This window comes from Campylobacter sp. 7477a, assembly GCF_014892335.1.
In the GTDB taxonomy this organism is placed as follows: Bacteria; Campylobacterota; Campylobacteria; order Campylobacterales; family Campylobacteraceae; genus Campylobacter_A; species Campylobacter_A californiensis.
On record NZ_JADBJH010000005.1, the window covers coordinates 1 to 115,343 of the forward strand.

Genomic DNA, 115,343 nt, shown 5'->3' on the forward strand with positions numbered 1-115,343 from the left:
TAGTTTTACCATCTGCTTTATGGCTCTTTTTGCTTTAAATATAAGCGGCAAAACCTCCACAAAACCCATCGCAGAAAATTCGGAACTTTTCATAAAAGGAGTACCGAATTTCTCATCAAATATGCCTAAAATTTCAGAGCCTAATGTGTGTTTAAGCACCTCGCCTAAATGCAAATTCGCAGACGGCTCAAGCGCTGAAACTAAAATTTTTCTACTCATTTTTATCCATAGCTTTTTTAGTGGATTATAGCTTGTTTAACTTAAAAAATTTAACAAGCTCTCGCATTTGTCCTATCCATGGCCCGACAAATCGCAAAAAGCAACACTCCTGCACCAAAACAAAGTATAAAAAATAATATAAAAAAATGAAAAAGTGTTGAAATTTCATAACCAAAAATTTGAGGATACGAGCTTGGCAAGTTATTTGCCTTTAAAATTTCAAGTGTCACCTCTGAAATTTCAGCCCTTTGGTTTAAAATTTCTTTTAAATTTATACCAAGTTCGCTTGCTTTTATGAATTTGTCGGCTGTTGGAGGAAGAAGTGAGGCTAAAGTGCCAGATAGTGCGTAACCTGCGGCATTTGCAAGGTAAAATATACCAAAAATAAGTCCCAAAAGTCTCTTTGGGGAAAGCTTTGCTACAAGAGCAAAACCGATAGGTGAAACCAAAAGTTCGGCACAAGTATGCATAAAATAAAGCAAAATAAACCATCTTATATGAAGCAGCTCATCACCCAAATCACGAACATTTAAAGCTATGATAAGATAGCTAGTACCCATCAAACAAAGCCCCAAAGCTTGCTTATAAAGTCCGTTTGGCTCCAAATTTTTACGTCCCAGCTTTATGTAAAATGCCGAGAAAACAAAACTGAGCACAAGCACAAAAAGCGGGTTAAACATACTTATCATAGAAGGAGGGATGTCAAAACCAAGCAAATTTCTATCCATTTGGTTGTTTGCTATAAATGTTAGCGACGAGCCTATTTGCTCAAAACTCGCCCAAAAAAAGACGATAAACACAGCACTTATAAAGATAGTGATGATATTTTTTCTCTCATCCTCACTGATGCTTTCATCAAGCAAAACATAAAAACCAAGTGAGATACCAAAGGCATAAATAGTCGGATAAAGGTAGCTTTTAACAATATTTGCACCGCTTGAAAAATAGCTAATAACCGCAAAAATAAGCACAAAGACAAATAACGAAACAAGTGCGTTTTTAAGATCAAATCTTATACCATCACTAACCTTTGGCGTGAAATTTTCATCATTTTTACTAAATACGACAAAGACCAAAAGTCCGATACTCATAGCAATAAAAGCCGACAAAAAGCCAAATTTAAATGCAGATACATCACGAACTCCGTTAACAACGACATCTCCAAAGTAAGGCACGATAAACGATCCAAGAAGTACGCCCAAATTTAAAAAGAAGTAGTATGAACTAAAAACAGCGTCCATACTTACGTTCCTAGGTGCTTTTATGCTTAAAAGTGCCGTTATACTAGGCTTAAAAAAGCCGTTGCCACACATAACCAAAACAGCACCACAAAGCGTAAGCCAAGCACCGCCAAAACTACTGGCATTTGCATAAAAAAACAGCTGCGCTACCGTAAGTAAAGCACACCCGATAATCACGCTTTTATGATATCCTAAAAATTTATCCGCCAAAAAACCGCCAATGATAGGAGTAAGGTAACTAAGAGCCAAAAAGGCACCATAGTATATGGCTGCATCTGTTTCGCTAATGGCTAAAAAGTGCACCAAGAAAAGTGCAAATATCGCGCGCATACCGTAAAAGTTAAATTTCTCCCACATCTCCGTGGAAAACAAAACCCAAATTTTTTTCAAACCTATCCCCTTAAAAAACAATACTCGTTTTTGCGTGTTATCCTAAAATTTCTCTTATGCTTTTTTCACACAAAGCCATTGCTTTTTCGCACTCTTCTTGTGTGATATTTAGTGGAGGGTTAAAATATATAACATCTCCCAATGGACGTAATAATAGTCCGTTTTTAAGAGCTTTTTTATAAATTTCATATCCAACTCGCCTGCTTGCCTTAAATGCTTGCTTCAGGCTTTTGTCCTCTACAAGCTCGATAGCATTTATAAGACCTATTTGCCTTATCTCGCCGACATTTTTATGTCCTAGTAACACTTTGCTTAGTGTTTCGTTTAAAAATTTAGCCGTTTTATTTGCTCGTGTTAAAACATCATCGTTTTCAATAATATCTAGAACCGCTAAAGCCGCCGCACAACCAAGTGGGTTACCACTATAAGTATGCGAGTGCATGAAAGCCTTGCCTTCACTATAAGGAGCATAGAATGCATCATAAATTTTTTGCGTAGTCGCAGTGATAGACATAGGCATATAGCCCCCCGTTAGACCCTTACTAAGTGTCATGATGTCAGGACTTACCCCGGCATGATCAAATGCAAACATCTTGCCCGTCCTACCAAAACCAGTAGCGATCTCATCGGCGATAAGAAGCACGTCGTAAGCGTCGCAAATTTCACGAAGCTTTTTAAGATAAAGCGCAGGGTAAATTCTCATACCAGCAGCACCTTGCACTAGCGGCTCGATAATGATGGCGGCCGTTTCATGCCCGTGTTTTTCAAACTCCTCTTTTGCGTGACAAAAGCACTCGCAAGAGCAGCTTTGACGAGTTAGACCAAATTCGCAACGATAACAATCAGGCGACTTTATACGTATCACATCCATTAACATAGGTTTATAAATTTTTGCATACAAGTCCATAGTTCCCACGCTTAATGCACCTATAGTTTCTCCGTGATATCCCTCCTCAAGGCACATAAAACGGGTTTTGTTTGGTTTACCCGTTTGGTAATGATACTGAAAGGCCATCTTAAGTGCGCTCTCGACAGCCGAGCTCCCGTTATCGCTGAAATTTAACTTCACAAGCCCTTTTGGCAAAATTTCAACAAGTCGTGATGATAAATTTATCGCGCCTTCGTGAGTAAAATTTGCAAATATCACGTGCTCAAGCCTATCAAGTTGCACTTTAATTGCTTCATTTATGCGCTCGTTTGAGTGTCCTAAAAGGTTGCACCACCAAGAACTTATGATGTCAATATACCTCTTATCGTCTTCGTCGTATAAAAATACACCCTTTGCTCTTTTTATAACTATGGGAGGCAAGCTTTCGTAGTCATGCATTTGCGAGCAAGGATGCCAGATGTATTTTAGGTCAAGTTTAGCTAGTTCACTCATATATCGCCGCCAATTTTTTAGAATTTATACAGTTTTCTTGCCCTTGCTTTGTGATAGTAAAGAGCACCGAAAGAGCACAAAGCTCTTGTATCATAAATTTATTATCGATATGGATTTGGTTGCTTTCGTCAAATTTATTTAGCACAAAGCCCTTTTGCTCTATGCCCTCTTCACGCAGGTATTTACTTGTTAGCACCGCCGCATTAATACCGCCAAGTCCTGCATCAGCAACGATTAACACGGGGCATTTTAAAGCTTTTATGAGATCTACTTGCATGATCTTAACCTCGTCGTATCTAAGCGGACAGATAGCACCGCCGCAACCCTCAATGCTTAGATACTCATACTCGTTTTTTAGTTCATCAAATTTAGCTAAAATTTTATTTAACTCAGGCGGATTACCCTCAAATTTGGCAGCTAAGTGCGGAGAAAAAGCTCTTTCATATGCGTAAACATTCATGCTTGTTACATCTTGCTTAGTGCCTGAGATCTCTTTTACAAATTTAACATCACCTACTTCAAGCTCACCGCTAGGTGTGCGTAAATTTCCGCTTGCAAGAGGTTTAAAATACCCCGCCTTATAATCCTCTTTAAGCAAAGCCTTTGTTATAAGTCCGCTCACGTAGGTCTTACCTACATCCGTTGCCGTGCCTGTTATAAATAAATTTTTACTCATTTTTAGCCTCTTTAGACTTTAAAAACCAAAATTCTATCAAAAACGTCTTAAAATTTTAAATTTAACCCGTGCTAAATAAAGATGTGATAAAATCGGCAAAATTTAAAAGGACGATATTGAAAGAAATTCTCATAACAAACGATGATGGATTTGAAGCAAGAGGGCTTCATGAGCTTGCTCTTGAGCTTAAAAAACTTCCTGACGTAAATGTAACCATAGTAGCGCCAAGTGCCGAAAAATCAGCCTGCGCACACTCTCTAACCCTCACAAAACCACTTAGATTTATAAAACTTGATGATGGATTTTTCAAGCTTGACGACGCAACGCCTAGCGACTGCGTATATCTTGCACTTCATGCACTTTATGCCAAAAAACCAGACCTCATAATCTCAGGCATAAACCACGGAGCAAATTTAGGAGAGGACATAACATACTCTGGAACGTGCGGTGCAGCCATGGAAGGGGTTTTGCAAGGTGTTAAAAGTATCGCATTTTCACAGTTTTATCAAAACGATAGCATAGATGTTTTAGGCTTTGACCTTGCAAGAGAAGTGGTAAAATTTATCGTTTCAAAGGTATTAAATGATGAAATTTCGCTTCCTCCAAGACAGTTTTTAAATGTAAATATCCCTGCCGTAAGCTCTAAGAATTTCAAAGGTTACGCTGTCGTTCCGGTTGGAAACCGCACCTATGCAACAAGTGCCAGTCTAAATCGCAACCCACGAGGAGTGGAGTATTACTGGCTTGGAAACGCCGCGCTTGATTATATAGACAGCACTCAAAAAACCGACCTAAGCGAGATAAATGCAGGTTTTGCAACCATAACTCCAATCATGCTTGATATGACGGCACACGATAGCCTAGAACACTTAAGAGCAAATTTAAATGTTTAAGCAAGGACAAAAATGGATAAGGTAGATAGATTTACTCGCTCAAGATGGCTCTTTGGTGATGACTTTGAGAAGTTAAAAAATGCTAAAATTTTAATTTGTGGGGTTGGCGGAGTTGGCGGCATATGCGTTGACGCGCTATCTCGTGCCGGAGTTGGTAAGATAGTTATCATCGATAAAGATACCTTTGATATAACAAATCAAAACAGACAAATTTACAGCGAGGCTACAGGCGCTATAAAAGTAGATGAATTTAAAAAACGCTACGAATGCATAGAGGCGATAAATGAGCTTATCACGCCTGAATTTATACAAAATTTTGACTTTAGCGAATTTGACCTTGTTATAGACGCTATTGATGATATGAGCGCAAAAGTCGCCCTAGCGCTAAAGGTTGGCGATAAACTGATCGCTTCGATGGGAGGGGGCAAACGGATAGACGCCACAAAAGTCAAAGTAGCTTCAGTTTGGAAAACAAGCGTTGATGCTTTGGCTAGAAAATACCGCTACGAGCTTAGGAAAGCCGGGTTTGACGGGGATTTTGAAGTGGTCTTTTCAACCGAAGAGCCGCGTTGTAAACCACTTGGAAGTTTTATGGGTGTTACGGCGGTTTTTGGACTAAATTTAGCCTCTCTCGCCGTTAGAAAAATTTTATCAAAAGCCTAATTACTCGAGTAAATTTCCAGCCGGTGCATCAAATTTAACATCCTTTGGCTCATCGACAAAGGGTGGTCCTTTTGTTAAAAGGATGGTGATCTCAGACGCAACTTTTGGCTCCATTTTAGCCATAACGGTTGAAATCTTTTTAGGCTCTAAAGCATACATTATCGTTGCAGCCTGAGCCCTACTCATCTGCGATAAAACATCGGCTGCAGACTGATCTTTCATCTTTGCATAAGACTCGCTTACTTTATCCGTAGTCATCGTGCGAAGCTCTTTTAAAATTTCCTCGTTTTGTGCAACTCTTTCATCGATCTCTCTACGTTTTTGATCAACTACTCTCATGGTGGCATTTATGTCCGCTTCTTTTTTGCTAAGTTTTGCCATGGAGCTTTCATAAGCAGCTTGCGTGCTAGCGCGAAACGCCTCAAGAGCCTGGCGCTCCTCATCTATACGCTCAACCTCTTTTAAAATTTCAGCCTTTCTAGCTTCAAAAATTTGTGTGCAATCAACAGGAATATCATAAGCAAAAGTAAAATTCAGACTAACAAAAACTACAAATAAAATCCTAAGCATCAACAACCTCTTTAATAGCCTCGTTTGACCTAGATGCAAATTTCATCACGGCAAACTCATCAAGAGCCGCGCTTTGCTCTCTTTGAACTCTTTTTATCTCGGTCTTAAAGTCTTCTTGCTCAAGGTATTTCATTTTTTCATAGTCCAAACTCGCGTTTTTATGCTGGTGGTTTAGGTGGATGAGCTCTTTTTTGGCTAGTTCCAAGCGCTCTTTTAGCCCCTTAAGCTCATCTCGCATTATCTTTAAAAGCTCTAAATTTTGTCTCAAGTCGCTTGCGTTACCACTTCTTGGCATATCAAATTTACTTAATGTTTGAGTAGCAAGCAATACGTTGTTCTCACATGTAACGATATTTGACCTAGCCAGGACAAGCTTGACTTCGATCTTGTCTAAAACCTGTTTTTTAACGCGAACGACTTGAGTAAATTTGCTTTTCATCTGATGATAGTGTCGCTTCTTTCAGGGCTTGTAGAGATAAGTCCTACTTTAACACCCGTTAATGCCTCTATACGCTCGATATAAGCTATCGCATTTTTTGGAAGGTCTTCATATCTTGATATACCCTTAACACTATCCCAGCCCTCAAGCTCTTCATATATCGGAGTTGCGTTTTCAAGATCTGTAGGAACATAGTCGATAGTTTCGCCGTTATATTGATATGCTTTGCAAATTTTAACAGTTTCAAATCCATCAAGCACGTCAAGTTTCATAAGTGCAAATTTATCTACGGCGTTTAGTCTTGCAGAGTATTTTACACTAACGGCGTCAAACCAACCGCAGCGCCTTCTACGACCGGTTGTAGTGCCAAACTCCTTGCCGATATCACACATATCATCTCCGGCTTTTGTCTTATCCTCGGTAGGAAACGGTCCAAAGCCAACTCTTGTTGTATAAGCCTTTATAACTCCTACAACATCGCCTATCTCTTTTGGGTTTAGTCCAAGTCCCGTGCAAGCGCCGGCACTTATAGTGTTTGAGCTAGTTACGTAAGGATATGTTCCGTGATCGATATCAAGAAGAGTTCCTTGAGCGCCCTCTAATAAAATTTTCTTACCTTCATCGATCGCTTGCCATATAATGCGGGTTGTGTTTGCGATATACGGCTCAAGCACCTCTTTGTATCTTTTTAACTCTTCCAAAAGCTCTTGTCTATCAGGAGTTTTGATACCAAGTGCGTCAAACACGTCTTTGTTTGCCTTAAAATCACGCATAAGCGCATCACAAAGAGCATCCGGATCTCTTAGCTCACCAACCCTATGTCCCGTGCGGCTTATCTTATCGGCATAAGTAGGTCCGATGCCTTTACCTGTAGTTCCGATAGCCTTATCGCCTTTTAGACGCTCTTTTGCTTGATCGATTAGTCCGTGATGAGCTAAATTTAAATGTGCCTTATCACTTATGTAAAGTCTTCCTTCAAGTTCGTCAAATTGCGCCATTTCGCTTATCAAAACTTCAGGGCTTACAACAACGCCGTTGCCTATTATGTTTATGATATTTTTATGCAAAATTCCGCTTGGCATAAGGTGAAGAGCGTATCTTACGCCATCTACCCAGATCGTATGACCGGCGTTGTGACCGCCTTGAGAGCGACAAACCATATCGTAAGTTTGTGATAGCATATCAACTATCTTACCCTTACCTTCATCTCCCCATTGGATACCGACAACCAAATCAGCTTTTCTCATTTTCCGTCCTTTTTAATCAATTAATTGTTCTATCAACGCATCAGTATAAACAGCAAAGCCACTACTTTGAGCGCCGTCTATTTCGTAGTTTCCACCGCCGGCAAGTATCGAATTTTGGCTTAAAAACCTAAAGAATAACTTATCATAATATCTCATTTTTGAATAATATAGCGGAACTATTCTTAAATTTTCATATTCCGAAGCCTTTGCAAGTTCTTTTAAATTTGTAAGCGGCTTTACAAGCTCTTTTGGCACAATTTTACTTACCTCGTCGATCTCTTCGGGTGATTTTAAAAGAGCTAGGCGATTTAACCAATCAACATCTTGAGCCAAAATTTGCTCTATCTGCCCGCGCTCAAAAACATCTATGGATAAATTTAAAATTTCACATATCGTATGAGGAATTTCTATGTTGCTTACTTGTAATACCGGCTTTAGCCCAAGCTCGCCTAAAAGTTTTGCAACGATCTTTAAGCTGATAGAAAGGTCACTTTCTCCGATAAGTTCAGCACCTATTTGATAAATTTCAGAGCTTGGATAGCGAAAAACAGGCTGTATATAAAACCATTTCTTGCCTTTATCGCTTTTTAGCCTTCGAAGCGCTATGCGCACTACGTCTACGGTGCTATCTGCACGCAGACTTATTTGGTGGTTGGCATGATCGCTAAATCTTAAAAGCTGTGTTGCATTTACGCTTAAGTGCTGGTGATAAGAGAAAAAGGGCGTTACCATCTCGCTAAAGCCCTCATCGGTCAAAATTTCACTTGCCTTTTGCTCTATCTCTCTCTTTACTTTTGCGCTTTTACCAAAATAAAGTCTACTTCCGATAGGAATTTCATGTTCATAGACATTTAAATTTTGTGTGTTTTCTCTCATTGCTTCCTCGTTTATAAATTTAAGTTCTCATCACATATTAAGCTTACTTCTTGAGCCAGTTGTATGGCGCTGGCTTCGTCGTTTGCTTCAAGCGCCGATATGAGTTTTTCTCTAATATCCATATAAATTTCATTTGTAGCTTTTAGTTTTTTGCTTATATCATCTTTTAAGATATCAAACTCAAAGTCACCCCTTATCGTCTCATCGCCAGTTAAATATAAGATGATATCGTTTGCATAACTTTTTAACTCAATATAATCCCTTAATCTTTCAAACTCACTATCGCTTATATACTCTTGTTTAACGTCATCGTCAAGTCCCTTAAATTCAAACCTCAACACCTCATCAAGTCTTAACGGTTTTGTAAAGTAATTACCCTGGAAACACTCGTAGCCAAATCCTATAAGCGTTTCTAACATGCGTTTGTTTTCGATATTTTTTATAGTTACTTCGCGATGAAGCATATTTGAAATTTGTCTTACCATTCTTAAAATAACGATCGCACCTTTTGAGGCAAACATGCGAACAGTAAGTCTTTTGTCGGTTTTAAATCTCTCTATAGGCAATACACTCAAAGCTTCAAGCGAACTAGCATGAGAAGCAAAATCATCAAGCGAGAAATTTATCCCGTAACGCTTATATCTCTTTAAAATTTTAGAAGCTATCGGCAAATTCTCAACCGTGTTTGAGTCAACGATCTCGACTATAAGCATGCTAGTATCAAGCTTGTTGTCGCTTTCAACCAAGGCTTCAAATTTATTAAAAAACTCATCACTGCAAAGCTGCTCTATGCACAAATTTACACATACTTTTATGTTTTTGCCGTTTTTATTCCACAGTGCGCAAGCATCTAGGGCTTTTCTAATGGCAAACAGCGCGATATCATCAAGGATGTATTGCTTTTTTATAAGAGGTAAGAAGCTATCAGGATAGCATATCTCGCCGCCGTTGTTCCAACGTATAAGCGCCTCATATCTTACAACTTGTTTTGTTTTGATATTAACTTCAGGTTGATACTCGATAAAGAATTCGTTGTTTGCAAGGGCTTTTGAAATTTTAAGTCCATCTTCGTATTGGTTTTTGAAATTTCTATCTTTTTTAACATCAAAGATATAATACCCGCCTTTTCCGGCAAGTTTTGCCTGATACATCGCCCAGTCAGCTTGCTCTAGCAAGTCATCTCCGCTTACGTTGTTCTCTTCGCTTCGCATGCTAACACCGATACTTGCGCTTACTTTTATATGACCGCCGTTATGTTCTATGTTTTCAGACGCGATACGAAGCATGTTTTGCACCATCTCGTAGACTTCGCCCTTTTTCTCATAAGGGATAAGTGCAACAAATTCATCTCCGCCTATCCTTGAGAGCATATCTTGATCGTCAAAAAGCTTGTTTATCTCGTTAGAAATTTCAAGCAGTAGCTTATCTCCTGTGTGATGACCGTAAGTTTCGTTTATCTCTCTAAAGCCGTCCATATCGATGTAGGCTACGGCTATATTTTTATGTTTTACATTCATCATCTCATCAAGTTTACGAGTGAGCAAAAATCTATTTGAAAGTTTTGTTAAAGGATCGTGATAAGCGATGTATTCAAGATAGTCTTTGTTTGCGGCAAAGTCATTTATAGAAGAGACGATCACAACATAACAAAATACATTTGCGTCATTATCCCTTAGTTCTGAAACATTGACGGTTTCAAGTCTATTTTCGCCGTTTTTATGTCTGCTCCAAATTTTACTCTGTATAGTTCCTTGAGCTTTTACAGCAGGTAAAATTCTATCCTTAAACTCAACCCCTTTTATCTCAGAGATATTTTTGCTCAGAACCTCTTCTTGCTCGTGTCCGGACATATTTAAAAACGCTTCATTGGCGTCTATGATGTTAAAATTTAGATCAATTATAGCTATGCCATCTTTTGCGTATGAAAAAACAGAAGACAACATCTGCTGATATATCAAGAACTGCTGGTCTTTCATGATATTTCTAAAGACGCCGTTTATGATAAGAGGCTTGCCGTCATCGCTAAATTCTAAATTTTTGCCTCGCATATTTATCCAAACTACGCTTCTATCTCTGGCATAAAATTTAATATCGCTCATATATGAGCCGTCTTCAAGCTTCATCTCGTCAAAAAAGCTTTCAAAATCATTAACGTAATCAACCGCAAGCTCTCTTATGCGCTTAATGTCGATTATCCCCAGGTCGCTTTTAGAGTTATATCCTAACATCTTGGCGAATTCGTCGCTAGTTTGTATCTCCTTGCTTTGTGCATCATAAGTCCATGCCACCGACGATGAAGCCCAAAGAACATTTTTATATTTTTTTATCTCAAGCTCGTATCTATCTTGAAGTTGCTGTTCGTCCGTTAAGTCGCTAAAAGAGTAGACGATCTTACTAATGTCATTGTCGTCATCGAGTATAAATTTAGTATATACTTTAAAAAACAACTTTTTACCATCAGCTGTTATCACACCCGTGTTTAGCCTTACGCTATCAGAAACATTTTTGTTTAATGTAAATAACCTAATACCTACCTCGATAGCGCTAACAAAATTCATCAAACTCTCTTGAGTGATAAAATTTCTAACATCAAACGAAAAGCTAAATTCCTTATCTTCTGCTATACCTAAAATTTTATTAGTATTATTTGTAAATTGTTTTATCACAAACGGCTCGCTTGCATCAGCGATCATCATCATATTTGGCGAGACAAATATATACTTTTGCAAAATTTCATTTATCTTGCTTTCGTTTTCTACACCGGTAATGTCTCTCATAACAGAAAATGCAAGGCGTTGGTTGTCTATCTCTATATTTGAAACAACCACGCTCATATCGCGTAATTCGCCGTTTTTAAGAATGTGTTTTGTTTTAAATGGCTTTGAATTTTCTATACTGCTTCTTCTGTCATAAAGCATATCAGCAAATGTCGAGTATACAATGTCCCTGATATTTAAGCTAAGCATCTCCTCCATGCTATATCCGTAAACATCTAACGCCTTGTTGCTTACATTTACGATATCTCCCGTATATGCGTCATATACTATGATATTTAAAAAACTCTGTTCAAACACATATCCAAAGCGTTTTTTATACGCCTCAAGAGCCATCTTAGCTTCATCGAGCTCTTTGTAAAGATCCGTTATGCCGTCGTTTATGGTTAGGATATCACCTGTGATATTTTGCGTATCTAGCTTATTTTTTTTATTTGATAAAAACCTAACAAGTTCGCCCAGCGGGGCTAGAAAGTCATTTCTAATATACTTTATATCTTTTATCCACAAAAAGATAAAAGCAATAAAGCTTATAAAACTTATAGATAAAAGTATCGCTTGATAAAGTATCTCACCGTGTTTTGTAGATCTTGATATAACAAAAATTTTATACGCCTCGATATAGCTTATCGTTTCGTATCTCATCTGTGTTAGTGAAAATATACCTCTTGTGTTGCCAAATTCCTCGCCAAATTTTATATAAGCATCATATCTGTCTTTATCGTATGTTTGGGCAAAATTGCTTGTTAGTAAATTTCCGTTTCTATCAACAACATATGCTATATCGTTGCTTTGACTTAAAGCGTTATTTAGGCTTAAATTTAAAAGCTTTAGATCTATCTGAACGATAATCTTCTTGCCGTTATTTAGCTCGTATGAGGCATATACGGCCTCTAGCGCACCATCTTTATAAAATCTTCTTGAGAGAGAAAAGTATTGAAAATGCGGAAGCTGTATCCAAGGTATATTAAAGCTTTTTAAAGGGGTTGCATCTTCAAATTCACGCTTATACAGCAAATTTGCGTCTTCATCTATAATATAAAACGCGTTATAAAATTCTCGTAGAGTTTTATCGGTTATAAGACTATACTCTTTTTGAAGATCGGAATTTAGAATTTTAGCCTTCATAGCAAGGTCGTCTTCTATGACCCTAAAGTTTCTATTTATGGCGAAATTTATATCGGTGTTTAGCTTTTCAAGATCACGCGCGATATTGCTGTCTTTAAAGCTGATTAAGAAAAAGCAAAGAGCGACAAACGCAACCAATGCGAGTAAATTTTCGATATAAAGTTTTTTTATTACCTGCCAACTTGTTTTGCCGACTATACTTTTTTGCATAAACTTTAAAACCCTTCAGTATTTTAAGTTTGTAAGGATTGATTCTATCAAAACTTTACTTGTTTTAGCATAAGTTGCGCGCTTTTAGTGTCTTTTTAAACCAAATTTATCAGACTTTTCCCACTTTGTCTTGTTTTAACCTCACCAACCACGCTTGTGTAGTCATACCCTACATCCTTTAGTCTATCAAAGGCTTTATTTGCGTCTTTTTCATCCACTGCCAAAAGTAGTCCGCCCGAAGTTTGTGCATCATAAAGCAAAATATCCGCATCGCCGTTTACAAATTTACTTGCAAATTCACGGTTTTTATAGCTGCCTTCAGGCAAAAGTCCGATGTTTGCCATCTCGTAAGCACTCTTTAAGATCGGTATATTTTTAGTATAAATTTCAAACGATATATCATCTCTTCCCATTTCGCTCAAATGCCCCAAAAAGCCAAATCCTGTTACATCCGTAGCTGCATTTACACGAACTTCACTCATCGCACCAACTGCATAGAAATTTAAGTGAGCCATATGAAAAGCAGCCTCTTTTATCTGCTCTAAACCTAAAAATCCACCCTTTATCGCTGTGCTTAAAACACCCATACCAAGCGGTTTTGTTAGGATTAATGCATCTCCGACTTTTGCGGTGTTGTTTGCCCAAAATTTCTTTGGATGAACCCTACCGGTAACGCTAAGACCATAATACATCTCAGGAGTTGCTATGCTATGTCCGCCGACTATCACGCCACCACACTCTCTCACCTTATCGGCACCGCCGGCCATTATCTCGGTTAAAATTTCCTCGCTTAAGTTGCAACTATCAAAACCAACAATGTTTAAAGCATTGATCACCTGTGCGCCCATGGCAAAAACATCGCTTAACGAATTTGCCGCGGCTATCTGCCCGTAAATAAACGGATCGTTTACCACAGGCGTTATAAAGTCAAGCGTCTGAACAAGCGCCAGGTCTTCGCTTAACTTAAAAACACTAGCATCTTCATTGCTATTTGTTGATGAGATTAAATTTTCGTGAGCTAAATTTAGTGTGCCTATACTTTTGTTTAGACCCGCCGGGTCAAGTTTGGCAGCTCAACCCGCAGCACGAACAAATTTGGTCAGTTGTTTATCGTTATAAATCATAATTTTATCGTATCAAACCTACTTAGTAAATCAGCAACTTCAAAAGCATTTGTTATCTCACCTATGGCTAATTTATCAACTAATCTATAAGCTTCAAGGCAGCTTCCGCAACTAAGAATTTTAACCCCTGCGTTTTCTAGGTCTTTTAATACTTTAAAGCTAACATGTCCGCGATCAGTCGTCATTTTAACGGCGTTATTTACAAGTAAAACCGCATAAGGCTTAGTCTCAACCTGCATAAATGCACCTAAAAATTTTGACAATAAAGTTTCACCAACCGGTCCGCTACCTGTTCTATCTTCGTTAAGATAGATGACTTTTCCTGGTTTTTTACTTACGATCTCACAGCTGTATTCATCTAAATTTACGTCAGAAATTTCGCCGTTTTTTACGGTTTTTATAAGAGTTTCGCCGTTTGCAAGGTCGCTTAGGCTAAATTTTTGATTTTGGTTTTTTAAAAATCTCGATATATTTTCGCGTGGGGCAAGCGAATTTACCAAGATTTCAAGCTCTTCGCCGTCTTTTAAGCCTTCAATGGCATTTTTAGTTCTAATAACCGGCTCAGGGCACTCTAAATTTCTACAGTCTAATTGCATGTTTTTCCTTTAAAATTTGATTTATTCAAGACTTGAATCTTATTTGTATTTTTAAATTTATCTTCTAGTTTTTCTAACCGCTTCTAGTAAAATTTCAAACCCGTGCTTACTTGAATTTTCAACATCGGCAAGCACGCTAACACCATCTTTTTTGCTACTTTTGTCGCCAAAAAGCGTAACTGCTTTTTGCAACCCTTTATGCACGTTGTCATGATGTTTTGCCACTTCATCTATCACACGAGAGTTGTTTGATAAAATTTGCTTGATATGTTCGCTAAACCACCTGCCAAAACGGCAATTAACATGATCTGACATATCTACTTTTTCGCCGTAAAGAAAGTTCTTATATGCCGATAGTTTTAAATTTATATGATCTATCTTTCCGTTGCTGATATTTATCTCGTTTGTTACGTTCATGGTTTGATTTAGGATATCATCCGTGTTTGTTTTTACATCTTCGATATTGCTTTGAAATTCACCCAAAGTCGTTGAGACCTCTTGCGAAAGACTGATAAATTTCTCCGCTATCTCAGTCATGGAGTTAGCATTTTGTTTAAGTCCGTTTATGTTTACTTCAACCTCTTGAGTCGCCTTTTGCGTTCTTTCGGCAAGCTTTCTAACTTCATCGGCAACCACGGCAAAACCTCGTCCGTGTTCGCCGGCACGAGCAGCCTCGATAGCAGCGTTTAAAGCAAGTAAATTTGTCTGATCGGATATGTCTTTGATTAAATTTATTATCTCAACGATAGAGTCCACACTTGAGTTTAGACTAGAAACATTAGTGTGCAAAACATCGCTTGAGCCTTGCACATCTTGCATTGAATTTACAACCGTTACAACTCTCTCTTGAAGCCCCTTGGTCTTGCCGAAGGTTTCGTTATTTAGGCTATTTACACTACCTAGCATCAAGAGATTTTCCTCCATAGTGCCTTGCAGGAAATTTATACCGTCCGCATAGCTATTTATTAAAAGATCGATAATGTTTTGCTTTAACTTCTCTTTATCGCTTTGTTTATTATCTGCGCTTTTAAGGCTTGAAATTTGGGACTTTAGGGCATCTATTTCATGCTTTAAAACACTGTTTTCTTCGTTTAAAAGACGCAATTTTTCATTTGTTTCATCCAGTCTTTTGCCACTGCCAAACATGCAAACCTCCTAGAGATTGATATATTTTTATGTATTTTACAATATTTTGTATAAAAGGTAGTATACGGGAGTAAATTTATAAGGATTAATCGGGTCTTTTGCGACCCGACGGGTTTATTTTACGAAATTAGCCTCAAGCCACTTTTGAGCAGCTTCATAGCTTTCAAATTTACCGCTTTTAGCAACTTGTGCAGCGCCTTCATAAAAGCGGATGCGGATGCCGTCTTGGACATTATCTATCTTTACTCTTGTTATGCGATCGGTGTTTAGATACACACGGTCATTTAGCTTAATAAACATACTTTCTCCTTTATATAAATTTCAAACTTATATTACATGATTTTATATATTTAAATGCTTATAAAGCTTGATTTTACGGTATTTGGCTTAAATTTGTTACGAATGTAAATTCTGCATTTTAGGCATATAAATCCTGCCGTTTTAGCATAATTTTTAAAGAGTAAATTTAACCAAAATACAAATCATGACGCTACAATAAGCACGCTGTTTGAAAGTTTACTTTACCCCAAAGCCAAAAACGTAAAATTTAACAGTAAAAAGCGTTAAGAACTGATGAGATGAACGTATTTCAAAAGCCAGTGGCTTAAATTTTTAACAGTAAGAAAAATACGAATGTGACGGTAGCGGCTGGGTTTCAAAAGCCAACGGCTTAAATTTTAACGTTTTTCAAATTATAGTTTTGCCGCTGAAAATGAGTTTCAAAAGCCAACGGCTTAAATTTGGTATCACTCTACCGAAGAATTGGTATTAAAAAAGCATTTTACAAACATCAAGATAAATTTAACTTTTGCGCAAAACTTAAAAATTTTGCCACAAGAAGTCACATTTAGAGCCTAAAAATTTTGAGTTTTCAAACCAGATTTATTGGCTTGGCTTAAAAATTTTAATTATTTTTTGCTAACTCTATCTTTTTGATCATTTAAAAACAGCTCTTTAAAGCGGTTATTTGCATAGTCTTCTATGTCTCTTTGAAGCTGCTTGTATGCATTTATAAGCTCATAAGCACGTGGATTTAACGTAGTTCCGGCACTTCCGCCGCCGCCTTGTTTTGTGTTTACAAGATCTTCGTCTAAATTTTTAGCCAAAATTTGCAAGTGAGTCCAGCATTTTTTATAGTTCATGCCTAAAATTTCAGCCGCTTTTACTATGCTGCCCGATTCCGCTATAACTTCAAGAACTTCAGTTTTTCCCTTGCCAAAGAGCAACTCGCCTTCGCTGTTTTCTATCCAAGTCTTTGTTTTTACGATCATCTTCTTTCCTTTTTTTTCTTTAAAGCAGCCAAGCTGACAGTATTTTACATCGATATTGTAATCACGCAAAGTTGAACGGATCTTTTTCATGCCAACGCCCTTTGCCGCGTCTCTAGCATCTTTGCAAGTTATACGACACTTCTCGTCAAGCATGGGCTGAAGGTTTTTGTATGCCATTACACTACCAAATTCCAAAGGCAACTTGCCAAACTGACCAAGCTCACAAGCGTCTATTTTTACACCCATTTGCGTTGCCGTATCTCCAACAAGAGCAACGTCTACTTGGAGCTTATCGGCTATTTTAAATGCAACTCCGCAGTCAAGCCTACCGTTTTTATTTTTAAATTTTTCTATATATTCTTGCACTTTATCAAGCATAGACACGCTCCGCTCCGCTATAAACGTTTAAATTTTCTCCTCTTACAAAACCGCAAAGAGTTAAGTTAAATCTTCTTGCGATAAGCACACCTAGACTGGTTGGAGCCGTTCTTGAAACAAGCACCGCGATAGAATTTGTAACAGCCTTTACTACCATTTCAGAGCTTAACCTTCCGCTTACCATCAAAATTCCATATCTTAAATTTGCACCATCCATCACGGCCTTACCTATGGCTTTGTCTATAGTATTATGCTGGGCTATATCTTCGCCTATATAAAATTTATCCCCTATCATGAGTTTTGCGGTATGAACGCAACCTGTCTTTTCATAAAGGTCACACTGGGTGTAAAATTCACCCATTTGCTTTGAAATTTCAGAGCGTTTAAATTTTATATCATTTTGTATAACTTTGGCTTTCATGTTTGCAGGATTTACACTAGCAGTTACACTTCTACCACAACCGCTTATGATCACATTTTCCGTAGTTAAAATGTTTAAACTTCCCTCATCTATACGCGCGGTTATGTTTAATGCTAACTCAGCTTCGTTAAAATCTATATGTTCTATATCAGAGTAAGATTTAATTATATTTTCACTTAAAAGATAACCTATCCCAAGAGCTTCTACGTCTGTAGGTGTTGCCATCATAGAGCCTGCTTTGGCACCGTTAACATTTATATCAAGTTTGATCTCTCTTACAAGTATGTCATCGCATTCGAAACTATCGTTTGACTTAAATTTTGTTATCTTTGTAGTAAAAATAGGTTGCATATTTACCTTTTGAAGAAAAAAGGGCTTTAGAGTAAAGCCCTTTTAAGTGTTTTATTTTAGTTTATCGTAAACTTTCTCGTAGTCAGATACGGGAATTTTATTTTTAGAGACAAGCTCTTGATACCAGTAATGGTGAAGTACATATACCTCTTCTTCCTCTTTGTATCCATTTACCATAGACCAAATAGCTCCATGGATAGCAATAGCTGCCATATAGATGTGAACTAGGAAGAATACCGCACAAACGATACCCAAGATATTATGTATGATTACACTCCAGCGAAGAACTTCGATCTGTGAAATTCCAAGCCAGCCAGCTACCGGAACCGCTTTAAAGTCAAGAAAATACATCGCAGCACCTGTTGCTATCATAACTAAACCGCCAGGTATAGCAACCCAGTACCATGCCTTTTGACCGGCATTAAATTTACCTGCCGGAACAGGACGTTTTTTCTTAGACAAATATCCGCCTACTATGAACATCCAGCGGATATCATAAACCGCAGGAAGCATTCTAATAGTCCAGTAAAATATCATAGGAAATACTGAGATCGTAAAGAAAACAGTAGCGATAACGTGTAAATCTTGCATGAAATTTACAAATGCACCGCCGCCAAATGAGCTACCCCACATCATAATTATACCGGTAGGAACCAATATAACCCATGAAAGAGCAGCAATACCGTGAGAAATTCTCTCAACTATGTCAAACGCATAAACTTTTTTACCGTCGTGGCTAAAGTGTTTTGGACCAATGATTAAAAAGTGCAGGATAAATGCACCAATAACCGCCAAAATAATCGCTACAACGCCGTAAGCAAAGTAGTTATTTCCTTGGATGAATGTAAAAATTTCACCCATTCCGCCTTCGTAACCTTTTATGTTTTCAACTCTACCCGCAGCCCAAACATTACTGTCATACTGATTTGTTCCATCAGGTAAATGCAAAGCAAAAGCACTCATTACACAGGCAATAAAAGCTAATATTACTCTCATACTCTGTCCTTTGTATAATACGCGATTTTCCATGTCGGAGATTCTTTGATGTTTTTAACACCATATCCTCTTGCGCTGACCCGATCAAGATAAATCTGCTCTATTATATCAGATTCTCCCACAAGTAAAGCTTTTGTCGAACACATAGCCGCGCAAACAGGCACTTTTCCTTCTGCTATACGATTTTGACCATACTCTTCAAATTCATGCTCTGAATTTGTTTGGATATTAACACCGCCGGCACACATAGTACATTTATCCATGCTACCTTTTGCACCAAAAACACCCTCTCTAGGGAATTGTGGAGCACCGAAAGGACAAGCATATAAGCAGTAACCGCAACCTATACAAACCTCTTTATCGTGAAGAACGATACCATCAGGACGTATAACAAAGCAGTCAACCGGACAAACAAGCGAACAAGGCGCATCTTCGCAGTGCATACAAGCTATAGACGTAGATACCTCTTTGCCTATAACTCCTTCGTTTAGCGTAATAACACGGCGTCTTCTAACGCCGATAGGAAGCTCGTGAGCCTCATCACATGCGACCGCACAACCGTTGCAGTCAATACAACGGTCGTTGTCACAGTAAAATTTTAGTCTATTATTTTGATTAAATTCGCTCATCATAGTCTCCTTACGCCTTCTCTATCCTACACAAACCACCTTTTGTTTCAGGGATTTGAGTAACAATATCATATCCGTAATTCGCAACAGTGTTTGCACTCTCGCCTACGGCAAAAGGTTTAGTTCCATCAGGGAAATTTCCCGTCATATCAACGCCCTGCATAACACCCGTAAAGTGAAATGGCAAGAACACCATACCAGGAAGAACAGACGGAACAACACGTGCCTTGACTTTTATCTTCGTGCCTTCAGGTGAATGTATCCATATCATATCGCCGTCTTTAAGATTATAATCTTTAGCCATATCAGGATGGATGTCGGCAAACATTTCAGGTGTTAGTCTTGCTAGGTATTTACTAGCTCTAGTTTCCATACCTGCACCACTCATATTTACTAAGCGAGCAGTTATTAAGTTTACAGGAAATTCTTTTGAGAAATCCTTGCTTAGCTGCAAGCTCTTGTATTGAGTATGAACACGATAGTGGTTTGGCTTATCTTCAAAGCTTGGATACTTTTGCGCTAGGTCATGACGTGGTGAGTGCAATGGCTCTCTGTGTTTTGGAATTTGATCGACAAATGTCCAAACAATAGTTCTAGCTCTTGCATTTCCATATGGAGCAATGCCCTTTTCCATACATTTTTTAGCGATTATACCACTTCCGTCAGTCGCCCATGTAGCGCCCATTGCTTCACGCTCTTCATCGGTTAGAATTATGCCAAGCACTGCTTCGATATTTGCTTTTGTTATTTGAGGATAACCGCCGTTTACAACACCCCCAACAGGAGCAGAGCCCTCAGCTGCCAACTGGCTAACACCGTTGTGCTCTAGTCCAAAGCGATTTCTAAAGCCCATACCGCCTTTCATAACATGAACATCTACGTTATATAGTATCGGGCTGCCTGGGTGATCTTCTGTCCAGCAAGGCCATGGAAGTCCGTAGTACTCTCCCTCAACAGGAGTTCCTGGTTTACCAAGAAGTGTTTTCTCGTCAAATTTATCCCAGTTTTCTTGGTGATTTTTTAGTCTTTCAGGCGTCCAACCGGTAAGGCCGATAGATTTTACTATTTTTGCTATTTCGCGAGTTGCTGCTTCAGGCCATTCAATGTTACCGTTTGCATCACGGATAGTGCGAGTTAGTTCATCATAGAATCCCAAACGCTTAGATAGCTCAAATAAAATTTCATGATCCGGTTTGCTTTCATACATTGCGTTAGAAATTTTGCTTCTCCATTGACCGCTTCTGTTTGTAGCTACAACTGTTCCGCTGTTTTCAAACTGTGATGTAGCAGGAAGTAAAAATACATTATCTTTTTTGTTTGTTATAATTCCCGCTTCATTTACAAATGGATCGGCTAAAACCAAAAGCTCCAACGCGTCAAGACCCTCTTGAACCTTAACTTGTTGAGCAGTTGAAGTTATACCGTTGCCTATAACAACAAGAGCCTTTAGTGCATCTCCCGCATTTTCTATCGCATCATTTCCATCTTTGCCGTTTAATGCACCTGCCCACCATCTAGCTAGTGTAAAGCCGGGTTTAAACATCCATTCAGGTTTGATGTAATTTTTTTGTAACCATTCGTATTCTACGCCCCACATTTTGGCAAAATACTTCCAAGTTTCTTCATTTTTAGCATAATAACCAGGTAAGCTATCAGGAGCATTTGCCATATCGCTAGCACCTTGAACGTTATCGTGACCGCGAAGGATGTTACAGCCGCCGCCCTCTTTACCCATGTTGCCTATAACTAATTGCAAAATAGAAGCTATACGAGTATTTGAACTACCGATAGTGTGTTGTGTTAGACCCATTGCCCATACTACACATCCGGGTTTGTTTTTAGCAAAAACTTCTGTTACTTCAAGTAGTTTTTCAGGCTTGCAGCCGGTTACATCCTCAACTACTTCAGGTGTCCAGTGCTCAGCCTCTTTACGAATTTCATCCATTCCATAAACACGATCTTCGATAAATTTCTTATCTTCCCAGCCGTTTTTAAAGATCAAATGCATCATACCATACATAAACGGTATGTCTGTTCCAGGACGAATTTGAGCAAAAATATCAGCTTTTGCCGCAGTTCTTGTGTATCTTGGTTCAACTACGATTAGTTTCGCACCGTTGTTTTCTTTAGCCTTTAAAAAGTGTCTAAAACCAACAGGGTGATTTACCGCTGGGTTTGCACCTATTATAAATATAGATTTTGAGTTTTGGATATCTCCAAGGTGGTTTGTCATCGCGCCATAACCCCACGTATTCGCCACACCGGCGACTGTTGCGCTATGTCAAATTCTTGCTTGGTGATCTAGATTATTTGTCCCAAACATCGCAGCAAATTTACTGATGTAGTAACTCTGCTCGTTGCTATCTTTAGCTGAACCCAAAAACATTACTTGCTCAGGGTTTTTCTCGCGATATTTTTTTAGTTGTTCACCTATTCTATCAAGTGCTTCTGTGTAGCTTATACGCTTCCATTTGCCATTTTCTTTTACCATTGGGTATTTTACACGGCAGTGTGAGCGAACCATATCTATAACGTCGCTACCTTTACAGCAGTGTCCACCTGCACTAATTGGGTGATCTTGTGCTACCTCTTGGCGTACCCAAACTCCGTCTACGACTTCGCCCATTACACCACAGCCTACAGAGCAAATACTGCAAATCGATTTAACCATTTTTGAACCCGGATATGGGTTGCCTATCTCATGAGCCGTAGCTTTTCTAACGGCATCACTAGCAAATGCGCTACCTGCACCGGCAATAGCACCCAAGGATGCCATTTTAAGAAAAGAGCGTCTGCCCACTAAAGGCGATGCATTTTCTCTCATTTCCTCTTCCTTTCCTTATTATTGTTTTTATCTATTTTGCTTGTTTATAGTAAAATTCCCAAGTTTTATTTCTTTTATATAAAACTTGCTTTGTTTGCTCGTCCTCTTTGACTTCGAGCGCCTTAGATCCAACAGCTACGGCACCCACCGCAGTTGTTCCTAACATAAGTTTTTTTATAAACTCACGTCTACTCTTTTTTTCCATAAAGTTTCCTTTCCGTGTTATAGCCACTCTTTTTTATTATCGTTCTTATTTCGTTTATACATCACTACTAAGCTCTCGCTCAAGGCGTTTAGCTCGTCTGTTTTGTTCTCTTCTTAAAACCTCTGAGCGTGATACTCCGTCTTGAACCTTTATCTTTCTATCTACGATAGGTTTTGGTGTTTCGTAAAAAATTCTTTCAAATTCTATAAAATTTTGTAGAATGATACAGGCTAGCGCATAAGCGTCTGAATTTTCATGCTCATAAACAGCATCTATGAAGTCATCTATGTTTGGATTTATAATAGTTTTAAAAAGCTGTGAGGCAAATTCTCCACTCTCTTCGTCATCTGAAATTTGAGAATTTAAAAACTCTTGCATAAGCGCAAAACAAAATCCAACATTGTCTTCATTCTCTTTAAAATCTACTTCATTTCTTCTGATCTTGGTTTTAGCAAGTATTTTTCTAACTCTAGCACACGCACTTCCGGTCTCATAACCCTCTTCATAAAAAGAAAAACTGTTGTGTATAGCATGTGGTGGAGCATGAAATATATCGTCGTATTCTTGCACGATATTTTCAAGGTTTTGTGTATTAAATTTTAATAAAAGGTTGTCTATTGCTTTGGCGCATTCATCATTAAGAGGGGACTGTTTTATGATATTTAAAAGGTCTAAAACCTTATCATAGCGATTTTGTTTATCTGTAAAAACAAAAAGTTGCGAAAATAGCAGATAATAAATTCGCCTAGCGTTTAAGACACTTTTTGTATCGCTCATTTTATTTCCTTATTTTAAGCTCCCTAAAGAAGCCATTTTGATAACTCAATATTATCCATTTTTGAAAATTTATCACAACTTTGCTTAGTAGCTAGTCTTAAAAAAATATAAGTTTTTAAAATTAAACGTTACTTAAATATGCCTTAATTGCATATTATAATTTTGATGTTTTTGTGCGATTTTCGTGTTAAAACTACATCGAAATCTTTTACAAAACTCACAGAAGATATAACAAAGTTGCCTTTTAAAAGCTATTTGCCCAATCCAAAAAAGTAAAAATTCTAAAAAGCAACTCGTTTTTCATATAAGCATATCCGACTTTTTGGTCAAATTTATAATTTTAGTTTCTATCTCGGTAGCTCTCAAAGCCAAACTTCCTAAGCGTCTTTATCTCGCCGTTTTGTTTAAGCAGGAGCAAATCGGGCAGCATAATACCGTTAAAAGTCGTGTTTTTTACGATTGTGTAGTGAATTTGATCCTCAAATATTACCTTGTCGCCGATCTTTAATTCGTTCTCGAATTTATAGTCTGCATTTCCTGCATCTTGCCCTACGATATCTCCTGCTAAACAAGTGTTGCCTCCAAAACGATAACTAAATTTGCCGTTTTTACTCTCGCCTCTTACGGCAGGGCGATAAGGCATGAGGATGGTATCTGGCATGTGCGCCTCGGCAGAAGTATCTAAAATGGCGATATTTTTCTCATTTTCTACTATATCAAGCACACTTGAGATCAAAAATCCAGTCTGCCAGCCAACTGCCTCTCCAGGCTCAAGATAAACCTCGACGCCGTATTTCTCATGGAAATTTTTAATAAGCGAGATGAGCAGATCTACATCATAATCATCTCTTGTGATATGGTGTCCGCCACCAAAATTTATCCATTTCATCTTTGGTATAAACTCTCCAAATTTCTCCTCAAACGCCATTAGCACGGTCTCTAAGCTTTGCGCACTCTCCTCACAAAGTGCATGAAAATGCAGCCCCGTGATACCTTCCAGCATTTCAGGCTTGAAATTTGCCCTTGTGATACCAAGACGGCTAAATTTAGCACATGGATTATACATATCAGTTGGCGACGCAGAGCTCTCTGGGTTGAGGCGAAGCCCACAAACTACGCCGTTTGCTAGCGCTTTATCTTTAAATTTCGCCCATTGATTAAAGCTATTAAAAACCACGTGTTTTGAGATGGCCATTATCTCCTCAAAGTCCTCATCTTTAAAGGCTGGAGAGTAGGTGTGGATCTCGCCTTTTACGAACTCATGAGCGAATTTTGCCTCCCAAAGTCCGCTACAAGTCGCTCCGTCAAGATACTCGCTAACAATATCCATAACTCCGCTTAGAGCAAAGCCTTTAAGCGCGACTAAAATTTTAGCCCCACTCTCATCTTTAACACGCTTTAAAAGCTCTAAATTTTTACGCAAAAGCGCCTCTTCGCAGACGTATGCCGGGGTTTTTATCGAATTTATTACATCATTTATCATTTTATTCCTTTATATTGCAAAAGTCGTTTTTGCGCTCTAGCGCTACTTAAATTTCTTTTTTAACGACTTTAATACAAATTTAATAAGCAAAAGCCCTTTTGAGCGATGTGAAATTTCAAGCTTCACATCATCTTTGAGCTCTCCGAGTGTATGATTAAAACCGTTTGGGATAAAAAGCGCGTCATATCCAAAACCGTTTTCACCTCTTTCTTCATCAATCGCCATTCCGTTCATAAAACCATGTGCGCTAAATTCACCGTATTTTGAAGCCACTGCGATACAGGCCGTATAATGCGCCTTTGAGCTTTTAACGTTTTTATTTTTTAGTCCTTCGATCAGCTTTGCACGGTTGCTAGCATCAGTGGCTCTCTCACCACTATATCTAGCCGAGTAAATTCCGGGCGCGCCACCTAAAACATCGACACTTATGCCACTGTCATCGCTTAATGCGATAAATTCATCTTGCAAATTTAACTCGCAAAGCTTCTTAAAAACCGCGCGAGCTTTGATGAGTGCATTTTGCTTAAAGTCCTCTCCGTTTTCAACTATCTCAAACGGCGACATGATCTCGCTTAATGCGTAAATTTCATACTCTTTTAGAAATTCTCTTATCTCTTTTACCTTACCTTTGTTTGATGTTGCAAGTACTATTTTCATTTGTTTTGCTCACAAAATTCTTTATCGATCATACATGCTTTTTTATGATACTCGCTTGCTATACTTTCATCTTTTTTTATAACTTCACCCATACCAACCGTATGCAATCTAGCAAGATAAGCGCAAGATAGAGCATCTTGTAGTTCACACGCCTTTTTCAAAGCCTCAAAACCACCTTTAATATCTGAACTTCCCATTAAAAGTCGCCCTAGTTTTGCGCAAGCTAACGCATGATCAAACTCGCAAGCTTTGGTAAATCTCTTAATTGCCGATGGTTTATTTTGCGCATGCAAATAAAGCTGACCATCCGCATAACACGCCTGCGCATGGTTCATAGCGCACGCACTATCTACGTTTTTCTTAGCCTTATCATAGTCCTTAACTTTCATTGCCGCTTCAAAATTTTCAAAATGCTTTTGTGCGGTATCCGGCTTAGCGCAACCCACCAGCAAAATCATCACAAACAAAATCCCCGCAAAGAATTTATACATCCTCGCTCCTTAAAAAATAATACGGATTTTATCAAAAAACGCTTTAAATTTTAAGTCTTTTTAGTGTAAAATCTATATTTTTCAAAGGAAATTTTTAATGTTTAAAAGCGTTTTGCCTATATCTTTTATCATTGGTAGTAGATTTTTTGGTATTTTTATCATTCTTCCGGTTATCAGCCTTTATGCGCTTGAGCTTGATGGTTCAAACGAATTTCTAATCGGCGTTCTAATCGGTGTTTACGCGCTCATGCAGGTGATCTTCCAGATACCTTTTGGCTATCTTTCGGATCGTTTCGGACGCAAGGTTACACTACTTTTTGGACTTTTAGTCTTTATCGTCGGTGGATTTATCTGTGCGTGGGCGCAAGATATTTATACCATGATTCTTGGTCGTTTAGTCCAAGGCGTAGGCGCGATAGGTGGCGTGGCGACGGCACTTATAAGCGACAACACAAAAGAAGAGATGCGCGGTAAGGCTATGGCGATAATGGGTGGCTTTATCGGAGTTTCATTTGCGCTTTCAATGCTTATAGCTCCAGCAATGAGCGCTAAATTTGGACTTTCAAGCCTCTTTTATCTTAGTATCATGCTTACTTTTTTAAGCATTATCTTACTCTACACTCTAGTGCCAAAAGAGCAAAAGATAGAGTCTTTTCGTTCAAAAACTCCATTTTTCAAACTAATCTCAAATAAAAATTTATTTCTCATGAACACTACAAATTTTATGCAAAAGATGCTGATGTCTGTCGCATTTTTGATAATTCCTATCGTCTTAGTGCATGATTTTGGCTGGGATAAACAAGAGCTTTGGAAAATCTACTCCATTTCCACGATATTTGGTTTTATGGCCATGGGCTTGGGCGGAGCGATGGGAGAAAAAAGAGGGCTTGGAAAGCAACTTTTGCTCATAGGAATTTTACTATTTATTGCGGCTTATCTACTTTTTGGCTTTAGCGCAAACGAGATCATGTTTTGTGCAGGGATCGTGATGTTTTTCATCGGCTTTAATCTCCACGAACCAATAATGCAATCAATCGCCTCAAAATTTGCAAAAGCAGGAGAAAAAGGTGCCGCACTTGGAGTGTTTAACTCCTCTGGCTTTATGGGGACATTTATCGGCGGAGTTGGCGCGGGTGCTTTACTCAAATTTTTCGATCTTGACGCTCTTTGCGGAGTCTTTATTCTGCTTTGCATAGTTTGGCTTATACTTTTAACAAGACTTGATAATCCCGCTTTATTTAAAAATTTATACCTAGAGCTTTCTAAGAGTCTAAATTTAAATGAAATTTCACAACTAAAAGGCATAGTTGAGTGCTATAAAACACAAACAAACTATGTGATAAAATACAACTCGCAAATCATAACCCAAGATCAGCTCAAAGAAGCACTAGGAATTTAAGGCATTAGCGATAAAGTGGATAAAATTTATGACGTTTTAATCATCGGTGCAGGCGCTTCAGGGCTCTTTCTAGCAGCAAATTTAAAAGCAAAAAACGTAGCTATCCTTGAGAAAAATCCATCCGCCGGAAATAAAATTTTAATCAGTGGCGGAGGTCGTTGTAATATCACAAATAGGCACATCAGCGAGCAAAACTACCTTACAGATGGTAAATTTATAAAAAAAGCCTTGAATGCGTTTAAGTTTAATGATGTTTTAGACTTTTTTAAAAATATCGAATTTAAAGAGCAAAAAGAGTCGCAGTTTTTTACAAAAAGCTCTTCCAAAAGTGTTTTAAACACGCTTTTACAAAAGATAAATGCTAAAATTTTTTACAACACCGAGGTTATAAACGCTAGTAAAAACGGTGAAATTTTTGAAATTTTATCAACAAAGGGCGAGAAATTTTATGCCGTAAATTTAGTCGTAGCAACCGGGGGTATAAGCTATAAAAGGCTTGGAGTAAGCGATATAGGGCTTAAAATCGCACAAAATTTCGGGCTCAAAACGATAAATTTCTCCCCTGCCCTAGTTGGCTTTAGCGTTCAAAAAAGCGAATTTTGGTTTAAAGAACTAAGCGGAATTAGCCTAAATGCTAAAATGTCTGTAGGTGATAAAATTTTACAAGGCGACATACTTTTTACACACAAAGGCATTAGCGGTCCTTGCGTGCTTAACGCCTCACTTTTTTGGCAAAAGGGGACAATTAGTATAAATTTCTTACCAAATTTCGAGCCTAAGAATTTAACCCAAGGCAAAAAACAACTAACAAGCGTCCTGCCTTTGCCAAAGAGATTTGTGCTTGAATTTCTACGTCAAAACAACCTACAAGACGCTGCTTTTAGCGAATATAGCAATGATGAAAAGGCTAAAATTTTAGAGCTTTTTAACTATCGTTTCGCACCTGCCGGGACATTTGGATTTAACAAAGCAGAAGTGTCTAAAGGTGGGGTTACTACTGCACAAATTGATGAAAATTTCCAGAGCAAGGATATTAAAAATTTATACTTTATCGGCGAAGTTTTAGACGTTACCGGCATGCTTGGCGGTTATAATCTCCACTTTGCTTTCACAAGTGCCAAAATCGTCTCAAACGCGCTTAATAAGGTATATTAACGGAATTCAAATGAACAAAAAAACGATTTTATCTCTTGTATTTTTACTTGCGGTATCTATAAATTTCTTTATAAATCAACCAAGCAACACGCCAAACCAAATCCAACAAACACAGACAAATATCGATAAAAACGGTGTTTATACAAGCAAAAAAGAAGTTGCTAGCTATGTCTTTTACTACAAACATCTTCCAAATAACTACATAACTAAAAAAGAAGCTTTAAAGCTTGGTTGGCAGGCAAACAAAGGCAACCTATGGGAAGTGGCCAAAGGTAAAAGTATCGGTGGAGATGTTTTTAGAAATTTTGAAAGAAAACTTCCCGAGGCAAAAGGTCGTATATGGCGCGAGGCGGATATCGACTACAAAGGCGGCAAGCGTAGCGCAAAACGCATAGTATTTTCAAACGACGGGCTGATATTTTATACTGCCGATCATTATGAGAGCTTTGAACAAGTAAAAAATGAAAAGTAAAGCTTCAAAACACACAAGATACGTCATCGACGCTAGTAAGATAACAGACAAACAAAGCTTACTATCTTGTATTCAAGTCGCTTTCTTTCCACATCTTAATGAATGCGCTAAAAATTTAGACGCGTTTTGGGATGAGTTAAACTCTTTGCGAAGCGGTAAAATTTTAATAAAAAACGCACAAATTTTACTCAACACCAAAGATGACTTTGCACAAAATATGCTTACCTTTTTAAATGCCTTAAAAGATGAGGGCTGGAAGATAAAATTTAAAGAGGCAAAAGACGCTTGATGTTTGCATTTACCTCTCAATGCTAGTTTAAAACCCAAAGCCGATCTAAACCATCCTTAAAATTTCAACAACCTCGCCTTTAGCGATAAATTCCGTCTCTTTTGGCACTATCAAAAGTGCGGCTTCGTTGGTTAGGTTATTTACTATCGCGGAGCTTCCTAGCTTTTTACCGTCTAAATTCGCATAAATTTTACCATCTCTCACACTTAAATTTACAGCCGTAAATTCTAAAAATGGCGAACGTTTCGTGTAGTCTTCATCAAGTATCGCCGTTAGTTTTGGCTCGCTTACACCAAACCAAGCATTAAGCAAGACGCGCACGTAAAGCACGCACATAACCATCGCCGAGTAAGGAAAACCAGGAAGTGCAAATATGTATTTATCGCCTGAAGTAGCGACTTTTATATGACGTCCCGGTTTTATGCCCGCCCCATCTATAATGATATTAAAATTATCTTTTAGTGCCGCCTTTACAAAGTCATAGTCCCCCATACTAACGCCACCTGTAGTAATTAACACGTCAGCACTCTTAAGAGCGTTTACTATGGCTTCTTGCACGAGTTCTTTTTTATCGCGAACTATCTCGCAAACTATCGGCTCAGCTCCCATTTTTTGCATCATCATGGCCAAGGCGATATGGTTTGAACTTCTAATTTGTGCCGGATTTTCAAGTGCTTCACCAAGGTCTTTTATCTCGCTTCCGGTTGCAAGTATCGCGACTCTAGGACGGATAAAAACGCTTACATGAAATTCTCCAAGCTCGGCAAGAAGAGCGATCTCGGCATAACCTAGCTTAGCGCCTTTTTTGATTAAAATTTCTCCTTTTTTATAGCTTTCGCCTATTTCACGTACGGCAAAACCCTTTGGCACTTGTTTTTTGATTAAAATTTTATTGCCGTTTATTTCGACGTTTTCAACCGGTATAAGCGTGTCTGTCCCTTCGCTCACAAGCGAACCAGTAAAAGTTTTTATGCATTCATTTTCATTTATAACTAGCCCTTTATCGGTACCTGCGGGCAAATCAGTCGTTAAATTTAGTTCACTTAAATTTTGACTCCATTTAAAGGCGTAGCCGTCCATTGCCGAAAGCTCTCTTGAGGGATAGTTGTCTTTTGCGACTATATCGACGGCTATATAGCGGTCAAGCGCTTGCGTAATGGCTACTTTTTGCACATTACTCCAAGGCTTTACCGTTGATCTTAAAATTTCTAGCGTATCTTCATATTTTGCCCATTGTTTCACACTATTCTCCTATTTTAAAACTTTTAAATATGCATCATTGTAACATTTTTGCATTAAATAATCAGTATTATTTTATTTGTTTTTTATTTTATTGAGTGTAGAATTCGACCTTAGAAATCAGGTTGGTTTTATCTTAATTCAGGAAATTTCATGAATAATTTCAAATGGTATATAGTCGCTGGTGCGGCTTTGGGTGCTTTGGGTGCGCTTTTAGTCTATCTTGGCAATCCAGGAAACATGGGTGTTTGCGCTGCATGCTTCTTAAGAGATACGACAGGAGCTCTTGGTTTTCACAATGTAGCCACATTGCAATATCTAAGACCGGAGATCATTGGTCTAGTTTTTGGCGGATTTTTAGCCAGTGTGTTTTGGACTAAAGAATTTACACCGACAACCGGTTCATCGCCTTTTACGAGATTTTTCTTAGGCGTTTTTGCAATGATAGGTTGCCTTGTATTTTTAGGTTGTCCATGGAGAGCATTTTTACGACTTGGTGGCGGAGATATGAGTGCGATAGCCGGATTTTTAGGTATCGCAGTCGGAGTTAGTGCCGGTATCTTCTTTAAAAAACGTGGATATGCTTTAAACGAGGGCGTAAAAATACAAGCCGCGATAGGAATTTTACCTGTTATCATGGCGGTTATTCTTCTTTTAGCTTTGATTTTTGGACTTAAAGTAGGCAACGGTGCGATATTTGCTTCCGAAAAAGGTCCTGGTGCTATGCATGCAAGCATACTTGTTTCGCTTGCTGCAAGCGTAATTATCGGTATATTTATGCAAAAAAGTAAATTTTGTAGCGTAGGCGCTTTTAGTAAAGCGTTTAGAGGTGACTTTTCGATGTTTTCCGGCATTATTAGCATTATCGTTTTTGCCACAATAGTAAACATTATCTTTGGTCAATACAAATTCGGTTTTGAAGGACAGCCTATCGCGCACAACCAATACATCTGGAACTTTTTGGGCATGATGTTGGCAGGTCTTTGCTTTAGCCTAAGCGAGGGTTGCCCTGGTAAACATTTAGTGCAGATGGGAACTGGAAATTTAAGCTCAGTGATCTTTGTTATCGGCATGATGGCAGGAGCAGCATTTGCTCACAACTTCATACTTGCAAGTTCACCAAAAGGTATAACGGACGCTGCGCCTTATGCGCTTTTGATCGGTTTTGCTTTTGCTGTTTATGTTGGAGTATTTAATAAAAAAGTAACAGCCTAATGGTTAAAGACGGGGTGAAATTTATCACTCCGTTTATCTTATCACGCCAAAAGTCCAGCACCGTTTATCGCCTGAGAGCGATCTTTGGCATAAATTCTCTCGCCATCTATCACATCGTATTTCCAAATCGGTGCATTTGCCTTAAAATCCTCGACAAATTCATTTATAAGTCTTAATGCAACCTTCCTTTGTGGGCTTACGACACCTGCTATATACGAGCTAGTATGCACTGCCACATCACCTTTTGAGTGAGCAAAAAGCACAAACGCTCCCTGTTCTGCCGCCCTTTGCTCCCAAGCGTTAAACCATTTTTTCAGTATAGGCTCATACACATCAAAGCTTAGCGCGCTTATGCCACCCTCTTCACGCACGATACCAGTAAAGGTAATGAGCGCTCCGCAGTTTTTATCTTTAACATCGTTATACCAACGATTTGTTATCTTGCAAACATCAAGACTTCCGTCGTAAAGTTCCATCTCAACCTCCGCAAATCGGTGGCAATATAGAAATTTTATCGCCATCTTTTAGAGGTGTATCAAGACTTGTTACAACATCGTCATTAACCGCTACCGCACAAATTTTAAGCCACTCATTTAGCTCAAGCTCGTTGCATTCGCCAAGTTTTTCTTTTACTTCACCCAAATTTGACGCTTGCATTTTGATATTTTGAAATTTAATAGGTCCTAAAAATTCGATCTCTACCATACAAATCCTTAACAATTTTATCTTCGTTCGTATGATAAAATAAAGGCGATTAAGCAAAGCTTAACAGCACTTGAACAAGAGAGAAATTACAAATTCATATCGTTAAAAACTCCGACATGACGCCTGATAAATATGTAAAGCCATAAATTTATATTAACTTTGATAAAATTAAGCTTTGAAAATTTAAGGAGCCAAAATGAAACATATTTTAATCATCGGGGCTGGCGGAGTAAGCCAAGTAGCGACCGTAAAATGCGCTATGAATAAAGACGTTTTTAGCAAGATAACCCTTGCAAGCCGCACAAAAAGCAAGTGCGATAACATAGCTAAATTTATAAAAGAGCGTTTGGGTGTCACTATAGATACAGCAAGCATAGACGCTGACGACACAGACGCGGTAGTAGAGCTTATCAAAAAAACGGGCGCGGACTTGCTACTAAACGTCGCACTTCCATATCAAGACCTAACGCTTATGGATGCGTGCGTGAAAGCCGGTATCCCATACATTGACACTGCAAACTACGAACATCCTGACACTGCGAAATTTGAGTATAAACTGCAATGGGCAAAGGATGAAAATTTCAAAAGCGCAAATACAATGGCGCTTCTAGGCTCAGGATTTGACCCAGGCGTGACAAACGTATTTTGCGCCTACGCACAGCAAAATTTATTTGACGAGATTCACGAGATAGATATCCTAGACTGCAACGCAGGCGATCACGGATATGCATTCGCAACAAACTTCAACCCTGAAATCAACCTACGCGAAGTAAGCTCAAAGGGCAGATACTGGGAAAACGGCAAGTGGATAGAAACTGAGCCTATGGAGATAGGATTTAAGTGGGACTACCCAAAAGTAGGCGTAAAAGATAGCTACCTGCTATATCACGAGGAGCTTGAGAGCCTAGTGCAAAATATCAAAGGACTAAAGCGCATCCGCTTCTTTATGACATTTGGACAAAGCTACTTAACACATATGAAGTGCCTAGAAAATGTGGGTATGCTCAGAATAGACGAAGTAGAACACAACGGCGTTAAAATCGTGCCTATACAGTTTCTAAAGACCCTACTTCCTGACCCTGCAAGCCTAGGTCCACGCACAAAGGGTAAAACAAATATCGGCTGCGTGATACGCGGACTAAAAGATGGCAAGGAAAGACAAGTTTACATATATAATGTATGCGACCACGAGGCTTGCTACGCCGAAACGGGAGCTCAGGCTGTTAGCTACACTACTGGCGTGCCTGCGATGATAGGCTCACTGATGGTAGCTAAAGGAATTTGGAGTGGCAAAGGTGTCTTTAACATGGAGCAGTTTGACGCGAAACCATTTATGGATGAGCTAAACAAACAAGGTCTTCCTTGGGAAATCATCGAGATGAACCCAGGCGAGAGATACGAGGTAAAGTAAATTTAAGGCGGATTTCCGCCTTTTTTGTTTTAAATTTTTTGCATTAAATACTCAAGTAAACCTTCGCACGAACGACTTATATCTTCATAGCATTTTTTAAAATCACGCGTATAATACGGATCGTCGATGATAAAATTCTTATGATCGGAAGCGTTTCTGCTTAAATTTTCTGGTGCAAATTCAAGCAGAAATTTTACCTTTTGACCAATATCTTCATGAGTGCCAAAAACTCTTTTTAAAGAGTGCATGTTTTCATCATCCATACAAAGGATCAGATCATGGTTTGCAAGATCGCAATGCGTTATCTGTGTTGCCTTGTGGTCTATAAGGGGGATAGAGTTTTCACGTAAAATTCTAACAGTTTCATAGTATGGAGGCGAGCCGATCTCATCGGTATGCGTAGCTTTTGAGTCCACATAGATTTTATCATCAAGCCCATTTTGGCTGATTAAATTTTGCATAAATATCTGCGCCATTGGCGAACGGCAAATATTTCCATGGCAAACAAATAAAATTTTTATCATTTTTACTTCTTACTCGGTTTAAATTTAGTCCGTTTTAGGCTTGTTTTGAGTTGAAATTTTCAAGCTTCTCTTTGATAATACTTCTTATCTCATAGATTGATTTTTCATATATATTTGGCAAACTCGCATCACTCTCACCCGCATGATACATAAGTCCACGGATAAGTTCAAGGTCAAATTTGGCTCGACCAAAACTTACGACTAAAATTTCAACCCCACTCTTCTTTTCTACGATCTTCGTATAAACACCTTTTATATCGGCAAAGTAAAATTTAGCCTGCCTGCCTGCCTTTTTTATAACAAACCCGTCATTTTCTATCAAGATAAAACTCTCTTGAAATATCTTTTTCAAGCAAAACACAACGCAAATCGCACTCACAACCATAGTAAATATCGCTGAAGCCCTGTAGTCGTAGTAATAATAAAGCACTCCGCCGATACAAAAAAGTATAAGAGAAGATAAAAGGTTGAGCTTAGCACCCCTTTTGTTTTCTAAAATTTTCATAAATGTTCCTTTTAGTGATTTAAAGGGGTGATTATATCAAAAAATATATGACGTTTAAATTTGATGTTTTATAAGCTAGGAGAAATTTGATCCCAAGGGTGGACCACTCCACTCTTGGGGCTACATTTTAGGCTTTGTTGCGTGGGATTTTAAGAAATGCTACCAAACAAGCAAACGAAACAACCACACCAATAGCGGTTGATACATTTAGCTCAAGCCCAAAACCTATCTTTGCATTTGCAAGATAAGTGGCAACTACAGCAGTCATAAACACAGCAGGTATCGTAGTGATCCAGTGAAATTTATTGGTTTTATAAAGATAAGCCGAAGCTGCCCATAGCATTATGGCAGCGGTTGTTTGATTTGCCCAACCAAAATATCTCCAAATGATATTAAAATCCTGAGTAGATACAAAGATACCAATGGCAAATAACGGCACAGCTATCATAAGCCTTTTAATTATCTCTTTTTGAGATAGCTTAAAAAAGTCTGCGATGATAAGACGAGCCGAGCGAAATGCCGTATCTCCAGAAGTTATAGGAAGTATAACGACACCCAAAACAGCTATGATACCGCCTACGCTACCAAGAAGTGCGATAGATATCTCATGAACAACACCGGACGGAGATCCTGCTGCAATAGCAGCACCTAAAAGCTCAGGACTTTCATAAAAGCTAAGTCCTAATGTGCACCAGATAAGACCGATAATACCTTCAAGTATCATCGCCCCATAAAATATCATGCGACCTGACTTCTCGTCTTGTATACATCTTGCCATAAGAGGTGATTGAGTCGCGTGAAAGCCAGAGATCGCGCCACAAGAGATAGTAACAAACAGTAAAGGCCAGATAGGCAGCCCTTTTGGATCGTAGTTAGTAAAAAAGTCAAGACCGACTGAGTAAAATTCCTTACCGCTAACTATAAGACCTATCGTAAGTCCAGCCGACATAAACAGTAGCAATGCCCCAAAAAATGGGTAAAATCTACCTATGATCTTATCAATAGAAACAAGCGTAGCAAGGATGTAGTAAGTAAATATGATAAATACCCACAAACTAACATCAAGTGAAGTAAGACCGGATAAAAGCTTAGCCGGACCAAGAACAAAAACCACTCCGACAAGAAGCAAAAGCACAAGCGCAAAGATATTCATAAAGTGTTTAGCCCATGTGCCAAGCCACTCGCCAACTACCGTAGGCACAGACGCGCCGTTGGCTCTAACGCTTAACATACCGGAAAAATAATCATGCACCGCACCAGCAAATATACAACCAAAAACTATCCAAAGCATAGCAACCGGTCCATAAAGCGCGCCCATGATCGGACCAAATATCGGACCAAGTCCTGCGATATTTAAAAGCTGTATCAAAAACACTTTTGGATTTGACATCTTGACATAATCCACACCGTCAGCCATCTGCATGGCGGGTGTTTTACGATCAGGGTTTATGACAAAGATCTTCTCAACTATCTTACCGTAAGTAAAATAGGCTAGTATAAGTAGTCCAACGCAAAAGAAAAACCAAATCATCGCTCATCCTTTGTTTTTAATTTTTATTAATTCTACTAAAATTTTATTTGGTTTTGGTAACAAAAACACTATTTTGTAAAATTTTCATACTCTTATCGGAAAAATTTGCACATTTCCATCTTGATCACACCTATAAATTTAAAAATACGCTCTTGTAAAATTTTGCAGATATGCTAAAATAGCATAATCTTAAAAATAAGGAGTTAAGATGAAAAAACTGTTATTGTTAAGTCTGCTTTTGGTTTCAAATTTCTACGCCGCAGAGTGTAGTAAAATTTACGGCAACGGCGCTACCGAGCTTAAACTAGCCACAGGAAGCCCTGGCGAACTTGGACTTTTAGAAGCTCTTGCAAACAGCTTTAACGCCAAAAATGATACAAAAATTTGCTGGATAAAAGCTGGTAGCGGTAAAGGGCTAAAGCTACTTGAAGACGGGAAAGTCGATATATCCATGACGCACTCTCCAAAAGAAGAAAAGGAGCTTGTTGCAAAAGGTGCGGCTAAAAATCGAACGTTAATTGGGTCTAATGAATTTTACATCATAGGTCCAAAAGATGATCCCGCACAGATAAAAACCGCCAAAACCGCAGCCCAAGCATATACTAATATCGCAAACAAAAAGGCGCTATTTTATACAAGAGATGACAAAAGTGGCACTCACGTAAAAGAACTTAGCATATGGAAGCTTGCAAATATCACTCCTAGCGGCAAATGGTATAAGCCAAATCGTGATTTCATGCTAGCTACCTTACGCAAAGCCGATGAAACAAAAGGCTATTTTATGAGTGACTCAAGCACATATAAAAGTATCCAAAACGAGCTAAAAAACAGCGAAGTGCTATTTGCAGGAGATAAGGTGCTTGCAAATGTTTATGTCGCCATGAGTGCGAAAAATGCACCGAAAGAGGCTGATAAATTTATAGAATTTCTAAAAAGTGATGAAGCGCAAGAAATTTTTCAAAACTACGGCAAAAAAGAATTTGGTGTGGCGCTTTACGAAGATGCCTCTTACGCACAAAAATACTTCATTCCTTAAAACTAAACAGGGGCAAACTAGCCCCTTTTCATCTTAAAATTTATAAAAAAACGCAACGATCTGCTCTGCTAGACGCTGTTTAAAAAACGGCCAAATATAACTTGGCGAGTAAGTCGAACCGCCATGCGATAGCGTTATCATCGTGCTTTTATCACCATCCTTACTCTTAATCAGCACACTTGCATTTAAAACATATATATAGCTATTTGTGTAGAAGTCATCATCATAATATCCAAGCGGAAAGCCTAAACCAAATGCACCAAAAGGCCTTCGTCCAAAGCCATATCCCATGTAAAATCTAGCCCTATTTTCATCTCTTTTTGTAAATCTATCAAAGCTTTGAACATCGCCGATCACAACATAATCAGCCGTTTTTGTCTCACTACTTACTCTAAAACCGCGCTTTATAAACTCCGTAGCGATATCTGAGTTTACGCTCATATCGCCGCTTGCGCTATTTTTAAAATTTATAAACACACTTTGGTTGTTATCGCTTGTTTGGATAAATAACGCTTCGCTCGTTTTAGAAGAAATTTTAGGAGTGCCACTTGAGGCGCATCCAAAAAACATAAATGCCACAAATAAAACGGATAAAATTTTAAATTTCATTTTCTTCTCCTTGAAATTTGCCTATTTTAGCACAAAAAATCAAACCGTAAAGCAAAGGATTTGTTTTTATAAAACCGTTTTATATTATATTAAAGAGCAAGGTTATATAATTACTTCTATAATAATTATCACTTTTATAGTGTGCAGGGGTATTTTTATGAATTTAGACGAAGTAGCGACAGGGCAAACATATAAAATAGTATCCATAAATGCCAACGGAAAGTTGATGCAAAAACTTCTTGACATGGGATTTGTTATAGGAGCGCAGATAGAAGTTATAAGAGAAGCTCCACTATCAGACCCGATGGAGATAAAAATACACAGCTATCTTATCTCGCTTAGAAAGAGTGAAGCAATGCTTATCAAGGTTGAACAATGTCTATAAAAGTAGCTCTTGCAGGTCAACCAAACTGTGGCAAATCAACGATATTTAACATGGTAAGCGGCATACGCCAGCATATCGCAAACTATCCAGGTGTTACGGTAGATAAAAAGTCGGGGTATTTTAGCGTAGGTGATATCGACATCGAGATGGTTGATCTTCCAGGCACTTACTCTTTTAGTTCATACTCTCTTGAAGAAAAAGTTGCAAAAGAATTTATCATAAACGAAAGTCCCGACATCATCCTAAACATAGTCGATGCGTCAAATTTAAAGAGAAATTTATATCTTACCTTTCAACTTCTTGAGGTTGGGGTGCCGGTTGTAATAGTCTTAAACATGAGCGATGTGGCAAATCGTCGCGGCATAATCATCGATGCTAAAAAAATGAGTGAATTTTTAGGTTGTCCAGTGATAGAGGCAAGCGCCGCAAAGGGGCAAGGTAAAGATGAGATACTAGAAATTTTAAGAAAGACAAGTGAATTAAAAGAAAATTATCAAGAATTTCGCGCCAACTACGACGAGCTTGAAGAGTATATCTTAGAGCTTGAAAATGAAGTAAATTTAGAAGATAAAACAGCCATTAGCAAAAGATGGCTTTGCATAAAGGCACTTGAAAAAGACCAAACCATACTTGAAATACTAAAATCCACACACAAAGATATAAATTCAAAAATAACCGCCTTAAGAGAGAAATTTAACTCCAAACTTGGTAAGAATATCGAGACTTTTTTGGCATCATTTAGATATGAAAACGCTGATATTATATTTAACGAATGCGTGAGTGAAACCAAAAAAGGCGAACTAACTACGACAGATAAAGCCGACAAGATCATCTTAAACAAATGGCTAAGTTTTCCTATCTTATTTTTGATAATCTTCATCACATACGAGCTAAGCATCGTCTTTGGCTATCATCTTACAAACTATACCTGGCCTGTGCTTGCAGCTATTAAAAATTTCATAATAGATATATCTCCATCGGCTGATATCGCACGTATCCCTTTAATAACCGATATGGCAGTTTGGCTTGCAAATTCTACAATAGCGCTCTTAAACTATCTGCCGATATTTTTTATACTTTTTGCATTAATCGCCATAATGGAAGACGTCGGTTACATGCCTAGAATGGCGTTTATCTTAGATAAGTTGTTTAGAAAATTCGGTCTTCACGGGCAAAGCACGCTACCATTGGTGCTTGGTGGAGCATTTGTAGGAGGTTGTGCGGTACCTGGAGTAATGAGCACAAAAGGTATATCAGACGATAGAGCCAGGATGGCAACCATCCTTACTGTTCCTTTAATGAACTGTCTTGCTAAAGTGCCGTTTTACACCTTGCTTCTTGGAGCGTTTTTCCCGACACAAATGAGCATAATGCTCTTTTATATATCTACAGTTACCGTTCTAGCAGCACTTTTGATAGCTAAGCTCTTAACCTCAACCGTTTTAAGAACAAGAGAGACAGCGCCATTTGTTATGGAGCTGCCGCCATATCATATGCCGACCTTTAAAGGTGTGATACTAAGATCTTGTGAGCGTGTTTGGATATATATAAAAAAGGTCTGTACTATCGTTGTTGCCGTAGCCGTGATACTTTTTGTCCTTTTACAATTTCCTGGACTTTCTAAAGAAAAGCAAGAACACTACACAAACGAAGAGCAAGTGCTACTTGCAAGCTTTGATAAAGTCGTTAAAAAATCAAGCTACTACTCGTTGGTTGATAGCAGAGAAGAGGTGGCTTCGCTTTTAAATTTCTATGACGGATACCGAGCCAAAAAGATGAGCGGTAGTAAAGGCGTAGACGAGAAATACCAAGAGGATAATCCGGAATTCTATAAATTTCTAGTTCCTAAAAACGATAAAGACGCAAAGCTTATAAACGGAGCTCTTAGAAAGCTATCAACCGGAAGAAATAAAATTTTAAGAGAGCAAAAAAACGACAAGATAGAAAGCTCGTTACTTGGCATGGCTGGTCGTGCACTTGAGCCTATATCACAGTTTGCGGGATTCGACTGGAAGATAAACGTAGCCTTTTTAAGCTCATTTGCAGCACGCGAATCAGCAGTCGCAACGCTTGGAAGTATATATGAGTCAAACAAAGACTCAAGCTCGATAGCAACCGTAAGTGACGATAGCAATACAACCAGCTCAACGATAGCCGATGAAAGCAGCTTAAGACCTGAAGAAATGATGGCTAAAAATAGCGGTTACACACCGCTTCATGCGGCTTCTATCATTATCTTTATGCTTTTAACGCCTCCTTGTATCGCAACCATGATTGTGGTTAAAATGCAAACAAACAGCTGGGCATGGATGTGTTTTGGGATATTCTTCCCGTTTGGCCTAGCTCTAGCCGTAGCCTCGCTCTTTTTTACCGTTTCAAGCATATTTGGCATTAGTGGTTTAGAGGCGATTAGCTGGTATTATTTCACGCTTTTATTTGCAGTTTTAGTGCTTTGGTTTTTACCTGAAAAGAGGAAAAACTGGAGTGGCGGCATAGTAAAAAATAGATAATAAATTTTAAAAAGGAGAGAGAATGAAAAAACTTTTATTTTCATCATTTTTAGTTGCTCTTATGAGCCAAGCAGCCCTTGCACATACGGCTCTTATGAGTTGTTTTGACAACGGAGACGGCACTATCACTTGCGAGGGTGGTTTTAGCGACGGCTCAAGCGCGGCTGGAGTTGAATTTAAAGCTATTCAAGGCGATAAAGTAGTTGCAGAGGGCAAATTTGATAAAGATAGTGCTTTTACTTTTAAAAAACCAGAGGGCGAGTATAAGGCTAGAATGTTTGCCGGCGAGGGTCACGAGGTTGTTATAAATTCAAAAGACATAGCAGAGTAAATTTCAAATCAATTCATCAAAAGGATAAAAATGAAAAAAATTCTTACTTCTTCGGTAGTTGCGGGGTTATTGGCTAGTTCGGCATTTGCGCACTTTCAAATGCTTTACACTCCAGAGTCGGCTCTTGAAAAAGGTACAAATTTAAATTTGAAATTAGTTTTCACTCATCCATTTGCAGATGAACACACCATGGATATGGGTCTTCAAGAAGATAAAAGCAGAGCTAATGTAGTTGACTTTTATGTAGTCCATAAAGAGAAAAAAACCGACCTAAAAGACAAATTAAAAGAGATAAAATTTAAAGGTAGCCACAACGAAGGTATAGGTTATGAGGCGGCTTACCAGGCAAGAGGCATGGGAGACCATGTGTTTGCGCTAACTCCTGCACCGTATTTTGAAGCCAACGAGGGCTCTTACATACAACAAATTACAAAAGCGGTAGTAAACGTTGCAGGACTTCCTACCAACTGGGATGCAGAACTAGGTCTAAAAGCCGAGATCGTGCCTTTAACAAAACCTTACTCTATCTGGGCTGGAAGCACTTTTACAGGTATCGTTAAGTCAGAGGGTAAGCCTGTTCCTTTTGCAGAAATAGAAGTTGAATACCTAAACCACGATATAGACGTTAAGAAAAACATGACAAACAAGACTGCAAACGTAGAAGCTCCTCAAGATAGCTTTGTAACACTTGGTATCAAAGCCGACGCTAACGGAGTGTTTACATTTGGTATCCCAAAAGCCGGTTGGTGGGGATTTGCAGCGCTTGGAGTAGGTCCTGATAACGAGTATAAAGGCAAAGAATTAAGCCAAGATGCTGTTATTTGGGTTCAAGCCAAGGATATGAAGTAAAATTTATCGGGCGAGCTTTCTCGTCCGAATTTAACCAAAAGGACAAAAGATGGCATGGTATGAATCAGTTATCTTAATAGCAATCGCCGTAGCCGCAGGGTATTATCTTTACATAAAAGAATTTAAAAAAAGAGACTGTGGATGCGGAAATGGTAAAAACTGCCAAACTAAAACTAAAAAATACGACTAAATTTCACACTTATTTCATTCAAATTTAGGAGCGTTTAGCTTCTAAATTTATATTTATTTGTCTATAAATTTTATAAATAAAAACAAATTCACATTACAAAACGGTTCTTATCAAAAAGAAATAAAAATGATAAATATTATCTTTAAAATCTATGAAATTTACTATAAATTTTATAGTTAGTAGGTTAAATTTACCGCTGGATGGTTAAAGAAATTTTGACAAGGTTAAACGACTTTTATCGCCTAACCCGTCAAATTTATATATTACAGACCAAGACCTGTGTTTCTTGTTAGAACACGTTTACGATAAACGTTTGAAACTTCGGTTGCGTCACCTACCAAAAGTGCATTTGTCGCACATATGGCAGCGCACATAGGCACTTTACCCTCTGCTATGCGGTTTTGTCCGTATAGTTCAAGCTCTTCATGAGAGAAAGTCTCCTCAGGACCACCAGCACACATTGTGCATTTATCCATCTCGCCCTTGATGCCAAAAGCGCCGTCTCTTGGAAACTGTGGCGCTCCAAAAGGACAAGCATAAAGACAGTAACCACAACCTATACACTTGTTTTTATCATGAAGCACGATACCGTCTTCGCGGATATAAAAGCAGTCCACTGGACAAACTTGCTCACAAGGTGCGTCCGTGCAGTGCTGACAGGCTATGGAAGTAGAGATCTCTTTGCCATGCACTCCGTCAAAGAGTGTAATAACCTTACGGCGGAAAATCCCTACCGGAACTTCGTGAGCCGAAGAACAAGCGACTTGACAACCAAAACAGCTTATACATCTGTTATTATCTACGTAAAATTTCATTCTTGCCATTGCTTGCTCCTTACTTTGCTATCTCATCTAAGAAATTTGTCTTAAAGCCCATTGCATCGGCTTTTTCTATACGACAAAGTCCCGCGTTAAACTCTGAAATTTGAGTAACAGGGTCAAAACCGTAGTTTACGATCGTATTTGAAGATTCGCCTATGACATACGGCTTAGTGCCTTCAGGATAGCGGTCGCTTATATCCACACCTTGCATGATACCGGCAAAGTTATACGGAAGACAAATTCTATCCGGTGTAACAGTCTCGTTGTGGTAGCATTTTACTTTTATCTTAGTGCCTTGCGGGCTGTGTATCCACATCATATCGCCGTCATTTATGCCTTTATCCATCGCAAGCTCAGGATGAACATACGCAAACATTTCAGGCGTTATCGCAGAAAGATATTTGCTCGTTCTTTCTATCATACCTGCGCCGCTTAAATTTACTAAGCGCATAGAGCTGATGATAGTAGGGAAATTTTTACTCCAGTCTTCTTTTTGCTGTTCACCTTTAAATTTAACCTCGACACGGAAATTTCTCTCCTGATCATCGATAGCAGGGTATTTTTGAACTAGATCCCAGCGCGGTGAGTGGATAGGCTCGCGGTGTTTTGGAATTTGATCTATAAATTCCCAAACGATCGCTCTTGCTCTTGCATTTCCGTAAGGTGCAACTCCTGCTTCACGACATTTTGCAAGGATTATACCGCTGTAGTCTGTCGTCCAGTCATCACCCATTTTAGCCTTTTCCTCTTCGCTTAGAGTTATGCCAAGAACAGCCTCAATGTTTGCTTTAGTAATCTGCGGATATCCGCCCTCTACCTTAGCTCCTTTTATGGTTACGGTTTCATCAGCAAGCTGACTTACGCCGTTATGCTCAAGCCCAAAGCGATTTCTAAATCCGCTTCCGCCCTCCGTATACGGCACATCAGGACGATAAAGGATAGGAGTTCCAGGGTGTTTTTCATCCCAGCATGGCCATGGAAGTGAGTAATACTCGCCTTTGACATCCCCGCCTATACCCTTAAGCGTATCTGGATCGAAATTCTCCCAGTTAGCTTGGTGACGTTTTAAGCGCTCAGGCTGCCAGCCTGTAAGTCCGATAGAGCGACCCATCCTAGCCATTTCACGAGTTGCGTCCTCAGGCCATTCAAATTTATCTTTTACTACTTTTAGTTCCCCGTCAACAACATCCATCATTAGTGACTTCGTATACTCTTCGTAAAAGCCCCATTTTTTAGCAAAAGCGAACATAACTTCATGGTCGGGCTTACTTTCAAATAACGGATCAACCACCTTGCTTCTCCATTGACCGCTTCTGTTTGTTGCTACGACCGTTCCGCTATTTTCAAACTGCGTTGCAACAGGCAGGATATAAACACCGTCTTTTCTATCGCTTAGTATCGCGACTTCGTTTACAAACGGCTCTGCAACAACTAGCAGATCAAGCTTATCAACGGCTTCTTGAATTTTTGTTAGGTGGGCCATCGATGTTATACCTGTTCCTTGCACCCAAAGAACTTTAAGCTCACCACTTGAGAAAGTTTTCTCCTCTTTCAAGACGCCTTGCCACCATTTTGATAGTGACCAACCTTTTTCATTTCTCCAATTTCTATCTTCAGGATTTTTTGGGTTATGATAAAAATACTCTGTAAATTTTGTTCCTTTTACAGGTGCTCCGCCTTGTTTTGGCTCTTTAACAGATACCGCAAAGCGTTTTGTAAATTCATCAAAATCAACACCCCAGCCTTTACAGAAATATCTCCATGCTTTATCGCCAAGACCATAATAAGTAGAAAGCGTATCGGCTAGGTTACCCATATCGGTTGCGCCTTGGACGTTATCGTGTCCACGGATGATCTGGCAACCGCCGCCCGGTTTTCCAATATTTCCTAATACCAACTGTAAAATAGATAAAATTCTTGTATTTGAACTACCTACAGAGTGTTGTGTGATACCCAAAGACCAAGCTATACAAGCAGGCTTTGTAGTAGCAAAAAGTTTTGTTACCTGTATAAGCTGCTCAGCTGGAACTCCCGTAACATCCTCAACCTCCTCAGGCGTCCATTTTGCCGCTTCTTCGCGGATCTCATCAACACCATAAGATCTGTGTTTTAAAAATTCTTTATCTTCCCATCCGTTTTTAAATATCAGATGAAGCATACCGTAAACAAAAGCTATATCCGTTCCCGGACGAAGACGCACATAATGATCGGCTTTTGCCGCTGTTTTTGTAAATATCGGATCCACGACTATAAGTTGTGCGTTGTTTCTATCTTTTGCTTGTATGAAGTGCTTCATGCCACCTACTGGATTTGCAACCGCAGGATTTGCTCCAAAAACCATTATAGCTTTTGAATTTGCCGCCACGTCTCCAAAGTGGTTTGTCATCGCGCCATAACCCCAAGTATTCGCCGCTCCGGCGACTGATGCGCTATGTCAAATACGTGCAACGTGGTCTATATTGTTTGAACCCCAAAATGCTGCAAATTTTCTAAAATACCAAGCTTGTTCGTTGCTAAATTTAGCCGAACCTAAAAACTCAACGCTATCTGGACCATACTCTTTACGAATTTCAAGCATCTTGTCGCCGATCTCATTTACGGCAGTCTCCCAGCTTATGCGTTCCCATTTGCCGTTTACCTTTTTCATCGGGTATTTTATGCGTTGTTTGCTTTTTGTAAGATCGATCTGATCTATACCTTTACAGCAGTGGCTTCCTTGTGAAATCGGGTGTGCAACCGCCATATCCTGGCGCAACCAAACACCGTCTTTAACCTCGGCTTCTATACCACAGCCGGCTGAACATATCGAGCATATCGTTCTAACTCGTTTTGAGCCGGGATATTGCTCGCTTAAGCCGTCTGCTTTTTTAAGAGTATCATTCTGTGCTCCAAACGCCATAGTGCTACCGGCACCAAGGGCTGCGAGCTTTAAGAATGAACGTCTTGCGACTCTTACATTACTCATCTCATCTCCTAGTAAGCGACTTTATAGTATTGTTCCCACATTTGGGTTTTGCGGTAAAGAACTTCTTTTTTATTTGATTTTCCTTTTACCACGCCATTACCATCTGCATCATTTGGCATTTTTGAACTTGCTATAAGCGAAGTAGCCGTAAGTGCAGTAGCTGCCGTTGTTGCTTTTAAGGTTTTTTTGAGAAATTCTCTTCTGTTTTGTTTCATCTAAACAACCTTTCTAAATAAATTATGTAAATTTTGCATATTTTATAATTTGCCTCAGCGCATACACAAACATAAATATATAAAGTTACATAACAACAAGCCCTTGTTTTAGGGCAACTCCATTATTTTAGATATTTTATTTCAATATGCTAAAATTCCATATATGCAAATTTAGCACAATAAGTAGAAAAGTAAATTGATAATTATTAATTAGATATTATTTTTTATATTATTTTAATGATATTTGATCTACTTTGTATAAAATTTATACCAAAATATCGACTTTTGATAAAATTTATCCTTTAAATTTACTCAGGTTATAAAAGTGAAAGATGTTTGTAAATTTTCTGGTAAAACAACCAAAAAAGCATTAAATTTAATTTGAGACAGTCTTAAACCTTAAAAGGCATTATAAAGAATTTAAAAATGGAGACGAGGCTTAAATTTAAGCCCCTTTTCTCCTAAAAGGCAAGTGCTAAATGGTACTAAATTCTTCCCAATGTATTTTAGACTTAACTGTAGGCATTTTAGTTTTATACGGCTTGCGTCCAAGTGCCGCTTGTGCGGGAGTTTGCACGCTTTGGTCTATCACAGGAGCTTCTACGCCTTGCATGGAGCGCTCTAAAGCCATAAATGTCTCTAAGATCACAGCAAAAAATTTAAAGAATTTAGCCTTTTCATGCTCTAATATCATCTGTGTAAATTCATCTACAAAGCCGTTTATCACGCGCACAAAAAGTTCATCAGCAAGGCTCTCTTTGTTGCTACTATCAGCTTCATCGCGTAAAAATGTCATCATAAGGAAAAATACAAATCCAACAAAATCCTCACTATCAGGGCATCTTAAAAGATCGCGTCTATACTCGCTTTTCTTTAAAATTTCTATCACTCTAAGTCTAGCAGCACCCTCATCCCTGCCCTCTTCATAAAAGCTAACGCTTAAAGGCACGTTTACATAACTTAGGTCAAAAAGTACTGAATTTTGCTCGTCCTTAAATTCATCAAAGCTTATCTTTTTTAGCTCATTAAATGCGTCTTCACACTCTTTTGAGAGTGGATTTTTAGCTAGTTCATTTAGCTGCTCTTGCCAAATTTTAAATTTCTTATCGTTTTCATAGAAAAAAAACGGCATAGCAAAAAATTCGTAGTAATACGACCTAGCTTTTAAGATATCTATGTTTTTATTCATAAATTTTTCCTTCGTGGGCTGCTGCGATCTGCGCTTTTATCATCACTTTAGCTTTACAGTCGCTACAGCAATAAAGCGTCTTTATCTTGTCGGGTTGATTAGCAAAACGTGGGGTCATAAGCGCTGCGATCTTCTCAACTGCTTTTTTAGTAGCAAATTCTTTACCGCACTCTACACACTTAAATAGCTCATCCTTTGCAAGCTCACTATGCTCAAAGGTTTTTGGCGCAAGCTCGATCTTGCCACGTTTTAGCACGATAGTGTCCTTTTCGGCACAGCTTACCTCGCAATACCCGCAAGCCGTGCAAATGCTTGGGTTAAATTTTATAGAGTTATCAGATTTATCGGCGATTAGCGCATTTACGTTACAAGCGCCTACACAACTTAGACAAAGCGTGCACGTATCGCGGTTTATCTCGACAGTACCATACTCTATCGCATCATCGGCATATACCGTGCCTAAAGTATCCTCGCCTACTAAAGCTTGAAGACGATTAGCAAAAATTTCACGTTTAGCAAGAGCGTATTCGCTTACGCTTTGCTCGCTACCTTGGATAAATTTCGCCTTTTCTAAAGCGTTTTTTAACTCATCTTGGTTTTTAGCTACATAAACGGCTTTTTCTTTAAATTTTAGCTCGTAAATTTGGTTTAGCATGTCAACCGCAGAATTTAACGCCCTACTTCTTGCATTTGAGTAGATTATCAAATTTGCGCCACTTTCTTGAAGCAGGGTTAAAAGGTGTGTATGACTTAAGAATTTATCCGCTTCTACGGCAAACGGAACTACGTTTTGCGGTAGTGATATGTTTAAATTTTCAAGCGACATAGAGCGAGGGATGATTAAGGGAATTTTACCTTTATACATGCGAGCTAGCTCTATAAACGCCATGCGTGGCATAACAGAGTAGTCGATAGCGCCACTAGGGCATATACTCACACACTCTCCGCAGTTTGTGCAGTCGATATGTGAAAACACGAGATGTTTTTTCTCGTCCTCTTTTAGTATCGCTACCGTTGGACAGGCGTCGGCACATTTGACGCAAATTTCAGATCTTCTCTCATGATACTGACATATACTTGAGTCGTAGTTTATAAAGCTTTTGTAAGGATAGTTTGGTGTGTGTGAAGTAAGAAAGTCTAAAATTTCATCATCGTTTTTACCTGATATCTCCATACAGCCACTTTGCTTAAGCATGTAGTCACGGGCATTTTCTACCAGAAAAAAGTCGCACTCTATATCAAATTCTCCCTCTTCTTTAAGCACGATAGCATTTAGTTCTCCAACCGCACCATATACAAATTTGATCTCAAAATGTGCAAGTTCGATAACCTTAAAGTCATTTTGTCTTAGTTTATTTGCCAGAGCTTCGCGTCCTGCGTTGCTTACGATTATGACGTTTTTACCGACTTTTTTGTCATAGTCGATATCCTTTGCCGTATCAAAACAAGTAGCTCTAGCCTCATAAAGCATAAGTGTGTTTTTAGCCTTATCAAGCACACTATCGGTTGAATTTTTTATATAAAAGTCTATCTCGGGTGCGATTATATCGGCGTTTAGCCTTGATGAATTTGCAACTAAAAAGTGAGCATTTTCGTCTTTTGTGATCTCAATCTGCTCATTTAGCATAATACTTTCGTCTGTTTGGTTATAAAAACCGAATTCTTTCATGTTTTCGCCTTAAAATTTGAAAATTATCAAAATACTACTCTTTTTGTCTTTAAATAACAGTTAAGTTCAGAATTTAAAAATTTGATTTGATTTTATGAGGATAAAAGAGATATCCCCCGCGGGTGCGAGGGATATGGGAGCGCCTAAAATTATTGAAGTAATTTAAGCACGTTTTGTTGAACGCTGTTTGCTTGGCTCATAGCGTAAGCGCCTGATTGTGCCAAGATGTTGTATTTAGAGAAGTTTGCACTCTCTGCAGCGAAGTCAACGTCTCTGATCTGGCTTTCTGCTGATTTAACGTTTACTTGAGTTACTGTGATGTTATTTACAGTAGATATAAGTTGGTTTTGAACAGAACCAAGGTCAGAGCGGATAAGGTCAAGTGTTTTTTGAGCACTTTCAGCGATATCCATAACAGCCATAGCACCGCGTAAAGTCATAACGCCTGCTGCTTGGTTTGATGTTAGAGCAGCTATACTCATTCTTTGGAAGCCCATAGCTGTAGCTAGGGTTTTGTCTATCTGTCCTCTTACTTGTCTTAAAGACACAGACTCACTTGCTCCACCTTTAGCAGAGAAAACGCCTACAGAGAAACCTTTTCCACCACCTGCACTAATCTTAATATCACGTCCATCAAGACGAACTAGGTTTAGACGACCTACGAAACCATTTTTAGAGATTGATAGTTTGGTATCAAAGCCAAGTGCTTGAAAGCCAGTATTATTATTGCCGCTACCAAAGCTTATAGCACGACCGTCACGGCTAGTAAGAACTAGTTTACCACTTTCGTTAGTAGATGCCTCTACACCTGTTTGGTCTTTTACAGCATTGATAGCATTTACTAAAGCGCCGTTACTGTCTCTTTCTGCTAATGTTAAGTCACCGATCTTAACGCCGTTGATAGTAAAAGATACCAGCTTAGTGCCTGCCGCTATATCAGTTGCAGCTATCATAGTAGTGTCAAATGTAGCGCGAACACCTGTTTTGTCTGAAAGTTTGTTAATATTTTCAGCTAGAGCGCCTACGCCTTGACCTAGACCTGTGCCGATAGTAGCGCCTGCTACTTTAACGTTATTTACACCGTCAACATTTAGGAAAGTTAGAGTTACTTTACCTGAAGCTGTTAGAAGCTTAGAGCTTTCAAAACGTGTAAGACCTATCTTGTCAGATGTAGTAGCACCGATACTTGCTTTAACGGTTTGGTTAGAGTAAGCGCCTATTTGGAATTCTTTGTTAGAGAATGTTCCGTTTAGAAGCTGTTGACCGTTGAAAGAAGTTGTGTTACCGATGTTATCTAGCTCTTCCATAAGGCGAACGATATCAGCTTGTAGTGCTTGACGAGACTGAGTAGTTTGACCGTCTTGAGCTGACTGAGTAGCTTTAACTTTGATAGTGTCAAGAATTTTTAGCTGCTCGTCCATAGCTTTATCAGCTACTTGGATGATACCGATAGCGTCGTTACCGTTTGCGATAGCTTGACCAAGAGCGCTAGCTTGACTTCTAAGGCTGTCTGCGATAGCAAGACCTGAAGCGTCGTCAGCTGCTGTTTGGATCCTAAGACCGGAACTTAGCTTGCCAAGAGATAGAGAAAGATCTCTGTTGTTGCCAACTGCGTTTGAGTGTGAATTCAACGCGTTAATGTTAGTGTTAATACGAAAACTCATTGTAAATCCTTTTGTTTTATTTAACGACATCATGTCGTATGAAAACTATATCGGAAGAAGTAAAAAAAAGTTTAGGGGTAAAAAGTAAAAAATAAAATTTCATATAAATTTGAGATCTTTTATCTTTACATATTAGTATAGTGTTAAATTTTTCTGCTACAATTACGTCAAAAATTTTCAAAAAAGGCTACAAATGAAAAATCTAATCATTGTAGAGTCACCCGCAAAAGCAAGAACTATAAAGAACTTTTTAGGCAAAGACTACGATGTTATCGCTTCAAAAGGACATATAAGAGATCTTCCTAAAACAAGCTTTGGCATAAAGATAGAAAATGATGAATTTAAACCAGAATACCGTGTAAGCATGGATCACTCAAAGATAGTAAAAGAGATAAAAGAACTAGCCAAAAATGCCGATAAGATATATCTAGCAACGGATGAGGATAGAGAGGGAGAGGCGATCGCCTTTCATATCGCAAACGCTATCGGCAAAGAGGCGACTTCACTACCTCGCATAGTCTTTCACGAGATAACTAAAAGTGCGATAGATACGGCACTGGCAAATCCAAGAACTATAAACATGGACAGTGTAAATGCGCAACAAGCCAGACGTCTTTTAGACCGTATAGTCGGATACAAGCTAAGTCCTCTTTTAAATTTAAAGATACAAAAAGGGCTAAGCGCGGGTCGCGTGCAAAGTGCCGCACTTAAAATCATAGTCGATAGAGAAAGAGAGATAAGAGCATTTAAGCCCGTAGAATACTACAGCATAGATACGGTGTTTAAAAAAGATCTTGAAGCGGAACTGATCAAATTTGAAGACCAAAAGATCGAAAAGCTAACCATAACAAACCCGGATCGCGCAAAATACATAGTGCAAAATTTAGCAAATGAAAAATTTAGCGTAAGAAATATAGAAAGCAAAGACAGAAAAACGCAACCAAGTCCGCCGTTCATGACCTCAACACTTCAACAAAGCGCATCAAACGCACTTGGCTTTAGCCCTAAAAAAACAATGATGATAGCGCAAAATTTATACGAGGGTGTGCAAACTCATGAGGGCTTTATGGGTGCGATAACCTACATGAGAACAGACAGCCTAAACCTTGCAAAAGAGGCTATAGAGGCCGCAAGAGAGAGGATAATAAGCGAATACGGAGAGAAATATCTGCCAAGCAAGCCAGTGCTTTACGCAACAAGCTCAAAGGGAGCACAAGAGGCTCACGAGGCGATAAGACCTACAAATTTAGGCTTTACACCGCAAATCGCAGCGAAATTTCTTGAAAAAGACGCGCTTAGGCTTTATACACTTATATACAACCGCTTCTTGGCGTGTCAGATGAGCGCTTGCATAAGCCAAACACAAAACATATACGTCGCAAGCCAAAAAGGGGAATTTAAGATAAGCGGAAGAAAGGTGCTTTTTGATGGATTTTATAAAGCTTACGGCGACATGGATAAGGATAAAATTTTACCAAACGTAAATGTCGGCGATGAGATGAGCTTGCAAAGCATAAAAGAGGAGCAGCACTTTACTGAGCCTCCCGCAAGATACTCTGAAGCTGGACTTATCAAAAAGCTTGAAAGCCTTGGCATAGGAAGACCAAGTACCTATGCGCCGACCATATCACTACTAACATCGCGCGAATACGTAAAGATCGAGAAAAAACAACTCATACCTTGTGAAGTGGCGTTTAGTATGATAGGTGTTTTAGAGGAGCATTTTAGCAATATCGTAGATAGTGAATTTACTTCTCAACTAGAAGAAAAGCTTGACAAAATAGCCGAAAACGAAGCCGACTGGCAAAGAGTGCTAAGCGAGTTTTATCATCCTTTTATGGATAAAATTTCAAGCGGTAAAACAAATATAAAGAGCCTAAAAGTAACTGTCGCTATCGGAGAAAAATGCCCAGAGTGTGGTGGAGAGCTGGTAAAACGCAAAGGACGATACGGAGAGTTTATCGCGTGCGGAAATTTTCCAAAATGCAAATACTCAAGAAATATAAAAACACAAATAACTGATGAACAAACGACTAATGATCAAAAGCCAAAAAGAGAGCTTAAAAAGCTTGAAGTCCCATGCCCAAAATGCGGCGGCGAAATAGTCGAGAGATTTTCAAGGCGAGGGAAATTTTACGGATGTGGCAACTATCCAAAATGCGACTTTATAAGCAACTATGAGCCAGTAGCTCAAAAATGCGACGAGTGCGGCGGAGATATGGTAAAAAAAGAGCTCAAAAAAGGGACTTTTCACGAATGCACAAAATGCAAAAAAAAGGTGCAGGTATCAGACGCAGAGTAAAAATTCTATTTATAAAATGATAAAAGTCGGTATCATTTCAGACACTCACCAAAAAAGTAAAATCGCCCGTGAGGCGATAGAAATTTTAAAAACGCAAGGTGTTAGCTTGTTGCTTCACGCAGGAGATATCGAACAGATACAAACGCTTGAAGATATGAGGGATAGCAAAGTTAAATACATAGCGGTTTTAGGAAACAACGACTGGCATTTAAAATCCGAGTGCGATAAATTTGAGCTTTTTAACGAGCCGTATAAATTTGAATTTAAAGGCATAAATTTTAAGCTCATGCACCATCCTAGGTTTTTAGAAGCTGATAGCGATGTGATAGTATTTGGTCATACGCATAGCTTTACGATAGGGACTAAAGACGGTTGTCTTTTTATAAATCCCGGTGAAATTTGTGGAAGAAAATTTGAAAATTTTACATTTGCAATGTTGGAATTTAAAGATAATAGTCCAAAGGTATATAAATTTATAAAAGCGCCAAACAAGGCGGAATTTAAAAAGATAGAGGTTACAATTCAAGAGTTTTGACAGATCAAAAAAACTCAAGATAAGTTATAAAAAGGGGAATTTGATGAAAACTATAATGCTATGCGCTATCTGCTCGGTAAGCTCGGGCAACTGCTCCGAGGACTGTGCCTACTGCACCCAAAGTGCAAAAATAGACGCAAGTATAGAAAAATACAAGATAAAAACAGTTGAGCAAGTCGTAACGGAAGCTAAAATGGCAGCAGCAAATCACGCGCTTGGCTTTTGTTTAGTAACCAGCGGTGCTAGGCTAAATGATAAAAAAACCGAAGAGATCGCGCGTATTGCAAGAGCCGTTAGCAAGGAAGTGCCACAACTCATGCTTATAGCTTGCAACGGCATGGCAAGCCTAGATCAGCTTAAAGAACTTAAAAATGCCGGCGTTTTTAGCTATAACCACAACCTTGAAACATCGCGTGAATTTTTTCCAAAAATTTGCTCTACACATAGCTGGGACGAGAGATGGCAGACAAATTTATATGCCAAAGAGGCTGGACTTGAGCTATGCACGGGAGGAATTTACGGTATCGGCGAAAGCCAAGAGGATAGAACAAGCTTTAGAAAAAGTTTGTGTGAGCTTAAACCTTTTTCAAGTCCGATAAATTTCTTCATACAAAACGAGGCACTAAAGATAAAACAACCGCGTCTTAGCGTAGAAGAGGCACTAAAGATAGTTGACGACACGGTAAAGGCACTCCCTGGAGTTCGCATAATGATAGCCGGAGGAAGAGAGGCGGTTTTAGGCGATAGACAATATGAAATTTTTGATCACGGCGTATCGGCTGTAGTCATAGGCGACTATCTAACAACAAAAGGCGAAGTCGCAAGTCGCGATATCGAAAATTTCAAAAAAATGGGCTTTAGCTTCGCTACAAAATGCCATTAAATTTAGGAACTATACTTGCAAACAGACGGAACAAATGAGCTTGGCATACTTGTAACTTTAGCTTTTATTATATTTGCCTCGCCGTATTTTTCAAGAATTTTACGCATACCTATAGCACCTATAGAGATCACGCTTGGCGCCGTGGTTGGGTATTTTGGATTTATCGGGGAGAATGAAATTTTTAAGCTCATCAGCGAGGTCGGCTTTTTCTTTTTGATGTTTTTAGCAGGTATGGAGATCGATCTTAGAATGCTTATAAACGCAGATAGAAAAATTTTAAAACTAGGGATGATCTATATCTCTTTGCTTTATATCTTCTCTGCGATACTGACATTTAGTTTTAACCTAACTCCGCTTTTTATCATCATAATCCCACTCATGGCGGTCGGCATGATATTTACACTCTTTAAAGAGTATGGCAAGGATAGGGAGTGGCTAAATTTAAGCATGCTTATCGCCGCTATCGGGGAGTTAGTAAGTATCGTGCTTTTAACCTTTGCGGCGGCTTATTTGCAGTTTGGTGCAGGTCTTGAGCTTTGGGTAACGATATCATATCTTATAATATTTCTTGTGCTTAGCGTGCTTGGCTTTAAATTTCTTAATGTTTTATTTTGGTGGTATCCAAGCATAAAACTTCTACTTATGCCACACTACGATAAGGACGAGAAGGACATACGTTTAAGTATCGCGGTGTTTTTTGTGATGATAGCGCTTATGGTCTATCTACATCTTGAAGTTGCCTTTGGTGCGTTTATAGCGGGTATGTTTATCACGACATTTTTTGACCATAAGAAGGATCTGCCACATAAATTAGCAAGCTTTGGATTTGGGTTTTTAGTGCCTACATTTTTTGTGTATATAGGCTCGACGTTTAAGCTAAACAACCTTTTTATCCCAGAAGTGCTAAACAACGCCGCTTTCATCGTTGTTTCGATGATAGGCTGCAGGCTTTTGGCTAGTTTAGTGTTTTTAAATATCTTAAAACTTAAAAACACCGTCCTTTACGCACTTAGTCACTCGATGCCGCTAACACTTTTAATCGCAGTTGCTACCATAGCATACAAAACAGGCAATATAGATAAAAATTTTTACTCCTCTTTCATACTAGCAAGCCTAACACAAGCTATAATATCACTCATAAGTATTAAAATTTTAATCAACATAAAACCTAAATTTAAAAAGGATAGATGATGGCAAATACAGCAACACTGACCGATAACCGCAATGGAAAAAGTTATGAGTTTCCTATCTTACAAGGAACAATGGGTCCGGATGTGATAGATATATCGACCCTTTTTTCTGACACGGGCATGTTTACCTTTGACCGTGGATACACCTCAACGGCGATGTGCAGATCGCAAATAACTTACATAGACGGTCTTAAGGGCGAGTTGATGTATAGAGGCTATGATATAGCGTATCTAGCCGAGCAAAAGACATTTCTTGATGTAGCTTATCTGCTTTTAAACAAAGAGCTTCCTAATCCCGATCAATACGCGGCTTTCAAACTAGAACTTAAAAAACGCTCGTTTATCCACGAGGGTATGTTAAAAATTTTTGACGCATTTCCTGACAAAGCACATCCGATGGCTATACTTCAGGCTTCAGTTTCGGCTCTATCGGCATTTTATTCAGACCACCTAAACATGGATAAACCTGAAGAGTATCACGAAATGGCTATGCGTATTATCGCTAAAATTCCGACTATCGCAGCATTTAGCTATCGCTACTCACGCGGTCTTCCTATCATATATCCAAATTTAGATCGCGGATTTACAGAGAATTTCTTGTATATGATGAGAAGCTACCCTTACGAGCACGTCGATCTAAAACCGATAGAAGTTAAAGCACTTGATACGGTGTTTAGTCTTCATGCCGACCACGAGCAAAATGCTTCTACTACGACAGTGCGAACTGTCGGATCGACCCACGCACACCCTTATGCTTGTATCGCAGCCGGTATTGGCGCACTATGGGGCTGGGCTCACGGGGGAGCAAATGAAGGCGTTATACGCCAACTTGAAGAAATAGGATCGGTTGATAAGGTAGATCACTATATCGCAAGGGCTAAAGACAAAAACGATCCATTTAGGCTTATGGGATTTGGGCACAGGGTGTATAAAAATTTCGATCCAAGAGCAAAGGTGCTTAAAAAGATGCGAGACCAGCTAATTGATGAGATCGGTATCAACTCAGAGCTCATCAAGGTCGCAAACCGCATAGAAGAGATAGCACTAAACGATGATTACTTCGTATCTCGCAACCTATATCCAAATGTTGATTTTCACTCAGGACTGATCCTAAAAGCACTTGGAATTCCAAATGATATGTTTGCGGTTATCTTTGTCATCGGCAGAACTCCTGGTTGGATAAGTCAGTGGATAGAACTAAAAGAGCAAGACACGATAAAAATAGTTCGTCCAAGACAACTTTATGTCGGGGAGACAAACCGAACTCCAAAATGCTAGAAAATTTAATAACCCTAGCCAAAAAAGCGGCACTTGCGGGCGGAGCGGAAATTTTAAAACACTATGACGACTTTAGCGTCAGTATCAAATCCGACAACTCTCCAGTAACAAGTGCCGACTTAGCTTCAAACGAAATAATATGCAAAATTTTAAGCGAAAGCGACTTGCCGATATGCTCCGAAGAAAACGAGCTAAAAGATACCGACTTAAAGAAATTTTGGCTTATAGATCCACTTGACGGAACAAAAGAATTTATCGATAAAAACGGCAACTTTTGCGTATGTATCGCACTTATCGAAAATTTACGACCCTCTATCGGGGTTATTTATATACCAACTAGCGATGAACTTTTTTACGCAAGCAGACTGGGAGCTTTTAAGCAAACAAAAAACGGAGTAGTAAATTTAAACAAAGAGCGTCAAAATGGCGGCGATCTAGTGCTTTTTAACACTCGCAACCAAAACAAAGCTCTAACAACCGTCATCTCAAAGCTAAATTTAAAAAGCAAGGATGTCGGCTCCGCGATAAAATTTTGTCGTCTTGCAGAAGGCAGCGCTGGAGTTTATATGAGATTTAGCCCATGTAGTATTTGGGATATAGCCGCAGGAGACGCACTGATAGAATTTAGCGGTGGGGTGATGTGCCAAGCCTATGACGGCAAAGATATAAAATACAACCTAAACAGCCTATCAAGTCCCCACTTTATCGCCCTTAGCAAAGAAAAAGCCCCTATCCTACAAAAGACACTTAGTATCATAGAAAACGAGAAAAAGTAACAACTCGCCGCCTAGTCTGTGATATTATGATAAAATCACATAAAACTTTTGTGGGAGCATTCATGATACCTTACAGCAGACAACAAATCACAAGCGATGACATCACCGCAGTTACCGAAGCGCTAAAAGGCGACTTTCTAACAGGCGGGGCAAGAGTAGATGAGTTTGAGACGGCACTTCAAAACTACACTGGAATTAAGCATGTTATCGTGATGAATTCCGCCACTTCCGCACTTCACGTGGGGTATTTGGCTCTTGGACTAAAGGCGGGCGATGAAGTGATAACTACGCCTATAACATTTGCGGCAACAGCAAATGCGTCACTAATGTGCGGTGCAAACGTGAAATTTTGCGATGTGAAATTTGACGGAAATATCAATGAGAAAAAATTATCAGAGCTAATCGGCCCAAAGACGAAAGTGATAACGCCTGTTGATTTTGGCGGAAACGGCGTAGAGATAGAAGAGATAATTAAAATCGCCAAAAAGCACGGTATAAAGGTGCTTGACGACGCTTCACACGCACTAGGGAGCGAAATAAATAGCGTAAAGATAGGCAATCACGCAGACGCGACCGTCTTTAGCTTCCACGCTATTAAGCCCATAACCACCTTTGAAGGCGGCGCACTAGCCACAAACGACGATGAGATCGCACGTCTTGCTAGGCTTTACCGCTCACACGGTATCAGCAAAAAGCGCCTTTGGGATAGCGATATGAGCCATCTTGGATACAACTATCGCCTAAGCGACGTTGCGTGCGCCTTGGGCACGAGCCAGCTAAAAAGGCTTGACGAGATGATAGAGGTGCGTGAGAAGATCGCTAAATTTTACGATGAGAAATTTGAGAAAAACCCGTATTTTAGCACGATTAAGATCGCCGAAAACAAAAAGAGCGCACGCCACCTTTATCCGATTTTGCTATTTTCAAATTTTTGGTGCGCTAAAGAGGATATTTTTGAGGAGCTTCACAGGCGCGGTATCGGCGTGCAGGTGCATTACAAGCCGACATATCAGTTTAGCTTCTATAAGCAAATTTACGGCGAAATGGCTCTAAAAGTTGCGGAGGACTTTTATAGAGCAGAGCTTAGCTTGCCGTGTCACCAATCGATGAGTATGCAAGATACCCGATTCGTCGCTACAAATTTGCTCGAAGTTCTAGCCAAATTTGACACTTCAAAAGAGTGTGGAGTTTAAAATGAAAAGCCTTTGTGTCATCCCGGCTCGCGGCGGAAGCAAGCGAATCCCGCATAAAAATATCAAGGATTTTCTAGGCAAACCGCTCATCGCATACAGCATCGAAGCGGCGATAAATTCGGGCGTTTTTGATGAGATAATAGTAAGCACCGATGATGAAGCTATTGCCAAAGTCGCAAGGGAATTTGGTGCAAAGACGCCATTTATGAGAGAGCTCGCACTAAGCGACGACTACGCAACAACAAGTGCGGTGATAAAAGACGCTTGTATGAAAATGGGTGAAGAATTTAAGTGCATTTGCTGTCTTTACGCTACAGCTCCGCTTTTAACGGGTGAAATTTTAAAGCAAGCGCACACAAAATTTATGGGCGAAAATCCGGAGTTTTTATTCTCGGCTTGTGAGTTTTCTTTCCCTATTCAACGCGCGATAAAGCTTGATGAAAATGGACACGTGAGTATGTTTTATCCGCAGCACTTAAAAACTCGCTCGCAAGACTTAGAGCGTGCGTATCACGATGCGGGGCAGTTTTACTTCGGGCGACGTGAGGCGTGGCTTGAAGATAAGGCGATATTTGCACCGCATTCACGGGCGTTTGTTTTAGAGCGAAATTTGGTCTGCGATATCGATACGATGGATGATTTTGAATTTGCTAAAAAGCTTTATAAAATAAACTATGTTTGAAAAACCCTCACACCTAAAAACACTTATTAGAGCCGATAGTAGCGCTACTATCGGGCACGGACACATCAGGCGTGATTTGGTGCTTGCAAGCCATTTTAAGGATATTAGCTTCGCATGCGTGCGACTAAATGGCGATATCTTTGATGAGATAAATTACCCCAAATTTGAGCTTGAAAGCTCTAATATAAAATACCTTATAAATTTAATAAATGAGCAAAAATTTAAGCTTCTTATCATCGACCACTACGGCATAAACGCAAAAGATGAGAAGCAAATAAAAGAGCAAACTGGAGTTAAAATTTTAAGCTTTGACGATGAGTACAAGGAGCATTTTTGCGATATTTTACTAAATGTTAATACTTTTGCCGACCCCCAAAAATACGAAGCTCTCGTGCCAAAGGAGTGTGAAATTTGTTGCGGTGAAAATTTTATGCTTGTTCGTGATGAGTTCTACAAAGAGCGTGAAATAAAACGTGAGAAAAAATTTGACTTTTTCATCGCATTTGGTGGAAGCGACGTGATGGATCTTAGTTTTAAAACTGCTCAAATTTTGCTTAATAAAGGACATAAAATCGCCGTTATCACGACATCTGCAAATCCAAATTTAAACGCACTTAAAGAGCTAGCTAAAAAAAACTCAAATTTAAGCCTTTTTATAAATTCAAAGCAGATCGCAAGGTTTATGAATGAAAGCCATGAACTAATAATTTCGGCAAGCTCTTTTGTCAATGAGGCCTTAGTTTTGGGCGCAAAATTTAGCGCCGTAAAGGTCGCCCAAAATCAAGATGAGATCTACAAATGGCTCGTTAAAAAAGGCTTTAAAGCTTTTAGCGGAGAAGAGATATGCAAGAAATTAGCCTGATAAATTTTACCGATCTAAATGAGCAAGAAAGGATGATGATCCTAGCTTGGCGAAACGATGAGCGAGTGGCTAAATTTATGAAAAACAGAAGCGTTAGCCAAGAGGAACATTTGAAATTTATAGAAAGCTTAAAAGAACGCGGGGATAAGCGGTATTTTTTGGTAAAAGAGGGTGAAATTTATATCGGCGTGATAGATTTCATAGATATCACAAAAGACTCTTGCGAATTTGGAATTTACGCCAACCCCAAGCTTAAAGGCAAGGGTCAAATTTTAATGCAAACCATCATAGACTATGCCACTAAAGCACTTAAAATCAAAGAGCTAAAATCGTGCGCTTACAACGAAAATGAAAAGGCGACCAATCTATACCGCAAATTTGGCTTTGAAATTTATGATAAAAATGAGCAAATGAGCTATATGTCGCTATATTTAAATTTGGCGTAAATTTACCACATAAACTCATATGCTCTGATCAAAACGAGCTAGCGCATTTGGTAGCCGTCGCTTGTTTAATACCTATATCTTAAGCTCAAACGAACTTGTTGTGCACTTTTTACAGCTCCAGGAGTTTTATCTACATCCATAGGCGTTCCCGTCCATCCAAAAAATGTGTCGCTACCGGTGTAGTCATAGTCTATGTAAGCATAACTAAGCCCTGCGACCAGGTTTTTGCCTGCGATCGGTTTTGTGTAATATGCCTCATACGCATTACCTCTAGCTGCAAGCTTAGAGCCTATCAAAGTATCTTCGCCGTAAGTAAAGCTTCTCCAGTATTTACTTCCGCGGTTATACTCTAAGCCAAAGCGATCACCTTCAAAAATTCCGGGAGTTTGTAAACCTAGATATATAGATGAGCCAAATTTACTATCTTGTGATCCCAACATCCCAGACATCGGACTTATGGTTCCCATAGGAGTTATAGCGCCTAGTTTATTTGAGTTAGGGTCTGTTTTGCTAAACGCATAAGATGCGAAAAATATCGTATCATCTAAAAAGTCGCTCCAGCCATCGCCTATGCCATTTACTTGAAGAGATAGCGCACCGCCACTCATGTCGCCGACATCACTAAATTTAAAGTTTGGACCAGTAAGACCCATGCCGGTAATATCCATATCCATCAAATTCTTAGCTATGAAGTAATTACCCATGAGTTTATACTGTCCGTTATCATAAAGCTGTAAGATCAAGCCTGCTAAGTCCATGTTTGGATTTTGGTCTGCATTGATATAGCCAGGATTAAAGCCCATAGTGCTCATGTTCATAGAGTATGCACCCGTGGTATCCGAAAAACCTCTACCTAGACACAATTTCGCATAAAAGCCGGGGATACCGGTTATCTTATCAAGATCAAATTTAAAGCTAGCGCCGTCAAATTCCATATTGATATTATGCCCTATAGGAGATTTTGGCTCAGCATTATCGGCACGTAAATTTGTTAAAAAACCATCCGTTGACGGGCGCCTTCCAAAGCTAACCGTATAAGGCATATCCCCGACTTCGTTCATATATAAAAAATACGCCTCTCTTAAACGAATGGCATTATCGCTTGGTTTTTGAGTACCATACCAGTCAAAATTCTGAAAATATGAATTTTGAGCCACGTTATTTTGCCCATAAATTTTATAAGCACCCAACGCCCCTCTAAACACTAAGTTATCTATCGGAGAAGCCGACATTCCCAGTATTAGCTTGTTTGTCCAAACTCCGTTATGCTTATCTCCTACACCATTTATCTTGTAGTCGAGATTATCGTAAGCTGTTCTAAAGTCGATATCCCATTTGACATTATCTCCTGCCGTATGTTTTTTGATATCGCCTACTTGTTTTTTTAGTAACGTTATATCATCGGCATTTTTCGTAACACTAACCTCTTTACCATCACCCATAGTAGAATTTGATAAAGATGCTTGCAAAGTACTAATCTTGTCTTGATTTGCCTTTAGAGCTTCTATCTGCGCTTGAAGCTGTTTTACTTGGAGCTCTAAAGTCTTGAGCGCGTCTGTATCGCTTTGCGCGAAAGATACAGAAAATACCGCTCCCAAAAGTAACGGATGGATGAATTTCATTTTATCTCCTTATGGTGTTAGCAAGAAGGGACTTTACCGCTATCAACGGCGTATTCAATACAAAAATCCTTAATATGGGTCATAGACTTTGGAAATTTGTCACTTTTTAGAAAATCTTGCAAAGCTGGATACTCTTTTGAGTATTTTTCTACAAACTTAGTCGCATCGCCCTCAAAAAGCTCTTGCCAGCCTGCTTGCGTTTGAAGACGAGCAAACTCGGCACCATTCATACCTGTGGCAGGTTTCATGAATTTAAGGTAGTATTTTTGACCTTTGGCGGCGTCCGCAAATGCGTTAGTGCTCACAAGGTTAAGCATTAAAAATGCACCTAAAACAAAAGAAAGTAACTTTCTCATATTAATCTCCTTTAAAATAGAATTGTAATTTTATATTTTAAGTTTCGAATTATAGTTAGTAATCTATCTTCTGTCTGCAACAAAGTCACATTTGTATTTATAAAAAGAAATAGCGTAAAAATACAAAAAATTATAAATCATACAAAGCTTAAACATCGCAAGACTATTTTTAAACGCAAACCTGCTATAATATGGCTAAATTTAAAAGGGCTTTTATGCAAGATATCACGCAAGCCATAGTGATAAGCAGCGATGGAAGTTTTATGACTAAACGTGCATTAAAAGCCGTGTCACGTCATATCATATTTGGTTGATAAGGGCCTGGTTTTGATATTAGAAATTTATAAAGAAAACATTTGGATAATTTATGAAAATAGCAAATTTTGACACAAGCAAAAATGTCTTTATCATCGCCGAACTTTCCGCAAACCACTCTGGAAGTTTAGAAACCGCGATTAAAACCATAAAAGCGGCAAAACGTGCAGGAGCAAACGCCATCAAGCTTCAGACATACACTCCAGATAGTCTTACGCTAAACTCACGCAAGGAAGACTTTATGATACGTGGCGGACTTTGGGACGGGGCGAATTTATATGAACTCTACCAAGAAGCGCTAACTCCAAGAGAGTGGCACGCAGAGCTTTTTAGAGTCGCGCACGAAGAGGGACTCATCTGCTTTTCAAGCCCGTTTTGCAAAGATGATGTGGACTTTTTAGAGCAGTTTAACCCGCCAGCATACAAGATCGCAAGCTTTGAAGCGAACGATCCTGAATTTATCCGCTACGTGGCGAGCAAAAACAAGCCAATGATAATCTCAACAGGCATAATCACCGAAGATGAAATTTACGCTGCGGTATACGCTTGCAAAGTAGAAAACAACCATGATGTCGCGCTTTTAAAATGCACCTCAAGCTATCCCGCACCACTAAATGAGATGAATTTACAAACAATTGCGGCGATGAGAAATAAATTTAGCGCAGAAGTTGGCTTCTCCGATCACACGCTTGGTATCGTTGCGCCCGTGGTTGCCGTTAGCCTTGGCGCACGCATAATCGAAAAGCACTTTATCTTAGATAAAAGCGTGCGAAGTGTCGATGAGGCGTTTAGCCTTGATGAAAGAGAATTTAGTGAGATGGTAAAAGCGGTAAGAGATGCCGAAGCACTATTGGGCGAAGCAAAATTTGAGCTAAATCAAAAAGAGATAAAAAACCACAAATTCGCCCGCTCACTATACGCAAGTGCGGACATAAAAAAAGGCGAAAAATTCACGGAGCAAAACATAAGAAGCGTCCGCCCCGGATACGGCTTGCACCCTAAATTTAAGGCTGATCTAATAGGCAAAACAGCCAAACGCGATATAGAATTTGCAGACAAAATAACAAAAGAGGATTTTTAACCACCAAATCGGTCTAAATTTCAAAAGACAACCTAAAGGATAGAAAAATGGCTAACAAGACAAAGAATTTTACATTAAAAAATCCAAGAATAAACACTTTGGAAACTTCTCAAAAAGAACAGATGAGCGAGCAAGATATATCAAATCCGATATTTAAAAAAAACTTACAAGCCCTCTTTCAACAAGATGAGGTGCTAGCTGCCAGACTTTGGGCTATGACCGAACAAGATAAATATGAAATTTTTATCGGCAAAGACCCTATAGACATCAATCTTATAGACAGACAAACGTTCGAGTATATTTATGAAAAGCCTGTCAGCGATATAAACAATATGCTTCAAGAGATAGAGAATCAATACAAGCGCTATCCTATACTATACTTCTATGGGCTTGGCAACGGCATACTTTATAAAGCACTACTTTTTAACCCGACACATAAACGCATAGTAGTGCTAGAGCCGGAAATTGAAATTATATACTCGGTTTTAAATTTAGTTGATCTTTCAGAGGAGCTGGCTAGTCAAAGACTTACACTTTTTTATTCAAAATTTGCCACATATACACAGCTTTACTACATCGTGGCAAAAAATGAATTTCTAATGTATGCTAAAACCTATACACTGCAAATACACACACATTTTTACGATAAATTTGAAGAGGATATCATAAGAATAAACAAGGAATTTTCAAAAGCTATTTCTCAAACCGTAGTTAGTCAAGGTAATAGCATAGATGATATGCTAACAGGCATTTCTTATCATGTCAAAAATTTACCGACAATGATAACTAACTATGCTTATGCTGATCTAATTAAAAAGCGTCATAAACTTATGGATACCGCAGTAATTGTATCCACGGGACCAAGTCTTGATAAACAGTTAGATACACTTAAAAAATTTGCCACATATGTTACAGTTATAAGCCTTGATGCATCATATCCGATACTTCTAAAACATGGCATTAAACCCGACTATGTTACATCAATAGAGCGAGTTAGCGCCACATCTACTTTTTTTGAGCACAAAAACAAAAAGATAGACGAAGATATATACTTCATCGTAGCTTCACTTACTCACGAACAAACCATCAAAAACATCTTGCCTCGTTGCCTTGTTCTCACCATGCGTCCACACCCAACAGAAAGGGCATTTAAACTAGACAAATACGGCTACGTAGGTGTTGGGCACAGCACCGCAAACCAAGCATATCAAATAGCCTACGCACTAGGACATAAAAATATCGTGCTTATCGGTCAAGACCTAGCTTTTGCACCGGACGGCAAGTCTCATGCCACAGGACATGCCTTTGCTCAAGCAGATGAATTTTTATATGTACCGGCTTATGGTGGCAAAGGTGAAGTAAGAACAACATACATCTGGGATAAATTTAAAAATCAATTTGAAGCAGATATCACTCAGTCCATGCTAAACGATATCAAAAGTTACAACTGCACCGAAGGTGGAGCAAGGATAGAAGGGGCTATAGAGCGTCCATTTTTAGAAGTTATGAGTGAATTATGTGAAGGCAAAAAGCCTAAAATGTTACCAAATATTACCAAACCAAGTGAGGCAAAAATAAACGCTGCACTTATAAAAGCATATAGCTTTCTTACTAAAAAAGTTAAAGTTCTAAGCTCGACACAGGATAAGATAGAAAAGCTCTTTTTATCTATTGTCCCACAAATAGATAAGATAACCAAACTAAAAGAAGGAGGAAAAATTTCTGAGGATATGTTTCCGCAGCTAATTAATATTTCCGACAAAATAGATAAAATTAAAAATTTACTAACTAAAAAATCAGTCGGCAGATATTCTGACGCCATCATTACAATGTCGGTATATTTCCAAGAGTTGGAACTTGCTAAAATTTCAGTCGCTCCAAGCGATACCGCACTTGAAAAGACTAAAAAGCTAATCGACTGGGTTGAGATACACAAGTATTGGCTATTCTCAGCCGCAGGTGGGCTAAACGCTGATATACAAACAACCCAAAAAGCATCAGAAAACCTAGTAAAAGAGCTTAAAAAGCGTGGTCTTATTACCAAAAACGAGATAGGCAAACCAAAGGATATTTTCCGATTCAGCAAAGAAGATCTATAAAAACAAACAAAAGAGACGAGAAATCGTCTCTAAAACTATCAGCCTATCATATCCAAAAGATCGTTTCTGTCAAGCCAAATTTTGTTCTTATCCGAACTATATTCAAATTCTTTTTCGACCGGCTTGCCTTTTTCACCGATAGAATTTACCGCAAAATTTTGAGCCGTAGTAAATTGGATCGACGGGCTAATCACATAATGATCGTCAAATTCGTAAGTCAAGTGCGCATCATCTTTGCCAACCATCACTTCATGCATCTTTTCACCAGGACGTATCCCTATGATCTTTATGCCAAGTTCTGGCGCTAAAGCACGAGCTAGATCCATCATGGTCATGGATGGAATTTTAGGGATGAAGATCTCTCCGCCTTTCATTCGCTCAAAATTCTTAAGCACGAAATTTACGCCTTGCTCTAACGTTATCCAAAATCGCGTCATATCAGCATGCGTTATCGGAAGCTCTTTTGCGCCCTCTGCTATCAAGCGTTTAAACAGTGGCACCACCGATCCGCGAGAGCCAACGACATTGCCGTATCTTACGACACTAAAGCGAGTTTTTTTACTACCTGCGATGTTGTTTGCCGCAACAAAAAGTTTATCGCTAGCTAACTTTGTAGCACCATATAAATTTACAGGGTTGCAGGCCTTGTCGGTTGACAGTGCAATGACTTTATCAACTCCGCACTCAAACGCCGCATCAATGACGTTTTGCGCACCGTTTATATTAGTTTTTATGCACTCCATAGGATTGTATTCTGCGATCGGCACATGCTTCATAGCAGCCGCGTGTATTACATAATCAACGCCGTTCATGGCAGTTTTTAATCTTTTCTCATCTCTTACATCTCCGATGAAGTAACGCATCGCTGCAGCATTAAAAACCTGAGCCATCTCGTATTGTTTTAGTTCATCGCGAGAGTATATGATGAGACGTTTTGGATTAAATTTCTTAAGTAGGATTTCTGTGTATTTTTTACCAAAACTTCCCGTTCCACCGGTGATCAAAATGTTTTTGCCGTTAAACATCGTCTTTATCCTTATTTGTGGCTTCTATTTTCCGCTATACTGCGTTGAAAATTCGCTCATCTGCGGTCATTACCTATATGACAACTCCCTTGCTTTGCTCATTTTCGCCTTGTCTTGCAAAAAACAGTTCGCCTTTTTATATTATTTTTAAAATTTAAGCAAAAAATATACCAAATTTAATAACAAGAAAAACAATAACAGAGAGATTGCGAAGTATTTAATAAAGATAAAGAAAACGTAAAACGCGAAGTATCGCAAAGTTAGACTAGGCGAAATTTAAAAATCAAACGGAGTGTATATGTAATACGTGAGTATTGATTTTTAAATTTCAACAAAGTATAACAAAGCGAGACAAGCTACTTTAATATTCTAGGAAGTGTTATCCCCTCCTGTGCTTGATACTTGCCTTTTTTATCCGCATAAGTTACCTCACATGGCTCATCACCCTCGATAAAGAGCACCTGCGCGATACCTTCATTTGCATAAATTTTAGCAGGAAGCGGCGTCGTGTTTGAGATCTCTATCGTTATGTGTCCCTTAAATCCCGGCTCAAACGGCGTTACGTTTACGATGATACCGCATCTTGCATATGTGCTTTTACCCAGACAAATTGCCAGCACGTTATCAGGCATATTGAAATACTCAACCGTTCTAGCTAGTGCAAATGAATTCGGCGGCACAATACAAACATCGCCCACAAAATCCACCACGTTTTTCTCATCAAAATTCTTTGGATCGACTACCGTTCCGCCGATATTTGTAAAAATTTTAAACTCGTTTCCGACCCTGATGTCATAGCCATAGCTTGACACACCATAGCTTACTACGCCCTTGCCTACTTGTTCTTCTGCAAAAGGCACTATCATTTTTTCGTTTAAGCTCTTTTCTCGTATCCATTTATCGCTTTTTAAACCCATTTTTCATCCTTTTAAATTTTAGACCAAATTTTAGCTAAAATAGACTGAAATTTAAAAGGAGTGAAAATGCCTATCATAAAAGTAACAATGACAAAAGAGGACGGCGGACTAAGCGTAGGACAAAAGGAGGCTTTGGCTAAAAAGCTAACCGATAGCTTCGTAGAAGTCGTAGGTCGAGGCGAAAAAACATGTGTCGTTACCATAGACGAAATTTCGACCGACAACTACGCAATAGGTGGCAAAACAGTAAGTAAAATCAGACAAGAAAAGTAGCTAAATATAAAAAAATATCTTTTATAAATATATAAGAATATATTTAATATCATTTGCCAACATTAAATTTAAAAGGATAGATGATGAAAAAGATAGTTCTTTTGTTATTTACTACGGTTTTTATGCTAAGTGCCGATAGCTTGCTAGTAGGCGCCGGTGGTGGATATAAAAAGCCAATTAGCGCCGTGATAGATAATCTTAAAAAAGAAGGCGCAAACATCGACGGTGCCTTTGCAAATTTAGGACAGATAGCTATCCAAGCCAAGGAAGGTAAGATGGCGATAATCGTTGGCGACGAGGCATTTTTAAACAAAACCGACCTTGATATCAAAGGATATGAGCGTATCGGAAAAGGTGCTTTGGTGCTTGTAACTCCCAAAAACAAGACTATAAAAGACGTTAACGATCTTAAAAATTTAAACCGTATCGCCATGCCTGACCCCAAAAAGGCTATTTATGGAATTCGTGCAACCGAGTTTTTACAAAACGCGAATTTAAAGAACAATCTTAGCGCTAAAATCTTACCCGTTGCAGGTGTGCCGCAAGTAGTTGCTTACGTGATCAACAACGAAGTTGATGCAGGTTTTATCAACTCAACTGAAGCAAAAGCCAGAAAGGACGAATTTGGCTCGATTATTTACATTAACGAAAGTCTTTATAATTATGTTTATATCTCTGCCGCAAAGCTAAAAGCTTGCAAGAACAATGCCCTGTGTGAGAAATTTATAAACGAACTAAAAAGCGATCGTTCTAAAGAAATTTTTGCCAAATTCGGACTTAAGTAGTTAAATTTGAACGAGCTAAATTGGCTTATCCATCCGCTTATCTTAAGCACCAAAACGCTTGGGACAAGCTTTTTGCTTTTTATCCTTATAGGCACACCAATCGCTTATTTGTTGGCATTTTACAATGGTAAATTTAAAGCCTTTTTTGAAACGATAGTCATGTTTCCGCTTATTTTCCCTCCTATTGCAACTGGGTTTTTGCTGCTTTATCTACTTGGACGAAACGGGATCATCGGAAAAGCTCTAAATTTAGAGATCGCCTTTAGCTTTAATGCCCTTATCTTGGCTTCTTTTTTGGCTGGATTGCCGTTATTTGTAAAGCCCGTTGCAGCCGCACTTGAAAACTTTCCCAAAACTCTCATCGAAGCCGCACAAAGCCTTGGTAAAAACAGAGCCCAGATCGCCCTTTTTGTAATGTTTCCAAATATTTTTAAAAGCGTTTTAGCTGCTCTTATCTTAGCTCTTGCACGCGGACTTGGAGAGGTTGGCATAACGCTAATGCTAGGCGGAAACATTGTCGGTAAAACAGATACCGTTTCACTTGCGATATTTAACGCTGTGTATGACGGCGAGAATGAGCAAGCGTTAATCCTAAGCCTTATTTTGGTAATTTTAAGCATTATAATGTTTGGCATAATAAATTTTTTAAACAGCCGCCGAAAGTAATTTGGCTGTTTATTAGTAAAATTTTGATACAATATAAATTATTTAAAATTTTTAGGAGAATTTTATGAAAAAAGAAGACATCAAGGAATTAATTGAATTTTTCAACGAAATGGATATGAATAAGATCAAGATAAAAGATGGGGATTTCGAGATCGAACTTGAGAAATTTGCAGACTGCTGCGAACTACCTAAGCCAACCCCTGCTCCAATAGCTCCGGCTCCAACTCCGGTAAATGTTGTAGTAAGCTCTGAAGTAAAAACATCTAATACACCTAAAAATACGATAAATTCACCTATGGTAGGTACATTTTACGCAGCTCCAAGTCCAGGCGCAGCTCCATTTGTAAAAGTCGGACAAAGAGTTCGCAAAGGTGATGTCATCGGTATAATCGAAGCAATGAAGATCATGAATGAGATAGAGGCTGAATTTGATTGTCAAATAACAGAAGCACTTGTTGCAGACGGACAGCCTGTCGAATTTGCTATGCCGTTATTTGGCGTGGAGAAGATTTAATGCAAATCAAAAAAGTTTTAATCGCAAACCGAGGCGAAATCGCACTCAGAGCTTTGCGAACGATAAAGGAGATGGGCAAAGAGGCGATCGTGGTTCACTCAACCGCCGATCAAGACGCACTTTATGTTAAATACGCAGATGCTTCAATTTGCATCGGTGCACCTCGATCAAGCGACAGCTATTTAAACATACCTGCGATTATTTCAGCTGCCGAAATTAGCGGAGCAGACGCGATATTTCCTGGATATGGCTTCTTAAGTGAAAACCAAAATTTCGTTGAAATTTGCTCACATCATAAAATAAAATTTATAGGACCAAGCGTTGAGGCTATGGCCTTAATGAGTGATAAAAGTAAAGCAAAACAGATGATGCAACGCGCAGGCGTGCCTGTTATCCCTGGATCTGACGGTGCTATCAAAGATATAAAATTTGCCAAAGATTTAGCTAAAAAGATCGGCTATCCTGTTATACTAAAAGCAGCTGCGGGCGGTGGTGGTCGCGGAATGCGCGTGGTCGAAAAAGAAGAAGATCTTGAAAAGGCATTTTGGTCTGCCGAAAGCGAGGCAATGAGTGCATTTGGTGATGGAACGATGTATATGGAAAAATACATCCTAAATCCACGCCACATTGAAGTTCAGATCATCGGCGATAGCCATGGTAATGTCCTACACATCGGCGAGCGCGACTGCTCTATGCAACGCCGCCATCAAAAGCTAATAGAAGAAAGCCCCGCGATCTTACTTAGCGACGAGATACGAAAAAAACTTCACGAAACCGCCATTCGCGCAGCAAAAGCGATAGGATACGAGGGTGCGGGAACGTTTGAATTTTTAGTAGATAAAAATTTGAATTTTTACTTTATCGAAATGAACACACGCTTGCAAGTTGAACACTGCGTAAGTGAGATGGTAAGCGGACTTGATATTATTGAATGGATGATAAGAGTAGCGCAAGGCGAGGCACTACCTAGCCAAGACAGCATACAGTTAAGAGGTCATGCGATCGAATGCCGTATAACAGCCGAAGATCCAAACAGCTTTACTCCATGTCCAGGCAAGATCACAAAATACGTCTGCCCAGGTGGACGCAATGTGCGCATGGATAGTCATATCTATCAAGACTACTCTATACCGCCGTTTTATGACAGTATGATAGGCAAGCTTATAGTTTGGGATGAGGATAGAAATAGAGCCATCCATAAGATGAAAGTAGCGCTTGAGCAACTTGTTATCCAAGGGATAAAAACAACTCGTGATTTCCACATCGCAATGATGGATAACCCAGACTTCATAAACAACAACTACGACACAAACTATCTTTCAAGACATTAATATGTCACTTATGGGCTAAATTTGAATTTAGCCCATAAAAAATTTATCTGATTATATTGATTTTTGCTTTTGCGCGAAGTTTTTCAAAGTAGTCTTGCATAACTTTTTGTTGTTCAGACTCGTAGAGAGAGTTCATGATCTGCTCTTGAATTTGCTCAAAGCTTGGAGTGTATTCGCCGATTTTGTTTTCAACCAAAAACATGTCAAAGCCACCTTGTCTGGCTAAAATTTGAGTATATTGACCAACTTGTGTATTGGCGATTATTGCTGCTAAGCGCGGATCTATCCTTGAGTAATCAAAAGAAATTTTTTGTGCCTCTACGCCTTTTAGTGTCTTTTTGCTGCTTTGCTGATCTTGCAGTTGTTTTTCGCTATTTGCTCTAAATATCGTAACTTCTGCATTTTGAAATACGCTAAATTGATGTTTATTTGCCTCATAATACGCTCTTGCTTGCTCAGGTGTTAAATTTTTACCTACTTCAGAAGATATGCGCTTATAAAGCTTTTCTTGTAAAAGCTTCTTTTCTATATCATTTTTAAAGTCGCTATAGCTTATGCCTTCTGCAGCAAGTGAGTTTAAAAATTGCGAATTTGTCATTTTGTTTTGAGCGATAATAGCGTCGATTCTCTCTTTTATCTCAAATGCCGAGGCGCTAATTGATAAATTTTTTATCTCTGCTTGCTCCAAACGGTCTCTAATAAGTAAATTTAAAGCCTGTCTTTCATCGGTATTAAACTGCTCTTTTATCTTATAAACTTCAAAGAGCGTTATCGGCTCGTTTTCTACGATAGCTGCGATACCGTTAACCATCTGCGCATTTAGGCAAATTCCACACACTAAAGAAGCAAAAATAGCTCTTTTAAACATGACAAAACCTTTGTTTAAGTAATTAATAAATATAATTTTATCCAATTATAACATAAAAATTTTTTAAGGTAAAACGATGATAGTTACTAGATTTGCGCCCTCTCCGACAGGGTATTTGCATATCGGTGGTCTTCGAACGGCGCTTTATAGTTATTTGTATGCCAGAGCTAACGGTGGTAAATTTTTACTTCGCATAGAAGATACCGACCTAAAACGCAACTCCGAAGAAGCAACGATCGCCATACGCGAGGCGTTTGACTGGTGTGGGCTTGATTATGACGGCGAGGTTACATATCAGTCAAAGCGCTTTGATGTATACAAGGAGTATGTTAAAAAGCTACTTGATGAAGGCAAGGCGTATAAATGCTATATGAGCAAGGAAGAACTTGATGAGCTACGCGCCCAGCAAGAAGCTCGTAAAGAACGCCCAAAATACGACAACCGCTACCGCGACTTTACAGGAACTCCACCCGCCGGAATTGAGCCTGTTATTCGCATAAAAGCTCCTATGGAGGGAGAAATAGTTATAAAAGACGGCATCAAAGGAGAGGTGAAATTTAAAGTCGAAGACATACTTGACGACTTTATCATCGCCAGAAGCGACGGCACGCCAACATATAATTTTACAGTTGTCATAGATGATGCTTTAATGGGTGTAACTCACGTTATACGCGGCGATGATCACCTTTCAAATACACCAAAACAAATCGTTCTTTACGACGCTCTTGGCTTTAAAAAACCGGAATTTTTCCATGTAGCTATGATAAACGGAGAAGACGGCAAAAAACTAAGCAAGCGCCACGGTGCAACCGACGTAATGGAATACAAACACATGGGTTATCTGCCTGAAGCGCTTTTAAATTTCCTTGTGCGTCTTGGTTGGAGTCACGGCGATGATGAAATTTTTAACATGGACGATATGCTTAAATTTTTCGATCCGCATAATATAAATAAATCATCAAGCACATATAACGCCCAAAAACTTGACTGGCTAAACGCGCATTATATTAAGACATTGCCTTACGAGCGCTTAGCTAAAGAAATGAAAGAATTTGGCGTTGATTTTAACTCTCACGCAAAAGGCGAATTGTTGCTAAACATCCTAAGAGAGCGTTCAAAAACCCTAATAGACATGTCAAAAGCGGCGAATTCTATCATAAATGCACCAACAGAATATGATCAAAAAGCTTATGATAAATTTATAACCGTGCAAACAAAAGAGATACTGGCTAAATTTAGTGAAATTTTGACATTAAATTTAGACGCAAAAGGCTATGAAACGCTAACAAACGAGTTCTTGCAAGCTAACGAGGTAAAACTAAAAGACCTAGCACAAGCACTTAGAGTGGCACTAACAGGTAATAGCGTGAGTCCCGGTATATTTGAAGTATTAGAAGTGCTTGGAAGTACCGAAACAAAAAACAGAATAACAAAAATTTTAAATTAAGGAGAAAAAATGAGTAAAGTTACAAAAGAAGAAGCATTAGCATACCACTTAGGCGGTAAGATCGCTATTAGCGTTAAGACACCTTGCGAAAGCGCACGCGATCTATCTATGGCATACACACCGGGTGTTGCCGAGCCATGCCGCGAGATAGAAGCTGATAACGAATTAGCTTACAAATACACAAACAAAGGCAACCTTGTAGCCGTTATCACAGATGGAACAGCAGTTCTTGGTCTTGGTGACATAGGAGCAGTAGCAGGCAAGCCTGTAATGGAAGGTAAAGCTGTTTTATTTAAAAAATTTGCAAATGTCGATGCTTTTGATATCGAGCTTGATGAAAACGATCCGGATAAAATCGTCGAGATTTGTAAAGCACTTTCACCGACATTTGGCGGTATAAATTTAGAAGACATTCGCGCTCCAAAATGTTTTGAGATAGAGCGTAAACTTCAAGAAGCGGTTGATATCCCTGTAATGCACGACGATCAACACGGAACCGCGATGATAACAAGTGCAGGCATGATAAATGCTATGGAAATTTCAGGCAAAGATATTTCTAAAATCAAGATCGTAGTTAGCGGTGCCGGAGCCGCAGGAATAGCTTGCGCTAAAATGTATAAAGCTCTTGGCGCAAAGCATATCGTAATGTGTGATAGCAAGGGTGTTATCCATAGCGAAAGAACCGATCTAACTCCTGAAAAGATAGAGTTTGCACTAAAAACTGACGACAGAACACTTGCGGATGCAATGAGAGGCGCTGATATGTTTTTAGGTCTATCAAAACCGGGCGTACTTACAAAAGAGATGGTTGCCTCTATGAATGCAGAGCCGATAATATTTGCTCTTGCCAACCCTACTCCTGAAATTTTCCCTGAAGAAGTTGCAGAGGTTAGAAGTGATGTCATGATGGGAACAGGAAGAAGCGACTATCCAAACCAAGTAAACAATGTCCTTGGCTTTCCATTTATCTTCCGTGGCGCGCTTGACGTGAGAGCTAAAAAGATCACCGAAAACATGAAAATGGCAGCCGCAAAAGCACTTGCTAATCTAGCAAAAGAGCCTGTTCCTGCTGATGTTTGCGCTGCATTTGGTGTAAAAGAGCTAAAATTTGGTAGAGACTACATCATACCAAAACCTTTTGATAAGCGCGTTTTAACAGCCGTTGCTCCAGCAGTAGCACAAGCTGCCGTAAATGACGGAGTAGCAAGAGTTAAAGACTTTGACGTAAAAGCTTATACTAAAAAACTTGCAGAAGGTATATTTTAATGTAAATTTTACGGGGCGTAAAAGCTCCGTAAAAACCAAATAAGGAAAGCAAATGGCTCATCAAATAGATAAAAATAACATCAAACTTATATCTCACCCGCTAATCGAGCACAAACTATCAATATTACGAGATAAAAAAACTGAACCATTTCAATTTCGTATGATAGTTGATGAGATTAGCCACCTAATGATCTTTGAAGCAACAAGAGATCTTGCTTTACGCGAGATCGAGGTGCAAACACCGGTTGCAAAGACAAAAGCTAAAAAACTAGCCACTAAGATCATGATATGCCCTATCTTGCGTGCAGCACTTGGCATGCTTGATAGCGTATTTACCATCATCCCGGATGCTGCGGTAGGTTTTTTGGGATTTCAAAGAAACGAAGAAACCGCGCAAGCCGAATTCTTCTACGCAAAGCTTCCGCCTGACGCATCTTCACGCATGGCTATTATCATAGATCCGATGTTTGCCACAGGTGGCACAGCGATAGATGCTGTCAAATTTCTAAAAGATAAGGGTGTAAAAAATATAAAATTTATATCCATCATAGCGGCTCCCGAGGGCTTAGCTCGTTTTAATGAAATTTATCCTGACGTCGAGGTTTATACGGCTGCAATTGACGAGAGATTAAACGAGAAAAACTACATAGTTCCTGGGCTTGGCGATGCCGGAGATAGAGTATTTAACACACTTTCGTAATTAAAAATTTAAAGCTTTTCGTTTTTTATAAATCAGAAAGCTTTAAATTTACAAACTCAATATCTTACTAAAACCTACCAAATATTACCAACCGCTCGAATTTAAGGTGTTTAAGTTTAAATTCACTGTATAATTACTAAAACCACAAAAGGAGAGTGCAATGAAAACACTTATCATAGCTTCACACCCGTATTTTGAAAATTCAAAAGCCAATAAATTTCTACTAAATGCAGCAAAAGAGGTGCCTGACGTAAAAATTCGTCATCTTGAGGATATCTACGGCACTAATACCAGAAATTTTGATGTTGCCCTTGAGCACTCTTTAATAGAGGAAGCGGATCGTATTGTGCTTCAGTTTCCTATGTTTTGGTTTAGTGTTCCGCCTCTTTTAAAAGCATATATTGACGAAATTTTCACTCACGGCTGGGCTTATGGTTCTGACGGCAACGCTCTTGTAGGCAAAGAGCTTCAAATCGTCGTAAGCACGGGAAGTTCGATAGACAAATACTCAAGAGAAGGCAGCATAAAACACTCGGTAGAAGAAATTTTATTACCTCTTAACCTAACCGCGAATTACTGCGGCATGGTGTTTAATAAAGTCTTTATCGTCGATGATGTTTTATCGAATATAGATAGTGAGAAATTTGGATTTTTAGCGCAAAAATACATAAAACTACTCAAAAATGAAATAGACGAAGAGGAAGAGTAGAATTTGATATTTGGCAAGATCGACTATCTTAATTTACTACCATTTCATGTCTTTTTAAAACGTAGCCCGCTTAAGAGCTACGTAAAAAAAAGTATAGAATTTAAAAAAGGTGTGCCAAGTAAGCTAAACTTGGCACTTCGTAAGAACCGCATAGATGCAGCTGTGATCTCAAGCGTAGAGAGCCGAAGAAAAATTTATAAAAAACTAGACCTAGGCATAGTTGCCAAAAATGATGTTAAAAGCGTTTTAGTGCGCAAAAATAGCACCTCAAGCCTTGACAATGCCAGTGCTAGCTCAAACATGCTAAGTAAGGTTTTAGGACTACAAGGCGAGGTGATCATAGGGGATCGTGCACTAAAAGCCTATCTAAACGAAGGTGAAGATAAATTTCACGACATGGCTAGCGCATGGCACAAAAAGACCAACCTGCCGTTTGTATTTGCTCGTTTTTGCTATAGAAAAGATGGCAAGATGTATGAAAAACTTACCAAGAATTTCTTACGCCAAAAGGTTAAAATTCCAAACTATATATTAGCCCAATATGCAAAAACAAGAGAAATTAGCCAAAACGATATAAAGTGGTATTTAAATTTTATAAGTTATAAGATCGGCGCAAAAGAGAAAAAAGCTCTTTTTATCTTTTTAAATCGCGCCGCAAAATTAAATTTCAAGCCTTAAAACAAGGCTTGAGTGTTATTTTTTAGTAAGTGCTGCTTCGTCTATATAAAACGGAACGCTTCTAAGTCCTGCACTTAAGTATTTTTTCCTTAGTTCGTCCATTTTTGCAACCTGCTCGTCAGTTACGCTTTTTGCAGGAACTTCAAATTTTTCGGCGAAGTATTTTCTTAGGATTTTAACCTTTTCGCTATCGCTTTTTGCTGTTTTTGTATCCTTATAAGCTAGATAACTTTTCTCAAGCGCGCTTCTATCATGCACAGGAGTTAGGATGATTTTTAAATTTTCTTTTTCAAGGACTTTCTCTATATTTGCAAGCTCATTTCTGCAGTAAGGGCACTCAGGATCACTAAATACAACCTTTGTAGGCTTTTTGCTATCGTTGCCGATTTTTATGATATTTTCGCTCTTTTCAGAGTTATAAACTTCAGCAAGTTTGCCAACTAGCATCTTCTCTTTAAAGTCGTTTTTATAGCTTTTACCTGTCTTTAGGTCAAGAACGTCGGGCAAAAGCAGATCGCCTTGAGTAAACACTATCTCATTTTCGCTTACTTTTCCGTCGCTTAGTTTTATAATAACGCCTTCAAAGTCGGGGTGATTTTCAAGCTTTTCGCGAGAAACTATCTCAGCGCTTACTCCTTGTGGGATGATTTGGTTGTAAAAACCTAAAATTTGATCATTTGTAACAGCAAACATCGAACTTGCCGCAATAACGCTTGTAAGTATTATCTTTTTCATTTCTATCCTTAAAATTGATTTCTTGCGATTATATAAAAATATTTTCAAACAATAGTTAAATCATGACTTTAACATGCGGTTCATGCCATCTTTTATGATATCGTTTGAACGATCAAGATGTTCAAGATATGCGATGATGTATTTTCTGCTTAGTCCTAGCCTATCTTTTGCATTTTGAACATTAACAAGACCTTGCTCTTTGATTATATCTCTAAGTTTAACCTCAGCTTCTTCAAGTGCTTTTGTTGTGACAAAAAGATTATGCGCCAAACGTGCAACACGACCTTGCGAGGTCAGTTTTTTTAAGGCGTTATCACCGCTTACTCTATCGACTTCAAGCTCATCGTAAATATTATAAGGAGCATCGGGAGCAAGCTTGGCGCTATCTAAAATTTTATAAATTTCATCCTCTAGCCTGACTTTTAACTCACTAAGATCAACTCCTGTTTTTGTATAAACACCGTCATTTTTTGTTATAAGCCTAGCCTCTTCAAGCTCGTTTAAAGCCGTAACCACGAGCTTCTCGCTCGCCCAACCGAGCTTAAGCGATATACTAGCCGGAGAAAATATCGCAAATTGGTTTTTCTCAAGGATAAATTTTGTAAAGCCTTTTACACGCTCTATTGCCGATATATCATAGATATTTAACATAGCCTCATCGACAAATGCGTTTTTTAAACTCTTTGCGATATTTATCGCCTCTTCGTGTGTTAGTCCAAAGCGCTGAAATGCGCTTATGATACCAAAGCCGTTTTTATGCGTATCTTTTAAAATTTCAAATGCGGTTTTAAAGTCAAATTTATTTAAAGCATTTAAAAAGAGAACTTTACCTTGCTTTTTCATAGGCTCGCTGATAGGGTTTAACACACGTCCACCACCTATAACACGCGCATTTGCTATCAAAACAAACGGCTCATTAAATTTCAAAAACATCTCTTTATCAAATTTAAATGTAGCAAATATACTTCCGTTTTCTTTACTTAAGATAAGTGCTTTTGCGGCGCATTGTTTGCTTCCTACGCAAAAAGTTACATTTTCATTATGCGATAAACTTTCGCTAAAAACTACAGCATCTGCCTCTAAAAATCCTCTAAAAAAGCCCTTTTTGCTTAACAACTGTCCCTTTTTAAGCTCACTTAGCTCTGCACCCGTTAAATTTAACGCCACACGGTTGCTAGCTTGCTCACTCTCTACAAAGCTATCATGCACTTGCACACTTCTTACCGTAAGCTCTTTGCCAAGATCGTAGTTAAAGACTTTTTCATTCTTACGCACGCTTCCTTCGATAACACTTCCTGTTACAACAGACCCAACGCCTTTTATACTAAAAACACGGTCTATATAGTAGCGAAAAACACCGTCTACGGGGCGAATTTTTGGCTTTATGTTAAAGAGATAATTTCTAAGTTCATTTATGCTATTTTCATCTTTTATGCTTGTGTGAAAAACTTCAAGAATTTGTAAATTTTTAAACCCGGCTATATACTCATGAATTTCATGTTCACGTTCCAAAAGCTCGGTCCTACTTACAAGATCACTCTTGCTAATTGCAACAACAATGGAATTTACGCCAAGTAAATTTAAGACATTTATGTGTTCTTTGGTTTGCGGCATTATACCGTCATTCGCAGCTACTACAAGCAAGCACGCATCAAAGCCAAACGCACCACTTATCATGGTTTTAACCAAGTTTTCGTGTCCCGGAACATCGATAAAAGCGATATTTTCATCGCCTCTTTTTAAATTTGAAAAGCTGAGATCTATCGTGATACCTCGCTCTTTTTCTTGCTTCATTCTATCGCCTTCAAAGCCGTTTAAAGCCTTGATGAGAGCTGTTTTACCGTGGTCAATATGTCCTGCGGTGCCGATTATCACGCTCATTTTGCTACCTCGTTTATTATTTTGATTAGTCTATTAACATCCTTATCTAAAACACTTCTAAGATCAAGTATAAATTTATCATTTTCTATACGTCCTATCACGCGTTTAGCACGAAATTTAGCCTCATTTTGCATGGCATCACCCTCAAAACACAAAGCAACGCTAGGTATGTTTTTATTTGGCATAGTTCCGCCGCCCACAAAGGTACTTGTGTGATAAATTTCAAGCTCTTTTTTCAAGCTTTTATTTATAACATTTGCTAAAATTTCAAGCTCATGAGTGCTTTTATAAAGTTGATTTACGGTAGGGATTAGGGTAAATTCTTTATTTATATAAGCCTTTATGCTTTCACAAAGCAAAGAGATGATGACTTTATCCACGCGAAGCATTCTTAAAAGCTGGTTTTTACGAAGTTTTGCGATAAGCTCCTTTTTACCCAAGATCACGCCGCACTGAACTGAGCCAAAAAGCTTATCCCCGCTAAAGCTCACAAGACTAACTCCGCTTTGCAAGACCTTACTCACATTTGGTTCGTTTTTGCCAAGATTATAAGGCAGCTCGCCCACATATCCACTTCCAAGATCGTAATAATCAAGCAAATTTTTCTCGCGTGCAATCCTAGCTATCTCATCTATGCCAACATCTTCGCTAAAACCCACTATATCAAAATTTGAGCGATGGACTTTTAAAAGCATTTTTGTGTTTTCGTTTAAGGCATTTTCATAATCACTCAGCTTTGTTTTGTTTGTAGTGCCGATCTCTTTTAGGCTAGTTCCAGAAGCGCTCATCACGTCAGGCACTCTAAAACTTCCGCCTATCTCTACTAATTCACCTCTGCTAACTACCGTTTCGCCACCCTTTGCAAACGTGTTAAGCACCAAAAAAACAGCACTCGCGTTGTTATTTACTATAAGCGCGTCTTCGCTGTTAAAAAGCGCCGATAAAAGGCGACTTATGTGGTCGTAGCGGTTGCCTCTTTTGCCTAAATTTAAGTTATATTCCAAGCTTGAATAAGAGCAAACAAGCTCTTTTGCCCGGTCGTAAATTTGCTCATCTATAACGCTTCTTCCTAAATTTGTATGTATAACGACACCTGTTGCGTTTATAACGCCTACAAAGCCGCTTTGTTCGTATTCGCGGTATTTTTGTGCTATTTTTTCGATTATCTCATCTTTACTTAGACAAGACGAAGTCTGCCTTAAAAGTTCCCTTTGTTCATTTAAAATTTCTCTTGAAATTTCACTTAGTATCGGTTTTACGGCGTCATGAAAGCGCTCTAAATTTAATATCTTATCAACTTGTGGCAGATTTTGAAAGCTCATATTGTTCTCCAAGCAATTTTGTTTTACTTTTTATATTTTAACACAAAATTTTTACATTTGAATTTACTTTACCTGCTTGGAGTATTTGGCTTTACAACAAACAACGACGACGGTTATAAAGCCAAATTTATAAGAAGCTATTAGCGGTTTAAATTTTTGATGAACTCAAGAGTTGTTTGTGCGTCGTTTGCGACGTCTGTTACGATTTTTTGACTTATTATCTCGCCATTTTTTATAACAAAAGTTTGGCGAAAGTAAAATTTCTTACCATCAGGAGTGTAGAAGCTTTTAAGTCCTAAAGCCTCCTCTAGCATGAAATTTTCATCGTTTAAAAACAGATAACTAGCCTCTATCTCGCTCTTAAATTTAGCCTGTTCGTCTGCGCCGTGTGTTCCGATGCCGATAAGACTAAAGCCTAAAAGCTCAAATTCATCCTTCAAGCACTCATACGCCTTGCCCTGAGGTGTGCAGCCCACAAGTCCGTTTGTGTTTTTATACTCCTCTTCAAGAGCCTTGCCACTTTGACCCATTTTTGGATAAAAGATCAAAACACAATCGTTTAGCTCGCAGAATCTAGAAAGCTCAAATTCTTGATTTTGGTGAGTTTTTAGCGTAATGTTTTGTGGAAATTTACTCATACCTATCCTTTAAATTTTAACCATTATAGCCTATTTTAGCGTGTTTTGCATTTAAATAATAAACCATAAAAAGCACACAAAAACTAACAGCCAACATGAGCGCGGCGTATACATGCGCCTTTGTATAATCAAGCATTTCAACCGCCTCAAATATCGCTATACTAGCGACCTTTGTTTCACCCTGCACGCTTCCACCGATAAGCAAAACCACGCCAAACTCGCCCATCGTATGCGCAAAGCTAACCACGATAGCTGTTAGTAAATTTGGCTTTATATTTGGCAAAGCCACATGAAAAAGCGTTGAAATTTTACCCTTGCCAAGGGAGTAACTTGCCTCAAAAAGACTAGGCTTTAAGCTGTTAAAGCCTGCATAAAGCGGCGAAAACATAAACGGAAGCGAGTAGATACAGCTAGCAACAACAAGCCCCGTGAAGTTAAACACAAGTCTAACATCAAAAACACGCTCGATAAAGCCTCCAAGCGGAGAATAAGGCGATAAAAATATCAAAAGATAAAAGCCCAACACACTTGGCGGAAGCACTAGCGGAAGCGATACAAGTCCTTCTAAGAGTGGTTTTGTTTTAAATTTAACCCTGCTCATCACATAAGAGAGTGGAAGCGTGATAAAAAAGAGGATGATAGTCGAAACAAAGGCTAGTTTAAGCGATAGAACAAACGGCTCAAAATCGATATCAAACATCTTTTACCTTTTTTAAATTTATACCAAAAGCCTTCGCGCTTACGATAACCTCATCAGCGACTTTTAAATTTAATGCCTCTGCGTCACTTAAAACCACTTCGCAAAGCTGTCCTGCGACCAAAACCAAAACCACGAATATCGCATCTTGACGCTTTATATCCAAAACTTTACCACTAAATGCAAATTTTTGCGAACCGCTTTGTCTTAAAAATATCTCCGCACTGCTTCCGCTTGAGATGATTTTGCCATTTTCAAGCACGAAAACTTTCGAGCAAAGCTTGTAAATTTCACCCACGTCATGACTTACAAGCACCACGCTCATGCCAAATTCCTCGTGAAATTTCAACAAATAATCCTGAAGCTTTACTCGCATATCGTTATCAAGCGCACTTAATGGCTCGTCAAGCAGTAAAATTTCAGGCTCTCTCATAACAGCACGAGCTAGAGCTACGCGTTGCTTTTGTCCGCCCGAAAGCGAAGAGATGGAGGCATTTTCAAGCCCTTTAAGCTCGCAAATTTCTAAAAGTTTGCTAGCTAAAGCGTGGTCGTTTTTAGCAAAAAGTAGATTTTTAACTACATTCATATTGTCAAAAAGCGCGTAGTCTTGAAACAAAAAGCCGATATTTCTCTTTTGAGCAGCCAAATTTATATCCCCATCAAAGAACGTCCGACCCCCGACCTTGATAAAGCCGCTATCTGGCGTTTCAAACCCTGCAAGCATACGCAATATCGTGGTCTTACCGCTTCCGCTTTTGCCATAAAGTGCGACAAATTCGCCCTTTTGTATGTTTAAATTTACATCCAGCAAGAACTTTCCATTTGCACCGTTAAGCTCCTTTTTACACGAAATTTCTATCATATTACCTCGCTTATATGAAGTGAGGTTGACTTAACATAGGCAAAAACTCGCTCACCAACCTTTAAATTTAGATCTTTACAAGAGCCGGCGGTAATGATACTTTCAAACTCAAATTCATCAAATTTCAAATGAATCGCGCTTAAGATTTCTCCCGCTGAAATTTTAGTGACAAGGGCTGGAATTTTGTTTTTAACCGAACAAGCTTCAAGCTCTTTTGTGGCAATTATCACGTCAGAACTCTTAAAATTTAACATCACATCCCTACCCTCAAAAACTCCATCTATCCTATCAAGAGAGAGCATAAAAAGATAAATTTGAGCTGCTTGAAATTTATACAGGCTAACTCCATTTTTGGTTGTTATGTTTAAAATTTTAGCTTTTATCATTTCTTTGGCACGTTATAACCGAATTTCTTAAAGATATCCGCACCGTTCTTGCTTAACACAAAGTCGTAAAAAGCCCTTGCTTCGTCGTTATTTTCGGCACGCTTAGTTATAACGATGCCTTGGTCGATCGGCGTATATAAAGACGGATCAACAAAAGCGTAGTTTACGCCCTCTTTATACTTTGACATCTTTACATCATAAAGCGCGCTAGCCGCGATAAAACCGACATCGGCAGCACTAAGTGCTTGAGAAAGAGTTTCTGAAATTTTTTGTGTGTAGACTATGCTTTTTTCTACCTTATCAAATAAATTTGCATTTTTTAAAGCCTCTATGCTCGCCTTGCCGTAAGGAGCGGTGTTTGGATTTGCTATAGAGATTGATTTTAGGTTGCTAAGCGCATTTAAACCCTTTGAGAAATCAACATCTCTAATGCTAAACATCGCTAAAGCACCTTGCGCGTAAACAACCGGTCTAGTCGCACTAAAACCGCTCTCATCAAGCTTTCTTGCAAAGTCCATATCTGCAGCCATGAACACATCGGCAGGAGCCGAGTTTTGTATCTGCGTTACAAGAGCTCCACTAGCCCCAAGTGTTACGCTGATCTTGGTTTTAGGATTTGCCTTGTTAAACTCGGCTATAAGCTCAGGAAAGGCATAAGTCGTATTTGCCGCAGCAAATACATTTACCTCACCGCCAAACAGCGCGCTTGCTAACACCGCACTAAGTGTTAATGAAGAGAGAAATTTCATTTTAAACTCCTATTATGATTTGTGATGATTTTATTACAGCATTAAATTCATCTCCGACACCTACCTTAAACTCCATAGCACTATCTTTTGAGATGAGAGCGGTTATGGTTTGCCCCATCGAGATGTCCATAGTTATCTCGGCATTTACGGCTCCGATCTTAGCCGATACAACCTTGCCTTTTAGCAAATTCGTCTCACTTAGCTTTAGCTCATCATCAAGACTACAAAGCATGACCGAAGGCGCTTTAAATATAAAAATAACCCTCTTGCCGACCTTTAAATTTAAATTTTTCTCGCTTTCGCAAGTTATACTTGCATGTAGTTTTTTCCCGCTATTTAAGCGAGCTACGACCTCGGTGTTTACCGCACCTGTGTTTATCTCTACGATCTCGCAAGAAAGCTGGTTTCTAGCGCTAAGGCTCATACTCATGTGCCCTAGATTTACGATATCAAGCTCTTCTATATCCATGCTTTGGCAAATTTTGTTTAGATACTCTTTTTGAGTATTAAGCAGCGTTTCAAAAAGCTCGATCATCTTATGACCGTATTGACTTAACTCCGAGCCACTGTTTTTCTTCTTGCCGTCAGCACGGATAACTAGCGGCTTATGACTTTTGTTATTTATAACATCAAGGCTATCCCATGCGTTTTTGTATGAAATTCCAACCACCTGTGCAGCTTTTGTGATGCTTTTAGTATCGCGTATCGCCTTTAGCAGCTCAATATGCTTTGCTAAAATTTGAATGTCATTTCCCAAAAACAGCTCTAAACTAATATCTGCCCTCATAAATTCCCTTAAAATAAATAATATATAAAAAAATAATTTCACAAGTATATTAAATAACACATATACTTTAGCTTAAACCCAAACAACGAAATTTAATTTTTTCAAAGTTATAAAAGAGTAAAATCAAAGGTTTTACATTTAATATTTAGGGCGTTTTATGAGATTTATTTTAGCTATTTTTTTTAGTGCTGCGTTACTTTTTGCAAATACAAATCAAAGCGAAACTGACGAATTTGATGTCGAATTTGGCACGCAAACAACGACATTTGACCCTCTTAGCGGATATAACCGTGTTATGACAAGCTTTAACGACTTTGTCTATGTAAACATGCTAACCCCGGCAGCCAGAGGCTATGCCTATGTCGTGCCAAAAACCACTAGAACGGTTATTTCAAATTTCTTTGATAACCTCATGTTTCCTATCCGTTTTGTAAATAATTTACTCCAATTTAAATTTAAAAATGCCGGCGAAGAGACGCTTAGGTTTTTAGCAAATACAATAATCGGCTTTGGCGGACTAACAGACGGCGCAAAATACTACGGTCTTGAAAAACATGACGAGGACTTTGGACAAACACTTGGGACTTGGGGTATCGCGAGCGGTTTTCATGTGGTTTTACCGCTTCTTGGACCATCAAATTTAAGAGATATGGTAGGTATGGCGGGGGATTATTTTGCTAATCCTATAAGCTACATCGAAGATGACTGGACGGCTTTTGGTATCAAGACGTTTGCTTACTTTAATGAGTTTTCCCACGATCCTTTAGCCTATGAAAATCTCAAAAAAGACGCAGTCGAGCTATATCCGTTTTTGCGTGACGCATACGAACAAAGACGCGAACATCTAATAAAGGAATAAAATGAAATTTTATAAAATTTTACTTGGAATTTGTCTATTTTTAAACTCGGCTTTTGGAATTAACGAAAATGAGATAAAAGACGAAGTTATCAAAAAAACAAATTTAGCTATAGAGGTTTTAAAAAACAGCGAACTTGACAATGAAACAAAGTCAAAAGAGCTGTTTAAAATTTTTGATCCACTCTTTGACTATAAACAAATGGCAAAAATCAGCCTTGCAAAGCGCTATAACTCGTTAAGCAAAGAGGAGCAAGAGAAATTTAATATCGCTTTTGAGCAAAAACTTAAAAATTCATACATCGATAAACTCCTAAGCTACACAAACCAAGAGGTCATCATACAAGACGCGACAAGACCGCAACCCACAAGATATTGGCTAAATTCACAGCTCATAAGCGATGGTAAAACGTATGATTTCGTATATAAATTTTATGACGCAAAAGAACGTGGCTGGTTGATTTACGACCTTGATATCATCGGAGTTAGCGTCATACAAACTTACCGCAGTCAGTTTGGCGATATGCTTGATAATGCTGACTTTGAGACACTTTTAACAAAGCTAAATCAAGCAAATTTACCAAGCCAAGACGATAAATAGCATTAATGCGCCGAGTTTTTAAATTTATACTAAATTTCAACAAGCTTGTCATCGCCTCGGTGATGATAGCTTGTCTTGCGTTTGCGTATCTTAGCACCAAGCTTAGCATAGATGCTTCGGCCGAAACCCTGCTTATCGAAAACGATCCCGATCTTGACGCATGGCGTAAAATTTCACAGCGTTACATTTCGCCGAATTTCCTTGTCATCGCCTACACTCCAAAAACCGATCTTTTTGATAAACAAAATTTAGAGCTGATCAAAAATTTAAGCGACGAGCTAAAGCAAAACAGCATGATAGATGGAGTTTTATCCATACTTACCGTGCCATTACTTCAAAGCGTAGAGGGCGGTCTTAGCGGGATTTTAAAACACACGCCGACACTAGCGGATAAGGATATAAATTTAACCAAAGTAAAGCAAGAATTTCAAACAAGTCCGCTTTATAGTAAAAATTTAATCAGCCAAGACCTAAAAACAACCGCCATAGTTTTACATCTAAAAGACGATGAAAAATTTAACTCGCTTTTAGGCAAAAGAAATGATTTTTTAATAAAAGAAAAGGAAGTCGGTTTAAACCCAAAAGAACTTCAAGAATTTGAAAAGATAAAAGGCGAATTTAAAAGATACAGAGATGAGCTTCGTATCAAAGAGCATGAAAATTTAGAGCAGATAAAAGCAACGATAGCCAAATTTCACAGTGATGAGCACAAGTTATTTTTAGGCGGAGCAAACATGATCGCTGACGATATGATAAGCTTTGTGCGCTCAGACCTTTATATATACGGCATAAGTGTGGCGTTGCTACTAGCCTTTAGCCTATGGATGTTTTTTAGACAAATTCGCTGGGTTGTCTTACCTGTATTTATATGCGTCACAAGCGTTATCTTTACGACAGGTATATTTGGACTTTTTGGCTGGGAAGTAACTGTGATAAGCTCAAACTACGTTGCCCTTCAGCTTATTATAACCATATCGACTGTCATACACCTCATCGTAAGTTATAGGGAATTTTTCATAAAACATCCGAATTTTAGTCAAAAGCAGCTTGTGTATCTTACTTTAAGAGATAAATTTAGCCCATCTTTTTGGGCGATATTTACGACGATAGTCGGCTTTAGTTCGTTAATGAGTGCGGAGATAAAGCCTGTTATCATGCTTGGTGTGATGATGAGTTCCGGTATCGCCATCTCGCTTGTAGTCGCGTTTTTATTATTTGGCTCAGTTGTTGTAAATTTAAGCAAACTTCCTCCCGTTAGGACATTTGAAAACAAATTTCATCTTACAAAACAGTGTGCCTCTTTAGCCATAAACTCACGCAAAGCGGTATATCTTATATGTGCTTTTATCATTATTTTTGGACTTATAGGCATAAGCAAACTACGAGTAGAAAATAGCTTTATTGGGTATTTTAAAAAAGATACGCAGATATATCAAGGCATGGAAGTCATAGACACACAGCTTGGAGGCACGATACCCGTTGATGTTATAGTTACATTTAACGAAGCCAAAGAGGAGACAAAAAATGACGAAAAAGAGGAAAAAGACGAATTCGAAGATGAGTTTAGCCAGCAGGCAAATGATGCAAAATACTGGTTTAACAGCTATCACACGCGTATAGCCCAGAAGATACATGAACATTTGTTAGAACAAAATTTCATCGGACATGTAAGCTCTCTTGGAACTCTTATAAAAGTCATGAAAGACCTAAACAACGGCACTCTTGATGACTTTTTGCTGTCTGCGATGTATAGTGAGCTCCCTGATAAATACAAAAACATCCTGCTAAGCCCTTATGTTAATGTCGAGCACAACCAGCTTAGGTTTAGCATGAGAGTTGTTGATAGCGATAAAAATTTACACCGCGATGAATTTTTAAAAGAGCTTGAAAGCGGTGTTAAAGAGCTTGTTAAAAACGACAATGTAACAGTGCAAGTCGTTGGCATGATGGTGCTTTATAACAACATGCTTCAAAATTTAATAAGCTCGCAAGTGGATACATTTGCACTTACCATACTTTTACTATTTTTGGTATTTTGCTTTATATTTAAAAGCATAAAACTTGCAATGATAGCCATTACGGCAAATTTAATCCCCCTTTGCACGCTTTTTGGCGTAATGGGAACGCTTGGTGTACCGCTTGATGTCATGAGTATAACCATAGCGGCGATTAGTATCGGTATCGGCGTTGATGATATCATACACTACGTCCACCGTCTTCGCGAAGAACTAGTAACAAAGCCGATCATACAAAGCATAAAAGCAAGCCATGCAAGCATAGGATATGCGATGTATTACACCTCTTTTACGGTGTTTTTGGGCTTTAGCGTAATGACAACAAGCAACTTTATCCCGACTATTTATTTTGGTCTGCTAACAGACCTAGTGATGGCGTTTATGCTACTTGGGGCATTAGTGATACTACCAAGCCTTGTTATAAGCTTTAGCAAGAAAGGTTAGCGAGAAAGTTTTAAAAACGAATATACATCGGCAACTCCGTCAATGTGTTTTGCATACCAAATAGCGTATTTTTCTTGCTCCATACTACTTACAACTCCACTAAATACGACATCGCAACCAACAACGCTAACTCTAACGTTTGTGCCCTCCACCACACTATCTTTAAATAAATTTGTCTTTAAATCACTAAAAATTTTAAGACTATCGCAGTTATATTTATCTTGTTTTATCTTTATATATGTGTAAATTTTACTTACGCCATCGGTGTTTTTAGCAATATTAATAAGCTTTTGTCTCATATTTTCATCAGCAACTACGCCGATGAGATAAACTTCGCCGTAAAAGCACTCGATCTCTATATCAACCACGCTAAGTCCGCTCGCAAATAAAATTTTACTTTGGATTTTACTTTGGATAAATTTATCTTTTGTTATGGAGGATATGTCGCGTTCATCTCGCGAGATAGAATATGCATCATATACGTTTAACACACCGGTAGCCGGCGTAAGCCCGCCAACACAGCCTGCAAATACAAAAACAAACAGACAAATCACAAACGGCTTAAATATCACACATCCTTATAATTTTTATCGATTTTAATAAATTAGCACTAAAATTCATATAAATTTTGATATAATGAGTTATTCACGCGGAGGATAAAGTAATCTGGTGGTGCTCACGGACTTCAAATCCGATGGCGGGGCGGTTGACCGTCTTGCGGGGAGTTCGATTCTCTCATCCTCTCGCCAACTTTCAACCTTGAAATTTAAGCCCTATCTATCTCGCTTCTAGGCTTTATCATCAGTTCGTTGTGTTTTACAAATTCACCTCTTAGGTATTTTTCTCGTCCGACGCGAGCTATCATAGCGGCATTGTCCGAACAAAATTTAAGCGGCGCTAAAAGCAGCTCACACTCGTGTTTTTGACACAGTTTTTCTATGCGTGAGCGAAGATTTAAATTTGCGCTAGCTCCACCCACTATGCCAAATCTCTTAAATTTATGCGCCTCAAACACTTTTGTAAGTTTGTCCATTATATGCAAGCATGCAGTGTTTTCAAAAGCATAGCAAATATCAGCCATATCATCTTCATTTAAATTTGCAAGCTTTGAAATTTCAACTCTAACTTGGTTTTTTAACCCCGAAAAGCTATACTCAAGCCTTTTGTCATGAAGCAATGGCACGGTAAATTTAAATCTCACTTTGTTTTGTGATCTTAGAGCCAGCTCTTGCACGACCGCACCGCCTGGATAGCCAAGCCCTAGCATCTTTGCAACCTTGTCAAAACTCTCGCCAAAGCTATCATCACCGGTGCTTAAAAGCAAATTTATCTTAGCGCTCTCGTCTATATCAAGAACCATCGTATGTCCGCCACTCACCAGCAAAACCCCAAGTGGAAATTTCGCCTCCTCGTTTAAAAACAGCGAATAAATATGGCCTATTAGATGATTTACAGCTATTAATGGCACCTTAAGTGCGATACTTAGCGCCTTTGCCATGCTAACACCACCTATTAGGCTAACACTAAGCCCGGGCTCGTTTGTCACGGCGATAGCTTTTATCTCTTTAAATTTGGGTTTTATCTCCTCTAAAAGCATAGGCAAAGCCTTTGTATGAAGGCGAGCTGCAAGCTCTGGCACAACTCCGCCATACAAACTATGTTCCATCTCTTGCGAAATTTTTTTGTGATAGATAAGTTCTAAATTTTTGATATCCAAAAGTGCGACCGAACTATCATCACAGCTACTTTCTATGCCTAAAATCATCTAAATTCCACCAATATCATACCGGCAAATTTATCTTTGCCCTCTTGTTTTTTATAAAATTCCACACGATAAACATTACCTTCTTTATCTATGGAAAAACTTTTTAGCATGCGGTTTTTTGTGATATTTTCACCAGCTTCATCGATATTTTTTGAGTTATAACCGATGACATTTGTGCGAATTTCGCTCTGTTTTGCGATGTTAAAACTATTTTTTACACTTATCTTATCTCCGCTTTTGGCATTTAAATTTTTGCCGTCCACGATCAAACTAATATCTTTTAAAGGCTCAATATGTTCAAAATACTGCGGATTTAAACGCGTGACAAAGCGGTTGCCGTATTGGACTTTATAACCGTTTTGCTCTTTTATAACGGCGATTAGCGGGTTGGACGAGGAGTAATTTATCTCGCCTTTTTTTAAAGGAACGAAATTTAGTGCTCCTTTTAGGTTATGGATATTAAGCACAAAAGCATCATCATAAAAACTTAGGCGAATTTCCTTTTCTATGGCCTTTTTTACATCCTGAACGGTTAGCTTAAACGGACGCGTAAACTCAATCCCTACAACACGCATATACTCTTCAATCGCCAAAAGGTGATAATACGTTCTTTGCTCGGCGTTTAAATTTTTACTAGCTTCGTTTGCAAAGGCGGACTTATCTTGTGTAACGGCGTAGTAGGTAAGACTTTTTAGCATCTCCAAGTCACCCTTTGCCGTTTGCGTGTTTTTGATAAAATATGTATGTTTTTGGTTTAAAATATTCTCATTTATCTTATCTTTAACGCGAGTTGCTATAGCGTTTAAGTCCGGATATTTCGCACCTTCAAGACGTTCTTGGTCTATTATGCAAGTATTTCCCCATTTGCGCGGATTTTCATCTTCGTTCATGTAGTTTGGTCTATAAAAACCGCTTCCATCATGTAAATTTAGCACAAGCGAAACATTTTGATCAGCGATTACTTTTTTGATATTAGTTACGGCTTTAAAGTCAGGATCATCTTGGTCTATATGCCCAAATTTACGGTTCATATCGCCTTTTGTGCCGCGATTTCTCTGGATAATGCTTGGAAAATTTAAGTTAGGCACGACCCAAAGACTACCCTTTGTGATGTTATAGTCAGTCGCCACTATCGATGCAGCCAAAAATCCGCCCGGCTCATCTCCTTGGATACCGCCTATGACAAGCATGGTATTATCGTCTTGAATACCTTTTTTAATAAGAGCGTATTCTAAATTTGAACCAAAGGCTAAAACCGCAAAAAACGGTAAAATTTTAATCAAAAATTTCAAGCCTAATATCCCTCGTAATGCTTAGCGCGAGGAAGCAGTAAATTTAAGACTATACCGACTATTGCACCAAGTCCTATACCCGAAAAACTAACAACACCAAAGTCAAGCACCATGCCGCCTATAGCAAATACAAATATCAAAGCAACGATTATCATATTTCTAGGGTTTGCAAGGTCTACGTGATGTTTTACCAAGGTCTCCATACCCACGCTTGCGATTATGCCAAAAAGTAGCAACATGATACCGCCGATAACGGGAGCCGGTATAGTAGAAAGCACAGCGCCTAGCTTTCCGACAAAAGCAAGCACGATAGCTGTTATCGCAGTCCAGGTCATGATGGCCGGGTTGTAAGCTTTTGTGATACTAACCGCGCCCGTTACTTCAGAGTAGGTTGTATTTGGAGGTCCGCCAAAACAAGCGGCAAATGAAGTTGCGACGCCATCACCTAAAAGTGTATTTTTAAGACCGGGGTTTTTAAGGAAATTTTCTTTGGTAACATTTGAGATGGCAAGCATATCGCCTATATGCTCTATTGCAGGAGCAATCGCGATAGGTACCATATAAAGTATCGGATCTAGCTCAAAAACAGGAGCCGTAAATGCCGGGGTCTTAAACCATGGAGCGTCCATTATAGGAGCAAAGTCTATCATACCAAAAAAATAAGACGTAATATAGCCGACTAATATACCGCACAAAATAGGTATCAAACGAAACATTCCTCGACCTAACATCATAACCAAGATCGTAGCTACAAGCGATACGCCTGCTACAAGCATAGCTTCATTTTGAGTATAGGCGGTGACATTTTTACCCATAGCCATATTTACGGCAGCAGGAGAGAGTATCAAACCTATAGTCATGATAACAGGTCCCACGATAACTGGCGGTAACATCTTATGTAAAAAGCTCTCTCCTTTTACCCTAACAATAAAGGATAAAACAACATAAAAAAGTCCGGCAAATACAAGCCCGCCCATAGTAGCGGCGAACCCCCACTCTTTTACACCAAAACTAATAGGCGCGATAAACGCAAAACTACTAGCTAAAAATATCGGCGGAACATTTTTACGCGTGATGAGCTGAAAAAGTAGCGTACCTGCACCTGCGGTAAAAAGTGCAACATTTGCGTCAAGCCCTGTAAGTAGTGGCACAAGCACAAGCGCACCAAAAGCTACGAACAAAAACTGAACGCCTACAAGACTCTCTTTAAAGCCAAATTTATAACCTTCATATTTTTGCATTTAACTCCCTTTTTGCAAACTCTCTAACCTCTTTATCAAGTTTAAAAATTTCATCTTCGTTTAGAATTTTAGCATCCCTAAATTTCTTAGCAGCCTTCAAAACTATGCGTGAAATATCTAAAAATCCGCATTCATTCTTTAAAAAAGCAAAAACTCCAACTTCATTTGCGGCATTTATCACAACACCGATATCAGGTGTATCTAAAACCTGCTCTTTCAAGGAAAAGATCGGATATTTTTTTAAGCTTATGTCGTGAAATTTTATACTTTTTAGCTCTAGTAAATTTGCATGAGATATAATTGTTTCATCTACGTTTTCAAGTACGGCATGAGAGATGGCTAGCTTCATGTCAGCACGCGAGATATGCGCACTCGTTGAACCATCCACAAATTCAACAAGCGCGTGGATCATCGAAGTAGGCTCTATGAGTGCTTCTATGTGTTTTATACCGTAAAGCCAATACGCCTCCATAACTTCAAAAAGTTTGTTTGCCATAGTTGCGCTGTCTATAGTTATCTTTGCGCCCATGCTCCAGTTGGGATGTTTTAGTGCGTCTTTTGCCGTTGCCGTTTTTAAGGATTTAAGAGGTGTTTTATAAAAAGCTCCGCCGCTAGCGGTGATTATTAGACGGCTTGGCTTTGTTTTATTTTCAAGTAAAAATTTAAGCCCAAAGTGTTCGCTATCTATCGGTAAAATTTTACTCGTATCTAAAAATTTACCGCCTACAACCAAGCTTTCTTTGTTGGCAAGTGCTAGCTTTTTACCTAGCTTTTGTGTTTTTAAACTAGGTCTAAGTCCCGCAAAACCAACCAAAGAATTTAATACTTTTTTACTATTTGAGACCTCAAGCATATCAAGCAACCCCTCTTGCCCTATAAAAATTTTATCTTTTGATATGCCTTTTACTTCGCCTCTTAGCTTCTCGTCCCCAACGCAAACGAATTTAGGGCTGAAATTTGATATTTGTTCATTTAAAAGTTCGACATTTTTACCGCAACTTATCGCTTCGACATTGATATTATGTCGCTTGCAAAGCAAGAGTGTATTTGTTCCGATGCTACCTGTCGAGCCTAATACTACCACGAAAGCGTCCAAAGAAGAGCTACAACACCAAACAAGTATCCGTCAACACGGTCTAACATACCGCCGTGTCCGGGAAAGATATTGCCGCTATCTTTGACATCGGCAGAGCGTTTTAGATAACTCTCAAACAAATCTCCCCATACGCCAAATATGCTTAAAAGAAAACTCGCGCAAATTATCTGCAAAAATCCTTCCATAACAAAACTTCCGCAAACTATGCCAACAGCCGTTCCCGCGGCTATACCGCCTGCAACGCCTTCAAGAGTTTTGTTTGGCGAAGCGATAGAAAATTTCCTCTTACCTATGGCTTTACCGACAAAATACGCCGCGGTATCACTAGCTGCAACACCAAATATCAACCAAACCAAAAAGCCGATACCGTATTCAGAGTAAAGCATCCACATCATAAATATCGGAGTTGCAGGATATATAAACGGCAACACCATGCGAAGATCAGGGCTTTTAATGTGAGCCAAAACAGAAGCAACCAGCATAATAGCAAGTATGGCTATGAAGATTGGATTTGTAAAAAATGTCAAAACATAAAACACAAGCGCAACATAAACAAGCTTGTCGTGTTCGATATTATAAAGCTTTAAAGACTCATTAAACGCAAAATAAAGCACGGCGCCTAGCAAAATAAAGTTAAAAATATAATTGTTGATAAAAAACATAACCAAAAGCACGGCGATCATAAGAACTCCGGTAACGATACGTGCACCCATCTTCTCCCCTTTAAATTTCAAGTTCAAATGTTGATTTTATCTAAATTTTGCTTATATTTGTATATTTAGACGATGTCCCGGCTCTCCCTCAAGAGGTTTTTGCTCCTCTTCATCATCATCGTCTTTTACGAAAGGCTTGCCTGGCTCACTTTGAGCATTTTGCTCTTCGCCCTTTTGTCTTTCGTGTTCGTGTTCGGGGTCGATCTTGTAGCTCTCTTCTGTCGGCCTAACTTCGGCTACTTCGTTTGCGTCATCGTCTAAAACGGTAGAAGCTAAAGCACTTTGCATATCAAAACGAGCTTGCTGGTTAGCACTAACAAATGATGCGACCGGCGCATTTTGGTTGATAAAATTTACATTTCCCAGAGGCGTTACAGACATTTTAACTCCTTTACTTTACAACTACTATCGTCCTAAAATCAATATAATTTACATTTGCACCGTTTGAAATTTTGACATTTTGCCTTTTTGTGTAATCAACCTCATATCGCCCTGCTCCGCTAACGCTGAAATTTACACAAATTTTAGCTGCAAAATTTAAAATTTCCTCATCTAGTTTGGTTTTGTTTGTTTTTATTATCACATGGGCACTAGGAATATCTTTTAAATGCAACCAAATATCATCTTTTTTGGAATTTTTTAGCAGCTCGATATTGCCTTTTTCGTTTCGTCCTATTGAAATTTTAAACTCTTTGATATAAAAATTTTGTATATTTTCGCTCTCGTTTTTTTGAGTCTTTTGGATATTTGCACGTTTTGGATACAAAATTTCAAGCTCATTAAGGCTTTTTGCATTTTCAAGCATCTCCTCTAAGCTAAGATAAAATTTTATCTTTTCGTTTAAATTTTCTCTCTCAAGCTTAACTCCATGTGCCTTTTGTGTTAAACGCTTAGCCTTTGTAAAATACAAATTTGCACTGACTTTAGGAGTATCTTCAAGGGTAAAATTTATCTTTTGACCACCAAAATCACTAAGCTCAAACTCTCTTTGAAACTCATCTAAATTTGATAAATTTGCAAGTAAAACTCCTGCCTTTTTACGAAGGTCTTCGCTCTGAGATTTTAAACTTTCTTCGCTCTCAAGCACCTCTAAGCTAGCTTGCAATGCTTGCAACTTCTTTTGAACTTGAGCCATTTTAACGGCTCTTAAATTTTCTAAATTTTGCCTATTAAGCCTATTAAATTCACTTTTAAAAAACTCGTTAAAGTCCAAAATCTCATCGCACGGCTTTTCTTTTATAGCAATCGCCTCAAGCTGTTTTAACACTCTGCCAGGTTTTATCTGCCTAAAATTATTTTCGATATGTCTAAGTGCATCTATTATCACGCCGTTTTCATCCGTGATGATCGCATTAGTAAAGCGTCCCGTAAATTCGAGATAAAGCTCACTTTTTATACTTTTATACAAACCGTCAAACGAGGTTGAAATTTGTAAAATTCTATTATTTTCAAGACATTTTATTTCTAAAATTTTTGAACTTTTTAGACGCTTTTTAAGCGCGTTATCAAATGGAGCGTTATACGTTTTTATCGCTTTAAATTCGCTGTTTTGATATATCGCCGAGCCCGATTTTGCAAGGTCGAAAAATATATCGTTACCGTCAAAATTTATAAGCAAAAGCATATCGCCGACTCTTTTAATGCCATTTATCTTTTTAAATTTAGAAAAGTATTTTGCCAATGTTTGTAAGTGTGCGTATTTCATAAGCGGTATTATACTTTAAATTTATTTATTTTTTCGTGTGCTAACCCGACTTGCTTTAAATATTTCGCCTAAAAACTTGACCCTAAAACGTAAAATATTATTAAAATATTATTGTTATGTTTGTTAATAATCTCTATAATCACATCAAATTTAAACACAAGGAAAAAAATGAAAAAACTTAAATTTTCACTAGCACTCGCACTTCTTGCGACTTTTGCAAATGCCGCAGTTTACGAGCTAGACCCCATTCACTCAAGCACAAGCTTTAAGATAAAGCACCTTAGCATAAGTAACGTCGTGGGAAGTTTTAAGTCATTCAAAGCAACTGCCGATATGGACGGCGAAAAGTTAAAAAGTCTAAGTGCAACCATCAAAACCGACTCTATCTTTACCGATAATGACGCTCGCGATAAACACCTTCGTTCGGCTGATTTTTTCGAAGTAGAAAAATATCCTGAGATAAAATTTGAGATGACAGGCATTAGTGGCGATGATATAAAAGGAAATTTAACCATAAAAAACGTAACAAAACCTGTAATACTTGAGTATGAATTTGGCGGAAAAACAGTCGGCCAAGACGGTAAAGCAAAGGTTGGTTTTAGCCTTGAGGGCGAGATAAAAAGAAGCGACTTTGACTTTGCTCCCAACACATCAACAGTAACCTTAGGAGATAAGATAAAGATAGATATCGAAGTTGAGGCGGTAGCAAAATAACTTAAAGGCTCGACTTTGAGCCTTTTACAAATTTACTTCACTTAAATACATTTTCGCTTACATTTTTTACTAAAAATAAAGATTTTATATATTTTTTGTTAAAATCAGACAAATTTCAATCCAAAAGGCAAAAGATGAAGCAGACTATAACAGAAAAGATTTTTTCCGCTCACACAGGCGAAGAGGTAAGCGCGGGTCAGATAGTGCAAAGCCCTATAGATATGGTTATCGGCAACGATATAACAACGCCGATTTCAATTAAACAATTTGAAAGAAGCGGAGCACAAAAGCTAGCTAATCCCGACGGTTTTGCCATCGTAATGGACCACTACATCCCGGCAAAAGATATCTTAAGCGCAAATCAAGCCAAAATTTCACGCGACTTTGCATACAAACACGATCTTAAAAACTACTTTGATGAAAAAGATATGGGCATAGAGCACGCCTTGCTTCCTGAAAAAGGACTTGTTATCCCAGGTGATGTCATCATCGGTGCAGACAGTCATACCTGTACGCACGGCGCTCTTGGAGCGTTTGCGACAGGCATGGGCTCTACCGACCTTGCTTATGCAATGATAACAGGCAAAAACTGGTTTAAAGTGCCTCAAACCATAAAAGTAGTCTTTAACGGAAAATTTGGCGAGCACATATACGGAAAAGACTTGATACTTGAGGTTATTCGCCGTATAGGTGTGGACGGGGCACTATATAAAGCGCTTGAATTTACGGGAGAGGCGATAAGCTCACTTGACATGGACGGACGCTTTAGTCTTTGTAACATGGCGATAGAAGCCGGCGGTAAAAGCGGTATCGTAGCGTATGACGACATAACAAAAGAATTTTTAAAAGGTAAGAATTTACGCTCAAAACCTGTAATCCACTACTCAGATGAAGGCGCAAAATATGAAAGCATTTTAGAGATAGATGTTAGCAAGCTTGATCCTGTTGTCGCTTATCCATTCTTACCAAGCAACGGCAAAAGCGTAAGAGAGGCCGTAAAAGACGATATCGCGATAGATCAAGTATTTATCGGCTCTTGCACCAATGGACGCTTAAGCGACCTTAGGATCGCCGCTGAAATTCTAAAAGGAAAACGTGTATCCAAAAAAACACGCCTTATCATCACTCCTGCAACGCAAAAGATAGCAAGAGAGGCTGAAAAAGAGGGTCTGATAGAAATTTTCATCGAAGCCGGAGCAGTCGTAAGCAACCCTACATGTGGCGCATGTCTTGGCGGATATATGGGAATTTTAGGCAAGGGCGAAAGATGTGTAAGCACAACAAATAGAAACTTTGTCGGCAGAATGGGTGATAGAACGAGTGAAATTTACCTTGCAAGCTCTGCAGTAGCGGCGGCAAGCGCGATAGCTGGAAAGATAGCTGATCCAAGAGATCTATAAATTTAAAAGCATTTTAGGGGATTAAAAGAAATTTAAACCTCTTTTATCCCCAAAAACACAAAGGATAAAATTTGAAAACCTGCGTTATCTTAGCCGGAGGAAAAAGCTCTCGCATGGGGCAAGACAAGACACTTTTGCCCTTTGAAGAGTTTAACACACTTACGCATTTTCAATTCAATAAATTTAGTAAAATTTTTACTAATGTTTTTATAAGCTCCAAATTTGATAAATTTATACCGCCTCTTCCGTTACTAAAAGATATTTCGCAAGACTATTCGCCTATGCTAGCTCTTGCTAGCGTGCTAGCAAATTTTAAAGATGAAAAAATTTTTATAATCCCCGCCGACATGCCATTTGTAAGCAAAGAATGCGTAACAAAACTTTACGAATACAGCGATAAATTTGATATCACCATAGCACAAGATGAGGAATTTAGCCATTCGCTTTGTGGCTTTTTTAACTCAAATATCAGCAAAAAAGCGCTTGAGCTTTATCAAAACGGCGAACATAAAATCGGGCTTTTGCAAAATTTTTATAACGTCAAAAAGGTTAAATTTGACAATGCCGAGCAATTTTTTAACGTAAACGACCCATCTCAATACCAAATCGCCCTCAAAATGAAGCAGATATGAAAAAATTTCTCGTTTTTGTATTTTGCTTTCAAATTTTACTCCAGGCCAATGAAACGAGTGAACTTTTTAAAAAAGCTCAAGAATTTGAAAATATCGGCGATACGGTAAATGCTATGAGGCTCTACAAACAAATCGCCCAAAATTCGCTTAATCAGCAAAACCAAATTTTAAACAACAATGATACAAACACAACAGTTGCCATAGTTAAACCCGAACAAAATTTAGAAAAACTTATCTTGCAAAACTCGCAAGAGCCAAAAGATGACGAGATACAAAATATCCTTGGTTTACGACTTTATCACCTAAACTATCTTTTACCTGTTTCATACTCGCAAAACAAACCTACAAACGGCAAGAGTAGATTTGAAACTAAATTTCAATTTAGCGTTCAAAAGCCGCTTATGACAAATGCGTTTAAGCTAAACGAAACATTAGGAATTGCCTACACTCAAACATCTTGGTGGCAAACCTCAAGCGACTCTGCGCCTTTTAGAGAAAGCAACTATAAGCCTGAAATTTACATAGACTTCGACACTCAAAATAGCCTAAAAATGCTAAATATCTCCAATATAAGAGCCGGACTTTTGCATGAATCAAACGGCAAAGACAAAGAGAATTCAAGGAGCTGGAACAGGCTTTATGCGCAGGCTAGATTTGACCTTGGAACACTTAGCGTGACACCTAGAATTTGGAGTATCGTAGGCGACACCAATGATAATAAAAACATAGAAAACTACATCGGAGTTGGCGACGTAAATTTCTCTTTTGCATTTAAGGATCACATATTAAACACAATGATAAGAAACAACCTGCACTTTGACAAAACAAATCGCGGTGCAGCCCAGTTTGACTGGCTTTTTCCTATATTTTCTACTGGGATTTACGGTTATGTTCAGTTTTTTACAGGATATGGCGAAAGCTTAATTGATTATAATAAACACACAAATAAGATAGCAGTCGGTTTTACCCTACTTAGATAGGCAAATTTCGCTGTTTTCGTTAAAAATTTAGATTTTTAGTAATTAGTATTATTTTTTAAGATTTTATAAGGAAAATTTGTTAATATATCCCTAAAAAACTTTAATCTAAGGAGCTTTTTATGAGCGGTATTTCTTTGATTATTAGTTTTGTAATCGCCATAGTCATAATGATATGGATGATCTCAAAGCTAAAGGTTCATCCGTTTTTGGCATTGATGAGTATATCTCTTATCCTTGCTATCGTTGCAGGAATTGATCTTGCTAAAATCCCAGGCATTATCGGTAACGGCTTTAGCGGTATATTTAAAAGTATCGGTATCGTTATTATCTTTGGTGCACTTATCGGAACTATCCTCGAAAAGACCGGTGCAGCGCTAAAGTTAGCCGACATGGTCGTAGACTGCGTTGGTCAAAAACGCCCTGAGCTTGCTATGCTTATCATGGGCTGGGTAGTAGGCATACCTGTGTTTTGCGATAGTGGTTTTGTTGTATTAAACCCTATCCGTGAAGCACTTCGCAAAAAAATCTCGGCAAATCCGGTAGGCATGGCTGTAGCGCTTAGTGGCGGTCTTTATGCAGCTCACGTGTTTATACCGCCTACTCCTGGACCTATCGCGGCTGCAGGAGCACTAGGACTTGGAGGGAATTTATTGCTTGTTATCGGCATGGGTGTAGTTGTTTCTATACCTGTTTTGATCGGTGTTTATATGTTTGCTAGACGCATAGGCGATGAAGTTAGCATAAGCGACGAGGAAGCAAATGCTATCATATCTCAAAGCTACGAAGATCTAATCAAACAATACGGCAAACTTCCTGGTGGATTTTTAAGTGTTGCACCTATTTTCATGCCGATTTTATTCATGGCTCTTGGCTCTATCGCTAAAATTTTAGGCATAAGCGGAGCATTTGGCAACCTGCTTGCTTTCCTAGGTAATCCTATCATGGCTCTTGCTATCGGCGTTGTTTTTGGTATATTGCTACTTGCTGATACAAACAAACTACCTGCATTTAACGACATGACAAATGAAACGCTAAAAATAGTAGGCCCGATACTATTTATCACAGCCGCGGGTGGTGTTTTAGGCCAAGTTATAACATCTGCCGGCTTTGTTGACTATATAAAAGAAAATGCAGCAGTCATTAGCGCAGCGGGAATTTTCTTCCCATTCTTGATCTCAGCTATACTAAAAACAGCACAAGGAAGCTCAACTGTAGCCATTATCACTACAGCTTCTATCATGGGTGCATTTAATGCCGACAACTCACTAATGATGGCTCTTGGGCTAACTAGCGAGATAGCTGCTGCCCTATGCGTCATGGCGATCGCTGCGGGTGCAATGTGCGTATCACATGCTAATGACAGCTACTTCTGGGTCGTTACTAACTTTAGCAAAATGACACCTCAACAAGGTTACCGAACACAAACCATGATGACATTTATCATGGGTATCGTTGGCATTGCTAGCGTTTATATCTTGTCATTGGTTCTACTATGAAGGTATTAGTCGCGATTGACTCTTTTAAAGGATCGCTAAGTTCGCTTGAAGCGGGCCTAGCGGTCAAAGAAGGCATAAAAGATCTTTGTGAAGTTGTAGTAAAGCCTGTTGCAGACGGTGGTGAGGGTAGCGTAGAAGCGCTTTGCGATGCTCTTGGGGGAAGATACATCGACATCATGGCTCAAAATCCACTCGGCATACAAATTTTAGCCAGATACGCTATAGCAAATGATCTGGCAATAATGGAGATGGCTAGCACTTCAGGTCTAACGCTGATCCAAAAAGAGCAACGAGATCCTTTAAAAACAAGCACTTATGGTTTTGGCACTATGATAAAAGATGCTATAAATAAAGGTGCGCGTAAATTTATAATCGGTATCGGCGGTAGCGCAACCAACGATGCCGGCACCGGTATGCTAAGTGCACTTGGCTTTGAATTTTATGACGAGAGTGGAAATTTATTAAAAGGTGTTGGCGAGGATCTTATAAAGATCTCTAAAATTTCAACAAAAAATGCCATGCCTACACTAAAAGAGTGTGAATTTCTAATAGCTTGTGATGTTGATAACCCACTATATGGTAAAAACGGTGCAGCCTATGTTTATGGTCCACAAAAAGGAGCCGATGGCAAAACAGTCAAAAAGCTAGATGAGGGATTAATAAATTTCGCAAATGTCGTCTCAAAAGAATTTGGATATGACTTTAGCGCGCTAGAGGGCGCCGGGGCTGCCGGCGGTCTTGGATTTGGTTTTGTGAGCTTTTTAAGTGCCACTCTAAAATCAGGCATACACATCATCACAGAAGAGATAGGCCTTGAAGAAGAGATCAAAAAAGCCGACCTGATCATAACAGGCGAAGGTAAAATGGACTTTCAAAGCTCAATGGGCAAAACCCCTACAGGCGTAGCAAAGTTAGCCAAAAAATACAACAAGCCCGTTATCGCTTTTGCAGGTAGTGTATCTCCGTGTGCAAAAGAGTGCAACAGCAACGGCATAGATGCTTTCTTTGGGATACTGGGCGAGCCTATAAGCCTTGAAGAAGCAATGAGAAAAGACATAGCATCACAAAATTTAAAGCTAACGAGCAACCAAGCTGTTAGGCTTTTCATGTTAGCACAAGCTAAATAAAATTAAGACGGTTTGGCTAAAAGCTTTGCCGTCTTTTATAGTTTAAATTATTTGATCAAATTTGCACGCAGAAATTTATATAATGAAGAACTTCAAGTCAAAGCATATTTGACGCTATTAGCTAAATTTATTATCATTTAACTCTAAGCTCATAGCCTTGCATAACTTTGCCGATACTATATGTTTGTTTTTTATCAAGCTCTACAACGACTCGGTAGAAGTCGTCATGCCAGCCCACGGTTATGTTTTTAAATACCGCAGAATTTACTTTTATATATTTTGTTCTAAAACTTTTTGGAGGATTATCAAAGTCAAGAACTATCTTGCTATTTTCATGACTAAAATATTTTATATTTTTGTCTTTTGTTATGATTTTTAGGATATTTTTAGAGCTATCTATCTCAAACATATCCGCAAATTTCAGCGAGCTTGGCTGCTTTTTTGGCTGAATTTTTGGTTTATTGGTTGTGACTTGTTTGCTTTTTGGTTGTGTTTTAGCTTTTACAGACAAACCTACTTTGCTCTTGTTGGTATCTAAATTTATAGTCGTTACGACAGGTAAAGTCGTTATAGCCTGCTCTTGCCTTGTAGATTTAACGCTTTTGCTTTGCGTAGTTGTATTTGTATCATTTTTATCGTGACTTATAGTTTGTATTATTGTTTTAGCTGTAGGATTTGGCATGGTTACTGAAACATCAAGCTTTTGTGTAGTTAAAGGCTCTGGATTTTTTAACTTTAAGATAGCATACTCTTCTTGCCAACTGATAGTTTTATTTATATCGCTTAGCACCTTTTCTTTTATACTGCCATCTCCTGCGCGATATCTAACGGTAACGCCCAACAACAACCTAGCGTCGCTTGGAAATTTAATATCTTGCGTATCAAATTCGTCAAATTCCTCTTTTAAATTTGTCGTCATTACGCTTGCATTTAGTTCACCAATAGGCGTAAATGGGTTTTCTCTAGCATAAAGCACGCTTGCCATCAAACAAAATATAATACAAATTTTTTTCATTTTAGCTACTTTTTACCGGTATCGGGCTCAAGTTCTTTCAGCTCGAAATACTCTTTTTGAAGTTTTGCGTTACGTTTTTTTAAAATTTCCACATCTTCGGCAAGGCGTTCTTTTTTGCTCTGTAGACTGAGCATAACATCCAAAGAACGCTTGCCAAACATCATATTGCCGATATAGATCGCAAACACAATTACGCATACTATAACGACAGTATGTCTGAAAAATGATTTAAAAAAGTATGATCTTTTTGATTTTTTATCATACTCTTCTAAAATTTCACTCAAATACTATCCCCTAAAAACTCACCGGCCTCAAGCTCTATCTCAAGCAGACGGTTGTATTTGGCATTTCTTTCGCTTCTGCTTGTAGCTCCGGTTTTTATCTCGCCCGTATTTAAAGCAACTGCAAAGTCTGCTATAAAAGCATCTTCGCTCTCGCCGCTTCTGTGACTCATAACGCAGCGATAGCCGTTTCTTTGAGCAAGGCGAACTGTTTGCATAGTTTGACTAACAGAGCCGATTTGGTTTGGTTTAATCAAAATAGCATTACCAATGCCTTTTTCAATACCTTCACGTAAAATTTTCTCATTTGTAACAAAAAGATCGTCGCCTACTAGCTGAACCTTATCACCAAGACGCTGTGTTAAGCTCTTCCAACCATCCCAGTCATCTTCACTAAGTCCATCCTCTATAGAAAATATCGGATACTTATCGCAAAGTTGCGCGTAGCGCTCTATAAGCTCTTCTGAGCTGAATTTTTTGCCCTCAAGCTCGTATTTGCCATCCTTATAAAGCTCACTAGCTGCTACGTCAAGAGCTAGTTTAATCTGGGAACCGGCCTCATATCCTGCTAATTTTATCGCCTCCATAATAAGCTTTAGCGGCTCTTCATTGTCTTTTAAATTTGGAGCAAAACCACCCTCATCACCAACGGCAGTACTATGTCCTGCTTTGTTTAAAATCTCTTTTAGTTTATGATAAATTTCTGTTGCTGCTCTTAATGCATCACTAAAATTATCAAATCCAAAAGGCATTATCATAAATTCTTGAAAGTCTACACTATTGTTTGCATGCGCTCCACCGTTTATAATATTAAACATCGGAACAGGTAAAATGCTAGCATTTGCCCCACCCAAATAGCGATATAGAGGAATTTTAAGGCTATTTGCCGCAGCTCTAGCAACAGCCATCGAAACACCAAGAACGGCATTTGCACCTAAATTTGAGTAGTTATTTGTGCCGTCTAACTCAAGCATCTCATCATCAACGGCTTTTTGGTTATACGCATCAAGTCCAATAATGGCTTCTGCTATGCGCTCATTTACGTTTGCAACAGCTTTTAAAACACCTTTGCCTGCATATCTAGCATCTTTATCACGTAGCTCAAGAGCCTCGCGCTTACCGGTGCTTGCACCACTTGGCACGATAGCACTTGCCGATGTGCCGTCGCTTAAAGTTACAACTGCGCGAACGGTCGGGTTACCCCTACTATCAAGAACCTCATGAGCTACAACATCTTCAATATAAACCATTACTCTTCTCCTGATTTGTCGTTATTTTTATCATCGTCGTCTTTGTCGTTACTTAAAATTCCAACAACGCCCATTGAGCCTTTTATCGTCGCGATAATCTCATCCGCAACATCTTTATGCTCTTTCAAATAAGCTTTTGAATTTTCTCTACCCTGTCCGAGCTTACTAGCTTTATAGCTAAACCATGCACCGCTTTTATCGATAACATCGAGTTTTACTCCATAGTCGATTATCTCGCCCTCTTTGCTTATACCCTCGCCAAACATCACGTCAAATTCTGCGACCCTAAACGGAGGCGCTACCTTATTTTTAACAACTTTGACTTTAACGCGGTTACCGATGCTCTCTTCGTTTTGTTTAAGAGTGGCTATACGGCGAACATCTATACGCACAGACGCATAAAATTTAAGGGCATTGCCGCCTGTTGTAGTCTCAGGCGTGCCATATCCAGTCGCACCTATCTTCATACGAATTTGGTTGATAAATATAATCGTCGTGCCCATTTTATGCACAACGCCCGTGAGCTTACGAAGTGCTTGACTCATAAGTCTTGCTTGAAGTCCAACATGTTGGTCTCCCATATCGCCTTCTATCTCACTTTTTGGAGTAAGAGCAGCGACACTGTCTACTACGATAAGATCGACTGCACCGCTTCTAGCTAATGTCTCTACCATATCAAGTGCTTGCTCGCCAAAGTCAGGCTGAGAGACGTAAAGATTATCCGTATCAACGCCTAAATTTGAAGCATATTTCACATCAAGTGCGTGCTCGGCGTCGACAAACGCACAAATTCCGCCAGCCTTTTGACACTCGGCAATAATGTGAAGCGTAAGTGTTGTTTTGCCAGAGCTTTCAGGACCATAAACCTCTATAATCCTACCTTTTGGCACACCGCCTATACCAAGAGCAAGATCAAGTCCGATCGAGCCAGTAGGGATGCTATCTATCGGCTCGACTTGCTTGTCGCCAAGCCTTATCATCGCGCCCTTGCCGAAGTCCTTTGTGATCTGTTTTAAAGCCAGATCAAGGGCTTTTTGCTTTTCTGCGTTCATATACTACCTTATTTGAAAATTTTCTGATTTTATCAAAAAATGTGTGAATTTTACTTTAATCATTCACGCCGTTATCACACAAAATGATATTTTCATTTAGCTTATCAGCCAAATTTACAAGTCCTAAAATTCTATTTTCATCTTCTAAAAACAACACATACGTATCGCCACAAAGTGCATAAATTCCCATAGCAAGAGCGCTGTTTAAATTTAATGCACACGATGTTAGAAATGTGGCATCTACGCTGCCCTCATCTGTTTTTGGCTCATTTTTTAGCTTAGGTTTTATAGCCTGTAAAAACTCGGTTTTGGTTGTTGATTTGCTAAATTTATATAGTAAATTTTTACTTGCTAAATATTCACAAAGCTCGTTAAATTCTTTGATATCGCTAGGTTTTACCTCATCAAATTTAAGAGCAAATTCTTTAAGTAAATTCTCTTTTATGTTTGCGTTTGGCTCTAGCTCTTTTTGCTTTTTTCTGGCATAAAACCAGATACATATAAAAATAATCGCCATGGCTAAAATTTCGTTTAAAAACTCTCTCATTTTACACCTTAAAGTATGACAACTTCAGTCTTTAGTTCTATGCCAAAGCTCTCAGAAACACGTCTTTTGGCCAACTCTATAAGCTCGGTTGCATCAAAAAATGTCGCATTATTAAAATTTATCAAGAAATTTGCATGTTTTTCGCTAAATTTTGCTCCGCCGATAGCATGTCCTTTTAATCCAACCGCCTCAATCAACCGTCCCGCAAAGTCACCTTGTGGATTAGTAAAGCAGCTTCCAAAGCTAGCCCCTTTTGGTTGATCAGATCGTTTCTTATTTATCTCGTCGGCAAAACTTTGCAAAAAACCTTTTTTGATCTTAAATTTAGCCCCAAATATCGGCTCGTTAATACCGCTATGGCGATACGAGAAGTCTATCTCACTCTTTGGCACCCAGCCTCTAGCCAGTAAAACGTGAGTAAGGCTATCACTTATACTAAGCCCCAAAAGTCCTGCATTCATAAAGACTAATCCACCAAGAGTGCCAGGTATATTTTGCAGGATTTCAAATCCAGCGATATCGTGCTTTTTGGCAAAACTAAAGATCTTGCCGCTCTTGCTAGCACCGCCTATCTCAAGCTCATCGCCGTTTAAATTTATATAGTCAAATTTCTTTGAAAGTATCGCCATTTTTGGAGGATTTGGCGAGATTAAAATGTTGTTTGCGCCACCTATCAAAACAGCATCTCTGACATCATTATCTATGCTATCTACAACCGCAACCTCATGCTCTCCGCCTATCTTTACGGAGCTAAATTTAGCAAAATTTATAATGCGCTTCACTGGACAAATTCCGGGATATAATCAATCATACGCGTGGTAAATTCAACCATCATCGAAACCATCCACGGCATAAGAAAGATAATAACGACAACAACAAGAATGATCTTAGGAACAAAGCTTAGCGTTGTCTCGTTTATCTGTGTAGTCGCTTGAAATATCGATATAAGCAAACCCGCGATAAGCCCACAAAGTAGCATAGGCAAACTTAGATAAAGCGCTATCTTAAAAGTCTCTATGCCAAGTGCAACCAGAGTGCTTTGCATTAGCTAAACCTTACCTCGTTGTATTCTTTAGGGATAAGATAGTCGTGTGCATCGATGATTTGCGGATAAAAACCGTGCTTATAGCCTATCTCAAACAGTTTATTTAAAGAATTTAAAGCCACCTCGTCCATGCTTACAGAACTTTCATTTGCATATAAATTTAGATATGTTTTTAGCTTCTCTTTATCGACACGTATCAAATTTCTTTCCATCAACATGTGCGATAAAAACGGTTTATGTGCGGTCGCTATACGAACAGCCTCAGTTAAAACCCGCTCGCACTCTATCGCGTCTGTTAAAGGTAAGCTTCGGCGAACCGCCATGCCTCCAAGCGGTAGCGGTATCTCTTCTTTTGCAAACTCACACCAGATATCCCAAATTTCACGTTCAACTTCTAGCTCACTACTAAAATCAAGAATGCTTTCATGTATAAGCACTCCCGCATCAACCTCTCCACTAACAACAGCACTTTCGATCTCTAAGAAATTTTTATAAACAATGCGGGCATTAGGATATGCTATGCGAAACAAAAGTGCGTTGCTCGTATGTGCTCCACTTAATGCCACCTTGAAATTTCGTTTTAAGCTCACGCCTTTTTTCTTCACCAACTTTGGCCCATAACCGTTACCAAAACTAACGGCAGTTCGCAAGAGAGCGTATTCGTCTTTTATGAGAGGATAAAGTGCAAAGCTTATCGCTGTCGCGTCATAAGTGCCTTTTAGAGCCTCTTCATTTAGTGTCTGAATATCAAGAGCGGTATTTGAAAAACGTAAATTCACACTACTTATCCAGCCGAATTTTACCGCCATATACATAAATATATCATCGGCGTCGGGCGAGTGAGCGACGCTTATTAGCTTGTAATTTTTCAAAATTTATCCTTTTGTTTATTGGCGATTGTATCTAAAAATGGTTTAAAGAATAAATTTTTTACCTTTTGTTGTGTTTTTTGTTACCCACGCAACCTGTATTGCAGCAAAAATGACAAAAATAATCTACGCAAGAAGAACCAATGAACGATACACCGGTAGTTTTGACTGGATTAAAAGCCGTCATACGTTTTCGTTTGCAAACTATTTTGATCGTGATTTTATGGGGTTTTTCGCACTTCGCGTTATAAATGACGACATCATCGCTTCACATCGAGGCGTTGGTGCGCACCCACATGAAAATATGGAAATTTCTAACATACATCTTAAGCGGTGTCGTTACTCACACTGACAGCATGGGCAACAAAAAAAGCTAAGCAAAGGCGAATTTCAAATAATAAGTGCCGGAACAAGTATCGTTCACTCTAAAACGAACGAGAAAGATGAAGAGCTTCACCTTTATCAAATTTGGATCAGACCAAACATAAAAGGCGTAAAACCGCGCTACGAGCAAAGAAAATTTAACGACGAAAAACACACGCTAGTGCTTTCGCCAAACGGCGATAACGGCTCATTTAAAATTCATCAAGACATGTGGCTACATAGATATCTTTTACAAAACGAAGAGCTTAATATCACTCTTAATAGCGCCCGCAATTACTGGCTACAAGTCGTAAACGGCAAACTAAATTTACACGAACATGAGCTTGGCAAGGCTGACGGCGTTGCTTTAAATAATGAAATACTTTTAAAGATAAAGTGTGAAAAGAAAAGCAGAATTTTTGCTATTTGACCTACCGTAAAACAAATCGAATGCATAAATTTATGCATTCGCGAAATGATAAATTTTTAGCCGATATTTGTAAAGTGTTTAAGCCGGCATAAATTTAGATACTAAATTTATAAATTTGGCATAAATTCCACCTCTTGCAAGCGACTTGAGGTAACTTCGCCACGTCCAAATTTAGCCTCCTCTTTACCGTTAAGCTCAACCAGGTCTCCAGTAAATCCGCAAATATCGTTTTTTACAGTAAAACTTCCTACTCCGTAAATATCAACCGGAGTATTTGCCTCTTCAAATTCGGCTATTTTTTGCGGAGTAAATCCTGAGCTAACAACGATCTTAACGTGTTTAAAGCCATTTTCATCAAGCGCCTTTCTAAGTGCAAAAATAAGCTCTTTACACACTCCGTGCGGATCAAATTTACTCGTATCCTTGCTCTCAAAATACTTATCGATCAAATTTTTAGAGGTATCGACCCTAACTGCACCAAGTTTCGCCCCCATCGCGCGTGCTGCCGCAAGAGCGTCCGTTATGACGTCGTTATTGTAGTCTACTAATGCAGTTACTAGCTCATCAGGAAATGTTTTGGCATAAATTTTACACGCTTTTGCCACATCTCCTTGGCACATCTGAATAAGCGCATGAGGCATGGTGCCCATACCGCTTCCTCCCCACCAAAGCCCTTGAGCGTCAGTTGAAACTCTATCAACCCCGGCGATAAAGGTGGCATATCCATCGCCGATTTGCGTAGATATATCATCTTGACGATCCGCCATAGAAAAGACGATCTTGCCGCCACCAGCCTTTAAGGCATTTGCCACGTTTGTCGCAACGCAACTTCTGCGAGTCAATGTCGCGTCAATGATATTTTCTAAAAATCCAAAATTCTCATACGCACCGCTAATTTTTAAAACAGGCTCTCCCGCACAAACGACATCGCCGTCGTTTAAAGCATAAATTTTAAGTTTACCCGGCTCTTTTGCAAAGGTATGAATGAGCGAAACAACCTCATCTATACCGCATAAGACGATATCATCGGTTCGCTGAAAAAACTGCATGGTAACATGCTGGTTTGGCAAATTTTCTTTTATGATTTTGTTGATTTTCAAAAAATATCTTGCCGTATAAAACCCATCTGCTATACGCGGATCAAATTTAAACGTTTTATTTGTTAAACGCGCTATTTTCCCCTGTTTTTTTAGCTCTATTTCGTTCATTTTGGACCTTTATTATTTTTGTGTTGCTATAACTTCTATCTCAACAAGTCCGTTTTTAGGTAAAGTTTTGATAGCTACCGTGCTTCGCGCAGGAAAGTCTCCACTAAAATAGCTAGCATAAATTTCATTTACCGTAGCAAAATCATTAATGTCGGCTAAAAATATAGTAGTTTTTACAACATTCGTAAAGTCTAAATCCGCTGCAGAAAGTATCGCTTTGATATTTTCCATGCTTTGTCTTGCTTGCGACTTTACATCAACACCGACAAATTCGCCAGCCGCTGTTACTCCAAGCTGACCTGAAATAAATAAAAAACCGTTTGCCATAACGGCTTGAGAGTATGGTCCGATAGCTTGTGGGGCATTGTTTGTGTGTATGATTTTTTTCATGTGTCGTCCTTGGATGTAAAATTTTAAAAATCTTACACTTTTTTAATTATTTATGTCAATAAAAAAGCGATACCGCACCTACTTTTTATGCTAAAATGTTAAAAACCAATACTTGCGTGAGAAAAATGAAACTAATCCTAGCACCAAATGAATTTTTAGATGAGTATATCTTGGGCGCAGAATTTGCGATAAATGCTCAAATTTCATCAAACGCATATCTATTTTGGAAAGGTGCTATCTCGGCTAAATTTGAAAACTCGCGAGTAGTTTTTTTACATAAAAAGACGATACCTGATAAATTTAAAGACGTCGCTAAAAAATGCACACCACTAAACGGACTTGTGTTAACAAGCGCATTTTGCTCATTTACCGCACTAGCGCCGTCACACCTTGTAAGCTCGAACAAATCAAAATTTTACGAGCTTGTAGAGCTACATCAAATTTGTGGGATAAAATTTATAAATTTAAAGAAATTTTATGATGATTTGTGGCTTGATTATGATTTAAGAATTTACATCGAAAAGTGCAAATTTTTCTCTCCTACACCCTTTGAAAAACGGATCAAACTAACCGAAACTCTATGTTTGGGATATTATTAAATTTCTTTCATAAATTTGGGATTTAAGTCGCAAAGTTAAATTTTATAAAACAACTTTGCGACTTTGTATATTAGAATAAATTTCATACAAAACAGACAAATGCCAGGTTTTAAGCATGAAATTTTAAAATTTAGATCTTTCTATAAGGTGCTTGACCTGCTTCGTAGAAGTTATTTCCTTCGCTATCTATCGCAACCATCGCAGGGAAATCCTCGACAGTAAGTCTTGCAACCGCTTCAGGTCCAAGCTCAGGGTAAGCTAGTACCTCGTATTTTTTAATACTTTGACTAATTAACGCACCAGCTCCGCCGATAGCTACCATATAAACACAACCTGATTTTTTCATAGCATCTACGACCGCTTCGCTACGATAGCCTTTACCGATCATGCCGTTTATGCCGACTTCGTTTATCATAGTCGGAGTGTATTTGTCCATTCTGCCACTAGTTGTAGGGCCTGCAGCACCGATAGCTTGACCCTCTTTTGCAGGCGTTGGTCCAACATAATATATAGTCTCGCCTCTTAGATCCACAGGAAGCGCTTCTCCGCGAGCTAAAGTTTCTGTAAGAGCCTTGTGGGCCGCATCTCTAGCTGCTATGATAGTGCCTGATATTAGTACATTATCGCCTGCTTTTAAGCTTTTTACCACCTCTTTATCAAATGGTGCGGTTATTCTTTTGATTTCTGACATTTTAACTCCTTAAATTTCAGCGTCTGCGTGGCGAGCAGCATGGCAGTTGATATTTACAGCTACAGGAAGACCCGCGATATGAGTTGGATACCATTCAACATTGACTTTAACAGCGGTATTATCGCCACCCATACCTTGTGGCCCCACTCCTGTTTGTCTAGCCATCTCAAGAAGCTCGTCTTCTAGTTTTGCGTATCTTTCGTCAGGGTTTCTGCTATCTACTGAACGAACGGCTGCAAGTTTTGAAAGAAGCGCTGCTTTGTCCATTGTTCCACCGATACCTACGCCTACTACCATAGGAGGACAGGCGTTTGGACCAGCTAGTTTAACAGCTTCTAAAAATACCCTTTTAACACCTTCGATCCCATCTGCTGGAACTAACATTTTAAGGATTGATTTGTTTTCGCTACCAAAGCCTTTTGGAGCAACTTTGATCTTAAGTTTATCTCCTGGAACGATGCGTGTATTTATAACCGCAGGAGTGTTATTTGCCGTGTTTTTGCGCTCAAAAAGTGGCTCTGCAACCACAGACTTACGTAAGTAACCACCAACATATCCGTCTGCTACGCCTGCATTTATAGCATCTTCAAGGTAACCACCCTCTATATGAACATCTTGTCCTATTTCTACAAAAACAACGGTCATACCTGTATCTTGACATATCGGAGCAACGCCTTTTTCGGCTAGATCGGCATTTTGTAAAATTTTGCCTATGATGTCTTTACCAAGCGGTGAACTCTCATTTGCTTGTGCTTTTTTAAAAGCTGCTCTCATATCATCAGTAACGACATAACAAGCTTTTTTGCAAAGTTCGCTAACAACTTTTGTTATCTCGTCTGCTTGAACTACTCTCATTTTTCCTCCTTATAGTTCGGTGTTGAAATTATACAATTAAAATTAAAATTTCAGTTTAAATATGATTTTTTTTAAGTAAAAGGAGTAAAAAAGAGTAAAATCGTAAATTTTATCAATTTTAAGTAAAATTATCGTATAAATTTTTATATTTAGAAAAAAGAGGAGAAACTACTCTTCCTCTTGTAAAGTTTTCCTACGAATTTTTACACGCAAGATACTAGTGCCGTCCATTTTTCGCACCTCATAGAAGAAATTCTCATCCTCTGTGCGGTCTCCCACAACAGGCAATCGACCGATTAGGTTAAATACATAGCCACCTATGGTAACTTGCTCAGTAGCTTCGTCAAATGTTATACCAAACATCTCTTCGATACTTTCAAGCTCGAACCTACCGCTAAATTCGTAAATATCATCATTTATTTTCTTATACTGCTCGCTGGCATCGTCATGCTCGTCATTCATATCGCCAAGGACTTCTTCCATGATATCTTCCATGGTTAAAATTCCCGAAGTCCCACCATACTCATCAACAACAAGCGCGGCTGATTTTTGCTCTTTGTTCATAAGCAGTATAACTTTGGATATGGAGAGGCTTTCCGGCACGATAAGAAATTCCCTAACTATACCGTCAAAATTTCTCTCCTTATCACCAAAGTGTATCTCAAGGATATCGCGGATATGTATCATACCAAGCACAACGTCTTTGCTTCCGTCTATATAAGGATAGCGGGTGTATTTTGAGTCAAAAACTATCTTTAAATTTTCCTCAAAGCCTCTTTGCTTATTTATGCAAACCATATCGCGACGAGGTGTCATTATCTCTTTTGCGACCGTGTCACTAAAGTCGACGGCATTTTTTATGATCTCGGTTTCAAAACTAT

General features: G+C 38.8%; 117 protein-coding genes, 1 tRNA gene and 2 pseudogenes (1 of these 120 running past the window's edge). 49 read left to right on the plus strand and 71 right to left on the minus strand.

The genetic code is table 11. From position 1 onward, the window contains the following. The 4 genes and pseudogenes from CCAL5182_RS03005 to bioD form a co-directional block, all read right to left on the minus strand. Positions 1 to 219: pseudogene (locus tag CCAL5182_RS03005) on the minus strand (lipid-A-disaccharide synthase); the annotation flags it as partial. A gap of 50 nt (positions 220 to 269) precedes the next feature. Further along, a complete protein-coding gene (locus CCAL5182_RS03010) occupies positions 270 to 1,850 on the minus strand; it encodes a peptide MFS transporter (RefSeq protein ID WP_336610220.1) in 1,581 nt (526 codons plus the stop codon). Between the two features lie 37 nt (positions 1,851 to 1,887). Further along, a complete protein-coding gene (gene bioA, locus CCAL5182_RS03015) occupies positions 1,888 to 3,231 on the minus strand; it encodes an adenosylmethionine--8-amino-7-oxononanoate transaminase (protein WP_336610221.1) in 1,344 nt (447 codons plus the stop codon). Continuing rightward, positions 3,224 to 3,907, minus strand: a complete 684-nt coding sequence (bioD, locus tag CCAL5182_RS03020) for a dethiobiotin synthase (RefSeq protein WP_336610222.1) — start codon at positions 3,905 to 3,907, stop codon at positions 3,224 to 3,226. Before bioD ends, bioA begins: the two co-directional genes overlap by 8 nt. A gap of 116 nt (positions 3,908 to 4,023) precedes the next feature. Here bioD and surE point away from each other — a divergent pair, with 116 nt between their 5' ends. Further along, positions 4,024 to 4,800, plus strand: a complete 777-nt coding sequence (surE, locus tag CCAL5182_RS03025; protein ID WP_169936732.1) for a 5'/3'-nucleotidase SurE — start codon at positions 4,024 to 4,026, stop codon at positions 4,798 to 4,800. A gap of 12 nt (positions 4,801 to 4,812) precedes the next feature. Continuing rightward, a complete protein-coding gene (locus CCAL5182_RS03030; RefSeq protein WP_169936733.1) occupies positions 4,813 to 5,463 on the plus strand; it encodes a tRNA threonylcarbamoyladenosine dehydratase in 651 nt (216 codons plus the stop codon). On the opposite strand, the gene CCAL5182_RS03035 is transcribed toward CCAL5182_RS03030, so the two are convergent. From CCAL5182_RS03035 to CCAL5182_RS03125, 19 genes are all read right to left on the minus strand, one after another. Further along, positions 5,464 to 6,033: a MotE family protein gene (locus CCAL5182_RS03035; RefSeq protein WP_336610223.1), complete on the minus strand. Its 570-nt coding sequence runs from the start codon at positions 6,031 to 6,033 to the stop codon at positions 5,464 to 5,466. Further along, on the minus strand, positions 6,026 to 6,472 hold the full coding sequence (locus CCAL5182_RS03040; protein ID WP_336610224.1) for a flagellar export protein FliJ: 447 nt from the start codon (positions 6,470 to 6,472) through the stop codon (positions 6,026 to 6,028). Before CCAL5182_RS03040 ends, CCAL5182_RS03035 begins: the two co-directional genes overlap by 8 nt. Beyond that, positions 6,469 to 7,719: an adenylosuccinate synthase gene (locus CCAL5182_RS03045; protein WP_336610225.1), complete on the minus strand. Its 1,251-nt coding sequence runs from the start codon at positions 7,717 to 7,719 to the stop codon at positions 6,469 to 6,471. Before CCAL5182_RS03045 ends, CCAL5182_RS03040 begins: the two co-directional genes overlap by 4 nt. Positions 7,720 to 7,731: 12 nt before the next feature. After that, complete coding sequence (locus CCAL5182_RS03050; protein WP_170015822.1) at positions 7,732 to 8,595, minus strand: ATP phosphoribosyltransferase regulatory subunit; 864 nt, start codon at positions 8,593 to 8,595, stop codon at positions 7,732 to 7,734. 11 nt (positions 8,596 to 8,606) lie between these two features. Further along, a complete protein-coding gene (locus tag CCAL5182_RS03055; RefSeq protein WP_336610226.1) occupies positions 8,607 to 12,707 on the minus strand; it encodes an EAL domain-containing protein in 4,101 nt (1,366 codons plus the stop codon). Positions 12,708 to 12,802: 95 nt separating this feature from the next. Continuing rightward, positions 12,803 to 13,828 carry a selenide, water dikinase SelD gene (gene selD, locus CCAL5182_RS03060; RefSeq protein WP_336610282.1) on the minus strand — a complete coding sequence of 342 codons (1,026 nt, stop codon included), beginning with the start codon at positions 13,826 to 13,828 and terminating at the stop codon, positions 12,803 to 12,805. After that, positions 13,828 to 14,427: a sulfurtransferase-like selenium metabolism protein YedF gene (yedF, locus tag CCAL5182_RS03065; RefSeq protein ID WP_169936745.1), complete on the minus strand. Its 600-nt coding sequence runs from the start codon at positions 14,425 to 14,427 to the stop codon at positions 13,828 to 13,830. The genes selD and yedF overlap by 1 nt, the downstream gene beginning before the upstream one ends. Positions 14,428 to 14,484: 57 nt before the next feature. Then, positions 14,485 to 15,573, minus strand: coding sequence for a methyl-accepting chemotaxis protein (locus CCAL5182_RS03070; protein WP_336610227.1), 1,089 nt, complete (start codon positions 15,571 to 15,573; stop codon positions 14,485 to 14,487). Positions 15,574 to 15,687: 114 nt separating this feature from the next. Then, positions 15,688 to 15,873, minus strand: a complete 186-nt coding sequence (locus CCAL5182_RS03075; RefSeq protein WP_169936749.1) for a sodium-dependent tyrosine transporter — start codon at positions 15,871 to 15,873, stop codon at positions 15,688 to 15,690. A 608-nt stretch (positions 15,874 to 16,481) separates the two neighbouring features. After that, positions 16,482 to 17,222, minus strand: a complete 741-nt coding sequence (locus CCAL5182_RS03080; protein WP_169936751.1) for a winged helix-turn-helix domain-containing protein — start codon at positions 17,220 to 17,222, stop codon at positions 16,482 to 16,484. Then, positions 17,215 to 17,994, minus strand: coding sequence for a formate dehydrogenase accessory sulfurtransferase FdhD (gene fdhD, locus CCAL5182_RS03085; RefSeq protein WP_336610228.1), 780 nt, complete (start codon positions 17,992 to 17,994; stop codon positions 17,215 to 17,217). The genes CCAL5182_RS03080 and fdhD overlap by 8 nt, the downstream gene beginning before the upstream one ends. 51 nt (positions 17,995 to 18,045) lie before the next feature. Further along, positions 18,046 to 18,990, minus strand: a complete 945-nt coding sequence (locus CCAL5182_RS03090; RefSeq protein ID WP_169936756.1) for a formate dehydrogenase subunit gamma — start codon at positions 18,988 to 18,990, stop codon at positions 18,046 to 18,048. Further along, entirely contained in the window at positions 18,987 to 19,619 is a 633-nt protein-coding gene (gene fdh3B, locus CCAL5182_RS03095) for a formate dehydrogenase FDH3 subunit beta (RefSeq protein WP_169936758.1), read from the minus strand. Before fdh3B (CCAL5182_RS03095) ends, CCAL5182_RS03090 begins: the two co-directional genes overlap by 4 nt. Before the next feature lie 10 nt (positions 19,620 to 19,629). Then, positions 19,630 to 22,443, minus strand: coding sequence for a formate dehydrogenase subunit alpha (locus tag CCAL5182_RS03100; RefSeq protein ID WP_336610229.1), 2,814 nt, complete (start codon positions 22,441 to 22,443; stop codon positions 19,630 to 19,632). Between the two features lie 31 nt (positions 22,444 to 22,474). Then, positions 22,475 to 22,648, minus strand: a complete 174-nt coding sequence (locus tag CCAL5182_RS03105; protein ID WP_336610230.1) for a twin-arginine translocation signal domain-containing protein — start codon at positions 22,646 to 22,648, stop codon at positions 22,475 to 22,477. Positions 22,649 to 22,702: 54 nt separating this feature from the next. Further along, positions 22,703 to 23,425: a TorD/DmsD family molecular chaperone gene (locus CCAL5182_RS03110; protein WP_169936764.1), complete on the minus strand. Its 723-nt coding sequence runs from the start codon at positions 23,423 to 23,425 to the stop codon at positions 22,703 to 22,705. 340 nt (positions 23,426 to 23,765) lie between these two features. Continuing rightward, a complete protein-coding gene (gene nspC / locus CCAL5182_RS03115) occupies positions 23,766 to 24,908 on the minus strand; it encodes a carboxynorspermidine decarboxylase (RefSeq protein ID WP_211436820.1) in 1,143 nt (380 codons plus the stop codon). Between the two features lie 42 nt (positions 24,909 to 24,950). Continuing rightward, entirely contained in the window at positions 24,951 to 25,565 is a 615-nt protein-coding gene (gene rdgB / locus CCAL5182_RS03120; RefSeq protein WP_169936766.1) for an RdgB/HAM1 family non-canonical purine NTP pyrophosphatase, read from the minus strand. Next, positions 25,562 to 26,056 carry a tetratricopeptide repeat protein gene (locus CCAL5182_RS03125; protein WP_169936772.1) on the minus strand — a complete coding sequence of 165 codons (495 nt, stop codon included), beginning with the start codon at positions 26,054 to 26,056 and terminating at the stop codon, positions 25,562 to 25,564. Before CCAL5182_RS03125 ends, rdgB begins: the two co-directional genes overlap by 4 nt. A 97-nt stretch (positions 26,057 to 26,153) precedes the next feature. Here CCAL5182_RS03125 and CCAL5182_RS03130 point away from each other — a divergent pair, with 97 nt between their 5' ends. The 4 genes from CCAL5182_RS03130 to CCAL5182_RS03145 are packed head-to-tail and all read left to right on the plus strand — an operon-like array spanning position 26,154 to position 29,371. Then, a complete protein-coding gene (locus tag CCAL5182_RS03130) occupies positions 26,154 to 27,455 on the plus strand; it encodes an MFS transporter (protein WP_336610231.1) in 1,302 nt (433 codons plus the stop codon). A gap of 15 nt (positions 27,456 to 27,470) precedes the next feature. After that, entirely contained in the window at positions 27,471 to 28,610 is a 1,140-nt protein-coding gene (locus tag CCAL5182_RS03135) for an NAD(P)/FAD-dependent oxidoreductase (protein ID WP_322619339.1), read from the plus strand. 10 nt (positions 28,611 to 28,620) lie between these two features. After that, positions 28,621 to 29,082 (plus strand): ribonuclease domain-containing protein, encoded by a 462-nt coding sequence (locus CCAL5182_RS03140; protein ID WP_336610232.1) that lies wholly within the window; start codon positions 28,621 to 28,623, stop codon positions 29,080 to 29,082. Then, positions 29,072 to 29,371, plus strand: coding sequence for a barstar family protein (locus CCAL5182_RS03145; RefSeq protein ID WP_336610233.1), 300 nt, complete (start codon positions 29,072 to 29,074; stop codon positions 29,369 to 29,371). Before CCAL5182_RS03140 ends, CCAL5182_RS03145 begins: the two co-directional genes overlap by 11 nt. 45 nt (positions 29,372 to 29,416) lie before the next feature. Here the strand turns inward: CCAL5182_RS03145 and CCAL5182_RS03150 are convergent, their stop codons facing one another. Further along, positions 29,417 to 30,613 (minus strand): molybdopterin molybdotransferase MoeA, encoded by a 1,197-nt coding sequence (locus CCAL5182_RS03150; RefSeq protein WP_336610234.1) that lies wholly within the window; start codon positions 30,611 to 30,613, stop codon positions 29,417 to 29,419. Between the two features lie 150 nt (positions 30,614 to 30,763). Between CCAL5182_RS03150 and yedE the strand changes: the two genes are divergently transcribed. After that, a complete protein-coding gene (gene yedE / locus CCAL5182_RS03155; protein WP_336610235.1) occupies positions 30,764 to 31,825 on the plus strand; it encodes a YedE family putative selenium transporter in 1,062 nt (353 codons plus the stop codon). Between the two features lie 41 nt (positions 31,826 to 31,866). Here yedE and CCAL5182_RS03160 read toward each other — a convergent pair whose 3' ends face one another. Together CCAL5182_RS03160 and CCAL5182_RS03165 are read right to left on the minus strand one after the other, a co-directional pair. Continuing rightward, entirely contained in the window at positions 31,867 to 32,301 is a 435-nt protein-coding gene (locus CCAL5182_RS03160; RefSeq protein WP_169936784.1) for a molybdopterin synthase catalytic subunit, read from the minus strand. A 1-nt stretch (position 32,302) separates the two neighbouring features. Further along, a complete protein-coding gene (locus tag CCAL5182_RS03165) occupies positions 32,303 to 32,530 on the minus strand; it encodes a MoaD/ThiS family protein (protein ID WP_169971992.1) in 228 nt (75 codons plus the stop codon). 196 nt (positions 32,531 to 32,726) lie between these two features. Here CCAL5182_RS03165 and CCAL5182_RS03170 point away from each other — a divergent pair, with 196 nt between their 5' ends. Beyond that, positions 32,727 to 33,941 carry a saccharopine dehydrogenase family protein gene (locus tag CCAL5182_RS03170; protein ID WP_336610236.1) on the plus strand — a complete coding sequence of 405 codons (1,215 nt, stop codon included), beginning with the start codon at positions 32,727 to 32,729 and terminating at the stop codon, positions 33,939 to 33,941. A 29-nt stretch (positions 33,942 to 33,970) separates the two neighbouring features. Here the strand turns inward: CCAL5182_RS03170 and CCAL5182_RS03175 are convergent, their stop codons facing one another. The 3 genes from CCAL5182_RS03175 to CCAL5182_RS03185 all read right to left on the minus strand — a co-directional run bounded on the left by CCAL5182_RS03175 (position 33,971) and on the right by CCAL5182_RS03185 (position 36,501). After that, complete coding sequence (locus CCAL5182_RS03175; RefSeq protein WP_336610237.1) at positions 33,971 to 34,465, minus strand: low molecular weight protein-tyrosine-phosphatase; 495 nt, start codon at positions 34,463 to 34,465, stop codon at positions 33,971 to 33,973. 34 nt (positions 34,466 to 34,499) lie between these two features. Beyond that, positions 34,500 to 34,970 carry an MARVEL domain-containing protein gene (locus tag CCAL5182_RS03180; RefSeq protein ID WP_336610238.1) on the minus strand — a complete coding sequence of 157 codons (471 nt, stop codon included), beginning with the start codon at positions 34,968 to 34,970 and terminating at the stop codon, positions 34,500 to 34,502. A 127-nt stretch (positions 34,971 to 35,097) separates the two neighbouring features. Further along, positions 35,098 to 36,501, minus strand: coding sequence for a carbon starvation CstA family protein (locus CCAL5182_RS03185; protein ID WP_336610239.1), 1,404 nt, complete (start codon positions 36,499 to 36,501; stop codon positions 35,098 to 35,100). A 208-nt stretch (positions 36,502 to 36,709) separates the two neighbouring features. On the opposite strand from CCAL5182_RS03185, the gene CCAL5182_RS03190 reads away from it, so the two are divergent. Next, positions 36,710 to 37,537, plus strand: coding sequence for a substrate-binding domain-containing protein (locus CCAL5182_RS03190; protein ID WP_169971994.1), 828 nt, complete (start codon positions 36,710 to 36,712; stop codon positions 37,535 to 37,537). Positions 37,538 to 37,570: 33 nt separating this feature from the next. On the opposite strand, the gene traT is transcribed toward CCAL5182_RS03190, so the two are convergent. After that, the gene (traT, locus tag CCAL5182_RS03195) at positions 37,571 to 38,146 is read right to left on the minus strand and encodes a complement resistance protein TraT (protein ID WP_336610240.1); all 576 of its coding nucleotides are present in this window, start codon (positions 38,144 to 38,146) and stop codon (positions 37,571 to 37,573) included. Positions 38,147 to 38,303: 157 nt separating this feature from the next. On the opposite strand from traT, the gene CCAL5182_RS03200 reads away from it, so the two are divergent. Genes CCAL5182_RS03200 through CCAL5182_RS03220 form a run of 5 tightly spaced genes read left to right on the plus strand, consistent with a single transcriptional unit; the run spans position 38,304 to position 42,411 of the window. Then, a complete protein-coding gene (locus CCAL5182_RS03200; RefSeq protein ID WP_169936798.1) occupies positions 38,304 to 38,531 on the plus strand; it encodes a FeoA family protein in 228 nt (75 codons plus the stop codon). Next, entirely contained in the window at positions 38,522 to 41,041 is a 2,520-nt protein-coding gene (feoB, locus tag CCAL5182_RS03205) for a ferrous iron transport protein B (RefSeq protein WP_169999891.1), read from the plus strand. Before CCAL5182_RS03200 ends, feoB begins: the two co-directional genes overlap by 10 nt. 22 nt (positions 41,042 to 41,063) lie before the next feature. Further along, the gene (locus CCAL5182_RS03210) at positions 41,064 to 41,372 is read left to right on the plus strand and encodes a hypothetical protein (protein WP_169936802.1); all 309 of its coding nucleotides are present in this window, start codon (positions 41,064 to 41,066) and stop codon (positions 41,370 to 41,372) included. 30 nt (positions 41,373 to 41,402) lie between these two features. After that, positions 41,403 to 42,221 (plus strand): DUF4198 domain-containing protein, encoded by an 819-nt coding sequence (locus tag CCAL5182_RS03215; protein WP_169936804.1) that lies wholly within the window; start codon positions 41,403 to 41,405, stop codon positions 42,219 to 42,221. Positions 42,222 to 42,270: 49 nt separating this feature from the next. Beyond that, complete coding sequence (locus CCAL5182_RS03220; protein WP_169936807.1) at positions 42,271 to 42,411, plus strand: FeoB-associated Cys-rich membrane protein; 141 nt, start codon at positions 42,271 to 42,273, stop codon at positions 42,409 to 42,411. Positions 42,412 to 42,674: 263 nt separating this feature from the next. On the opposite strand, the gene fdh3B (CCAL5182_RS03225) is transcribed toward CCAL5182_RS03220, so the two are convergent. The 6 genes from fdh3B (CCAL5182_RS03225) to CCAL5182_RS03255 all read right to left on the minus strand — a co-directional run bounded on the left by fdh3B (CCAL5182_RS03225) (position 42,675) and on the right by CCAL5182_RS03255 (position 50,934). Continuing rightward, entirely contained in the window at positions 42,675 to 43,235 is a 561-nt protein-coding gene (gene fdh3B, locus CCAL5182_RS03225; protein WP_169936809.1) for a formate dehydrogenase FDH3 subunit beta, read from the minus strand. Positions 43,236 to 43,245: 10 nt separating this feature from the next. Beyond that, positions 43,246 to 46,131, minus strand: coding sequence for a formate dehydrogenase subunit alpha (locus tag CCAL5182_RS03230; protein WP_442862139.1), 2,886 nt, complete (start codon positions 46,129 to 46,131; stop codon positions 43,246 to 43,248). Positions 46,132 to 46,205: 74 nt separating this feature from the next. Beyond that, positions 46,206 to 46,412, minus strand: coding sequence for a twin-arginine translocation signal domain-containing protein (locus CCAL5182_RS03240; RefSeq protein WP_169936813.1), 207 nt, complete (start codon positions 46,410 to 46,412; stop codon positions 46,206 to 46,208). Between the two features lie 475 nt (positions 46,413 to 46,887). Beyond that, positions 46,888 to 47,601, minus strand: a complete 714-nt coding sequence (locus CCAL5182_RS03245; RefSeq protein ID WP_336610241.1) for a formate dehydrogenase-specific chaperone — start codon at positions 47,599 to 47,601, stop codon at positions 46,888 to 46,890. After that, positions 47,594 to 49,270 (minus strand): 4Fe-4S dicluster domain-containing protein, encoded by a 1,677-nt coding sequence (locus CCAL5182_RS03250; RefSeq protein WP_336610242.1) that lies wholly within the window; start codon positions 49,268 to 49,270, stop codon positions 47,594 to 47,596. The genes CCAL5182_RS03245 and CCAL5182_RS03250 overlap by 8 nt, the downstream gene beginning before the upstream one ends. Before the next feature lie 149 nt (positions 49,271 to 49,419). Next, the gene (locus CCAL5182_RS03255) at positions 49,420 to 50,934 is read right to left on the minus strand and encodes a flagellin B (RefSeq protein ID WP_336610243.1); all 1,515 of its coding nucleotides are present in this window, start codon (positions 50,932 to 50,934) and stop codon (positions 49,420 to 49,422) included. A gap of 193 nt (positions 50,935 to 51,127) precedes the next feature. Here CCAL5182_RS03255 and topA point away from each other — a divergent pair, with 193 nt between their 5' ends. The 10 genes from topA (at position 51,128) to pseH (ending at position 61,081) form a co-directional block, all read left to right on the plus strand. Continuing rightward, positions 51,128 to 53,236: a type I DNA topoisomerase gene (topA, locus tag CCAL5182_RS03260; protein WP_336610244.1), complete on the plus strand. Its 2,109-nt coding sequence runs from the start codon at positions 51,128 to 51,130 to the stop codon at positions 53,234 to 53,236. Positions 53,237 to 53,252: 16 nt separating this feature from the next. Next, positions 53,253 to 53,771 (plus strand): YfcE family phosphodiesterase, encoded by a 519-nt coding sequence (locus CCAL5182_RS03265; protein WP_336610245.1) that lies wholly within the window; start codon positions 53,253 to 53,255, stop codon positions 53,769 to 53,771. A gap of 43 nt (positions 53,772 to 53,814) precedes the next feature. Next, positions 53,815 to 54,654 (plus strand): biotin synthase, encoded by an 840-nt coding sequence (locus CCAL5182_RS03270; RefSeq protein ID WP_169936824.1) that lies wholly within the window; start codon positions 53,815 to 53,817, stop codon positions 54,652 to 54,654. Positions 54,655 to 54,669: 15 nt separating this feature from the next. Next, positions 54,670 to 55,845, plus strand: coding sequence for a cation:proton antiporter (locus CCAL5182_RS03275; RefSeq protein WP_169936826.1), 1,176 nt, complete (start codon positions 54,670 to 54,672; stop codon positions 55,843 to 55,845). Continuing rightward, a complete protein-coding gene (locus tag CCAL5182_RS03280) occupies positions 55,845 to 57,122 on the plus strand; it encodes a citrate synthase (protein WP_169936828.1) in 1,278 nt (425 codons plus the stop codon). The genes CCAL5182_RS03275 and CCAL5182_RS03280 overlap by 1 nt, the downstream gene beginning before the upstream one ends. Continuing rightward, a complete protein-coding gene (locus CCAL5182_RS03285) occupies positions 57,116 to 57,898 on the plus strand; it encodes a 3'(2'),5'-bisphosphate nucleotidase CysQ family protein (protein ID WP_336610246.1) in 783 nt (260 codons plus the stop codon). The genes CCAL5182_RS03280 and CCAL5182_RS03285 overlap by 7 nt, the downstream gene beginning before the upstream one ends. A gap of 62 nt (positions 57,899 to 57,960) precedes the next feature. Beyond that, positions 57,961 to 59,091 (plus strand): UDP-4-amino-4,6-dideoxy-N-acetyl-beta-L-altrosamine transaminase, encoded by a 1,131-nt coding sequence (gene pseC / locus CCAL5182_RS03290; protein ID WP_336610247.1) that lies wholly within the window; start codon positions 57,961 to 57,963, stop codon positions 59,089 to 59,091. Between the two features lies 1 nt (position 59,092). Then, a complete protein-coding gene (pseF, locus tag CCAL5182_RS03295; protein ID WP_336610248.1) occupies positions 59,093 to 59,773 on the plus strand; it encodes a pseudaminic acid cytidylyltransferase in 681 nt (226 codons plus the stop codon). Continuing rightward, a complete protein-coding gene (pseG, locus tag CCAL5182_RS03300; RefSeq protein WP_336610249.1) occupies positions 59,766 to 60,635 on the plus strand; it encodes a UDP-2,4-diacetamido-2,4,6-trideoxy-beta-L-altropyranose hydrolase in 870 nt (289 codons plus the stop codon). The genes pseF and pseG overlap by 8 nt, the downstream gene beginning before the upstream one ends. Then, positions 60,617 to 61,081: a UDP-4-amino-4,6-dideoxy-N-acetyl-beta-L-altrosamine N-acetyltransferase gene (pseH, locus tag CCAL5182_RS03305; RefSeq protein ID WP_336610250.1), complete on the plus strand. Its 465-nt coding sequence runs from the start codon at positions 60,617 to 60,619 to the stop codon at positions 61,079 to 61,081. Before pseG ends, pseH begins: the two co-directional genes overlap by 19 nt. A gap of 65 nt (positions 61,082 to 61,146) precedes the next feature. On the opposite strand, the gene CCAL5182_RS03310 is transcribed toward pseH, so the two are convergent. After that, positions 61,147 to 62,703 (minus strand): DUF3373 family protein, encoded by a 1,557-nt coding sequence (locus tag CCAL5182_RS03310; protein WP_169936840.1) that lies wholly within the window; start codon positions 62,701 to 62,703, stop codon positions 61,147 to 61,149. Positions 62,704 to 62,720: 17 nt separating this feature from the next. Further along, positions 62,721 to 63,059 carry a hypothetical protein gene (locus tag CCAL5182_RS03315; RefSeq protein WP_169936842.1) on the minus strand — a complete coding sequence of 113 codons (339 nt, stop codon included), beginning with the start codon at positions 63,057 to 63,059 and terminating at the stop codon, positions 62,721 to 62,723. 367 nt (positions 63,060 to 63,426) lie between these two features. Here CCAL5182_RS03315 and pseI point away from each other — a divergent pair, with 367 nt between their 5' ends. Both pseI and CCAL5182_RS03325 read left to right on the plus strand, forming a co-directional pair. Beyond that, positions 63,427 to 64,455 (plus strand): pseudaminic acid synthase, encoded by a 1,029-nt coding sequence (pseI, locus tag CCAL5182_RS03320; protein WP_336610251.1) that lies wholly within the window; start codon positions 63,427 to 63,429, stop codon positions 64,453 to 64,455. 47 nt (positions 64,456 to 64,502) lie between these two features. Next, on the plus strand, positions 64,503 to 66,554 hold the full coding sequence (locus CCAL5182_RS03325; RefSeq protein ID WP_336610252.1) for a motility associated factor glycosyltransferase family protein: 2,052 nt from the start codon (positions 64,503 to 64,505) through the stop codon (positions 66,552 to 66,554). Positions 66,555 to 66,592: 38 nt separating this feature from the next. Here CCAL5182_RS03325 and pseB read toward each other — a convergent pair whose 3' ends face one another. Further along, positions 66,593 to 67,579, minus strand: coding sequence for a UDP-N-acetylglucosamine 4,6-dehydratase (inverting) (pseB, locus tag CCAL5182_RS03330; protein ID WP_169936848.1), 987 nt, complete (start codon positions 67,577 to 67,579; stop codon positions 66,593 to 66,595). Between the two features lie 356 nt (positions 67,580 to 67,935). Continuing rightward, on the minus strand, positions 67,936 to 68,496 hold the full coding sequence (gene dcd, locus CCAL5182_RS03335; RefSeq protein ID WP_169936850.1) for a dCTP deaminase: 561 nt from the start codon (positions 68,494 to 68,496) through the stop codon (positions 67,936 to 67,938). 66 nt (positions 68,497 to 68,562) lie between these two features. Between dcd and CCAL5182_RS03340 the strand changes: the two genes are divergently transcribed. The 5 genes from CCAL5182_RS03340 to CCAL5182_RS03360 all read left to right on the plus strand — a co-directional run bounded on the left by CCAL5182_RS03340 (position 68,563) and on the right by CCAL5182_RS03360 (position 72,065). Next, entirely contained in the window at positions 68,563 to 68,769 is a 207-nt protein-coding gene (locus CCAL5182_RS03340; protein WP_336610253.1) for a tautomerase family protein, read from the plus strand. Between the two features lie 83 nt (positions 68,770 to 68,852). Further along, the gene (gene modA / locus CCAL5182_RS03345; protein WP_336610254.1) at positions 68,853 to 69,554 is read left to right on the plus strand and encodes a molybdate ABC transporter substrate-binding protein; all 702 of its coding nucleotides are present in this window, start codon (positions 68,853 to 68,855) and stop codon (positions 69,552 to 69,554) included. Between the two features lie 6 nt (positions 69,555 to 69,560). Beyond that, positions 69,561 to 70,220: a molybdate ABC transporter permease subunit gene (locus CCAL5182_RS03350; RefSeq protein ID WP_169999901.1), complete on the plus strand. Its 660-nt coding sequence runs from the start codon at positions 69,561 to 69,563 to the stop codon at positions 70,218 to 70,220. 64 nt (positions 70,221 to 70,284) lie between these two features. Continuing rightward, on the plus strand, positions 70,285 to 70,734 hold the full coding sequence (gene accB, locus CCAL5182_RS03355) for an acetyl-CoA carboxylase biotin carboxyl carrier protein (RefSeq protein WP_169936857.1): 450 nt from the start codon (positions 70,285 to 70,287) through the stop codon (positions 70,732 to 70,734). Further along, positions 70,734 to 72,065, plus strand: a complete 1,332-nt coding sequence (locus tag CCAL5182_RS03360; RefSeq protein WP_336610255.1) for an acetyl-CoA carboxylase biotin carboxylase subunit — start codon at positions 70,734 to 70,736, stop codon at positions 72,063 to 72,065. Before accB ends, CCAL5182_RS03360 begins: the two co-directional genes overlap by 1 nt. A 43-nt stretch (positions 72,066 to 72,108) precedes the next feature. Here the strand turns inward: CCAL5182_RS03360 and CCAL5182_RS03365 are convergent, their stop codons facing one another. Continuing rightward, a complete protein-coding gene (locus CCAL5182_RS03365; RefSeq protein ID WP_169936862.1) occupies positions 72,109 to 72,933 on the minus strand; it encodes a peptidylprolyl isomerase in 825 nt (274 codons plus the stop codon). A gap of 76 nt (positions 72,934 to 73,009) precedes the next feature. On the opposite strand from CCAL5182_RS03365, the gene gltX reads away from it, so the two are divergent. The 5 genes from gltX to CCAL5182_RS03390 all read left to right on the plus strand — a co-directional run bounded on the left by gltX (position 73,010) and on the right by CCAL5182_RS03390 (position 77,733). Next, on the plus strand, positions 73,010 to 74,380 hold the full coding sequence (gltX, locus tag CCAL5182_RS03370; protein WP_336610256.1) for a glutamate--tRNA ligase: 1,371 nt from the start codon (positions 73,010 to 73,012) through the stop codon (positions 74,378 to 74,380). A 9-nt stretch (positions 74,381 to 74,389) separates the two neighbouring features. Next, positions 74,390 to 75,646, plus strand: coding sequence for a malic enzyme-like NAD(P)-binding protein (locus CCAL5182_RS03375; protein ID WP_336610257.1), 1,257 nt, complete (start codon positions 74,390 to 74,392; stop codon positions 75,644 to 75,646). 52 nt (positions 75,647 to 75,698) lie between these two features. Next, entirely contained in the window at positions 75,699 to 76,346 is a 648-nt protein-coding gene (gene upp, locus CCAL5182_RS03380; RefSeq protein ID WP_169936868.1) for a uracil phosphoribosyltransferase, read from the plus strand. A gap of 160 nt (positions 76,347 to 76,506) precedes the next feature. Further along, positions 76,507 to 77,055: an NAD(P)H-dependent oxidoreductase gene (locus CCAL5182_RS03385; protein ID WP_169936870.1), complete on the plus strand. Its 549-nt coding sequence runs from the start codon at positions 76,507 to 76,509 to the stop codon at positions 77,053 to 77,055. 3 nt (positions 77,056 to 77,058) lie between these two features. Then, positions 77,059 to 77,733 (plus strand): MqnA/MqnD/SBP family protein, encoded by a 675-nt coding sequence (locus CCAL5182_RS03390; protein ID WP_169936872.1) that lies wholly within the window; start codon positions 77,059 to 77,061, stop codon positions 77,731 to 77,733. A gap of 15 nt (positions 77,734 to 77,748) precedes the next feature. On the opposite strand, the gene CCAL5182_RS03395 is transcribed toward CCAL5182_RS03390, so the two are convergent. The 9 genes from CCAL5182_RS03395 to CCAL5182_RS03435 all read right to left on the minus strand — a co-directional run bounded on the left by CCAL5182_RS03395 (position 77,749) and on the right by CCAL5182_RS03435 (position 85,790). Further along, positions 77,749 to 78,468, minus strand: coding sequence for a thioredoxin domain-containing protein (locus CCAL5182_RS03395; protein ID WP_169936874.1), 720 nt, complete (start codon positions 78,466 to 78,468; stop codon positions 77,749 to 77,751). Between the two features lie 60 nt (positions 78,469 to 78,528). Beyond that, positions 78,529 to 80,349 carry a selenocysteine-specific translation elongation factor gene (gene selB, locus CCAL5182_RS03400; RefSeq protein ID WP_336610258.1) on the minus strand — a complete coding sequence of 607 codons (1,821 nt, stop codon included), beginning with the start codon at positions 80,347 to 80,349 and terminating at the stop codon, positions 78,529 to 78,531. Beyond that, the gene (gene selA / locus CCAL5182_RS03405; RefSeq protein ID WP_169999904.1) at positions 80,346 to 81,671 is read right to left on the minus strand and encodes an L-seryl-tRNA(Sec) selenium transferase; all 1,326 of its coding nucleotides are present in this window, start codon (positions 81,669 to 81,671) and stop codon (positions 80,346 to 80,348) included. Before selA ends, selB begins: the two co-directional genes overlap by 4 nt. 140 nt (positions 81,672 to 81,811) lie before the next feature. After that, positions 81,812 to 82,309: a redoxin domain-containing protein gene (locus CCAL5182_RS03410; protein ID WP_169972016.1), complete on the minus strand. Its 498-nt coding sequence runs from the start codon at positions 82,307 to 82,309 to the stop codon at positions 81,812 to 81,814. 16 nt (positions 82,310 to 82,325) lie between these two features. Then, positions 82,326 to 83,009 carry a molybdate ABC transporter permease subunit gene (modB, locus tag CCAL5182_RS03415; protein WP_336610259.1) on the minus strand — a complete coding sequence of 228 codons (684 nt, stop codon included), beginning with the start codon at positions 83,007 to 83,009 and terminating at the stop codon, positions 82,326 to 82,328. Beyond that, entirely contained in the window at positions 83,002 to 83,868 is an 867-nt protein-coding gene (locus CCAL5182_RS03420) for a sulfate/molybdate ABC transporter ATP-binding protein (RefSeq protein ID WP_336610260.1), read from the minus strand. Before CCAL5182_RS03420 ends, modB begins: the two co-directional genes overlap by 8 nt. Continuing rightward, a complete protein-coding gene (locus CCAL5182_RS03425) occupies positions 83,865 to 84,254 on the minus strand; it encodes a TOBE domain-containing protein (RefSeq protein WP_169972019.1) in 390 nt (129 codons plus the stop codon). The genes CCAL5182_RS03420 and CCAL5182_RS03425 overlap by 4 nt, the downstream gene beginning before the upstream one ends. Beyond that, the gene (modA, locus tag CCAL5182_RS03430) at positions 84,251 to 85,003 is read right to left on the minus strand and encodes a molybdate ABC transporter substrate-binding protein (RefSeq protein ID WP_169999906.1); all 753 of its coding nucleotides are present in this window, start codon (positions 85,001 to 85,003) and stop codon (positions 84,251 to 84,253) included. Before modA (CCAL5182_RS03430) ends, CCAL5182_RS03425 begins: the two co-directional genes overlap by 4 nt. 1 nt (position 85,004) lies before the next feature. Beyond that, positions 85,005 to 85,790: a TOBE domain-containing protein gene (locus CCAL5182_RS03435; RefSeq protein ID WP_336610261.1), complete on the minus strand. Its 786-nt coding sequence runs from the start codon at positions 85,788 to 85,790 to the stop codon at positions 85,005 to 85,007. 157 nt (positions 85,791 to 85,947) lie between these two features. On the opposite strand from CCAL5182_RS03435, the gene CCAL5182_RS03440 reads away from it, so the two are divergent. Genes CCAL5182_RS03440 through CCAL5182_RS03450 form a run of 3 tightly spaced genes read left to right on the plus strand, consistent with a single transcriptional unit; the run spans position 85,948 to position 89,706 of the window. Then, on the plus strand, positions 85,948 to 86,649 hold the full coding sequence (locus CCAL5182_RS03440; protein ID WP_169936893.1) for an MlaA family lipoprotein: 702 nt from the start codon (positions 85,948 to 85,950) through the stop codon (positions 86,647 to 86,649). Position 86,650: 1 nt separating this feature from the next. Next, positions 86,651 to 87,247, plus strand: a complete 597-nt coding sequence (locus CCAL5182_RS03445) for an MlaC/ttg2D family ABC transporter substrate-binding protein (protein WP_169999908.1) — start codon at positions 86,651 to 86,653, stop codon at positions 87,245 to 87,247. Positions 87,248 to 87,252: 5 nt separating this feature from the next. Continuing rightward, positions 87,253 to 89,706 (plus strand): efflux RND transporter permease subunit, encoded by a 2,454-nt coding sequence (locus tag CCAL5182_RS03450; protein ID WP_336610262.1) that lies wholly within the window; start codon positions 87,253 to 87,255, stop codon positions 89,704 to 89,706. Here the strand turns inward: CCAL5182_RS03450 and CCAL5182_RS03455 are convergent. Beyond that, a complete protein-coding gene (locus CCAL5182_RS03455; protein ID WP_442862138.1) occupies positions 89,703 to 90,278 on the minus strand; it encodes a BON domain-containing protein in 576 nt (191 codons plus the stop codon). The two genes, CCAL5182_RS03450 and CCAL5182_RS03455, sit on opposite strands and share 4 nt — an antisense overlap. A 79-nt stretch (positions 90,279 to 90,357) precedes the next feature. Between CCAL5182_RS03455 and CCAL5182_RS03460 the strand changes: the two genes are divergently transcribed. Continuing rightward, positions 90,358 to 90,455: transfer RNA gene (locus tag CCAL5182_RS03460), tRNA-Sec, on the plus strand. Positions 90,456 to 90,472: 17 nt separating this feature from the next. Here the strand turns inward: CCAL5182_RS03460 and tsaD are convergent. Genes tsaD through CCAL5182_RS03495 form a run of 7 tightly spaced genes read right to left on the minus strand, consistent with a single transcriptional unit; the run spans position 90,473 to position 97,518 of the window. Next, a complete protein-coding gene (gene tsaD, locus CCAL5182_RS03465) occupies positions 90,473 to 91,471 on the minus strand; it encodes a tRNA (adenosine(37)-N6)-threonylcarbamoyltransferase complex transferase subunit TsaD (protein ID WP_169999910.1) in 999 nt (332 codons plus the stop codon). Beyond that, a complete protein-coding gene (locus CCAL5182_RS03470; protein ID WP_336610263.1) occupies positions 91,468 to 92,763 on the minus strand; it encodes a M99 family carboxypeptidase catalytic domain-containing protein in 1,296 nt (431 codons plus the stop codon). Before CCAL5182_RS03470 ends, tsaD begins: the two co-directional genes overlap by 4 nt. Positions 92,764 to 92,765: 2 nt before the next feature. Further along, a complete protein-coding gene (locus CCAL5182_RS03475; protein WP_169972023.1) occupies positions 92,766 to 94,004 on the minus strand; it encodes a uracil-xanthine permease family protein in 1,239 nt (412 codons plus the stop codon). Further along, entirely contained in the window at positions 93,991 to 95,088 is a 1,098-nt protein-coding gene (dxr, locus tag CCAL5182_RS03480; protein WP_336610264.1) for a 1-deoxy-D-xylulose-5-phosphate reductoisomerase, read from the minus strand. The genes CCAL5182_RS03475 and dxr overlap by 14 nt, the downstream gene beginning before the upstream one ends. Continuing rightward, on the minus strand, positions 95,082 to 95,813 hold the full coding sequence (locus CCAL5182_RS03485) for a phosphatidate cytidylyltransferase (protein WP_336610265.1): 732 nt from the start codon (positions 95,811 to 95,813) through the stop codon (positions 95,082 to 95,084). Before CCAL5182_RS03485 ends, dxr begins: the two co-directional genes overlap by 7 nt. Positions 95,814 to 95,864: 51 nt before the next feature. Then, positions 95,865 to 96,194: a hypothetical protein gene (locus CCAL5182_RS03490; protein ID WP_169936905.1), complete on the minus strand. Its 330-nt coding sequence runs from the start codon at positions 96,192 to 96,194 to the stop codon at positions 95,865 to 95,867. Positions 96,195 to 96,204: 10 nt separating this feature from the next. Then, positions 96,205 to 97,518, minus strand: a complete 1,314-nt coding sequence (locus CCAL5182_RS03495) for an NFACT RNA binding domain-containing protein (protein WP_336610266.1) — start codon at positions 97,516 to 97,518, stop codon at positions 96,205 to 96,207. Between the two features lie 168 nt (positions 97,519 to 97,686). Between CCAL5182_RS03495 and CCAL5182_RS03500 the strand changes: the two genes are divergently transcribed. The 6 genes from CCAL5182_RS03500 to CCAL5182_RS03525 all read left to right on the plus strand — a co-directional run bounded on the left by CCAL5182_RS03500 (position 97,687) and on the right by CCAL5182_RS03525 (position 103,867). After that, positions 97,687 to 98,232: a YceI family protein gene (locus CCAL5182_RS03500; protein ID WP_169936909.1), complete on the plus strand. Its 546-nt coding sequence runs from the start codon at positions 97,687 to 97,689 to the stop codon at positions 98,230 to 98,232. A 134-nt stretch (positions 98,233 to 98,366) separates the two neighbouring features. Beyond that, positions 98,367 to 99,632 (plus strand): 3-isopropylmalate dehydratase large subunit, encoded by a 1,266-nt coding sequence (gene leuC, locus CCAL5182_RS03505; protein WP_170015941.1) that lies wholly within the window; start codon positions 98,367 to 98,369, stop codon positions 99,630 to 99,632. A gap of 71 nt (positions 99,633 to 99,703) precedes the next feature. Beyond that, the gene (gene mobA, locus CCAL5182_RS03510; protein WP_336610267.1) at positions 99,704 to 100,264 is read left to right on the plus strand and encodes a molybdenum cofactor guanylyltransferase; all 561 of its coding nucleotides are present in this window, start codon (positions 99,704 to 99,706) and stop codon (positions 100,262 to 100,264) included. Beyond that, entirely contained in the window at positions 100,261 to 101,244 is a 984-nt protein-coding gene (locus CCAL5182_RS03515; protein WP_336610268.1) for a phospholipase A, read from the plus strand. The genes mobA and CCAL5182_RS03515 overlap by 4 nt, the downstream gene beginning before the upstream one ends. Before the next feature lie 119 nt (positions 101,245 to 101,363). Further along, on the plus strand, positions 101,364 to 102,740 hold the full coding sequence (locus CCAL5182_RS03520) for a GntP family permease (RefSeq protein ID WP_336610269.1): 1,377 nt from the start codon (positions 101,364 to 101,366) through the stop codon (positions 102,738 to 102,740). Beyond that, positions 102,737 to 103,867, plus strand: coding sequence for a glycerate kinase family protein (locus tag CCAL5182_RS03525; RefSeq protein WP_169936919.1), 1,131 nt, complete (start codon positions 102,737 to 102,739; stop codon positions 103,865 to 103,867). Before CCAL5182_RS03520 ends, CCAL5182_RS03525 begins: the two co-directional genes overlap by 4 nt. Positions 103,868 to 104,000: 133 nt before the next feature. Here CCAL5182_RS03525 and CCAL5182_RS03530 read toward each other — a convergent pair whose 3' ends face one another. From CCAL5182_RS03530 to CCAL5182_RS03565, 8 genes are read right to left on the minus strand one after another with little or no spacing between them, the layout of a single operon-like run. Continuing rightward, positions 104,001 to 104,882, minus strand: coding sequence for an AMIN domain-containing protein (locus CCAL5182_RS03530; RefSeq protein ID WP_336610270.1), 882 nt, complete (start codon positions 104,880 to 104,882; stop codon positions 104,001 to 104,003). Between the two features lie 5 nt (positions 104,883 to 104,887). Beyond that, positions 104,888 to 105,166, minus strand: a complete 279-nt coding sequence (locus CCAL5182_RS03535) for a septum formation initiator (RefSeq protein ID WP_336610271.1) — start codon at positions 105,164 to 105,166, stop codon at positions 104,888 to 104,890. Further along, complete coding sequence (gene eno / locus CCAL5182_RS03540) at positions 105,163 to 106,413, minus strand: phosphopyruvate hydratase (protein ID WP_336610272.1); 1,251 nt, start codon at positions 106,411 to 106,413, stop codon at positions 105,163 to 105,165. The genes CCAL5182_RS03535 and eno overlap by 4 nt, the downstream gene beginning before the upstream one ends. Then, positions 106,413 to 107,465 (minus strand): recombinase RecA, encoded by a 1,053-nt coding sequence (gene recA, locus CCAL5182_RS03545; RefSeq protein ID WP_169936927.1) that lies wholly within the window; start codon positions 107,463 to 107,465, stop codon positions 106,413 to 106,415. Before recA ends, eno begins: the two co-directional genes overlap by 1 nt. A gap of 55 nt (positions 107,466 to 107,520) precedes the next feature. Then, entirely contained in the window at positions 107,521 to 108,012 is a 492-nt protein-coding gene (locus CCAL5182_RS03550) for a hypothetical protein (protein ID WP_169936929.1), read from the minus strand. Positions 108,013 to 108,020: 8 nt separating this feature from the next. Next, a complete protein-coding gene (locus CCAL5182_RS03555) occupies positions 108,021 to 108,794 on the minus strand; it encodes a UDP-N-acetylmuramate dehydrogenase (RefSeq protein ID WP_336610273.1) in 774 nt (257 codons plus the stop codon). Then, positions 108,791 to 109,057 (minus strand): flagellar biosynthesis protein FliQ, encoded by a 267-nt coding sequence (fliQ, locus tag CCAL5182_RS03560; RefSeq protein WP_169936933.1) that lies wholly within the window; start codon positions 109,055 to 109,057, stop codon positions 108,791 to 108,793. The genes CCAL5182_RS03555 and fliQ overlap by 4 nt, the downstream gene beginning before the upstream one ends. Beyond that, positions 109,057 to 109,929, minus strand: coding sequence for a menaquinone biosynthesis family protein (locus CCAL5182_RS03565; RefSeq protein WP_169936935.1), 873 nt, complete (start codon positions 109,927 to 109,929; stop codon positions 109,057 to 109,059). Before CCAL5182_RS03565 ends, fliQ begins: the two co-directional genes overlap by 1 nt. Before the next feature lie 109 nt (positions 109,930 to 110,038). On the opposite strand from CCAL5182_RS03565, the pseudogene CCAL5182_RS03570 reads away from it, so the two are divergent. Next, positions 110,039 to 110,389 (plus strand): annotated as a pseudogene (locus tag CCAL5182_RS03570) (pirin family protein); the annotation flags it as partial. An 81-nt stretch (positions 110,390 to 110,470) separates the two neighbouring features. Then, positions 110,471 to 110,719, plus strand: a complete 249-nt coding sequence (locus CCAL5182_RS03575) for a hypothetical protein (RefSeq protein ID WP_336610285.1) — start codon at positions 110,471 to 110,473, stop codon at positions 110,717 to 110,719. Positions 110,720 to 110,826: 107 nt separating this feature from the next. Here CCAL5182_RS03575 and CCAL5182_RS03580 read toward each other — a convergent pair whose 3' ends face one another. Beyond that, positions 110,827 to 111,927, minus strand: a complete 1,101-nt coding sequence (locus tag CCAL5182_RS03580) for a nicotinate phosphoribosyltransferase (RefSeq protein WP_336610274.1) — start codon at positions 111,925 to 111,927, stop codon at positions 110,827 to 110,829. A 12-nt stretch (positions 111,928 to 111,939) separates the two neighbouring features. Then, positions 111,940 to 112,317 (minus strand): RidA family protein, encoded by a 378-nt coding sequence (locus CCAL5182_RS03585; protein ID WP_169936939.1) that lies wholly within the window; start codon positions 112,315 to 112,317, stop codon positions 111,940 to 111,942. 125 nt (positions 112,318 to 112,442) lie between these two features. Here CCAL5182_RS03585 and CCAL5182_RS03590 point away from each other — a divergent pair, with 125 nt between their 5' ends. Beyond that, positions 112,443 to 112,916 carry a cysteine permease gene (locus CCAL5182_RS03590; protein WP_336610275.1) on the plus strand — a complete coding sequence of 158 codons (474 nt, stop codon included), beginning with the start codon at positions 112,443 to 112,445 and terminating at the stop codon, positions 112,914 to 112,916. A gap of 130 nt (positions 112,917 to 113,046) precedes the next feature. Here the strand turns inward: CCAL5182_RS03590 and CCAL5182_RS03595 are convergent, their stop codons facing one another. The 3 genes from CCAL5182_RS03595 to CCAL5182_RS03605 all read right to left on the minus strand — a co-directional run. Continuing rightward, positions 113,047 to 113,607 (minus strand): Fe-S-containing hydro-lyase, encoded by a 561-nt coding sequence (locus CCAL5182_RS03595; protein ID WP_169936941.1) that lies wholly within the window; start codon positions 113,605 to 113,607, stop codon positions 113,047 to 113,049. Positions 113,608 to 113,616: 9 nt separating this feature from the next. Then, complete coding sequence (locus CCAL5182_RS03600) at positions 113,617 to 114,462, minus strand: fumarate hydratase (protein WP_170015959.1); 846 nt, start codon at positions 114,460 to 114,462, stop codon at positions 113,617 to 113,619. 168 nt (positions 114,463 to 114,630) lie between these two features. After that, positions 114,631 to 115,343: the 3' portion of a hemolysin family protein gene (locus CCAL5182_RS03605; RefSeq protein WP_169936945.1), read on the minus strand. Its footprint extends 613 nt past the window's final position; the window shows 713 of its 1,326 coding nt (coding positions 614-1,326); its start codon lies beyond the right edge, outside the window; the stop codon is at positions 114,631 to 114,633.

Excerpts from the sequence above, each read along its gene's own strand:
- CCAL5182_RS03550 (WP_169936929.1), bottom strand. The coding sequence starts at position 108,012 with ATGAGAGAGTTTTTAAACGAAATTTTAGCCATGGCGATTATTTTTATA.
- CCAL5182_RS03530 (WP_336610270.1), bottom strand. The coding sequence starts at position 104,882 with ATGAAAAAAATTTGTATTATATTTTGTTTGATGGCAAGCGTGCTTTAT.
- CCAL5182_RS03385 (WP_169936870.1), top strand. The coding sequence starts at position 76,507 with ATGAAAACACTTATCATAGCTTCACACCCGTATTTTGAAAATTCAAAA.
- CCAL5182_RS03255 (WP_336610243.1), bottom strand. The coding sequence starts at position 50,934 with ATGAGTTTTCGTATTAACACTAACATTAACGCGTTGAATTCACACTCA.
- CCAL5182_RS03515 (WP_336610268.1), top strand. The coding sequence starts at position 100,261 with ATGAAAAAATTTCTCGTTTTTGTATTTTGCTTTCAAATTTTACTCCAG.
- CCAL5182_RS03485 (WP_336610265.1), bottom strand. The coding sequence starts at position 95,813 with ATGGGTGCACGTATCGTTACCGGAGTTCTTATGATCGCCGTGCTTTTG.
- yedE (WP_336610235.1), top strand. The coding sequence starts at position 30,764 with ATGAATAATTTCAAATGGTATATAGTCGCTGGTGCGGCTTTGGGTGCT.
- CCAL5182_RS03080 (WP_169936751.1), bottom strand. The coding sequence starts at position 17,222 with ATGCTTGATAAAGTGCAAGAATATATAGAAAAATTTAAAAATAAAAAC.
- yedF (WP_169936745.1), bottom strand. The coding sequence starts at position 14,427 with ATGCAATTAGACTGTAGAAATTTAGAGTGCCCTGAGCCGGTTATTAGA.
- CCAL5182_RS03395 (WP_169936874.1), bottom strand. The coding sequence starts at position 78,468 with ATGAAAAAGATAATACTTACAAGCGTTATTGCGGCAAGTTCGATGTTT.
- recA (WP_169936927.1), bottom strand. The coding sequence starts at position 107,465 with ATGAACGCAGAAAAGCAAAAAGCCCTTGATCTGGCTTTAAAACAGATC.
- CCAL5182_RS03055 (WP_336610226.1), bottom strand. The coding sequence starts at position 12,707 with ATGCAAAAAAGTATAGTCGGCAAAACAAGTTGGCAGGTAATAAAAAAA.
- fdhD (WP_336610228.1), bottom strand. The coding sequence starts at position 17,994 with ATGCAACCTATTTTTACTACAAAGATAACAAAATTTAAGTCAAACGAT.
- leuC (WP_170015941.1), top strand. The coding sequence starts at position 98,367 with ATGAAGCAGACTATAACAGAAAAGATTTTTTCCGCTCACACAGGCGAA.
- dcd (WP_169936850.1), bottom strand. The coding sequence starts at position 68,496 with ATGGGTTTAAAAAGCGATAAATGGATACGAGAAAAGAGCTTAAACGAA.
- CCAL5182_RS03125 (WP_169936772.1), bottom strand. The coding sequence starts at position 26,056 with ATGTATAAATTCTTTGCGGGGATTTTGTTTGTGATGATTTTGCTGGTG.
- modB (WP_336610259.1), bottom strand. The coding sequence starts at position 83,009 with ATGTTTGATATCGATTTTGAGCCGTTTGTTCTATCGCTTAAACTAGCC.
- CCAL5182_RS03435 (WP_336610261.1), bottom strand. The coding sequence starts at position 85,790 with ATGAGGGCAGATATTAGTTTAGAGCTGTTTTTGGGAAATGACATTCAA.
- fliQ (WP_169936933.1), bottom strand. The coding sequence starts at position 109,057 with ATGCAAAGCACTCTGGTTGCACTTGGCATAGAGACTTTTAAGATAGCG.
- CCAL5182_RS03090 (WP_169936756.1), bottom strand. The coding sequence starts at position 18,990 with ATGAGAGTAATATTAGCTTTTATTGCCTGTGTAATGAGTGCTTTTGCT.
- CCAL5182_RS03045 (WP_336610225.1), bottom strand. The coding sequence starts at position 7,719 with ATGAGAAAAGCTGATTTGGTTGTCGGTATCCAATGGGGAGATGAAGGT.
- CCAL5182_RS03075 (WP_169936749.1), bottom strand. The coding sequence starts at position 15,873 with ATGTTTATTAAGCTAAATGACCGTGTGTATCTAAACACCGATCGCATA.
- CCAL5182_RS03070 (WP_336610227.1), bottom strand. The coding sequence starts at position 15,573 with ATGTTTGGCAGTGGCAAAAGACTGGATGAAACAAATGAAAAATTGCGT.
- pseH (WP_336610250.1), top strand. The coding sequence starts at position 60,617 with ATGCAAGAAATTAGCCTGATAAATTTTACCGATCTAAATGAGCAAGAA.
- selB (WP_336610258.1), bottom strand. The coding sequence starts at position 80,349 with ATGAGCGTGATAATCGGCACCGCAGGACATATTGACCACGGTAAAACA.
- CCAL5182_RS03420 (WP_336610260.1), bottom strand. The coding sequence starts at position 83,868 with ATGATAGAAATTTCGTGTAAAAAGGAGCTTAACGGTGCAAATGGAAAG.
- CCAL5182_RS03310 (WP_169936840.1), bottom strand. The coding sequence starts at position 62,703 with ATGAAATTCATCCATCCGTTACTTTTGGGAGCGGTATTTTCTGTATCT.
- CCAL5182_RS03440 (WP_169936893.1), top strand. The coding sequence starts at position 85,948 with ATGAGATTTATTTTAGCTATTTTTTTTAGTGCTGCGTTACTTTTTGCA.
- accB (WP_169936857.1), top strand. The coding sequence starts at position 70,285 with ATGAAAAAAGAAGACATCAAGGAATTAATTGAATTTTTCAACGAAATG.
- CCAL5182_RS03165 (WP_169971992.1), bottom strand. The coding sequence starts at position 32,530 with ATGGTAGAGATCGAATTTTTAGGACCTATTAAATTTCAAAATATCAAA.
- CCAL5182_RS03140 (WP_336610232.1), top strand. The coding sequence starts at position 28,621 with ATGAACAAAAAAACGATTTTATCTCTTGTATTTTTACTTGCGGTATCT.
- CCAL5182_RS03500 (WP_169936909.1), top strand. The coding sequence starts at position 97,687 with ATGAAAAAACTTAAATTTTCACTAGCACTCGCACTTCTTGCGACTTTT.
- pseI (WP_336610251.1), top strand. The coding sequence starts at position 63,427 with ATGAAAATAGCAAATTTTGACACAAGCAAAAATGTCTTTATCATCGCC.
- upp (WP_169936868.1), top strand. The coding sequence starts at position 75,699 with ATGGCTCATCAAATAGATAAAAATAACATCAAACTTATATCTCACCCG.
- CCAL5182_RS03410 (WP_169972016.1), bottom strand. The coding sequence starts at position 82,309 with ATGAGTAAATTTCCACAAAACATTACGCTAAAAACTCACCAAAATCAA.
- CCAL5182_RS03180 (WP_336610238.1), bottom strand. The coding sequence starts at position 34,970 with ATGAAAATTTTAGAAAACAAAAGGGGTGCTAAGCTCAACCTTTTATCT.
- CCAL5182_RS03490 (WP_169936905.1), bottom strand. The coding sequence starts at position 96,194 with ATGTCTGTAACGCCTCTGGGAAATGTAAATTTTATCAACCAAAATGCG.
- CCAL5182_RS03265 (WP_336610245.1), top strand. The coding sequence starts at position 53,253 with ATGATAAAAGTCGGTATCATTTCAGACACTCACCAAAAAAGTAAAATC.
- CCAL5182_RS03375 (WP_336610257.1), top strand. The coding sequence starts at position 74,390 with ATGAGTAAAGTTACAAAAGAAGAAGCATTAGCATACCACTTAGGCGGT.
- CCAL5182_RS03270 (WP_169936824.1), top strand. The coding sequence starts at position 53,815 with ATGAAAACTATAATGCTATGCGCTATCTGCTCGGTAAGCTCGGGCAAC.
- CCAL5182_RS03520 (WP_336610269.1), top strand. The coding sequence starts at position 101,364 with ATGAGCGGTATTTCTTTGATTATTAGTTTTGTAATCGCCATAGTCATA.
- CCAL5182_RS03250 (WP_336610242.1), bottom strand. The coding sequence starts at position 49,270 with ATGAAAGAATTCGGTTTTTATAACCAAACAGACGAAAGTATTATGCTA.
- CCAL5182_RS03600 (WP_170015959.1), bottom strand. The coding sequence starts at position 114,462 with ATGAGAGTAGTTCAAGCAGACGAGATAACAAAAGTTGTTAGCGAACTT.
- CCAL5182_RS03105 (WP_336610230.1), bottom strand. The coding sequence starts at position 22,648 with ATGGAAAAAAAGAGTAGACGTGAGTTTATAAAAAAACTTATGTTAGGA.
- CCAL5182_RS03185 (WP_336610239.1), bottom strand. The coding sequence starts at position 36,501 with ATGATTTGGTTTTTCTTTTGCGTTGGACTACTTATACTAGCCTATTTT.
- rdgB (WP_169936766.1), bottom strand. The coding sequence starts at position 25,565 with ATGAAAATAGTACTTGCAACATCAAACAAAGGTAAGGTAAAAGAGATA.
- CCAL5182_RS03210 (WP_169936802.1), top strand. The coding sequence starts at position 41,064 with ATGAAAAAACTTTTATTTTCATCATTTTTAGTTGCTCTTATGAGCCAA.
- CCAL5182_RS03040 (WP_336610224.1), bottom strand. The coding sequence starts at position 6,472 with ATGAAAAGCAAATTTACTCAAGTCGTTCGCGTTAAAAAACAGGTTTTA.
- gltX (WP_336610256.1), top strand. The coding sequence starts at position 73,010 with ATGATAGTTACTAGATTTGCGCCCTCTCCGACAGGGTATTTGCATATC.
- CCAL5182_RS03130 (WP_336610231.1), top strand. The coding sequence starts at position 26,154 with ATGTTTAAAAGCGTTTTGCCTATATCTTTTATCATTGGTAGTAGATTT.
- CCAL5182_RS03425 (WP_169972019.1), bottom strand. The coding sequence starts at position 84,254 with ATGATAAAAGCTAAAATTTTAAACATAACAACCAAAAATGGAGTTAGC.
- traT (WP_336610240.1), bottom strand. The coding sequence starts at position 38,146 with ATGAAATTTAAAATTTTATCCGTTTTATTTGTGGCATTTATGTTTTTT.
- pseB (WP_169936848.1), bottom strand. The coding sequence starts at position 67,579 with ATGTTTAACGGCAAAAACATTTTGATCACCGGTGGAACGGGAAGTTTT.
- pseC (WP_336610247.1), top strand. The coding sequence starts at position 57,961 with ATGATACCTTACAGCAGACAACAAATCACAAGCGATGACATCACCGCA.
- CCAL5182_RS03365 (WP_169936862.1), bottom strand. The coding sequence starts at position 72,933 with ATGTTTAAAAGAGCTATTTTTGCTTCTTTAGTGTGTGGAATTTGCCTA.
- modA (WP_169999906.1), bottom strand. The coding sequence starts at position 85,003 with ATGAAATTTCTCTCTTCATTAACACTTAGTGCGGTGTTAGCAAGCGCG.
- CCAL5182_RS03110 (WP_169936764.1), bottom strand. The coding sequence starts at position 23,425 with ATGAGCGATACAAAAAGTGTCTTAAACGCTAGGCGAATTTATTATCTG.
- CCAL5182_RS03215 (WP_169936804.1), top strand. The coding sequence starts at position 41,403 with ATGAAAAAAATTCTTACTTCTTCGGTAGTTGCGGGGTTATTGGCTAGT.
- CCAL5182_RS03190 (WP_169971994.1), top strand. The coding sequence starts at position 36,710 with ATGAAAAAACTGTTATTGTTAAGTCTGCTTTTGGTTTCAAATTTCTAC.
- CCAL5182_RS03145 (WP_336610233.1), top strand. The coding sequence starts at position 29,072 with ATGAAAAGTAAAGCTTCAAAACACACAAGATACGTCATCGACGCTAGT.
- CCAL5182_RS03525 (WP_169936919.1), top strand. The coding sequence starts at position 102,737 with ATGAAGGTATTAGTCGCGATTGACTCTTTTAAAGGATCGCTAAGTTCG.
- pseF (WP_336610248.1), top strand. The coding sequence starts at position 59,093 with ATGAAAAGCCTTTGTGTCATCCCGGCTCGCGGCGGAAGCAAGCGAATC.
- fdh3B (WP_169936809.1), bottom strand. The coding sequence starts at position 43,235 with ATGGCAAGAATGAAATTTTACGTAGATAATAACAGATGTATAAGCTGT.
- CCAL5182_RS03170 (WP_336610236.1), top strand. The coding sequence starts at position 32,727 with ATGAAACATATTTTAATCATCGGGGCTGGCGGAGTAAGCCAAGTAGCG.
- CCAL5182_RS03585 (WP_169936939.1), bottom strand. The coding sequence starts at position 112,317 with ATGAAAAAAATCATACACACAAACAATGCCCCACAAGCTATCGGACCA.
- modA (WP_336610254.1), top strand. The coding sequence starts at position 68,853 with ATGAAAAAGATAGTTCTTTTGTTATTTACTACGGTTTTTATGCTAAGT.
- bioA (WP_336610221.1), bottom strand. The coding sequence starts at position 3,231 with ATGAGTGAACTAGCTAAACTTGACCTAAAATACATCTGGCATCCTTGC.
- CCAL5182_RS03580 (WP_336610274.1), bottom strand. The coding sequence starts at position 111,927 with ATGAACGAAATAGAGCTAAAAAAACAGGGGAAAATAGCGCGTTTAACA.
- CCAL5182_RS03450 (WP_336610262.1), top strand. The coding sequence starts at position 87,253 with ATGCGCCGAGTTTTTAAATTTATACTAAATTTCAACAAGCTTGTCATC.
- CCAL5182_RS03160 (WP_169936784.1), bottom strand. The coding sequence starts at position 32,301 with ATGGAACTTTACGACGGAAGTCTTGATGTTTGCAAGATAACAAATCGT.
- nspC (WP_211436820.1), bottom strand. The coding sequence starts at position 24,908 with ATGATAAATGATGTAATAAATTCGATAAAAACCCCGGCATACGTCTGC.
- CCAL5182_RS03475 (WP_169972023.1), bottom strand. The coding sequence starts at position 94,004 with ATGCAAAAATATGAAGGTTATAAATTTGGCTTTAAAGAGAGTCTTGTA.
- selA (WP_169999904.1), bottom strand. The coding sequence starts at position 81,671 with ATGAGCTTTCAAAATCTGCCACAAGTTGATAAGATATTAAATTTAGAG.
- CCAL5182_RS03240 (WP_169936813.1), bottom strand. The coding sequence starts at position 46,412 with ATGAAACAAAACAGAAGAGAATTTCTCAAAAAAACCTTAAAAGCAACA.
- feoB (WP_169999891.1), top strand. The coding sequence starts at position 38,522 with ATGTCTATAAAAGTAGCTCTTGCAGGTCAACCAAACTGTGGCAAATCA.
- CCAL5182_RS03200 (WP_169936798.1), top strand. The coding sequence starts at position 38,304 with ATGAATTTAGACGAAGTAGCGACAGGGCAAACATATAAAATAGTATCC.
- pseG (WP_336610249.1), top strand. The coding sequence starts at position 59,766 with ATGTTTGAAAAACCCTCACACCTAAAAACACTTATTAGAGCCGATAGT.
- CCAL5182_RS03360 (WP_336610255.1), top strand. The coding sequence starts at position 70,734 with ATGCAAATCAAAAAAGTTTTAATCGCAAACCGAGGCGAAATCGCACTC.
- CCAL5182_RS03035 (WP_336610223.1), bottom strand. The coding sequence starts at position 6,033 with ATGCTTAGGATTTTATTTGTAGTTTTTGTTAGTCTGAATTTTACTTTT.
- CCAL5182_RS03245 (WP_336610241.1), bottom strand. The coding sequence starts at position 47,601 with ATGAATAAAAACATAGATATCTTAAAAGCTAGGTCGTATTACTACGAA.
- CCAL5182_RS03315 (WP_169936842.1), bottom strand. The coding sequence starts at position 63,059 with ATGAGAAAGTTACTTTCTTTTGTTTTAGGTGCATTTTTAATGCTTAAC.
- fdh3B (WP_169936758.1), bottom strand. The coding sequence starts at position 19,619 with ATGAGCGAATTTAATCAAAATAATAGACTAAAATTTTACTGTGACAAC.
- CCAL5182_RS03280 (WP_169936828.1), top strand. The coding sequence starts at position 55,845 with ATGGCAAATACAGCAACACTGACCGATAACCGCAATGGAAAAAGTTAT.
- CCAL5182_RS03220 (WP_169936807.1), top strand. The coding sequence starts at position 42,271 with ATGGCATGGTATGAATCAGTTATCTTAATAGCAATCGCCGTAGCCGCA.
- tsaD (WP_169999910.1), bottom strand. The coding sequence starts at position 91,471 with ATGATTTTAGGCATAGAAAGTAGCTGTGATGATAGTTCGGTCGCACTT.
- CCAL5182_RS03285 (WP_336610246.1), top strand. The coding sequence starts at position 57,116 with ATGCTAGAAAATTTAATAACCCTAGCCAAAAAAGCGGCACTTGCGGGC.
- CCAL5182_RS03325 (WP_336610252.1), top strand. The coding sequence starts at position 64,503 with ATGGCTAACAAGACAAAGAATTTTACATTAAAAAATCCAAGAATAAAC.
- bioD (WP_336610222.1), bottom strand. The coding sequence starts at position 3,907 with ATGAGTAAAAATTTATTTATAACAGGCACGGCAACGGATGTAGGTAAG.
- CCAL5182_RS03495 (WP_336610266.1), bottom strand. The coding sequence starts at position 97,518 with ATGAAATACGCACACTTACAAACATTGGCAAAATACTTTTCTAAATTT.
- CCAL5182_RS03175 (WP_336610237.1), bottom strand. The coding sequence starts at position 34,465 with ATGATAAAAATTTTATTTGTTTGCCATGGAAATATTTGCCGTTCGCCA.
- CCAL5182_RS03050 (WP_170015822.1), bottom strand. The coding sequence starts at position 8,595 with ATGAGAGAAAACACACAAAATTTAAATGTCTATGAACATGAAATTCCT.
- CCAL5182_RS03595 (WP_169936941.1), bottom strand. The coding sequence starts at position 113,607 with ATGTCAGAAATCAAAAGAATAACCGCACCATTTGATAAAGAGGTGGTA.
- CCAL5182_RS03340 (WP_336610253.1), top strand. The coding sequence starts at position 68,563 with ATGCCTATCATAAAAGTAACAATGACAAAAGAGGACGGCGGACTAAGC.
- CCAL5182_RS03445 (WP_169999908.1), top strand. The coding sequence starts at position 86,651 with ATGAAATTTTATAAAATTTTACTTGGAATTTGTCTATTTTTAAACTCG.
- CCAL5182_RS03030 (WP_169936733.1), top strand. The coding sequence starts at position 4,813 with ATGGATAAGGTAGATAGATTTACTCGCTCAAGATGGCTCTTTGGTGAT.
- eno (WP_336610272.1), bottom strand. The coding sequence starts at position 106,413 with ATGGTTTATATTGAAGATGTTGTAGCTCATGAGGTTCTTGATAGTAGG.
- topA (WP_336610244.1), top strand. The coding sequence starts at position 51,128 with ATGAAAAATCTAATCATTGTAGAGTCACCCGCAAAAGCAAGAACTATA.
- CCAL5182_RS03590 (WP_336610275.1), top strand. The coding sequence starts at position 112,443 with ATGAAACTAATCCTAGCACCAAATGAATTTTTAGATGAGTATATCTTG.